Source organism: Ruegeria sp. BG3 (assembly GCF_056538485.1).
Genome location: NZ_JBQFTE010000011.1, coordinates 54,709 through 168,255, shown reverse-complemented (window position 1 = coordinate 168,255; position 113,547 = coordinate 54,709). Strand labels below are relative to the sequence as shown.

Here is a 113,547-nt window from a genome sequence, read left to right as displayed (position 1 = left end):
CGAAAAAGGCTAGCACTTCGTCCCGACCGGTCTTGGTGCCGGACAGGGGGTGGCGACCCGGGATGTGCCAATTTACGTTCTCGTCCATCACGGCTGCGATACCGTCCAGATCACTGGCGCCATAGGCGGCGAAGAAGTCCTGCACGACCTTGATATTGTCTTCTGGGGATGCGGCCATGGCGGTCTCTCCTGTGATCAGAGCAGCGGTGAGGGCAGCAACTTTGGTCAGAGTGTTCATCTTGTGTCCTCTTGAATAAATGGTGACAGCCATTTGGGCTGCGATGACACGAAGATAATAATCCCGGCGAGGCGTGATAATTCACTCCGAAGGCATTACTTTCATGTATAAGATCGAATAATAAATTTGTTCGGGAACTCTATGCGCCTGCCACTTGCCACGCTTGAAATCTTTACCGCCATCGCGCGCCACGGATCGCTGCGTGCTGCGGCCGAGGCGCTGGGTATCAAGCCATCGACCGTTAGCCATCAATTGAAAGCGTTGGAAGACCAGCTGGGCACTGCGCTCTTCATTCGGACAACGCGCTCAATCAGCCTGACCGAGGCCGGGCGAGCCCTGATCCGCGGCGCGGGGCCTGCCTTTGATCAACTCTCCGAGGCGGTCGAAAGCGCGCGCAGCACCGGTCACGCCGCGCGGGGCACTTTGAAACTGGCGATGCCGGAGTTTGCCTACCACCTTTACGTGGGTCCGATCCTCAAGGGTTTTTGCGCCGCGTATCCCGAGATCGAACTGGAACTGTCGTTGACGGATGCGCTTTCAGACATACTCGGCGAGGAGCTGCATGCTGGATTCCGTCTTGGGGATCGTGTGGCACAGGACATGGTGGCTGTGCGGTTGACGCCGCCGCTTCCAGTGACCGTCGTCGCCAGCCCGGATTACCTGACGGCACGTGGCATACCGGAAACACCGCCTGACCTGTTGGGGCATACCTGTATCCGCTACAGGTTCCAATCCTCGGGCCAGATTGCCCCATGGAGCTTTCAATCGAGCGAGGAGGAATATGCCGTAGATGTGCAAGGTAACCTGATCGCGAACGCCCTTCCTGCAACGGTGGATCTGGCGAAAAGAGGGTTAGGGTTGGCCTATACCTTCAGGGCTTATGTTGCCCCACTGATTGATACCGGAGTATTGACACCAGTTCTTGAGGACCACTTGGGCCCCACACCCGGTATTTTCATGTATTTCCCACGCGAGTATAAATCCATGATGCCCCTGAGGCTGTTCATCGACCACATAAAGCGCCAACAAAGCGTTTGACCCTGCGCGCGCAGAACCCACATATCGAGCATTGCAAGCCGGAGCCGCTCCTTGCCCCTAAGATACGCTGATATCTACCCGTCAGAACCGTTGCTGAACAGTGATGAGATGCAGCGCCCTTCGGCGGCTGGATTAATGTCAGTGCGGTATTTTCGGGCCGAACCTGATCGGATGCCAGAGGAGGTGTTTTCGGAACACCACGTCCTTCTGAACCTGCAGGAGAAGGGGCATCGAGTGCAAAACTGGCGGGACGGCACGCTGCGGGATTTCACCTTTTGCAAAGATGAAGTCATCGTGACCCCGGCAGGTATGCGGTCAGGCTGGCGGTGGTACGGGCAGTCCGATGTGATCGTAGTCACCTTGCATCCGGACAAGGTCCAGCACTTTGCGCAGTCTGAGCTGGGTATGCTGCTGGCACCTGAACAGTTTCGCGATCTGCCGCAGTTTTCCGATCCTGACCTATGTGCCGCAGGTGTCATTCTGCGCGATGCGCTGGCAACCGACGACATGTCCTCAGCCGTGATGTTCGAAGCCATGAGCCGGGTGTTTCTGGTCAAACTGCTGCAAAAATACGGCAAACGCCGCGCCGAAGAGGTCGAGCTGTCCGCACGCTTTTCCTCTCAGCATTATCAACGGGTGCTGGCCTATGTGCAGGACCGTTTGGACCAAACGATCACGGTCGATCAACTGGCCTCTGAGGCGGGCATGAGCCCCTCGCATTTTGCGCGGGTTTTCAAGGAAACGCTGGGCTCGACCCCCATGCAATATGTCATGGCCTACCGGGTCGAGCAGGCGATGAAGATGATCGAAGACCCCACGCGCCCTCTGGGTAATATCGCTTTGGCCTGTGGATTTTCGGATCAGGCGCATTTCACGCGCAGTTTCAAACAGGTGGTAGGGCAGACCCCGCGCGCGTTCCGCGCAGCAAATGCCGTCTAAAGCAGGATCTTTCAAAAACGCGGCAGTCCGGTGCAAGTATCCCTGCTGACCGCAGCATATCTCAGATGTCATCGGGCTTGTGCCCATCCAGACAGATTTTGGGAGATATCGCTATGAATACCCTCGCTCTGAACACCGCCGCAGCGCTTATGGCTTCGACAGCCGCTGTTGCGCAGGTCGAAACCCGCACCGTTACCTTCGAGAACGAAGGCGCTATGCTGTCCGGCACGCTGTACCTGCCGGAAGAGCGCGGAGCCGAGCCTCTGCCAACTGTCGTCGTGACCGGGGCCTGGACCTCGGTTCAAGAACAGATGCCCGCAAACTATGCCCGAGAAATGGCCGAGCGCGGCTTTGCCGCCTTCACTTTTGATTTCCGCGGTTGGGGTAAATCGGGCGATCTGCCGAACAATGTGCGCTTCGTTGAAAGCCCCGAGGCCAAGACATCGGACATCAAAGCGGCCGTCGCATTCGTCGCCACGCTGCCCGAAGTAGACGCAGATCACATCAACGGCCTTGGGATCTGTGCCTCGGCCGGGTACATGGTCGACGCGGTCTCCGGCAATCCGCTGGTTCAGCGACTGGGTTTGGTTGCACCATGGTTGCAGAATGAAGAGATCGTCGAGGCGGTTTATGGCGGCGCAGAAGGTGTCGCCGGGCTGATCGAGGTGTCCCACGCTGCCGAGGCCGCTGGCGGTCAGATCATCCCCGCCGCAGGACCCGAGGGTGCCGAGGGCGTTCTGATGCCAATCGGTGGATACTACTATGAGGCCGACCGGGGCGCGATCCCGGAATATGACGACAAGTGGAACAATGCGGGCTGGGAAGGATGGTTGACCTATCACCCCGCCGACAATCCGCAGCGTTTGGATAAACCACTGGCAATTGTGCACTCGGAAAGCGCAGCGATCCCACAGGGCGTGCAGACCTTCCTTGCCGGTTTCGCAGGCGACGCGACAGCTCAATGGCTGGAGGATGTCACGCAGTTCGACTTCTACGACAACCCCGAGGATGTCACCCGCGCGGCCGATACCGTCGCTGACCACTTCCGCGCCGGTTCAACCAACTAATCCCTGTCTGGACGCCGAGCAATCATTCGGCGTCCACCCTCATATATTCGGAGCATCCTCATGCGTAGAAAACTTACATCGACCCTTGCGGCCGTCTCTATGATCGGATCCGCGGCTTTTGCTGAACAGCAGGCGGACATCTCGACCGCAATCACCGATATCGCGGCCGGCGCTGACCGACACGATTGGAACCGCGTGCGCGACGCGTTTTCCGATACCGTCACGACGGATTATACCAGCCTCTGGGGCGGAGACCCGGTCACACAACCCGCCGACGAGCTTGTGGCGATCTGGTCCGCCTTTCTTCCTGGTTTCGACGCGACGCACCATATGGTGACCAATCACACCATCACCTCTCTGTCCGATACATCCGCCACAGCACAGGCTGATTTCACAGCAACCCATCGTCTTGATGATGGCCTGTGGGTGCTTGGTGGCCGCTATGATTATGAGCTTGAGAAATCAGACGACCGTTGGGTTGTCACATCCATGACCATGACGGCAATCTGGGAATCCGGTGACCGTGGGCTTGTGGCTCTTGCTGGCCAGCGCGCTGCCGAGGCGAATTGAAGGAGGGATCATGACCAGTCAGCGTATCGCACTCGTGACCGGCGCCAATCGCGGTATTGGCAAAGAAGTGTCCCGCCAATTGGCCCGGGACCATGGGATGAAGGTTCTGATGGGTGCGCGCGATCTGGCAAAAGGGCAGGCTGCCGCAGATGAGATCGGATATGGGGCGGAAGCCTTGCAACTGGATGTCTCTAGTCCGGACTCTGTCGCGGCCGCCTTCTTCTTGATGGTTGAATCGGCCTATGGCCGCCTTGATGTTTTGGTGAACAACGCGGGTGTGGACTACGACACCGACCAACAGGTCCACCTCGCCGATTTGGACCGAGTGCGTCGCGCGTTCGATACGAACCTTTTCGGCCCTTGGGAGACCACGATTGCGGCAGTGCCACTGTTAAAACGAGGAACGGATGCCCGGATCGTCAACGTGTCCTCTGGGGCGGGGTCGCTGACCAGCATGTCCGCAGGAACGCCTGGCTATGGCGTGTCCAAAGCGGCTCTGAACGCGCTGACCCTCAAGACCGCTGCCGCCTTGAAACCTCAAGGCATTCTCGTCAACGCCGTCTGTCCCGGTTGGGTTGCCACAGATATGGGGGGCGGGGGACGTCCGATTTCCGAGGGTGCCAGGGGCGTTGTCTGGGCAGCGACCTTACCGAATGGTGGCCCGACCGGAGGGTTCTTTCGCGACGGCGTCGCCATTGAGTGGTAGGTTCAGCCGGGTGTCATGAAATCAATCAGCTTTCTGACCCGCGCAGGCAACAGGCGGCGGCTGGGGTAGACGGCGAACATGTCCCGCGTCATTGGTTGGGCATCCGTGACCTCAAGCCGTTGCAGTTCGCCGTTTACCATATCTGAAGGCAGCATCGCGACACCCAGGTTGCTACGGGCGGCCTGCGCAATGACATCAAGGTCGGTTAAACTGTGCGCGATGGACTTCGGCTGCAGTGTTTCCCCGCTCTCCAGCACCCAGGGTTGACCGGCATTCAGGGCGGGCAAAGCAAGAAAGTCTGGTCTGGATATCGACCCGTCCAACCTATGCTCTCGAATGAAGCCCTGTCCTGCGCAAAAGCAGTAGGGAACGGACCAAAGCCGTTTCGCGACAAGGCTGGAATCCGTCAAGGGGCCGAGGCGGAAGGCCAGATCGATATTGTCGCGAAAGAAGTCCAGCATGACATTGGTCGTGGTCATCTCAAACGACACATCCGGGTTCTCTGCTGCGAAATCCAACAACCGAGGGCCAATGGTCGTGCGCGCGGCCAGCGGAGGCGCCGTGATGCGGATGCTTTGGCGTCTGGTATCGTCCGTAAAACCTGCGACACCTTGCAGAGCCTCGATCGGGTCCTGACATCGATCCAGAAGGCGGCGGCCTTCTTCCGTTAGGCGCACCTGGCGCGTCGTTCGCTCAAACAGTTTGGTGCCAAGATGTTCCTCCAACTCGGCAATCCTTCGGCTGACACGGCTGAGCGGTATCCCCAGTCGCTCCGCAGCTTTGGAAAAGCTGAGATGGTTTGCGACGACAGTAAACAGGGCAAGGTCGTTGTAGATCATTATTCTAATTTTGGGATTATTTCTCCTGATATCAACTATTATCATTCGATAGCGTGGCCTCTACCTTCTGCGCAACAGAAGGAGACAGCTCATGCCTTTCGCCATTGAAGTCACCCAGACCGGCAAACCAGATGTTTTGCGCGAAACAAACCGTGCGACCCCGACCCCTAATGCCGGGGAAATCCTGATCTGCAACAAAGCCGCGGCAGTCAATTTCATCGACACGATCATCCGTCGAGGTGAAATGCCCGAGGGTATGATGCCTGAGCTACCTCATGTGCCCGGGGTTGAAGGGGCCGGAGTTGTTGAGGCGCTGGGCGAGGGGGTCGAAGGATTCTCTGTCGGGGACCGCGTGGCGTGGATGGGGCCGATTGGTGCCGGTGGATACGGCACCCATTCCGTGATCGATGCGCCCTATGTCTCCCGGTTGGCCGATACTGTCGATTTCGAAACCGCAGCCGCAATCCCCGTCAACGGGATGACGGCCTACCATATGCTGGTCAATCTGGGCGGCGCGGCAGCTGGCAAATCTGTACTGGTTCACGCGGCAGCCGGGGGCGTTGGCACCATGGCCCTGCACATGGCCAAGCATCTGGGCATGACAGTGATCGCTTCGACCAGCACCGACAAGGTTGGGTATGCGAAGGATCAAGGTGCCGATCACGTCATCAACTATCGCACCGAGGATGTCACCGAGCGGGTGCTGGACCTCACCGAAGGGCGCGGCGTGGATCTGGCGCTGAACCCGATCTCGGGTGAAACCCTCAAGTCAGACCTCGACGCTCTGGCGCCTTTGGGCACTGCAGTTCTATTTGGGTTCCTTGCCGGCCCGCCCGCAGGTAATTTTGCCGAGGATTTGGCGAAGCACTTTCAGAAGTCGGTTTCGGTCCGGGTTAGTGACATATACACCTATTTCGTCGACCACCCCGATCAGTTCAGCGCAGATATGGCCTCGGTGTTCGATCTGCTGAAGACGCGTATTCTGCGCCCGCAGGTGAGCATCCTACCCATTGCCCAAGCCGCCGAGGCGCACCGTCGTTTGGAAGCCGGTGAAACCACCGGTAAACTGGTTCTGAGCATAGAGTGATCGAGCCCGGCAAACACGAGTCGCGGCAAGGCGGTCGAATCTAGTTGAAAAAGACCTTTAGCCCCACATAGGGCCCTTGCTGGGTGACATCATAGGCGAAGGGGCCGGTTGACGTTGAATCGCTGTAGTCGACGCTGAAATATCTGTAGCCAAAGGTGATCGCGGTTCGATCCCACGGCTGATAGTCAAAGCCGATATTTGCGCCAACCTGTAGATCGTTGCCTCCGGCCCCGAACCCGCCAAGTTCCAGCGATGCGATGGTGGTCCACCGGTCGTTGAGACGCCACATGCCCCGGGCACCCACGACGGGCTCAATCCAGCCTTCATCACCGCCTTGGGTCGGTGGATTGGTTGGACCCGGGGTTGTGAACCTGATTTCCTGCCGGATCGAGTTGTAGCGAATGCCGCCCTGCAGATCGACGGTGTAGCGCTGGTTGTTGGCACCATAGGTTCCATCCGCCACGCGGTAAGCACCCATGACCGCAAACCATTTCTGGCGCACATCCACATCCACCGCAGTGGCAGCAGGGCCGGAGAGGGTGGTGTCCTCTCCGATACCCACATAATTGGCATCAACGATGATCCCAAAGTCTCCGTTCCAGGCCTCATACCGCCCGGCCGCTGCGAAATCGAGAACATCCAGCACGTCGCCAAGATCGAGGTCGATATCGGCTGAAACACCCGAGACTGTTGACGTTCCATGCGTACGCAGCGGGGTGAACAAGTAGAAGCCAAGAGCGTGTCGCCAGCCGTCTTCGGTCTGACCCGGCGCAGGCAGGGACTGGGCGTATGCTGCGCTCGACAGGAAACAAGACAGGGCCGTGGCGCCTGCCATCACGGCAGCGGATCTGATAGCCATTGGTGAATCTCCTTACTTTCAAATTGCGCGACGACCTTGCTGCAAGCCGTCAGTGTCCGGATATACGATCATCTGCCAACAGAGGACTGTTTGAGCAGAAAGGCCTCGACAGCGGCTTCGGTTTCAGGTCGCAGGTTTTCGATGCCTTCATAGGGAACACCACGGGCTGGTTCGATGTCTGGATACTTTTCCTTGCGTTTTAGATGACGCCCCAGAATGCGGACAAACTCTTGCCCGCCCCAAGCTCCAACCTCGGTTGAAACCGGGTATTTCTCATGCGTATCCCGGTAAACATCGAAGAAATCAGCCAGAATCGCGCTCTCTCCGGCTCCGGGAATGCGCAGCTTTAGTTGATCCTTGATGACCGCGCGGGGGGTGTGGACGGAATAGACGATCAGGTGGTCGCGCCGTCCTTTTGTTTCACCCAACAGCAGTAGCGAGGATTGGTCGACCCCGTCCACCAACCTATCCCGAGGAATACCGCTCTCGGCTCCGGCGAACCGGGCGAGTGTGGTATAGAGATCCGAGACGTGGACGATATCTCCGACGATGCCGTCGGCCTCGATCATGCCGGGCCAGCGGATGAAGCTGTCGACCCGAATGCCGCCCTCGGACACATCACCTTTGCCACCGGCGAAAACCATCGGGGTGAACCCTGATTGCGGCGAATACTTGGTGAAATGGCCGTTGTCGCCCATCACGATGACAATGGTTTTGTCGGCCAGGCCAAGCGCCTCCATCTCGTTGAAGATATCCCCTAGCCAGCTGTCGAGCTGCTGCATCTTGTCGACATAGAGCCCTCCGTTCGGCGATTGCGGCCCCGAACGACCTGCGCGCGTGTTGTCCAGCGGAATGAGTGGCCAATACTGCAGGAAGAAAGGCGCGTCCCCGCCAGCCAGCTCGCGCATTTTTTCAAGCGTCTGGTCCTGGTAGCGTTGGTTCATTTCGTCATATTTTTCGGCGGTCCAGCGCTCGCCTGCCGTCATGTCAACTTCGCGCGCAAGACCACCACGCTCGGCTTCAAGGCCGGTGACCATCGCGGCGGGATCGGGGCGAAAGAAGTCGTCGAGTACGAAACGGTCATCGAAATCTGCGATCCCGACCGAGACCTGTTCCTTAATCGCATCGTCGTTGTAGATGGTCAGCTGACCCTGCTGGTGAACCGGGAACCCCGCCCAATCGAAGCCTTGGTTATGGGGCCAGGCCTCGGGGATATCGCCCATGTGCCACTTGCCCACATGCACAGTCGCATAGCCTGCATCTGACAGGATCTCGGCCAGGGTGACTTCGTCGGCGGGCAGCCCGAACCCCGCGATGTCGACCGTGGTGTCGCCCATGCCCATCCTAACCGGGAGCCGACCGGTCATCATCGCAACCCGTGTGGGTGTGCAGGAGGGTTCGGTATACATGCGCACCATGCGCATCGCTTCGTCCGAGAAGGCGTTGATATGAGGCGTCGAATACCCGCGCACGGCGTTGAGTTCAGGGATACCAAGATCGCCAAAGCCGATATCGTCAATCAGGATATTGATGATGTTGGGTGGCTTACCGTCATTCGAGCTTCGGAAGTCTTCGAGCAACTGATCAACCTCGGCATTGTCCGCAGCCCATTGTTCGGCATTCTGCGCTTCGAGGATGTAGTACTCGGCATCATGGATGATCGGCGCTTCCTGAGCGGTTGAGATCGTGGCCGATAGACAGAACAGCACCGACAGGCTGGATAGGGTTTTCATTTCAACAATCCTCATTCGCTTTGGGCGGGGGTCTGGCGGGGGTCAGGTGTGGTGTGGGGCGGGCCGGAGCGGTTGATATCCGTTCCGGGGAAGAACTCGACCCAAACATGCCAGAACATGCCCGATCGAAGGGTTTCAACGCGGGTCAGTTGGCCGCAATCCGCGTGTCCGAAGAAATCGACATGGGTGATGGGCGCGCCGCTGTCATTGTACCAGACGCCAACGCTTTCATAGATTGGGTCGTAGGAAACCACGACGTCACGCCCGCCAACCGTAGCGTTGATCAGCCCTTTATTTTCGGCCAGGAAATCATCGGTCCAGCAAACTGCGTCGTCACCGATCGTGATGCCCCAGACATAGGTTTTGTTGGGCAGACGGTTGTCGCTGTGGCTCATGTTGTCCATGACCGGTGCTTCTTCTTGGTGCTGCTTGGCGATGCCCGAGGAGAAAACGGTTTCAGTAAAGGTGTCGAACAACCTGAGAAGCGGGTTCGAGGAGGGCTTGTTCAGAAAGACCTCACCATCTGGATAGGCTTTCTGAAACCCGCGAAAGCTCATCCGAAAAGTGGGCCATGGCTGCATTGCCGCTGTTTTCGAGGCATCGCTGTCGAAGCGACCATAGATCTGCTGGATTGGCTCTCCGGTGGTGTTGTCGCGTAGGATCAAGTTGTTGCCATGCTGGGCCATCACCTCAAGATCCAGACGTTTGCCGTGGATCTCGGGTTTGTAGGCCTGCCCCAGATTGGCCATGGCGCAATAGGTCATGACGATGTCGTCGCCACCCAACCCCTTATCGTTTCCGGCCAGATGAGGGCGCATCAGCTGGGCGTCGGAATGCGCCCGCGCGTGGCCGTTGTTTTCAATCACGAGAACACTGGCGGATGGGTTGATGTATCGCTGCGCCTCAGAAATTGGATAGTAGCGGGCGGTGTTTTGCTGGTTGCGCAGGCCGATATGGACCCAAACCCATGGAAACACAAACAGGAAAATGATCACCAGTGTCACCGCGGGTACGCCGAGGAAAAACAGCCAGCCCGGACCGCCACCAAGGAAATGCCCGACAAGCATCAGCGCAAGCCCGGCGATTCCGGCGGCAAGATAGGTGTTCTCATTCCGGATAAAGCGGATCATGTTATTGCGCTTGACCTTCAGCACCATTTGGCTGACGTCACCGAGATCGCGGAAATACATGAACCCGATGGTCAACGACACGATGAGCCCGACGTAGAATAGAAAATTGGCCAACATTTGAATCGCCTTTTTGCGTCTTGATTAGCCCTCGGGCTGGGTCGAATGGGAGGAAAGGTAAGTTTTTATTTCGTCCTCAAGCCCTCGGAGGCTGTCGATGAGATCAGAATTTCTTGGGTCACTTGCATCGCAGGGTAGGAGAGCGGCCAGGCTTTCAAAGTCAGCGCAGATTTGCGCAAAGACCGTATCCGCGCTGCGCAGGCGCCGGATCTCATTCGCCTGATCAGGAAAGTGTATCGACAAGCAAGCCATCATAAGCCTCACGGTGTCTGAACCCAGTTGTGCCTCCGTGATGAGGTCCAATTCCCTCCTTTGCTAATCATTCTGTCCGAAATTCATTTACACATTCAGGTATCTTAACGTATGTTACGGGGTAACATGTTATTTTTCAAAGACTTGAAACCAGCCAGCGGTTAACGAAAGCGATGTCAGACGCCAGCGTAAAGTCAGATACGGCCCAAAAAACGCTCTCGGATGAAGACATTCAGCGGGCACTGAAGGCGGTCCTGGACAGTCCGGAATTCGATGGGGCCGAGCGACTGCAGTCTTTCCTCAGCTACGTTGTCGATAAGCTTCTGGCGGGCCAGTCCGAGGATATCCGCGCCAAGTCGATCGCCGAGGATGTCTACGGAAGGGCGCTGGATTCCGGGGGCGACCCCATGGCCGTCGTGCGTGTCGATGCGGGGCGCATGCGTCGGCGATTGGCGAGCTTCTACTCGAACTCCGGCAAGGATCAGAGGCTGCGCATCCATGTGGATCCGGGCGGCTATGTCCCCCGGTTTGAGGTTTTGGACGTCAGCATATCGCCAGACCGAACGCGTCACTCAAAGACGGTCTGGGTCTCAGCGGCGGTATTGGCCGCGTTGACGGTCGCAGGCGGCGCGACGTTCTTTTCCCGCACGCCCCAGTCACCGCACAGCCCGCTCGTGGTCTCTGCAAATGCCAATCAGGAACAAGCCGTCAGAGAGGCGCTGTTCTCAACAAACCCGAGCAAGCTGCAGGCGGTTAATCTGGCGAGTGAGGCGCGCCTGCTGATGTTTCCAGTTCTGGACCGCGACAGGCTGCAAGCAGTGCGCGGCATGTTCGAACGCGCCATGGCACTGGATGAGACGTATTTCGGTGGCTATGCCGGTTCGGCGCAGGCGATCAGCATCCTTGCCTTAACAACCCCGCCCGGAGCTGAAAAACAGGCGCTTTTGGCCCTCGCCAAAAACCGCGCCTACCGAGCGTTGGAACTGGCACCGGATGAAGGCTGGAGCCATTCCGCCCTTGCCCTGGCTTCATTTTGCTCGCGCGAGCACGAAGCAGCGCTTGCACAGTCCACGCGCGCAACGCGGCTTGCCCCTGATGATATCCACGTCACAAACTTTGATGCTCTGTTCGCTTTGTTTGGCGGGGATTTTCAGCGCGCAATAGCGTCCGCCAATCGGGCGCAGGACGCTAATACGACCAACGGAAGATTTCCTTATCGTAGCGTGTTGGCTTCATCCAGCTATCACTTGGGGGACTATCAGGCGTCCGTAGACCAGTTCAACGAGGCGGTCAGGCTGGGTGATCCGGTCAGCGCGATCTCTATCGGTTATCTGGCGGCAAGCTATCAACGGCTCGGAGACGATGAGCGCGCGCGGGCCACAATCCTGTTGTTGGACGAAGCTTGGCCAGGTTACCCTCTGGCCGCGCTGTTTCGAACCTTGTTTGCCGATCCGAACCACGCCGAAGACATCATCAGCGCGCTTGACGAAATAACTGCTTTGCAAGCCGACTAGGGTACGGGACTGGAAGAAGAGGCTATTCCCGGATTTCCGACGGATCGACGCCCCAGAGGTTGGCTTTCAGCGTCCACCCCTTGTAGCCCCCCGCCGAAATGCGACACCAGTCCAGCGAACAAGCTCCGAGGCGGGCGACCACTCCGGTTTCGAAATGCGCGTTGACGGTCGAGTTCGGATCGGGTCGGGCATAAACGGGCAGCATCTCGGATTCGATCAGCACCGTGCGCACGCCGGACAGCAGGGCGTAGTGAACCCAACCTCCGGCCCCGTCGCGATCCTGTACCTTGCGCCAGTTGCCGTATTCCGCAGTGATTTGCAGCGGCATACCGCGCCGCTTGAAGACCCAATCGATTCGGTGGGTCAGGGACGGACCGCGGCGCACATTGCCTTCGGCAGCCTTCATCGAGACATAGCGCGGAAGGGGCAGGTTGGTTACCGGGCCGCGCACGTCTTGGGCTGCGACCGGCGCAGAGCCGAACGCAATGAGATACGCGGATAGGATCGCCAAACAAAGGCGTTTCACCGGTAGAAGACCACTCACTGACTGCCTGCTCTTGTGCCTGTTGATCTGCTTTCGAAAAAAGGTCGGCTCAATGCCTTTGGGGTTCTTGTGCCCCGCCTTATCCTGCGCCACGATGCCATGACGCAAGCGCGTTTGCAAAGCAGTGGGAGGGCGGAAGTGCCAAGAGAACGTCTGAGTGTTGTTGTTACGCGACGGTTGCCGGAAGCAGTGGAAACGCGACTGAGCGAGCTGTTTGATGTTCGCCTGCGCGACGATGACACCCCCATGACCCGTGAGGAACTGGTCGCCGCCGTGCAAGAGGCCGACGTGCTGGTGCCGACGGTGACCGACACAATCGACGGTGGTTTGCTGGGGCAAGCTGGTGAAAAGTTGCGTTTGATTGCCAATTATGGGGCAGGGGTCGACAATATCGACGTCTCAACCGCGCGCCAGCGTGGGATTCTGGTCTCGAACACTCCGGGTGTTCTGACCGACGACACGGCCGACATGACCATGGCGCTGATCCTCGCGGTGACGCGTCGTTTCCCCGAGGGTGTCGCGCTGATGCAGCAGGGCGATTGGTCCGGTTGGGCTCCGACGGCTTTGCTTGGTGGCCGGATCGGAGGGCGACGCCTGGGTATTCTGGGCATGGGCCGGATCGGTCAGGCCGTCGCGCGCCGTGCCAGTGCTTTCGGGATGCAGGTACACTACAACAACCGCCGTCGGTTGCGCCCCGAGATTGAACAGGATCTTGAGGCCACCTACTGGGAAAGCCTCGATCAGATGGTGGCGCGGATGGACGTCATATCGGTCCACTGCCCCTCGACCCCGTCGACATTCCATCTGCTGAACGCGCGTCGGCTGAAGCTGCTGAAACCGTCGGCTGTGGTGGTAAATACTTCGCGTGGCGAGGTGATCGACGAAAACGCGCTGACGCGGCTGATCCGGTCCGGGGATATCGCGGGTGCCGGGCTGGATGTGTATGAACACGGCACGCAGGTGAACCCACGCCTTCGCAAGCTGCCCAACGTGGTGCTGCTTCCGCATATGGGATCGGCCACACTGGAGGGGCGGATCGAGATGGGTGAGAAAGTTATTATTAATATCAAGACCTTCGAGGATGGGCACAGACCGCCGGATCAGGTGGTCCCATCCATGCTGTAACCTTTTCTAGGAGCACATTATGCCCATCAACCGGATTTCAGGATTACTTCTGTCTGTCATGGCCTTTACTGTTCCGGGTTTTGCCCAGGAAACAGCGGACTCCGTGGCCCCCGAAGGCGCGAGCGAAGGTCAGGTGCAGGCTCTGACCGACGAGTTGATCGCGGCGCTCGAGGCCAAAACAAGCGGCGTTCCTGTGCAGTCCGAGAATTGGATGGTTGCTGCGGCCAACCCTCTGGCGGTTGAGGCCGGGGCAAAAATCCTGCGCGCCGGTGGATCGGCAGCGGATGCCATGGTCGCGGTGCAGGTTGTTCTGGGATTGGTCGAGCCGCAATCCTCGGGCCTTGGGGGTGGGGCGTTTCTGGTCTGGTACGACGCTGCCACCGGACAGCTCACGACACTGGACGGGCGCGAAACGGCCCCATTGGACGCGACGCCGACCCTGTTTCAGGATGAAAACGGCGAGCCCTTGCAATTCTTTGACGCCGTTGTCGGAGGGTTGTCCGTTGGCACGCCCGGAACGCCTGCCTTGCTGGAAGAGGCGCACCGCCGTTGGGGCCGCTCCCCTTGGCCCGGGTTGTTCACCGACGGCATCCGGCTGGCGGATGACGGGTTCCTGGTCTCGCCTCGCCTGGCCAGTTTGGTCGCCAACGACGCCGAGCGTCTGTCGCGTTTCCCTGCGACGGCAGAGTACTTCCTGCCCGAAGGTGAGCCACTGCAACAGGGTCAACGACTGATGAACCCCGCCTATGCGGATACCCTGCGCGCTCTGGCCGAGGATGGTGCCGCCGGGTTCTACGGCGGGCAAATCGCGTCAGATATCGTTCGGACCGTCCGCACTGCGCCGGGCAATCCGGGCGTATTGTCTGGCACCGATCTGGCCCTGTATCAGGTCATTGAACGCGATCCAGTCTGCGCGGCCTACCGCGTCTATGAGGTCTGCGGGATGGGTCCGCCTTCGTCCGGAGCGCTGACCGTTGGGCAGATTCTGGGTATGCTGAACAGCTATGATCTGGCTGCGATGGGGCCTGAGAGCATGGAGGCATGGCGGTTGATCGGCGAAGCGTCACGCCTCGCTTTCGCGGATCGGGGGCGGTACATGGCCGATAGTGATTTCGTGCCGATGCCGACCACCGGGCTGGTTGATCCGGACTATCTGGCGCAGCGCGCGGAGATTTTGAACGCCGAGGGCGCACTGACCGAGGTCGCTCCGGGCAATCCCGAGTTTGATCATGCGATGAACTGGGCTGATGACGAGTCATTGGAGCTGCCTTCGACCTCGCATATCTCGATCGTCGACAGCTACGGCAATGTCTTGTCAATGACGACGACGATTGAAAACGGCTTTGGTTCACGTCTGATGACGAACGGGTTTTTGCTGAACAACGAACTGACGGATTTTTCGTTCCGCACCCATCGCGACGGAGTTCCCATCGCGAACCGGCTGGAGCCAGGCAAGCGCCCGCGTTCGTCCATGAGCCCGACCATCGTCATTCAGGACGGCGCGCCGGTTCTGGCCATCGGGTCACCCGGAGGCAGCCGTATCATTGGCTACGTTGCCAAATCGATCATCGCCTGGGGGGATTGGAGCATGGATGTGCAGCAGGCGATCTCGCTGCCGCATCTGGTCAACCGGTTTGGGACCTATGATGTAGAGGTGGACACTGCGGCCGAAGGCTACGCGGATGCGCTGATCGAGATCGGGTTCGAGGTGAACCCCCGCGACTTAACCTCGGGCTTGCATGCGATTGAGATCGGCGAAACTCTCAGCGGTGGAGCGGACCATCGGCGTGAAGGGATCGCGCTGGGAGAATAAAATCTAGGTCTTGCCCGGCTTGGGCGGGCCTTTTCGACACATTGGGAAAGGCTCGCACAACCGGCGGGCAGGAGAGGGGTAGCATGGTGCAGGCGACGGCTTTGCCGAGAAATGAGGCTGGGATTGGAACGGCCCTCGGTATCTTGAAGCAACAGTTTGGGGATCGTCTGCAAACTGGCGCGGCCATCCGCGAACAGCATGGCCACACCACGACCTGGATCACCAATCAAAGCCCCGACGCGGTGGTGTTTCCCCACACCACGCAGGAGGTCTCTGAGATCGTCAAAACCTGCGCCGCGCATAAGGTGCCGGTAATCGCGTTTGGCACGGGCACTTCGCTTGAAGGGCATGTGAACGCGCCTGCCGGTGGGGTGTCGGTCGATCTGACCCAAATGAACAAGGTGTTGGCGGTGCATGCAGAGGATCTGGATTGCGTCGTGCAACCCGGTGTGACGCGTGAAGATCTGAACACCCATTTGCGCGATCAGGGCCTGTTCTTTCCGATTGATCCCGGTGCCAACGCCTCGCTTGGCGGGATGGCTGCAACCCGTGCCTCCGGGACCAATGCGGTGCGCTATGGCACCATGCGGGACAACGTGCTGAGCCTTGAGGCGGTGATGCCGGATGGGCAGATTATCCGGACCGGCAATCGCGCCAAGAAATCCTCGGCAGGGTACGATTTGGCGCGGTTATTGATCGGGGCCGAAGGCACGCTGGGCATCATCACCGAATTGACCCTGCGCCTGCATGGCATCCCCGAGGCGATCAGTTCGGCCCGCTGCTCTTTCCCAACCGTCGATGCCGCCTGCCGGGCGGTAATGATGACGATCCAATACGGCGTACCTGTCGCGCGGATCGAATTGCTGGATGAACTCTCCGTCAAAGCCGCCAACGCCTATTCCGGCCTGACCCTGCCCGAAACGCCTCTGCTGCTGTTAGAGTTCCACGGCTCGGACGCCAGCGCCGCCGAACAGGCCGAGACCTTTGGCCAGATCGCAGAAGAGTTTGGCGGCACGGATTTCGCGGCAACTTCGACCACCGAGGAACGTAACAAGCTCTGGCAGGCGCGGCACGACATGTACTGGGCCAGCCTTCAGTTGCGGCCAGGCGCCAAGGGGATCTCGACCGATGTCTGCGTGCCGATTTCTCGTCTGGCCGAAGCCGTAGGGGCCGCTCAGGACAAAGCGGCCGAGCTTGACTTGCTTGCGCCTATCGTTGGGCATGTCGGCGACGGGAACTTTCACACGCTGCCCTTGATCGACATGGACGACGCCGAAGAAGTCCGCCGGGCCGACGAGTTCGTTGGCTGGCTCAACGATCTGGCCATCTCGATGGAGGGCACCTGCACGGGCGAGCATGGCATCGGGCAGGGCAAGCGCCCCTATCTTGAGAAAGAACTGGGGCAGGCAACACACTACATGGCCGCGATCAAGGCGGCGCTGGATCCCGACAACATCATGAATCCGGGAAAAATACTGGCCGATCACACCTAGGAGTTTCCGCGATCTTGTCCGCTTTGTGCCCACAAAACGTCTAGGTGATGTGGTGTCATGCGGCGAAAGACGAACAGGTGATCGACATGAGTGCAAAATATCTGGCGGGCTTTGTTGCGGTGGCCGGGCTGGCGGTTGCGGGGCTGGACTACTATCAGAAAGCCAAAGCCTCGGGTGACGGGCTCAGCGCAAGCGACTATATCGCAGCCTTCACTGGCGGGTCCGAGGATGAACCCGCAAGCGTTGACAGCACACCGAAAGCTCAGGAACCCGAAGCCACTGAACCGCCCGGCAAGCTGGTCTGCAAGACTGTCGGAAACACCAAGCGGTGTCGCTCGGAAGGCTGACGGCTGTTTCTAAGTCGCCATTTAACGACCTGCATCTCCCGTGCGGGTCGTTTTTCTTATATCACTGGTCGGATGGCTTCCGCGATTGATTTCGGAATCAAGCCATATGGTGGCAACAGATTCCAAGGGGAGACACCCGGTTATGAAAACCCAAGTCAAAGCACTGGTCGTTGGCGGCGGCGCCGTCGGAACCTCGATTGCCTATCACCTGGCCAAAGCGGGCTGGGATGATGTGATGTTGATCGAGCGGGACGAGCTGACCTCGGGCTCGACCTGGCACGCGGCTGGCCTGCTGCCGCTGTTCAACATGTCTTACGCGACAACCCACATCCACAAGTACTCGGTCGACTTCTACAAGCAGCTTGAAGAAGAGACCGGCCTCAACGCGGGCTTCGCCGTGGTCGGCAACCTGCGCATGGCGCAGACGCAAGAGCGTATGGACGAATACATGCTCTATGCGTCTACAGCTGAGACCTGCGATGTGGCTTACGAATGGCTGACACCCGAGCAGATCAAGGAACGCTGGCCGCTGATCGAAACCGGCGACCTGAAAGGTGCGATCTATCACACCGAAGATGGCTATATTAACCCTGCTGACGTGACCCAAGCGATGGCCAAAGGTGCCCGTCAGCGCGGCGTCGACATCGTTCGCAAGATGCAGGCGGATGCTTTCCATTGGAACGGCACGCATTGGGAAGTCACCTGCACCAAGATGATCGAGCAGGGCGGCAACCTTGTTCCCTCCGACGAGCAGGTGGTGATCACCGCCGAGCATGTCGTGACCGCATCGGGCAACCACGCGCAGCGCACGGCCAAGATGCTGGGCATCAAGATGCCCGCGATCCCGGTCGAGCACACGTTCATCGTCATGGACAAAGACCCTGAGCTGGTCAAATGGCGTGAAGCCGGTAACCCCGAGCACCCTGTTGTGCGTGACGCCGACAACGAGTCTTATGCGCGTGAAGAACGCGGTGGCTGGATTCTGGGCATCTACGAACACGGTGCGCCTGCGCGCTTTGAACATGGCGTGCCGGACAGCTTCCGCGCTGACCTGTTCCCGCTGGATATCGACCGGATCGCAGACCAGTACATGGCGATGGCCGAGCGCGTGCCCTCCTGCGCCGACTCCGGCCTGAAGGACGATTTCAACGGCCCGATCTGCTATACCCCCGACGGAAACCCGCTGGTTGGTCCGGCTCCGGGTCTGCGCAACATGTGGCTGGCCGAGGGCTTCAGCTTCGGTATCACCGCCGCAGGCGGCACCGGCTATTATCTGGCGCAGATGATGGTCGATGGCGAAGCCGAGATCGACATGGCTTCGCTGGACCCCAAACGCTACAGCAGCAACTGGATGACCACCGAGTTTGCAGCGCGCAAGAACGAAGAGTGCTATGAGCACGTCTACATCCTGCATCACCCGGATGAAGAGCGTGAAGCCTGCCGTCCGCTGCGGACTGTTCCGGCCTATGATCGCCAGAAGGCGCGCGGTGCTCAGTTCGGGTGGGTCAACGGTTGGGAACGTCCGAACTATTTCGGCCCTGTCGATGCGCCGGACAATTTCGACAAAGAAAGCCGCTCGTTCCGTCGCGGTGGCTGGTGGCAATATGCCGTCGAAGAGGCCAAAGCGATCCGCACAGGCGTGGGCCTGATCGACGCATCGGCTTTCACCAAGCATGTCGTCAAAGGCCCCGGAGCGACTCAGTTCCTGGATTGGTTCACCTGCAACAAGCTGCCCAAGGTCGGTCGTATCAACCTGACCTACGCGCTGACCTCGCACGGCACCACTCGTACCGAGTACACCATCGTCCGCAACGGCGAGAACAACTACTACATCGTCTCTGCCGGTGCCTGGACCGAGTATGACGCCGACTATCTGCGTAAAGCAGCCGAGGACAAGATGGAGGAGTTCGGCTACATCGAAATCCAGGACGTGACCACTCAGTGGGGCGTTTTTGCCATCGCCGGACCCAAGTCGCGCGAGGTTCTGAAAGAGGTCATCAAAGACGCCGATCCAGACACCGCGCTGTCCAACAAGCGCTTCCCCTGGCTGTCGGCCCGTAAGATCGAACTGGGTATGTGCCCGGTGAACGCGATCCGTGTGGCCTATACCGGTGAGCTGGGTTGGGAACTGCACCACCCGATCGAAATGCAGAACTACCTGTTCGACCTGCTGGAAAAAGCTGGTGAGAAGCACGGTATGAAGCTGGTCGGTGCGCGCGCCCAGAACTGGTTGCGTCAGGAGAAATCTTATCGCGCCTTCGGCACCGAACTGGGCCGCGACGCGACCCCGCTGGAAGCCGACCTGCCGCGCTTTGTCGACCTGTCGAAAGACTTCCACGGCAAGGCCAAGCTGGAAGAGACCGGTGTGCGCTTCAAGTGCTGCACGCTTCTGATTGACGGACCGGAAGATGCCGACCCGTGGGGCCGCGAGGCGCTCTACACGCCGGAAGGCACACGCGTGGGTCGTTTGACCTCGGGCGGCTACTCAGTGGCGTTCGAGAAATCCATCGGCATGGGCTATGTGTCGCCTGATCTCGCGGTTGAAGGCACCAAGCTGAAGGTCAAGATTCAGGACAAGCTGTGGGATGCAGTTGTCACATGTGACAGCCCCTACGACCCGAAAAACGAAACCATCCGCAAGGACGGCTGACATTTTGGATAACTGTGGCGGCGCGAGTGAATGCGCCGCCTGCGGCGACACATGCCTCCGGCGGAGGTATTTTCAAACAGAAGAAGCGGGGGCTGGTGAAAAATCCAGCCCCCTTGCTTTTGGCAAGGGGGCCTTCTCCTGTTGCGGTCATCGGCGCCTCCGCCTGTACCGCAGATCCACAGTCTCAAATCAGAGTTAACCGTCCGTTACTTCTTCTGTTCAAAAATAACTCCGCCGGAGGCAAGCCTGCGCCAGCAGGCTTTGATCGGCCCCAACTGCCGATCAGGTTTTCGGCCTGTGAGCAACAAACGCCAGATTATTGGAGGGCATTTCGACGAGGTGAAGCAATTGCAAGCCGTAGTGCTGCAAGCGCGCTTTGATCTCTTTGTCGTTCTTGTACCCAATCTCTGGATCCTGTGAGACGAGGGCTTCGTGAAACTTTTCATCCCCAGGGCTGGTCAAGGCACCGTCTCGCATGAAGGGGCCGTAAATAATGAGGCGGCCAGTCGGACGCAGCGCCCGTGAGGCCTCGCTGAGAAACGTGTCAGTTTCGGGCCATGAGATCAGGTGCAGCAGGTTGATCAGAACGATCAGGTCCTGCTCTTGGAATGCCTCATGCCAGCCTGCGGAGGTCGCATCCAGATCGGTGGCGGGACGGATATTGGACACGTCCCTCGCATAGGCGTCGATGCTTGCGCGGCGTTCGGGGTCGATTTCGGTGGGTTGCCAAACCAAGTCGGGCAGTGTCTGCGCAAAGGCGGCAACATGCTGCCCAGTGCCGCTGGCGATTTCCAATGCAAGACCTGAGGCGGGGGCCATTTTGGCCAGCAAGGCGCATAGCGCGTCCGAGTTGCGGCTTGCGGCTGGAGCGATCAGTCGAGCCCCATCGCATTGTGTCGCGACGCTTGCATTCGAAGGCAGAGCGCGTTTGGTCATGATCGCAACCTTTCCACATGCAACTGATTGACGATGTCTTTAGGTAGTTCAGACGGCGCGCCCGTCACAAGGCTGGCGAGATGGGATGAGGCAGCTGGCGATGTCTGGAACCCGTACCCACCTTGACCCGCGCACCAGATGAATGAGCGGTCCTGCGGATCTGGCCCCAGCACCAACGTGCCATCCGCCACGAAACTACGCAGCCCGGCCCAGTTCGCCTCAAGCCGTGTGACAGGTGTTGTCACCATCGCCTCATACCGCGCTAGACCTTCTGCAAGAACCATATCGTCGGCATAGGCGTCATGAGGTGTTGTCGGCTCGGCTTCGGAGGGTGAAACCAGATACTTCCCCGCATCAGGCTTGGCGTACCAACCTTCTCCCGGCCCCATCAGCATGGGCCAGTTGGATACGTCATGCCCTCCGGGTGCGGGAATGCGCGCCATGGAGCGGCGCTTCGGCACGATACCGATAGGCGGCAGGCCAGCCATCGCGGCGACCTCATCCACCCAAGCGCCGGCTGCATTGACCAGGTTTCGGGCTTCGAACATATCGCCCGCCTGTGCCACCCAATGGCCGCTTTTGCGGATATCGGTGACAGCCTGACGGGTCAGGACCGAGCCGCCATTGCCTCGGATCACGCGCGCGAAGTCCTGCATCAGGCGGTCGGTATCGATGTCGAAGGCGTCCACACTAATGGCGGCGTGGGCCAGAACGTCCGGGTTCAGGATCGGGATTTTGTCGATGGCTTGCTGCGGCGAAATGGGACGTACGTTCAATTCTTCGACGTCTTTGGCAAACAGGTCAGCCTGATCGTGGCCTGCAACCAGCATGAGGCCTCGGGGGGTCAGGTAGCCTCCGTTCTCCGATCGCAGGTAGTCGACACCGGCCTGATTGAGCGCAACCACCGAGGGCGGGCCGTAGTTTTCCTCGAACATCGCAGCCGAGCGGCCCGATGAGTGATAGCCTAAGGCGTCCTCGGCCTCGAGAACAGTGACAGAGCCATGAGCAGACAGGCGCGCGCCCGCGCTGAGGCCTGCGATGCCGCCGCCGATGATAAGAAAGTCGATCATCGCAGGGGGACCGGGATGGATTGTGATGCAGCAGATGTCATAAGGCTCTTGGTGCTTGTGATAAGAATATGCTTGGGTTTCGGCAAACTATAAGCAGGCTTGAATTTGGCGATCAACCCGGCCAAAGACGCGTCATAGAAAAGAAGGAGATTATGGTGACTGCAGCGGACCTCCATCCCATGGCCACGGGGCATATCCCAAAATATGTCGTCGCAGCCGATGGGAGCGACTACCTCTTTTCGGCAATGGTCGTGTTTTTCGTCGTTCTGGTTGTGTTGATTGGTGTTGGATATCTGACGCTCCATTCGGTGCCCGAGAAAATGGCACATGAGAACAATCACCCTCAGTTCCAGTTGGTCGGTATTCTGGCGCTGCTGGCCTTGTTTACGCACAATGGCATTTTCTGGGTTGCCGCCGTTCTGGTTGCCGGGTTCCAATTCCCCGATTTTGCGACCCCGATGCGAAACATAGCGGATGCCATTCGGTCGCTCGGGCAGTCTCTTGCGCCTCAACCACATGCCGAACCGGCCGCTCCGGTACAACAACCCAACACCACGCCGGAGCAGTAAGTCATGATCGAAACGATGCTCTGCGCCTTGATTACGGTGCTGCCGGATTTCCTGTTCCGACGCTTTGTCCAAGGCAAGCGGATCGGGCATGAGATCACCCTATTTACCATGTGGTATGAGCTGCGCTGGGGCCTGACCACCTGTGCCATTCTGGCGCTAACCGTGATCACCACGCTGTTCTACTTTCATCCGGCTTCCAGCACGGCAGCCTCGTATTTCCGGACGGTCACGATCCTGCCGCAACTGGGCGGGCGGGTGTCCGAGGTCTATGTCAGAAACAATGAGACCGTGACTGCGGGCCAGCCGATTTTCCGGATCGAGGATTTCACCCAGCAGGCGCAGGTACAGGCCGCCCATGCACAGATCGCGCAGGTTCAGGCCTCATTGAAAGTGGCCGAGACGGATCTGGCGCAGGCGGATGCCGGGATCGCCGGTGCGCGCGCCGCTTTGGCACAATCTGTCGAAGACCTAGAGCGGAACACCACGCTGCGCGACGAAGGCTCCAGCGCGGTGCGTCTGGCCGAGATCGAGCGGTTGGAGAATCTGGTGGCTGAGCGCGAAGCGCAGGTCACTGCCGCCCAGTCACAACGCGCCGCCGTGGTGCAGCAGATTGAGGAGCTGATCCCAGCCCAACTGGCCAGTGCCAATGCGCAGCTGGATGCGGCCCTGACCGAGCTGGACAAGACGGTGATCAGCGCGGGCGTTACCGGTCGGATCGAACAGTTCGGCCTGCAGGTTGGAGACTATGTCAGCCCGCTTTTGCGCCCGGCGGGTATTCTGGTGCCTTCGCACTCGGGCCATGACCGGTTTCAGGCTGCGTTCAACCAGATGTCTGCTCAGGTCATCAAACCGGGCATGATTGGAGAGCTTGGCTGCATGACCAAACCCTTCACGGTGATCCCGATGGTTGTGGTCGAGGTGCAGGACGTCATCCCCTCTGGTCAGATCCGACCCACGGACGAACTGCGGGACGTCCAGCACAACAAAGTGCCCGGCTCAATTCTGGTGTATATGGAGCCTCTGTATAAGGGCATGGCGGATGACATCCCTCCGGGCAGCAACTGTCTGGCCAATGTCTATACCGACAACCACCACAAGCTAGAGGATGAAAGCCTCGGTTTTTGGAACAAGGCGTTCCTGCATGTGGTCGACACGATTGGAGTCGTTCATGCGGCCGGCCTTCGGTTACGTCTGATCCTGATGCCGGTGAACACCTTGGTGCTGACGGGGCACTGACGGTTGAGACCTTGATCTGGGCAATTTAGCCCCAACAAAAAAGGCCCGCTAAATGCGGGCCTTTGGTTTTTCGATACGCCTTGCAGCTTACTGCGGGATCTCGCCTTCCAGACCTTCGATGTAGAAGTTCATACCGGCCAGCGTGCCGTCATCTGCGACCTCACCTTCGGCCAGCCAGTCGCTGCCATCCTGCTTTTTGATCGGGCCGGTGAAGGGGTGGTATTCACCTGCTGCCATGGCTGCTTTCAGCGCCAGAGCCTCTTCTTTGACATCTGCGGGAACCGCGTCCGAGATCTCGCCGATTGCAACCATGCCTTCGCGGATACCGTCCCAAGTGTTGGCGCTTTCCCAGGTGCCGTCCATGACAGCTTTGGTCCGGGCGATGTAGTAAGGCGCCCAGTCATCGATGATCGAAGATACGCGCGGGAACGGAGCGTATTCGCTCATGTCCGAGGCTTGACCGAAGGTGACAACATTGCCAGCCTCTTGCGCAGCGGCCTGAGGCGCGGTCGAGTCGGTGTGCTGCAGGATCACGTCCGCGCCCTGTTCGATCAGAACGGTGGCGGCGTCAGCTTCTTTCGCAGGGTCGAACCAAGTGTAGGCCCAAACGATCTTGAACTCGACATCCGGGTTCACCTTCTTGGCGTGCAGATAGGCTGAGTTGATGCCACGGATCACCTCAGGGATCGGGTAGGACCCGATATAGCCGATGATGTTCGACTTGGTCATCTTACCCGCGATGTGGCCCTGAACGGCACGACCTTCATAGAAACGGGCCGAGTAGACAGCGACGTTGTCGGCAGTTTTGTAGCCTGTGGCGTGTTCGAATTTCACATTCGGGAATTTCTTCGCCACGTTGATGGTCGGGTCCATATAGCCGAACGAGGTGGTGAAGATCAGGTCAGCGCCTTCCAGCGCCATTTGCGTCATGACGCGCTCGGCATCCGGGCCTTCGGGAACGGATTCGACAAAGACGGTTTCAACCTTGTCGCCGAACTCTTCCTCGACGGCCAGTCGGCCTTTGTTGTGTTCGTAGGTCCAGCCGCCGTCGCCCACCGGACCGACATAGACGAAGCCGACCTTGGTCTTGTCGTCCGCGGCCATGGCCCCCGAGGCCAGACCCAGCGCCATTGCGGCGCTTGCCAGAAGTGTCGTGAATTTCATGTGTTACTCCCCAAGTTGGTTCAGTTGGCCCCTAGTGCGAGGCGTGGAAAATCCGGCCCAGTGAGGCAGGTGCGCTGCTCTTGTCGGCCGAAAGGATCACAAGCACAAGGATCGTGATGATGTAGGGCGACATTGCCAGATACTCGACAGGAATGGCAACGCCCGCTGCCTGCAAATTAAGCTGCAACACGGTGATACCGCCAAACAAATAGGCACCCAGCAAGGCACGCCATGGCTTCCAGCTGGCGAACACCACCAGCGCCAGAGCGATCCAACCGACACCGGCAGTCATACCTTCGGTCCACTGCGGAACGCGGATCAGGCTGATATAGGCGCCACCGAGGCCCGCGCAGGCTCCACCAAACATGATCGCCATGATGCGAATCTTGATGACTTTGTAGCCCAACGCATGCGCTGCATCGTGGTTTTCACCCACCGCGCGCAGGATCAGACCAACACGCGTGTATTTCAGCGTCGCCCAAACACCGGCAGTCAAAGCGATGCCGACATAGAGGATCGGGTCATGCTGGAAAAAGATTGGCCCGATGACAGGAATATCGCTGATTAAGGGGATATGAATATCCTCCATGCTGGGGGGTTTGATCCCCACATAACTTTGGCCCAGAAGGGCACTGAACCCGAGGCCGAACAATGTCAGCGCAAGGCCACTGGCCACCTGATTGGCCAAAGCAACTTGCGTCAGCAATACGAACAACAGAGACAGCACTGCGCCTCCGATTGCTGACGCGATAAATCCCAGCCAGGGCGAGCCGGTCTCGACCGAGATTGCAAAGCCGCTGATTGCGCCGACGATCATCATGCCCTCAACACCAAGGTTCAGAACGCCTGCCTTTTCGACAACAAGCTCTCCGATCGCAGCCAGCAGTAGGGGGGTTGCGGCTACCATCAGCGAGGCAACCAGAAGGACGGGGTTAATTTCACCAAGGTCCATATTACGCTACCTCGCTACGGGCCGCACGAATGCGGTAGTTTGTCAGAAGATCGAAAGCCAGTAGGAAGAACAGAAGCATCCCCTGAAACACCTGAATGGCCGCGGCAGGCAGGCCCAACTGAGACTGCGCGATTTCACCGCCGATATATGTCAGCGCCATCAGGCCACCGGCCAGCAGAATACCCACCGGATGCAGACGGCCAAGGAAGGCCACGATGATCGCGGTAAAGCCGTACCCGACGTTGAAATCGATGCTGACCACGCCTGAGGGCCCCGAAACCTCGAACATCCCAGCCAGACCGGCCAGCGCGCCAGACAGGCCAAGGCAGAATAGGATCAAACGGGCAGGGTTCACGCCAGCAAACTTGGCGGCCCGAGGGGCTTCACCCGTAAGACGGATGTGGAAGCCCAGCATGTGCCGGTTCAGAAGGACATAGGCAAAGATCACGGCGATCAGGGCGGTTACCACTCCCCAATGCATCCCCGATCCAGCAATCAGCTCGGCGTTATGTGCACTGTCATAGGATTGCAGATTGCGAGAGCCGGGAAAGCCAAACCCTTCGGGGTTTTTCAGCAGGCCCAGAGAAACCGAGGCCAACATCTGCTCGGCCACATAGACCAGCATCAGCGACACGAGGATTTCATTGGTACCAAAGCGAACCTTCAGGAAGGCCGGGATCATCGCCCAAAGCCAGCCACCGAACGCGCCCGCGATCACCATGATCGGAAAGATGTAGAATGCGTCCAGAGGGTAAAAGGCCAGCCCGGCCCCGGCCCCGAAGATGGCTCCCATGATGTACTGCCCTTCGGCACCGATATTCCAGATGCCGGCGCGAAAACCCAATGCCAGCCCGATCGCAATCAGCACCAATGGTGCGCCTTTGACCAGCAGTTGCGGGCGGTAGTAAAATGCGAACTCGCCGAACAGGGGCTCCCAAAAGATTGTGCCGATGGCCTCAACCGGGTTCTTGCCCAGAATGGCGAACAGGATACCGCCAAAGACCATAGTGGCAATCACCGCCACCACGGGGGTCGCATAGGACCACGCTTTCGACGGTTGCGGCCGTTTCTCCAACACAATCATGTACTTAATCCCCGCCCGTCTTCATCTTTTTCCAAATACTCTCGCCGAAGGCGACGCGACAGATCACACATGCGCCACCTCCATGCCATGGGCACCGCCCATCATCAGGCCGATCTCATCAACGGTCAGGCCTGTTGTCTCCCGAGGCGCGCTCAACCGCCCTTCGTTCAGGGCCGCAAAACTGTCAGAGATCTCCATCAACTCGTCCAAATCCTGGCTGATGCAGATCACCGCCGTTCCTTTGGCAGCCAGATCCAGAATGGCCTGCCGGATCGACGCAGCCGCCGCAGCATCCACACCCCAGGTCGGTTGGTTCACCACCAGAACCTCAGGGTTCTGCAAGACTTCCCGACCGATCACGAATTTCTGCAGGTTCCCACCTGACAATGACCGTGCTGCGTTTTCAGGGCCGGGCGTTCTGACGTCAAACGCGCTTATGATCTTTTCGGCGAAGCTTTTGGTCTCGGACCATTTGAGGAAACCTTTATTTTCCAAACCTTCGCGCACCGACCCGGTCAGGAGGGCGTTCTCGGTCAGGCTCATATCCGGCGCAGCGGCATGGCCCAAACGTTCCTCAGGCGCGGTCAGCACGCCCAGTTTCCGGCGGGCAGTCGGGCCGAGTTTGCCGATCTGCTGACCATTGAATTTGATCGCATCGGCAGGGGTTTGAATCTCACCGGACAGCACGCCCAGCAACTCATCCTGACCGTTGCCAGCCACACCGCCGATGCCAAGAACCTCACCCTTGCGGACGGTCATATGGACGTTCTTCAGCGCCGTTCCAAACTCCGAAGGTGATGGCACCGACAGACCGCTGACATCCAACGCAACCTCGCCGAACTCACGACCTGAGCGTTCCGGCGTTTGCAACGTTGATCCCACCATCATCTCAGCCATGTCGCGTGCTGATGTTTCGGCCGGAATGCACTCACCTACATTCTTGCCCAGCCTCAGGATCGTGGCGTGGTCACACAGCGTGCGGATTTCTTCCAGCTTGTGCGAGATATAGAGGATCGAGGTGCCCTCAGAGCGCAATTTGTTCAGGGTCTCGAACAGGATTTCCACCTCTTGCGGGGTCAGCACGCTGGTGGGTTCGTCCATGATCAGCAGCTTGGGGTCTTGCAGCAGGCAGCGGATGATCTCGACGCGCTGACGCTCTCCGGCGGACAGATCGCCGACCGTGCGGTACGGGTCCAAAGGCAAGCCGTAGGTCTCGGACACTTCGCGGATACGCGAGGCCAGATCGCCCATCGGCGGTGGGTTTTCCATCCCCAGCGCAATATTCTCGGCCACGTTCAGCGCGTCGAACAGCGAGAAGTGCTGGAACACCATTGCAATCCCATCCGCCCGAGCCGCGCGGGGTTCCGCTGGGGCGAAGGGTTGGCCGCGCAGCGTCATGGTGCCGCTGTCTGGTTTCACCAGTCCATAGATCATCTTGACCAGCGTGGATTTACCCGCGCCGTTTTCGCCCAAAAGCGCATGTACTTCGCCTTCGCCGATGTCGAACGACACCTGATCATTGGCCACGACGCCGGGATAGGCTTTGGTCAGCCCTTGCAGGCTTAGGAGTGGAGTGGTCACGCGCTCAGGTCCTTCTTCAACTCAGTCTGTCGGGCCGGACGCAGAAGCTGCGCGGCGACGCCAACGGCGATCATTTGCGGGTGTTTACCCAGAGCGGGATCGCCGATTGGACAGGTGACCCGGCTGATCTGTTCAGGTGAATGCCCAAGAGCTGCCAGCCGTGACCGGAATCGCGCCCATTTCGTAGCCGAGCCGATCAGCCCCGCAAAGCGGAAATCATGCGAAAGCAGCCGGTTGCACAGCTCTAAATCCAGATTGTGTGAATAAGTAAGCACAAGATGCTCGGCATTGGGCGGTGCATGGCGAACCAGCTCGGCCGGTTTTGCCGCTGGAACTTTGGTGACACCTGCTGGGACCGAGGCCGGGAAGCGCTCGGGTCCAGTGTCGACCCAGGTAATCGCGATGTCGGGAAGGGGAGACAGAACATCGACCAGCGCACGGCCTACATGGCCAGCACCCCAGATCCACAGGTTTCGGGTTGGCTTGTGAACGGGTTCCACCATCCAGCCGTCGATCAGCTGCGATCCGGGGGCAATCCCCTGACCGCGCGCAGTTGCCAGCAACCGTTTCACGGACAGAGGCATTTCGCCTGCAGAAGCGGATCGCGCTATGACCGTGTCGTCGAGTGCTTCAACCTCCTTCAGATCAAAGACCTCGCTGAACAGTGAAACTGCACCGCCGCAGCATTGGCCCATATCGGGTCCAAGCGCGTGATGGGTTAGACGGTTGGGTTGGGATTGGGTCCGTGCGGCTTCGGCAGCCTGAAACTCCAACGTACCGCCGCCGATCGTTCCGCTCTGGCCATCCCGCCAGACCAACATCGCGGCGCCAACCTCTCGCGGGGACGAGCCCTTGATCGCGGCGACGACCACGCGGGTGACTTTCCCGTGGGTTTTGACCGCCTCCCTCAAAGCCTCTAGGTCGAAACCCATCAGACGCCTCCCTTCATCCGCTGGACGCCGCGCCAGACTTCCTCGGCCGTGGCGGGTGCATCCAGCGCCGGATAGCTTTCACCACAGGCTGCGACCGCATTCGACAGGGCCAACCATGAGGAAATACCCAGCATGAAAGGCGGCTCACCCACCGCTTTCGAGCGATAGATCGTATCCTCGCGGTTCTCGCCATCCCAAAGTGCGACATTGAAGATGTCGGGCCGGTCCGAGCAGGCGGGGATCTTGTAGGTCGACGGCGCGTGTGTGCGCAGATTGCCCTTGCCGTCCCAGACCAATTCCTCTGTCGTCAGCCAGCCCGCGCCTTGCACGTAGCCGCCTTCGACCTGTCCGATATCGAGCGCCGGGTTCAGCGAGGCCCCTGCATCATGCAGGATATCGGTGCGCAGAATGCGGTTCTCGCCGGTCAGTGTGTCAACCGCCACCTCGGTGACGGATGCGCCATAGGCGAAGTAAAAGAACGGACGGCCCCGGCCTGCGATCCGGTCCCATTCGATCTTGGGCGTTTTGTAGAACCCGGTCGCCGACAGGCTGATGCGGCCCCGGTAGGCCAAAGCGGCGGCCTCAGAGAAGTTATAGCGTTCCGCACCTACCGAGACGTGACCGTCCGAGAAAGTAACGGTCGAAGGATCCGCCTGATGACGCTCGGCCAGATAGTCGGCCATGCGGTCGCGGATCGTGTCGCAGGCCGCTTTGACTGCCATACCGTTCAAGTCACTGCCCGAAGACGCCGCCGTGGCTGAGGTGTTCGGCACTTTGGCCGTGTCGGTGGCAGTGATCTTGACCATCTCCAGCGGAATGCCAAAGCGCGACGCTGCGACCTGCGCGACCTTCTGGAACAGGCCTTGCCCCATCTCGGTGCCGCCATGGTTCAGGTGGACCGAGCCGTCCTGATACACATGCACCAACGCACCTGCTTGATTGAGGTGGGTCAGCGTAAAGGAAATCCCGAACTTGACCGGAGAGAACGCAATGCCCTTCTTGATCACGCTGTTCTCTGCGTTCCATTTTTCGATGGCAGCCTTGCGCGCGGCATAGTCGCTGGATCTCAGCAGCGCTTCGGTCATGCCATGCAGTTCGAAATCGCTGACCTCCATGCCGTAGGGCGTCGTGTTGCCGCCTGCGGGCAGAGGGCGCACGGGCGCCTCGCCCATCTCAACAGCACCCCTACTTGTCAGGTCTTCATGCGGATCGGGATGTCCCAATGGTTTCTCTGCCGGTGCAGCTTCAGCAACCTTGTGGGCGGGTTCATAGTAGTTGCGACGGCGCAGCTCGACCGGGTCCAGACCCAGTTCATGCGCAGCGTGGTCCATCACGCGTTCGATCCCGACCATACCCTGAGGGCCTCCGAACCCACGATAGGCGGTGGCGGATTGTGTATTGGTCTTTAGTCGGTGGCTCTCGATCCGGGCATTGGGCAGCAGGTAGGCGTTGTCGGAATGCAGCATCGCTCGGTCCGCGACGGGCAAAGACAAGTCCTGCGCCCAGCCGCAGATCGCATGGTGCAAGAACGAGACGCCCTGAATATGGCCGTTCTCATCGAACCCGGCCTTGTAGGAAATCCGAAAGGCGTGGCGCTTGCCGGTGATGATCATGTCATCGTCGCGGTCATAGCGCATCTTGCAGGCCTTGCCGGTTACGCGCGCGGCTATGGCACAAGCCACGGCCAAAGCGTTGCCCTGGCTTTCCTTGCCGCCGAACCCGCCGCCCATCCGGCGTGTCTCAACCCGGACCGCGTGCATGGGAACGCCCAGCGCATCGGCCACCTTGTGTTGGATTTCGGTCGGGTGCTGGGTTGAGCTGTAGACCAGCATATCCGCGCCTTCATTCGGCACGGCCAGGGCTGCCTGACCTTCGAGGTAGAAATGCTCCTGCCCGCCAAGCTCGAAGCTCCCTTGGATGATATGGGCCGCACTGGCGATGGCGGCGTCGGCGTCGCCCTTGGCGTAGATGCGGGGGCCATCCTCGAACCGGCTGTCGGCGGCCAGAGCGTCTTCGATGGTCAGGATCGGGGTGTCTTCGGCATAGTCGATTTTGCCCAACCGCGCGGCCTTGCGGGCGGCGAGATGGCTGGGGGCGACAACCAGAAACACGGGTTGACCGATGTAGTGAACCGTACCGTCCGACAGCAGCGGTTCATCATGGATTGAGGGAGAGACATCGTTGGCGAAGGGCAAATCCTCGGCCGTCATCACCTGCACCACGCCATCCGCAGCTTTCACCGCCGACAGGTCCATCGCACTGATCGTACCTTTGGCAATCGGGCTCAGACCAAAGGCCAGATGGAGGGTGCCCTTTGGCGTCGGGATATCATCCACATAGCGTGCGGCGCCTGCCACATGCAGTGGTGCCGCGTCGTGGGGGAGGGGTTTGGTCACGTTCATGCCGTCACCTTTAGCACGTTTGTCACTTCGCCCTGATCTTCCAGGAAATACCGTTCCAGCATCGCTTTGGCGGTCTCCAGCCGATAGGTTGCCGAGGCGCGCATGTCCGTGAGTGGTGAATAATCCTCGGCAAAGCTGGGCAGCGCGGCGTCAATCACCTCGCGCGTCCAGGGTTTGCCGATCAGTGCGGCCTCGACATGGGTTGCCCGTTTCGGAGTACCAGCCATGCCGCCAAACGCAATGCGCGCCTGCGTGACGGTGCCGTCCGTAACAGTGATATTGAAACAGCCGCATACGGCCGAGATATCCTGATCGAACCGTTTGCTGAGTTTGTAAGCCTTCAGTCGATCCGCTTGACGGGGGAAACTGACGGCTTCGACAAATTCGCCGGGCGCGCGGTCTTGTTTGCCGTAGTCGATGAAGAACTCCTCCAAAGGAAGGGACCGGCGGGTGTCGCCTTTGCGAAGGTGCAGAGTTGCGCCCAAAGCGATCAGCGCAGGCGGGTTGTCCCCGATGGGTGAGCCATTGGCGATGTTGCCTCCGACGGTCGCCGCGTGGCGCACTTGGACACTGGCATAGCGACGGATCATTTCGGCGTAGGAGGGGTGGAGATCAGCAATAGCCTCGCCCATCCGGTTCATGTCGACCATTGCCCCGAAGCGGATTTCGTCGTCGGTGATTGTGATCTGTTTGAGGTCTTCGCAGCCGTTGAGGAAGATCACCGGGTCAAGCTCACGCAGTTGCTTGGTGACCCAAAGGCCGACATCGGTTGCACCGGCGATGAGTGTCGCGTTGGGGTGCCGTGCATAGACTTCCGCCAATTCGTCGGATGACGTGGGGAGGAAGGGGGGCTCTGCCCCCCGGCCTGTGGCCTCGCCCCGAGGTATTTTTGAACAAGAGAAGGACTGGTCGTTAGTGATCCATTGCGGGACGGGCTGCGGTTCGGCGGCTTTGGCGGCGCGGATGATCGGGGCGTAGCCGGTGCAGCGGCACAGGTTGCCGGCCAAGTGGGTGTCGTGGTCGGTTGCACCATTTGCGTGACCGGCAACCATCGACATCACGAAGCCGGGGGTGCAGAAGCCGCATTGCGAGCCGTGCAGATCGACCATCGCGCTTTGGACCGGATGAGGTTCATCGTTTGGGCCGCTTGCGCCCTCGACGGTGCGGACGGCTTTGCCGTGCAGTTGGGGCAAGAACAGGATGCATGCGTTCAATGCCTTGGCACTGCCCTCTTCGGTGACCATCACGGTGCAGGCGCCGCAATCGCCTTCGTTGCAGCCTTCTTTCGTGCCGGTCAGGCCGCGATCCTCGCGCAGCCAGTCCAGCAGGGTGACCGTCGGACTGACATCCGACAGCTGCACTGTCTCTCCGTTCAGAAGAAACGTGATGTCCATTCGTGAAACCCGTCGCCTTACCCGGTTGCGCCCGTTGGGCCCTCCTTCGATGCGACGTAGAAAGAGTGGCGGGCGAAGTGCTTGCCGTCAGATGTTAGAAACAGCGCACCTTATCTGGCAAGAAAAACTGCCTATATGATGCACCATTGGACCCGTGCGACCTGTGAATGTTGTAGTTGTTTAGAAGCCAGGCACTTGTAAATAAAGACCATTTTTGAAGCGGTGCTGAGTCTGACCCGAAGCACCTTCTAAAAAATCAGAATAATCGCTGCTGATTTTTTAAGCAGTCAACAGAGTCGGTTCCCGCTTTTTCGTCGCTGCTGACTGGGATAGCGTGCGGGGTATGAGCAGTACTCCTCGATTCATTCACCTCCGCGTTCACACTGAATATTCCCTGCTGGAAGGCGCGGTGCGGCTGAAAAAGCTGCCCGGTCTTTGCGAGAAGGCGGAGATGCCCGCCGTTGCGGTGACCGACACCAACTCGATGTTCTCGGCGCTGGAGTTTTCAGTCACAGCCAGCGGGGCCGGGATTCAGCCGATCATGGGGTGTCAGGTCGATCTAACCTATGTGCAGCCACAACCTGGTGAGAAGCCGAAAGCGCCTGCACCTCTGGTGCTGCTGGCGCAGTCCGAGGTTGGATATGAGAACCTCATGAAGCTCAGTTCCTGTCTCTATGTGGACAAGGGCGGGCAGTTGCCGCAGGTCACTTTGGAGGAGCTGGCGGATCGGTCGGAGGGTCTGATCTGTCTGACTGGTGGACCAGAAGGCCCAGTGGGAATGTTGCTGCAGCAAGGTCAGCGCCCGGCGGCTGAGGCTCTTGTCGACCGGTTGGCGGGGATGTTCCCGGATCGTTTGTATATCGAACTGCAACGCCATCCGGGCGAGGACGGCCAGCCTGAGGCCGAGCGCCTGACCGAGCGTGGTCATGTCGAGATAGCCTATGCCAAGAACCTGCCTCTGGTCGCTACCAATGACGTCTATTTTCCAACCTCGGATATGTATGAGGCCCATGATGCGCTGATCTGTATCGCCGAGGGGGCCTATGTCGATCAGCAAGCCGGTCGCCGCCGTCTGACCGCGCAGCATTATTTCAAGTCGCAGCAGGAAATGGTGACCCTGTTTGCAGATTTGCCGGAGGCCATCGAGAACACGGTCGAGATCGCCCGCCGTTGCGCCTTTATGGCCTATCGTCGTGATCCGATCCTGCCCAAGTTTGCCGATGATGAAGTGGCCGAACTGCGCCGAATTGCGAATGAGGGTTTGCAGAAACGTCTGGCCGTGATCCCTCATGCGGTGACGCCCGAGGAATATCAGGAACGTCTGGATTTTGAGCTTGGGATCATCGAAGGCATGGGATTCCCCGGCTACTTCCTGATCGTTGCGGACTTTATTCAGTGGTCCAAGGATCATGACATTCCGGTGGGGCCGGGGCGGGGCTCGGGTGCGGGATCTCTGGTGGCCTATGCGTTGACGATCACCGACCTTGACCCGTTGCGCTACAGTTTGCTGTTCGAACGGTTCCTGAACCCCGAGCGGGTCTCGATGCCGGATTTCGATATCGACTTCTGTATGGATCGCCGGGAAGAAGTGATCCGTTACGTTCAGCAGAAATATGGGCGCGATAAGGTGGGGCAGATCATCACCTTTGGTGCGCTGCTGTCGAAAGCTGCCGTGCGCGATATCGGGCGGGTGCTGCAGATGCCCTATGGGCAGGTCGACCGGCTGTCCAAGATGATCCCGGTCGAGGGAGTGAAGCCTGTCTCGATCGAAAAGGCCCTGAAGGACGAACCGCGCCTGCGCGAAGAGGCGCGGAATGAAGAGGTTGTGGAGCGGTTGCTGAACTACGGCCAGCAAGTCGAAGGGCTGTTGCGGAACGCCTCGACCCACGCGGCGGGGGTTGTGATCGGCGACCGGCCTTTGGACGCACTGGTGCCGCTCTATCAGGATCCGCGCTCCGATATGCCTGCGACCCAATTCAATATGAAATGGGTGGAACAGGCCGGGCTGGTGAAGTTCGACTTTCTCGGCCTGAAAACGCTGACCGTGATCCAGAACGCGATGGATCTGATCTTCAAATCAGGGCGGCCTCTGCATATCGCGGCGGACGGGACCGAGCTCTATGAACCGGCTGAAGGGGCCGAGAACCAGATCAACGCCATCCCGCTGGATGATGAGGCGACATACAAGCTCTATTCCGCAGCTAAGACGGTAGCGGTGTTCCAGGTGGAATCCTCGGGTATGATGGACGCGCTCAAGCGCATGAAGCCGACCTGTATCGAGGATATCGTGGCCCTCGTGGCGCTTTATCGCCCCGGTCCGATGGAGAACATTCCGACCTATTGTGAGGTCAAGAACGGGCTGCGGAAAATCGAATCCGTGCATCCGCTGATCGACTATATCCTTGAGGAAACGCAGGGCATCATCGTTTACCAGGAACAGGTGATGCAGATTGCTCAGGTGATGGCTGGGTATTCCCTTGGCGGCGCTGACCTGCTGCGCCGCGCGATGGGTAAGAAGATCAAAGAGGCGATGGATGCCGAACGCCCGAAATTCGAAAAGGGCGCGGCGGAAAATGGTGTGGATGCCAAAAAAGCCTCCGAGGTGTTCGACCTGCTGGAGAAATTCGCCAACTACGGCTTCAACAAATCTCACGCGGCCGCCTATGCGGTGGTCAGCTATCAGACCGGCTGGCTGAAGGCGAACCACCCTGTTGAGTTCATGGCAGGCGTCATGAACTGCGATATCCACCTGACGGACAAGCTGGCTGTCTATTTCGAAGAGGTCCGCAAGGGGTTGGACCTGCCTTACATCCCGCCTTGTGTAAACCGCTCTCAGGCCACATTTGATGTGGACAATGGGCATCTTGTCTATGCGCTGGGCGCGTTGAAAAACGTCGGCGTCGAGGCGATGAGCCTTGTGGTTGATGGTCGGGGCGACAAACCCTTCGTCAACCTGTTCGACTTCGCCCGCCGGGTTGATCTGAAAAAGGTCGGTAAGCGCCCGTTGGAGATGCTGGCACGGGCCGGGGCCTTTGACGAGTTGGACAAGAACCGCCGCCGCGTGTTCGAAAGCCTCGATCCGCTTGTGCAGTATTCGGCGGCGATCCACGAACAGAAGAACTCGAACCAAGTGTCATTGTTTGGCGAGGCGGGGGACGACCTACCCGAACCGCGCCTTTCGCCGACGCCGGATTGGCTGCCTGCCGAACGCCTGAGCGAAGAGTTCAAAGCCATCGGTTTCTACCTGTCGGGCCACCCGCTGGACGACTACATGCCTGCGCTGAAACGCAAGCAGGTGTTGACCTTGGATGAGGTGACGGAAAAAGCCCGCTCTGGCCCTCTGATCGCGAAGATGGCCGGGGTTGTTGCCGGCCGGCAGGAACGGAAATCGGCCCGCGGCAACCGCTTTGCTTTTGCGCAGCTCTCAGATCCGACTGGAGCGTATGAGGTCACGCTATTCTCGGAAACGTTGGAGAAATCGCGCGAATATCTTGAGACCGGCGCGCAGGTTGTTTTGACCGCCGAAGCGACGATGGAGGCAGATCAGCTGAAACTGCTAGGTCGTTCGGTTGGTCCGGTAGATTCGGTGGTGGCCGAGGCGGGCGCAACCGGCCTGCGTATATTCGTCGATCAGCCGCAGGTGCTGCCCACAGTGGCAAGCGTGCTGGTGGATGCCGCCAGCGCTGCGAAGGGGGCTGCCAAGGGGCCGATTCAGCTGTGCCTGATGGACCCGGGCTTGCCGGGCGATGTCGAGATGGATCTGGGGCAGGACTTCCCGATCAACCCGCAGATCAAAGGCGCAATTAAATCGCTGGACGGCGTTCTGTCAGTAGAAGAGGTCTGATCCCGGTTTTGTTGCCACAGCGATGTCACCCGGCTAGGCTGAATCCGCACATTCTGTGACGAATGAAACAGGAGGGTTAGGGTTTGGCACTTTCAGCTATGGGCTCCAAAGCGCTGGTATTGGCGGGGGCGATTTCGCTTTCCGTGGCGACTGCGGCATTTGCAGATGACAAAAAGAAGAAACAGACAATCGAAGGTGCGTTGATCGGCGCCGGGGTTGGGGCCTTGATCGGTGACGGCAAGGGCGCGGCAATCGGCGGTGTGGCCGGTGCGATTATTGGACATAACTGGAAGTGATTGTGATGCGGATCAAAACTCTAAAGCCTTTAGTCTTGGCATCACTTTTGGTGGCTCCGGTCTGTACTTTTGCCGACGAAGCCGCCGAACAGATGGTGCTGGATGCCCTGCCTGTTATGCACTACACCTGTGCCTCAATCGCTGAAGAGGCGGACGGGGATGAGGCCTTTGTGGTCGAGGTCGTGGGCAAGATGACGGCTCTGTCTCTCTACAATCGTCAGATCAATATCGAGGACCACGCCGCCACAGACGAAGACAAAGCACAACTGCGCGAAGCGTTCATTGCCGCTCTGTCCGAGGGCTGTGCTGCGGATAAAAACGCCCTTCTGGGAGGGGTTGTCGACAACGCGGTGAAATCGTCGCTGGGGTTGTGAACGCAATTATCCTGTATTGCGTCCCGACGCGGGCAAATCGTGGCCGAATTTCAGTTGCTTGATCGTAGAGCCGGCAAACCCACGCCAGTGCTTTCAAACCCGCCATCGGACGCGATCACCTGACCCGTTACGTAGCTGGCTTTGTCCGAACAAAGGAAATAAATCACCTGCGCGATCTCATCCTCCGAACCGTATCGGTTCAGTGGGATAGCGTCATGATAGGCGGCGATGATTTCGGGCGAGTGGACTGCCATCGCAAGTTTGGTCCGGACCGGGCCAGGACACACACAATTGGCGCGTATACCGAATTCTCCTAGTTCGGCGGCTTGTTGCTTGGTCAGGTGGATGACACCCGCCTTCGACGTTCCGTATGCTATACGAAGTGTGCTCGCCCTCAGCCCCGAAATCGATGCGATGTTGACGATTGCGCCACGGCTTTTGCGCAAGGCAGGTATAGTCGCCTGGGATACAAGAAACACGCCATCAAGGTTGGTTTCCATAACCTTACGCCACACTGCGAAATCGTGTTCCTCAATTGGTCCGAAATCTGCGACACCCGCGTTGTTCACAACGGCATCAATGCGATCGAATTCGGTGAGAACGGCCTTGACCACGTCATCAACCTGGTTCTGACCCGAAACGTCCGCGACGAACGCCACCGCACCGTCTAGATCCTTTGCGGCAAGTGAAAGCGCCTCAGAGTCACGATCGATCATCGCAACGTTCCAACCGTTTTGCAGAAACAGTTTTGTTGTCGCCAGCCCGATGCCACGCGCGGCACCTGTGACAAGAGCAAGTTTGTCGGCCATAGAACGTCTCCTGCCAGTGAACTGATGTTAAAGTATTAGCCTACCAACAAGATTTCGAAAGGTAACCCTGTGATTAGTATAGGGCGTGACCAGCAAGAACCAGAAAAGCAGGCAGCAACATCGAAATCTGTCTCAATAATGCGGCGGGCGCTCGTCTCCGAACGCAACCCCGCCCGAGCCTTCCTGCGCCCGTTCGGCCTCGCGCTGCAGCAGCATTTCGACGCGGCGGATCAGGCGGTCGATCTCGGATTGCTGGCGTGTGACGACGGTGTTCAACTCTTCGACCGTGCGGGTCAGATGGGCGATCTGTTCTTCCAGATGCTGCATTGGGATCTCCTTCAGGGACGGTCATAGCGGGCCTGCAAAGCCAAGACCAGCGAAAGCGCGCCTTGCCCCGATGCGGGCCATGGGATAGACCGCGCGCGGAACATGACCCGTGAAGGACGCCCCCGATGGCCAAGCCCAAGAAACAGCCCCGCCCCAAGGCCGTAACGCCGAAAGGGTTCCGTGACTATTTCGGCGAGGAAGTCACGCAGCGCACCGAGATGCTGCGGACGATTGCGGGCGTGTATCATCGGTATGGGTTCGACGCTTTAGAAAGCAGCGCGGTCGAGACCGTCGAGGCGCTGGGCAAGTTCCTGCCCGACGTGGATCGCCCGAACGAGGGTGTCTTTGCATGGCAGGAGTTTGATGAGGGTGGCACTGGTGACTGGATGGCCCTGCGCTATGACCTGACCGCGCCTTTGGCCCGGGTCTACGCGCAGCACCGCAACGACCTGCCGACGCCCTATCGCCGCTATGCGATGGGTCCGGTCTGGCGCAACGAAAAGCCGGGGCCGGGGCGGTATCGTCAATTCTATCAGTGCGATGCGGATACGGTTGGCACGGCGTCGATGGCTGCGGATGCCGAGATCTGTGCGATGCTGTCGGACACACTGGAGACCGTCGGCATTCCGCGCGGCGACTATCTGGTGCGCGTCAACAACCGCAAGGTTCTGAACGGTGTGCTTGAGGCAATGGGGCTGGGCGAAGACGCCGCCGCCCGCGACAACGTTCTGCGCACCATCGACAAGTTTGACAAGGTCGGTGAGGCCGGTGTCCGAGAGCTGCTGACCAAGGGCCGTCTGGATGCATCTGGTGCGTTTATCGACGGTGTAGGGCTGAGCGATGATCAGGCCGAGCCGGTGCTTGCCTTCCTGACCTCCAAAGCAGCGGATACCGCCGGAACGCTCGCGAACCTGCGTGCGGCCGTGGGCGAAAGCAAGATCGGTGCAGACGGCATTGCTGAACTGGAACAGATCGGTTCGCTGCTGGGTGCGGGCGGCTACAGTTCGGACCGGATCGAGATCGACCCGTCGGTAGTACGCGGTCTCGGTTATTACACCGGCCCGGTTTATGAAGCCGAACTGACCTTTGAGATTTTCGACGAGAAAGGCCGCAAGCGGCAGTTCGGTTCGGTCTCGGGTGGCGGGCGCTATGACGATCTGGTCAAGCGCTTCACCGGGCAGGAGGTGCCTGCAACGGGTGTGTCGATCGGCGTCGACCGTCTGCTGGCCGCTTTGCGCGAAAAGGGTCGTCTCAGCGCGCAGGCGACAGGGCCTGTGGTCGTCACCGTTATGGATCGCGACCGTATGGCCGATTATCAGGCGATGGTGGCTGAGCTGCGGAATGCCGGCATTCGGGCCGAAGTCTACTTGGGCAATCCGAAGAACTTCGGCAATCAGCTGAAATATGCGGACAAGCGGAACTCTCCCATCGCAGTGATCGAGGGTGGTGACGAAAAGACGAATGGCATCGTTCAGATCAAAGACCTGATCCTTGGCGCCAAAATCGCCGAAAGTGCCACGCTGGAGGAATGGAAAGAACGCCCCAGCCAGTTCGAAGTGCCGCGCGGTGGTCTGGTCGCAAAAGTGCGTGAAATTCTGGACAGTCAGGACTGAGCCATGGCCAACCGTTCCCAGATACAGGCCCGCGCCGCGATGATGCGCGTCCGGTTCGAGGCCGCAGGCGCGCAAGTGGTCGATACGCCTCTGCTTCAACCGGCCGAGACACTGCTGGATCTCTATGGTGAAGACATCCGCGGGCGTGCTTATGTCACGTCTGACGCCCTGCGGGGAGAGCAGATGCTGCGCCCGGATTTCACTCTGCCGGTGGTGCAGATGCACATGAGCGACGGCGCAGAACCCGCGCGCTATACATATTCCGGAGAGGTCTTTCGCCGTCAGGAGCATGACCCGGACCGGTCGAATGAATATATCCAAGTGGGCTATGAGGTCTTTGATCGCGACGACCCATCCGGCGCGGATGCCGAGGTGTTTTCGCTGTTTGCGTTGCAGTTGCGGGGCCTGCCTCTGCGGGCGGCGACCGGGGATATCGGAATTCTGACCGCAGCTGTCGGGGGCCTTCGCACGACCGAGCGTCGCAAGACCGCACTGATGCGACATCTGTGGCGCCCCCGCCGGTTCCGTATTCTTCTGGATCGGTTTGCCGGCCGCAAACCCGGCCCCGAAGGCCGAGACGCGTTGCTGAATGCCGCAGATCCTTTGGACAACGACATTCCGATGATCGGTAAGCGTCGTGCCTCCGAGATCGAGGCGCGGATCGAAGCTTTACGTGAAGATCGCGACACGCCGCCCATCTCAGACAACGAACTGGCCGGGTTGGAGACGCTGTTGAATGTGCGCGAGACGATGCCATTTGCGCTAGAACAGCTGCGCGATGTGGCGGTCGACCTGCCGCAGATCACGCAAGCGCTTGATCGGCTTGAAGCCCGGATCGCAGCGATGCAGGCGCGGGGTGTGGATGTTGAACGGTTGGATTTTGAGGCTGCGTATGGCCGGACCTCGATGGAGTATTACGACGGGTTCGTCTTTGGCTTCTACGCCGAAGGCCGCCCTGATCTGCCTCCGATCGCGACTGGCGGGCGCTATGATGCGCTGACCCGGCAGTTGGGCAATGGCGAAGAAATTCCGGCTGTTGGCGGCGTCATCCGCCCCGACCTGATGCTCGAGATCGAGGAGGACGCACAATGAGCCTGAAACTGGGTGTGCCCTCGAAGGGCCGGTTGATGGAGAAGACTTTCTCGTGGTTCGAAAAGCGCGGCATCACTCTGTCGCGCAGTGGATCGGACCGGGAATATGCGGGCAAGGTTGAGGGGATCGAGAATGTCTCGCTGATCCTGCTGTCGGCGGGAGAAATCCCGCGTGAGCTGGCAGCAGGTCGTATCCACCTTGGCGTTACGGGCGTTGACCTTGTGCAGGAAAAGCTGCCGCGCTGGGAACAGCAGGTTGAAGAGGTTGCCGCGCTTGGATTTGGCAAGGCTGACCTGATCATCGCCACGCCTGCCTGCTGGGTCGACGTGGATACGCTGGATGATCTGGATGCAGCGGCGGCTGCGTTCCGCAGAACACATGGTCACCGGCTGCGGATTGCGACCAAGTACCACCGTTTGGTGCGTGAGTTTCTGACCGATGCCGGGGTGGCTGACTATGCTCTGGTCGACAGCCAGGGCGCGACTGAAGGCACCGTGATCAACGAAACCGCCGAGGCTGTTGCAGATATCACCTCGACAGGTGAAACCCTGCGGGCCAATCACCTGAAGATCCTCTCGGACGGGTTGATCCTGCAGTCGCAGGCAACCTTGTGGCGCAGCCGTGTGGCGTGTTACGAGGCGGGGGACAAGACGGTTTTGTCCGAGCTTTTGGATCGCCTGCGCTGACTACAATATGCCGATTTCGGCCAGAGCGCGGTTCAGATCCTCAGGCAGGGCATCGTCCTGCTCGCGCGATTTTGGAAGATCGGCTGGGGTGTCTTCGGGTTTCAGATAGCGCCAGCCCTGAAAGGGGCGTTTCAACGCGTTCTGGGTGCGATGCACTTCGGGGTCGAGAACAATGGCGCAGCGGCGGATGCCGTCCTCACCGCGTACCTCATCAAGGCGCAGGATGCGCTGGCGGCATTGGATTACGCCTTTGATCACCCAATAGATCGAACCTCCGTTCAGGATCTCGGCCTCGCGCTTGGGCCACATGCGCGTCACGTGGCGCGGGCAGCCATCCGCGTAGAGCGGCTTGCGGCTGTCCTGCCACGCCACTAGCGTGTCGACGCTTTCAGACCCGACCGAAAGTTTGACTAGGTTTACGAATTTATCCACAGTTTACCCACAGAGTCGCCCCAAAGGAATTGGTTAAGAAGGTAGGGTTAACGGCCTATTGCATCAAGTCATAGTAGCGCTAGGTGACCAATTTGGTCTATCTTGTATGCCTCGCAGCTGAATAGGAATCACCAATGAGCCGCTTTGCCGCCCCCATCGCCGAGCAGATCTGGGACATGAAATACCGCTTTAAAAAGGCGGATGGCACGCCTATCGACCAGACGGTCGAGGACAGCTGGCGACGTATCGCGCGCGATCTGGCGCGGGTTGAGGCTGACCCGACGCATTGGGAAGAAAAGTTCTACGTCGCGCTGGAGGATTTCAAATACCTGCCCGCTGGACGCATCACCGCAGGCGCGGGCACCGCGCGGCAGGTGACCCTGTTCAACTGCTTCGTCATGGGCACCGTGCCCGACAGCATGGGCGGCATTTTCGATATGCTGAAAGAGGCCGCGCTGACCATGCAGCAGGGTGGGGGGATCGGCTATGATTTCTCGACCATCCGTCCCCGCGGGGCGGATGTGAAAGGGGTCGCTGCGGATGCATCGGGGCCTTTGTCGTTCATGGATGTCTGGGACGCAATGTGCCGCACGATCATGTCCGCAGGCTCGCGCAGGGGCGCGATGATGGCGACGATGCGCTGCGATCACCCGGATATCGAACAGTTCATCACTGCCAAGTCTGACCCGGCGCGTCTGCGCATGTTTAACATGTCGGTGCTGGTTACTGACCCGTTCATGGAGGCCGTCAAGGCCGACGGCCCGTGGGAGCTGGTGTTCGGTGGCAAGGTCTATCACACCGTTCAAGCGCGGGACCTGTGGAACAAGATCATGCAGGCGACCTATGACTATGCCGAGCCGGGCGTGATCTTCATCGACCGCATCAACGCGGCCAACAACCTGAGCTATGTCGAAACGATTGCCGCAACCAACCCCTGTGGCGAGCAACCTCTGCCACCTTATGGCGCGTGCCTGTTGGGCTCGATCAATCTGGCCCGGTTGGTGGCTGAGCCTTTCGAAGACGCGGCGCATCTGGACGAGGATGCTTTGAAAGAGCTGGTCGCCACTGCTGTGCGCATGATGGACAATGTGGTGGACGCGTCGAAGTTCCCTCTGCCCGAGCAGGAGGCCGAGGCGCAGGCCAAGCGCCGCATCGGGCTGGGTGTAACAGGTCTGGCGGATGCGCTGTTGATGTTGGGCCTGCGCTATGGCTCTGACGAGGCGGCGCGTCAAACCGAACGCTGGTTGCACGCGATCGCCCGCGCCGCGTATCTGGCCTCGGTGCAATTGGCGAAGGAGAAGGGGGCGTTTCCCCTGTTCGATGCCGAGAAGTTCCTTGCCAGCGGCACGATGCAGCAGATGGATGACGATGTGCGCGATGAAATCCGCAGGCATGGGATCCGCAACGCTTTGCTGACTTCGATCGCGCCGACGGGCACGATCTCTCTCTATGCTGGGAACGTGTCGTCGGGGATCGAGCCGGTCTTTGCCTATGCCTATACGCGTAAGGTGTTGCAGAAGGATGGCTCGCGCACCGAAGAAGAGGTGGTGGACTATGCCGTGCAGATGTGGCGCGACAAGTTTGGCGACAAGGACCTGCCGGAGTTTTTCGTGAACGCGCAGACGCTGTCTCCGTCGGATCACGTCAAGATGCAGGCCGCGGCGCAGAAATGGATCGACAGTTCGATTTCGAAAACGATCAACTGCCCTGAAGATATCAGTTTTAATGCCTTCAAGGATGTCTATATGCAGGCCTGGGATCAGGGCTGCAAAGGCTGTACGACCTATCGCCCCAATGATGTGACCGGCTCGGTTCTGACCGTATCGGAAAGTGCAGACACGGCGCCGGGTGAAAGCGCGGCTGCACCGCATGAGGTCGATGGCGGTGACGTCGTCTACATGTCCGAGCCGCTGGACCGCCCGCAGTCGCTTGAAGGGTCGACCTACAAGCTGAAATGGCCCGACAGTGAGCATGCGATCTATCTGACGATCAACGATATTGTCATCGGGGGCCGCCGCCGTCCGTTCGAGGTGTTCATCAATTCGAAGAACATGGAGCACTACGCCTGGACGCTGGCGCTGACTCGCATGATCTCGGCCGTTTTCCGGCGGGGTGGAGATGTGTCGTTCGTGGTCGAAGAGCTCAAGGCCGTGTTCGATCCGCGCGGTGGAGCTTGGGTGAAGGGCAAGTACATCCCCTCGATCCTGGCAGCAATTGGCGGGGTGATCGAGCAGCACATGGTCAATATCGGCTTCCTCGAGGGTGAGGGGATGGGGCTGAAGTCGGACCCGCAAGCGCAGGTCGTCAACATGGATGCACCGCGCGGCAAGGCATGCCCGTCCTGTGGGCAGTATGACATGGTGATGATAGAAGGCTGCATGACGTGCAGAAGCTGCGGTCACTCGAAATGTGGCTGAGGTTAGGGCGCGAAACCTGTTTGTTGTAACACTAATCCCTTGAACGTTTTGTGGTTTCGTCCAAGGGCAAGTCTCCGAAACAGACTGCGGGCAGGTTTCAAGTCGTTGAAAATAATGTTCAATGTCGCTCTACGACTTCTCCCAATTGATCCTGTGAGTGCCTCAACTTCTATGTACCCCCTCGTCTCGAACGCATTTACTTGCTTCGGAACTTTGTTGGTGTCATTCCGGTTTGACCACGGAAAAAGCGCGTGAAATGGGACTTGTCTGAGTAGCCAAGGAGTAGACCGATCTCAGCAATTGTCATCTTGTCATCTCTGAGGTGCTCTTTGGCGACATCGACACGCAGCCTTTTGATTTCGCGGGGGAGTGTTGTGCCTTGTTGTTGAAGCGCTTTCAGAAACCGTTCCGGCTGTATTCCCAGTAGTCCGGCCACAACATCTGGTCCCAGATCGGTTTCATCCAGTTTGTCGCGTAAGACGGATCGCAAAGCGGCCACCACCGTTACTTCTTCGTTTTGTCGAGCTGAGGCTATGGGTCTCGCATGACCCTCGGAGGCATGGCGCAGAAACAACCATTCCACAGGAAAACTGATTTGCATTCCGGGATCGGGTCCCAAGCCAACCTCGATACCTTTGTAGTCGATAGGTAGGCCATTGATGTATCGGCTTTCCCATCGCACACGCGAAGAATTCCAGGACTCACCGACGACAGTCTCCAGGAGCCGTACATAGATTGCTGCACCAAATCCCGTCACTTGAATGGGTGGGACAGCGGGTTCCTGTTGCCTCTCGATGCGATAGGTTGCTTTGTCTGCTTCGATGACAAGGCTGTGCCGCACCGAATTGGATTCCTGCGGGACAAGCCCAACAAAGCGGGTAAAAAACTCGAACAGCGAGTTTGTTGATTGCAGCGCCTGAGCGAACGGAGGCCATTCCTGCAGGTCAAAAGTCTCTCCTACATTCAGGCCAAGGTATCGGTCGCCTGACACTTCTGAGAAGGCATTTAGCAGACCGTAAACCAGCTCTGAGTGGACATAGACAGAAGGGTCAGACAACAGTTCGGGCTTCAAGCCGACCTGATCCAAAGCGGGTTGCGGATCGATCTCGCGGTCGGTGAGATACTGCAGAAACGGAGCCGCCAATGCGAGGCGAATGAACCCTTCGCTATGCTCTTGAGAGGTGGAGTTGAACGGCAATCTCGTAACCCTTTCAGGATCAAATGCTGTGATCAGTGGCCATTTTTGCAGTCACATTCGAACATCCTAATGCGAAACTGGCAACCGAGGCAAAACTTTCCGGGCTACAGTTGGCAAAACTCGAATATGAAGGGAGTACTTATGTCCGGTCTTCGAATGTCTCTTTGTTCGGCGGCAATTGTCGCTGCAGGTCTCTCTGTTTCAGCGCCCGCACAAGCTCAGGATAAGGAAGAACCCCAAACGCTGTTTACCAACGTGCATGTCTTCGACGGTGTGAATGAACAGCGTATCGAAAATGCCAGCGTTCTGGTCGAGGGCAACCTGATCAAGGCCGTCTCAACCGATGCGATTGATGCCCCCAATGCCACGGTCATTGACGGCGAAGGGCGGACACTGACCCCCGGGTTTATCGAACTGCACGCGCACCTGATGCTGATGGGGCCGACTCTGCCTGCGATGGAGGCCAACACGACTTGGGAAGACTTTGCCATACACGGTGCGCGGATGGCCGAGATGTATTTGATGCAGGGCTTCACCACAGTCAGGGACGCAGGTGGTGCCAATGGCGGGCTGCGCCGCGCAATTGACGCAGGCCAAATTGAAGGACCGCGTTACTTTCCATCCGGTGCATTTATCGGAACGCGCGGCGGTCATGCTGATTTCGCGAATTTCACCGCTCCACCGGGCTCAGAGACCAACATGAGCCGTCTGAACTTGGCGCAGGAGGTGAGTGGTGTCGACGACGTCTACAGGTTCGCGCGCAACAATTTCCGCATGGGTGCGACCCAGTTGAAGTTCATGCAGTCCGGCGGTGTCGTTTCGGCCTTTGACCCATGGCAACTACTGGCCGGATCGCCCGAGGAAATCAGGGCCGCCGTACAAGTGGCCAATGAGTATGGCAGCTATGTCATGGCGCATTCCTATCGCAAGGAAGCGATCCTGAGTGCGCTTGATGCAGGTGTGATGTCGATCGAACACGGCTTCTCGTTTGACTGTGAAATTGCCCAAGTCATGAACGAAAAAGGGGCGTATATCACCACCAACCTGACGGCATTCGATCCAGGCTTGCTTGATATTCCGGCGGTGGCCAGCGTGCCCGCAAGCCTTGCCAAAGCCAAATCTGCCTCGGCCACATTTGCAGGCTATATCGACAACATGAAGGAATGCCCGGTGAAACGAGGGTTCCAGACCGACTGCGTTGGTTCGGTTGAGGCGTGCAATATCCAGATTGCCTATGAAAAGCACCTGAACAATGAGTTTTTCGGGCCCTACACGTCCATGGTCACGCTGACATCGACAGGTGGCGAGGTGGTCGCTTTGTCAGGTGATTTCATGAACCCGTATACCGCTGGAAAACTCGGTGTGATCGAAGAAGGCGCCTATGCGGATATCCTGTTGATCGACGGTAACCCGCTCGAAGATTTCTCGGTTGTTGGTACGGGTGATCAATGGTTCGGCGCCGACCCGAGGCCTGAAAGCCCTGATACGATTCGACTGATCATGAAAGATGGCGTTATCTACAAAAACACACTGAATTGACCTGTCTAAGTAGCCGGAGAGAATTTATGCACCATTGGTTCCGCTGGGTAGTATTCGCAGGGTTTTTTTGGTGTGGGCATTCTGCGTTGGCAACGCCTGAAACCGCATTAGATTGGGCCGACTTGCCAGACCCATCTGCGCAGGTCTTTGAAGACCCCTATCGCGATCTCAGCCCTGAACAATTCGACGATGTTCTTTACGTCGTTCGATTGCGCGGCAGGCTGCAGCAGGATGGTGGCAGCGAAGAAGAGCGGCAAAAGTGGCAAGTGCTTTTGACCGAGACTGAGAATGCCTTGGCTGCAGATGGAATTGATGTCGACTGGCTGCTCGATCAGCGCGAAGTTGTGAGGGAACGTCGGAGAAAGGCGGGGACAAACGGAAATCCGCAATTCGATGGTCAAACAATCACACTGGCTGGTTTCGCCATTCCTGCTCCGAATGATCCGGACGGTCGGCCTGTCGCGTATTTGGTGCCGGAACGCGGGATGTGCAGCCACATGCCGCCACCTCCGCCCAACCAGATGATCCGTGTGCGGTTGAACGGGGACTGGGCGCCCAGCTATTTTCATGAACCTGTTCGGCTGACGGGCATGCTGACCATCGATCCGTCTGTTCAGAATATGATGGTTGTGGATGGCCAGATGCCGATGAACGCGACTTTCCAGTTGGAAACGGAAAGTGTCGAAACTCTGGAAACCAAGGCGGACAGGCTGGAATGGAAGCAGCGTGCCGCTGATCGCATCCGTGCGGCGGGCAATCGCAAGACCGGTGGGGCAAGGGCGTCTGAATGATAAGACTACTGGCTGCTACACTAAGTATTGCTGTCGCTGGCGCCGCCTCGGCGCAAGGACTGTCCGGGCCCTCTTCGGTCGAAGCTGATCTTACCCCCGGAGATGGGCTCACCGACCCACAATACCGTTCCGATTTTCCACGCAACATCGCACCGGGTCGGTTTGAGTGGAAAGACCGGCTGGCTGAGGGTGGGTTTCGGTTCAATATTGATTACCTGGCTCTGGGCCAAACCACGAATGCTGCTCTGGGAACCGGCGAAGCGTCCAGCGGAATCGCGCGTTTCTACGGGAGTTGGCAGGCAACGGAACGGGGTTCCCTGACATTCAAGATCGAAGACCGGCACAGCTATACCGATGTGGCCCCGCAGTTTCTTGGGCTGGATGGCGGAGCGCTTTCGATCACCGGGACAGCCTTCAACGATAGCGGTTTGCTGTTGACCAATCTGTTCTGGACCCAAAGGGCCGAAAACGGTTCGTGGACGCTGCAATTCGGGCAGATTGATGTAACGGACTTTGTGGACATCTATGGGTTGGTAAGCCCCTATAGTGGCTTCCAAAACCTGTCCTTCAACACCAACCCGACACTCAACGCACCCAACCCTGGCCTAGGTATTGCCGGTGGGATCAAGCTGAGTGAAAACTTCTACGCTGTCGCGAGCGTTGCAGATGCAAACGCCGATCCGTCTGATCCAAACTTTGATGTGTTCAGCGACGGCAACCTCTTCAAATCGCTCGAACTTGGGTACACGTCAGGCTTTGATCGCATTTATTTCGACAATGTCCATCTGACCCTCTGGCATGCGGATGCGGCCGAAGATGGCAGCCGGGCGGAAGACTATGGCGCTGCGTTTTCTGCCGCATGGTTTGTTGACAATAAGTGGATGCCGTTCTTTCGGGCAGGGGCCTCAAAAGGGACCGCAGCGCTGTATGACCGGTCGGTTTCTGCCGGTTTGGGTTACTATGGCCGCAATACCGATCTGGCCGGTCTGGGCCTGAACTGGGCCGAGGCCCGAGGCATAGATGGCGATCAATTCACTCTGGAAGCCTTCTACCGGTTTTCAATCTCACCCGGGCTGCAGATCACGCCGTCCCTGCAGTACATTTCGAACCCGCTGCTGAACCCCTCTCAGGATAGCATTACACTGTTCGGCCTGCGAACCCGGATCGTTTTCTAGTGTGGGTCGAAAGCAGACATCAAAAGCGTTGAAATATGCAATTCTGCTGATCAAAGGGAGGATCTATCTATGCGTACCCTGTTTCTGGCTGGCACGTTGTCCGTGTTTTCCACTTTCTGCGTCGCGCAAACCTACGACGTGGTGATCCTCAACGGTCGGGTAATGGATCCGGAAACCGGGTTCGATCAGATCGCCAACGTTGGAATAAGCAATGGCTGGATCACAGCGATTACCGACGAAGATATTGACGGCAGAGAGGCCATCGACGCGACAGGGCATGTTGTGGCGCCCGGGTTTATCGACCTTGAACAACACGGGCTGGATCCTTGGGGTATCAAGGTCAACCTTCGCGATGGCGTTACGACGCAAATGGATTTTGAGGTCGGAGCCGCGAATATCGACCAATGGTACGCTGCGCGCCAAGGCGTGACGCAGGCAAACTACGGCACAGTCGTTGGACAAGAGTTCGCACGGATGCGGGTACATGACGGCCTTGTTCTGGAAGGTGGGGACATCGACTTCCGGAACTTCTTCGCACCGCGGGCACAATCCGTGGAAGACGGTGTCGAAGGCTGGTCATCGGTTCCAAGCAACCGCGAGCAGATGAACGAAATCACCGCCCAACTGGATGAGGGGCTTCGTCTTGGAGCCCTCGGCGTGGGATCGACCATCGGCTACGCCCGCGAGGGTATCACAACCTATGAGATGTTCGAAGCACAACGGGCTGCGTCGCGTTATGGGCGGTTAACATCTGTGCACCACCGGTTTCATCCCAGTGCTTCGACGCCCACCGAGACACAGACCGGCGTTAACGAAATCCTTGTCAATGCGATGGTGTTGGACGCGCCGCTGCACATACACCACGATAATGACTATGGGTGGTGGGAAAACCAGGAAAAGCTCCAGATGGCCCGCGACCAAGGCTACAACGTCTGGTCCAGCTACTATCCCTGGACTGCTGGATCGGGAAACTACGGCGCTTCGATCATCGCCCCCGAAAACTGGGAGGGGTCGATGGGGTACAAATACGAAGACACTATCTTTGATCCCCAGCTTGATCGCTTTGTGACTAAAGACGAATTCTTGAGCTTCGCTGAGAATGAACCGGGACGGACGGCCATTGTTTTTAGCCCACCAAGAGAGCAATGGCTCAACGATTGGATCACCATCGTAGGTTATGGCATTTCGGGTGACGGTATGGCCGGGCTGGATATCGAGGGCAATCTGATGAGTTGGGACGCCCCTTACGAAGACTATGCCGGGCACCCTCGGTCCGCAGGCAGTCACGCGCTTGTCTTGAGACTGGCTCGCGAAGCGAATGTGCCGCTGATGCGCACACTCACTCAGCTGAGTTACATACATGCGAAGCGATTGGGTGACACTGGCTTGCGTGCAATGCAGGTGCGTGGGCGTATGCAAGAAGGCATGGTCGCGGATATCACGATTTTTGATCCGGAGACTGTGACCGAAAAGGCGAACTATACTCTTGGTCAGCAAGGTCTGCCGTCAGAAGGCATTCCTTATGTGCTGGTTAGTGGAACGATTGTTGTCCGGAACAGCGAAGTGCAGCGGGATGTTTATGCAGGGCAGCCGATCCGGTTTCCAATCGAGGAAAGCGGGCGTTTTGTTCCGGCTGGTCGCGAGCAGATCATGGGTATCCTCACACCGGATACTGGCACGGCACGTCCGACACTGCTTGACGATATCACAGACAATGAAGCCAATTTTGTACCCGCCGCGCCATCAACCAACCAGTTTGCATCGGTAAAGCCAACCGACCCGTTTGATTGGTTTACGCCTCGCAACAGTCTAGATGACGGTGCCCTTTTCTTTTGCGTCGTGCATGCTCGCTTCGAGGACCCTGCGCAGGCAAAACGCGACTATGCGAAGGCCATGATGTCAAAAATGGGAGGGTCTAGGCCTAATCAGTCGGAACAACGCAGAGCAAACTGATTTGGTGAGAACGGGGGATCGAGAATCGACGGTTTGCCTAAAGCTGAAACCGGTCATCCGCAACCAGGGAGCCTTTGCCAGCTTGCTCCGTACTGCTAACTTTTGGCAATACCTCGCCTGATCGTCGATAAGGCGCTTCCATTCAGATGGCCGGTCTCTAGTAGAGCTTGGAGCAACTGAGTGTGAGTTTGCATTTCAAGGGTGACGGCGAGGTAGTGGTTGCGTCAATAAATGAAGGCCACTCAATACGAAGTTCTCGGTTAAAGTATCCTGCCGCTATGATAGTAGTGTATTATGAAAAAGGTTTTTGCGTGTGCGGATCTGCAATAAAAAACGTAGTGCTGCACGTTGTCGTTCCTCAAGCGACATCGCTTAAGTGTTTCATAAGGTAGTTTTGCCCTCCAAACTAAGAAAACGGCCGCGGATCAAATCCGAGGCCGTTTGATTTCAGGATGGAGCTGGCTAACTTAGACGGTGCTCCGACACTCAGTAGTCGCGGCATTCTTCAGTCCAGAACTGTCTTTGGAAAGTAGAATGAGACCGTCCAGTTTGGGATATCCACGATCTCACTGATGCGCAGATCGCCGCAGACCGAGCAGAGCATGTACGCATCAAGCGCTGACATCCCCGTCGTGGCCGAGATCCAATCGACCATGCCCGCCACCGCATCGCGGGCGGCCTGCATGAGATCCTCACCGATGCCTGTCGTCGCCTTGTAGCCGACGGTATCGAAATGGCGGGTGACGGGACCGTCGGTTTCAAAACGCGGGTAGGGTAGGTTCTCGCCTTTGAGGAGGTCGACTTTGATGGCCACGTCCATAGGGCTTTCGATGGCCGTGCCGCAAATCTCGCCATCGCCTTGCGCCGCATGGGTGTCCCCTAGTGACAACATCCCACCGGCCACTTCAACGGGAAGGTAAAGCGTTGTGTCCACGCAATTGTCGCGGATGTCCAGATTGCCACCCACTCGACGCGGAGGGACGACGGAGTGCAGGCCCGGCTCGGCTAGTGCCAGGCCAATTGTGCCGACGAACGGCTTGAGCGGCACCTTCCCTCCGGGTCCGAACAGGGCAGGGGTCATCGCATTGGAGTCATAGTTCCAGATATGCAGGGCTGCGTCGGGAAACTGATCGGTCAGCAGGCCAAAACCGGGGATGTTGGCGGTCCAACCCCAGCCCGAAGGCTTGAAATCCAGAAAGGTCACGGCAACCGTATCGCCGGGCTCGGCCCCTTTGATGTGGATAGGCCCTGTGACCGGATTGACCGCGTCGAAAGACAGCTTGCCCAAATCGGCCAGTGTCGAGGAGGCATTCAACTGCCCGCCTGAGCTATCGATGGTTTCGATCTCAACCGTCTCGCCGGGGTCGACGCTCAGGACGGGTTCGATGGAGTTGTCCCAACCGAAATGATGGTTGTGTTTGTGAATAGTGTGGTTGCAACCCATGACTTACTCCTGTTTTTTCAGAACCAGGTCTTCGATTTCTTGATCACCCATGATCCCTCCGGGGCGCAGGGCCATAGTCAGAACGATGACCGTTCCCAGTGCAATACCCGACAGGCCCAGCACTTCGGGCAGGTCGATGCCCAGCAGGACCGGGCCGGTTTCCAGCCAACGCACGCATTCCAACCCGAACGAGATCAAAAGCGTGCCCAGAACGGCACCTGTGACCGTCCGCATTCCCCCAAGGATCAGCATGGCGAGTGTCAGAAAGACGTGGTTGAAATAAAAGGGCCGCGCGCTGATCGTGCCAAGGAAATAAGCGTAAGCAATCCCAGCGACTGCAAGCAGGATGGCTGACAGGACCCAGGCAATCAGGCGTAACCGGCGAATGTTTACACCCATTGCGGCGGCTCCGACCTCATCATCAGCGCAAGCACGCAGCTGGATGCCCCAGCGGCTTTCGCGAAACAGGCGCACTATGAAGACAACGAACACGGACAAGATCACGATAGACGTCAATGAAAACACCTGCGGAATGCCGAAAAACGCCTGGTTTCCTTTGAAAATGTCGGTGCGGTACAGGAATACCGAGTGCACGATGACTAGGACGGCGAGGGAAAAGATGGTCACGCCAGATCCCGTCAGGCGCACGACAAATAGTCCGACGATCAAGGCCAGAACGGCGGTGATCGCGATGGCAAGCAGGGCCGAACTGACCGGATCCAGCGAGAAGGCATTCAACCCCCATGGCGCATCCGGAAGAGAAATGGATTTGACCGTCACCGGCGTCACGCAAATCGCGGCCACATAGGCTCCGATCCCCATGAAGGCACTGTGGCTGAGGTTGGTCAGGCGCGCATTGCCCATAAACACCTGCATGGCCAGAACGACCAATAGGTTCACGTAGGCGCTGTAGACCAGCCGAAGCTGATAGCGAGAGCCGAAATAGGTCACGATCAGCCCAATCGCGATCAATACGGCGGCCAGGATCGCAGCGCCCACCAGCCCGCGTTTTTGACTGGGGTTCAGAATCATATCTTGTCCCCTTTCTCAGTCGGGGGTGACAGGATGCCATCCGGCCTCCAAACCAGAACAAGGGCTATGATTCCAAAGACAAAGGCGTCTTTCATGCCGCCATATTCCTGCGGTAGCAAGACCAGCATGGCGACCTCAATCGCGCCGAGAAGGAAGCCGCCCAGCACGGCTCCGGGTAGGCTGCCGAACCCTCCGACGACGCAGGCTACGAAGGCCTTGAGGACCGGGTTGAACCCCAGATGAGGATCGACCGACCCGCGCCGCGCCATGATGAAGATACAGGCCAGCCCGGCCAGTAGGCCCGACACCATGAATGCCACTGCAAACACTCTGTTGGATTTGACGCCGACCATGCGCACCATCTCAAAATCCAGCGAGGCGGCGCGCATGGCCAGACCCAGTGTTGTGCGTTTTAGAAACAGCATCAGTCCGACGATCACCAGCACCGTCGTCACCGCCTCGAACACCTGAAGTGAAGATACCTGAACGCCCAAAAGCTGCACGGGCCAGTCGAGGAAGTACAACGATGTCACGGCCACGGGGCGTGGTGAGACCGCAAGCAGAAACACGTTTTGTAGAATGATTGAGACACCAAAGGCGGTCAAAAGGCCCGTTGTCGGGTCTGCGTATCGCACGGGTCGGAACGCCACGCGTTCAAGCAACAGGGACATCAGGGTCGCTGCGGCGATGGCTCCGCCAATGACGATGAAGGGGTTGTTCAGCGCCAGCGCAGCAAAGGCCACCATCGTATAACCGCCAACTGCGATCACCTCACCATGGGCAAAGTTCACCAGCCCCATGATCGAAAAGACAATCGCCAGACCGAGTGCAATTAGCGCATATTCCGCACCAAAGGCGAGCGCGTTCATCATCTGCTGGGCCACATATTCCATGTCAGGCGATCCCCGTCAGTTCCGCCATAAGCGCGCCGCTTTGGCCCAGTGTTTCCTTGGTGCCCTCGGCCACGATCCGCCCGTTGTTCAGAAGGTAGGCGTAGTCCGACAGGCGCAGCGCCTGCGTTGCGTTCTGCTCGACCAACAGGATCGTCATTCCCCGCGCTTTCAGCTGTTCGATCATCTGGAAAATCTGGCTCACGATCTTGGGGGCCAGACCTAGGCTGGGTTCGTCCAGCAACAGAATCTTGGGTCGGGTCATCAAGGCCCGGGAAATGGCCAGCATCTGCTGCTCACCGCCCGACAAGGTGCCGGCGGGTTGATCTCTGCGTTCGCCAAGGATCGGAAAGGTCTCAAGCCAGTGGGCGATATCGGTGTCCTTGGCCGCTCGGTCAGAACGTGTGGCGCCGCCGAGCACCAGATTTTCCTCGACGCTCAGATTCGAGAATATCCGCCGCCCTTCGGGGGCCACGGACATACCCGCCTGCACTCGAGCCTCCACAGGCAGGGCCGAGATATCGGCACCTTCAAAGGTGATCCGGCCCGAGGACTTGACCACCCCCATCAGCGCCGAGATGGTCGAGGTCTTGCCCGCGCCATTGGGGCCCAGCAAGGAGACACAGCGGCCCTTCTCCACGGCGAAAGAGATGCCGTGCACGGCCTCGATCAGACCGTGAGAAACTATCAGGTTTTCAACATTCAGCATGGGATTTGAAACGGGGGCTGGAACCGCCCCCGTCATTTGGCTCAGTTCCAGTCTTTCGGTGTGTTTTCGGGAATTTCGTTCGAGATGAGAACCCGCTTGCCATCTTTATAGCCAATCACAGGTATCGTGCGCTGGGCATAGGTTTTCGTGTCCTTGAACGAAATGCTGTCGACTGTCAGCACCGGGATCGTGTCGGCTGTGCGGATCGTTTCCGCAATCACCGCCGGGTCGCTGCTGCCTGAGGTTTCGACCGCCCAGGCAACGGCCTTGACCGTGTCGGCACCGGTGGCTGGGAACAGGCCGGGCACATCGTGGCCCAACTCTTTGCAGTCCGCCATGAACTTGACCACGGCGCTTTCGTCATGGCTGGGGGCCAGCGTGGCAAAGAACACCTTGTCGAGGATTGCGGGATCATCAGCCGCGACGGCGTCCAGGGAAGGATCGTCAAACCCGTCCGAGCCGACCACCCAGGCGTCGATACCAGCGCTGCGCAGCTGTCGGACCAGCACACCGATATCGGGCATGATCGACGAAATATAAACGGCGTCGATCTCTTCACCCAGTGCTTTCATGTCAGCGATCTGAGGTGACCAGTCCGATGTGCCAAAGCTGAAGTTCATCTTCGCCAGCACCTTGCCGCCGCCCTCTTCGATCACTTGTCCGAACCACAGCGGGGTACGCGCGGACCACGACCCGCCTTCGTCTGAGGTCAGCAGAACCACATTCTTGACCCCTTCACTGAGCGCGTGGTTGGCAGCTGCCGTTGCCGTGAACGGATCAGGCGAGACGCCGGTAAAGAAGTTGTTCACGATGCCCGCGTGCATCTCGACTTGAGTGGATTGGGGTTGGAAGATGGAAACGCCGTAAGGCTGAGCGATCTGGGCCACTGGGATCATCGTGTCAGAGAACGGCGTGGTCCCCAGCATCACAACGCCTTCGTCCAGAAACTTCTGCGCCAGGGAGATCGCGGCCTGCGTATCACCTGCGGAGTCCTGAACCAGAACTTCGATCTTCTTGCCGCCAGCTCCACCGTCGGCATTGATCATATCGGCCATACAGCGCGCGCCCAGGTATTCGGAATAGATGGCCAGATCACCTGTCATCGGTACGCCCAGTCCGATCTTGATCGTATCTTCGGCGACCGCGGGCAGGGCGAGGCTCATGGCGGTCAGAGTCGTAAGGGTCAACTTCTTCATACTTGTTCTCCTGTTGAAAGCCGCCTGCGTCACGCGGCACGTTCATCGGTTTCGCCAAGATAAGCGTCGATAACCTCTTGGTTCTTAGTTATTTCTTCGGGTGCGCCTTCGGCAATGATGGCACCCATGTTCAAAACGGTGATCGTGTCGCAGAGCGACATGATGAATTTAAGATCGTGATCAATCACCAAAATCGCGCAGTCCGAATGTGTCCGCACCCATGTTAGCGACCGACCCAGAGCTTCCGTTTCCTGTTCGTTCATCCCCGCGGCGGGTTCGTCCAGCATCAGGACGCGCGGGTTCAGGGCCAGCGCGCGAACGATCTCCAACCGCCGAAGCTGCCCATATGCCAACGACCCGGCGTTTTGGTTGAGCTTGTCCGTCAGGCCGAACTCGGGGATCGCGGCGTCGACGATTTCGGCGCCGCGGCCGGAATAGCGGGCGACGTCGATGTTCTGCGCAACGCTGAGGCTTGGAAAGACCCGCAGGTTCTGAAACGTCCGCGCCACACCGCGCGCCGCGCGTTCGTGGGCGCGCAGGTTGTCCAGCGGCTCGCCATCCAGCGATAGGCTTCCTGCCGAGTGGCTCAGCAGGCCAGAGATCAGGTTGACCAGCGTCGTCTTGCCTGCGCCATTGGGACCGATCAGGCCGCGTACCTCGCCCGGTGCGACGGACATGGTCACATCCTCAACGGCGTGGACCCCGCCAAAGGTCTTGGTGATGCCGTTCAGATCAAGCACCAGCCAATTCCTCGACCAGTTCTTTTGTAGTGACTTGTCGGCAATAACCCTTGATCGCGCGCAGAGAATTGTCGTGCCGATCCTGCGTATGAGTCAGACAGGCATCTTCGACCTGAGTGACAAGGTAGCCCAGATCACACGCGTCCCGGATCGCGCTTTCGACGCATTGATCCGTCAAGAGACCGGACAAAACGACCTGACGAACGCCAAGGTTGCGCAGGATGTAGTCAACATGCGTGGACACAAACACCGAAGAGGACGTCTTTGGCAGCACGATCTCATCGCCTTGAGGCGCGATCTGATCAATGACCTTTCCGTCCCAGCTGCCCTTTGGAACATGAAAACCCGTTATCTTGTAGTCCAGTGACCGGTCCCGCCCGTCGAGCGTCAGGCTTTCGATATTGGTGTACATGACCTCGACGCCGGCAGTGCGGCAGGCGGCCTGTATGGCCTGCATGTTCGGGATCACGCGGTTGTCCAGCTGATCGAAAAACCAGCCGTATTCCTCATTGAATTCGGCCTCAGGCAGTTCTTTGAATTCGGCGCCTTCCCGGTGTGCCGAATAGTTCTGCACGTCAATGAACAACAGCGCGGATTGCGATGGGATAAGTGGAACATTTCGGGTCAAGGTCACGTCTTGGTCTCCAATATCCGGGTAAAGGCTTCGGCGAGAAGCTGCGCCCAATCTTCGACGCCTTTTATATCGCGGATCAGGTCATTGCGGATCTCGACCAGCGAATGTGCCAGTCCGCGCGGTTCGGCGAAATGCGGTATGAACCAGTCGCTTTCACTGTCGATCTGATAGGGCTGGTTCAACGCCATGTGCAGATCGGGACGTAGGGATGAGATATGGTCGATCGCGGCCTGTCCCGTGGTCGGGTCAACGCGCGTCAGAAATCCAGCGTGCCAGGGTCGCGCCTCACCATCGACCTGTGCGGCGAAGGAGTGGATCGACACCGCAAGTACACGCGGTGCCCGGTCCAGCATATGTTCAATGGCACCGTTCAGAGGGGCCATGATCTCGCGCTGGCGCGCAGCGCGATCCGCAGAGGTCAAGTTCAGATTGGCTGGGATCTGCTTTCCAAAGCTGTTTGGCGTAATTGAATCCGGCGCCTCGATCGGACGGTTGCAATCAATCACAAGCCGGGAATAGCGCTGCAAGACCAAAGGAGCCCGTAACCGGTCAGCCAATTGCCGGGCAACGGCCTCGGCCCCGATGTCCCAACCGCGATGACTGGCCTGCACCTCTTCCGAGACACCAAGATCGCCGAGCTTTTGCGGGATCGCGCGCCCGGCGTGTTCGCAGAGCAGCGCGATCTTCGCATCACTGTCAGGGTTCACCCATTCCACCGGGGCGGGATCCCCGGCGACCAGCAGTTCTTGGGTCGCGGCTGAAGTGTTCATGTGGCCCAAGTTAGAGAACAAGTTTTTTCAGAGTCAATGAAAAATAGATTGACTGAAATTTTTATTCCATGCGATCCATTCAGATCAGGAGGTGCCGCTTGCTTGTTAGGCAGAGAATTGAAGCGAAGGCGGAGAACATGACCGCGAGCGAGCGCAAGCTGGCCGCTGCTTTGCTGAGCGACTACCCCTATGCGGGTCTGGTCACGATTCAGGAGCTTGCTCGCCGTGCCGAGGTTTCGGCACCGTCGATCTCTCGTTTTGTTACCAAGATCGGATTGGGGGGCTATCAGGAATTCCAACGTGCTCTCTTGTCCGAGTTGAAAGAAGGCCAACGTTCACCCACCGATCTGCACGGTGAAGGGCGCAGTGTCGATGGCGGGTTCTTACGCGATTTCATCGCGCGTGCCTCGTCCCAGATGGCGCTGTCGGCAGAAGGTATCACCGAGGCGCAGTTTCAGCGCATTTGCTCGGTACTGAGCCAACCTAAGAGCGATGTTTATATATTGGGCGGTCGGATCAGCGATACCATCGCACAGCACCTGTCTTTTCATCTGCGCCAAACCCGCAGCGGCGTGTATCATCTTCCGGCCAACAATGAGGTCTGGCCGGAATACCTGCTGCGGATGAAGCCTGCGGATATCCTGTTTCTGGTCGATTTTCGCCGCTACCAACCTGCGTTGGCGCGATTGGCCGCTACTGCCGCGCAGGATCGAGGGGTTCGCGTTGTCCTCATGACAGACAAATGGCTGTCGCCCATATCCCGCCACGCAGCAGAAATCTTGCCAGTTCCGATCGAAAGCGGCACGCTCTGGGATACGTACACAGCGGCCCTTGCCGTCACCGAGGCGCTGGTGACGCGTATTGCCGAAGACAATTGGGACCAGACGAAATCCCGCATCGAAGCCTGGGATGCCATGCGATCCCACAACCAGGACCCAAACCCATGATGCCCAAAATCCCCTTGATGTTTGTTGCCACCTCTGACCTTGCCGGGAAATTGCGGGGCAAGGCGTTTCCGGCGGATCAACTGAACAAGCGGTTGCAGCGTGGGGTCGGGTGGACACCCACGAATGTTCAGATCAACTGCTTTGACGGAATTGCCGAAAGCCCGTTTGGCGCGCTGGGTGATCTTCTTCTGATCCCGGACGCCACGGCCGAGGCAAAGGTCGAGTTCGGCGAAGACTCCGGCCTGCACTTCCTTATGGGCGATATCGTCACTCTGGACGGAGACCCTTGGGACTTCTGCACGCGCAGTTTGTTGAGGGCGGCGCTGGAGCGGCTGTACAAGGTCTCAGGAGCAAATTTGCTGGCTGCATTCGAGCATGAGTTCCAGCTGAAAGATCCGCCAAGTCAGGCCAACGAAGCCTATGGCCATCGGGGCTTTGGCCTGCAGCGTGATCTGTGCGAGACCTTGATCAACGCGATTTCTCAGGTCGGTCTGAAGCCGGATTCGATCATGAAGGAATATGGGCCAAACCAATATGAGGTCGTCATCGGCCCCGAGCTGGGTGTTCGCGCGGCGGACGCGGCCATCATGGTACGCGAACTGACCTATGCGACTGCGCAGGCCTATGGCGAGCGGGCCACCTATACCCCTATTCGCGATGTCGCGAGCGTTGGGAATGGGGTCCATATCCACATGAGCTTTGTGGATGATCAGCGCGCGCCGCTGACCTACGCCGAAGACGGGCCGTGCGGCATGTCGGACCTGACGAGCGCTTTCGCCGCCGGAGTTCTGAAATATCTTGATGCGATCTTGGCCCTGACTGCGCCTTCGGTGATCTCGTATGAACGCCTGACACCCCATCGTTGGTCTGCGGCTTTCAACAATCTGGGTTTCCGCGACCGCGAGGCTTCCTTGCGGATTTGTCCGGTAACCGCAAAAGACCCGGCCTCGATCACGGGGCAGTTCAACATCGAATACCGTGCGGCGGATGCTGCAGCTTCGCCTCATCTGGCGCTTGCGGCGGTTGTCATGGCTGGGGCGCAGGGGATCGAAGAGGGGCTACCCGCGCCCATTCCAACCGAGGAAGATCTTTCGCTGTTGGACGTCGCAGAACTGAACCAAAGGGGGCTGGTGCGCTTGCCTCAGACCTTGGAAGACGCGCTAGACCGGTTCGTTTCCAACCCGGTTGTCACCGGTTGGTTCCCCAAAGGCTTCGCTGAGGTGTATCAAGCGCACAAGCAATCCGAGATCGCGACAACCGAACATCTGGACACAGACGCACGCTGCCGATTGTACGAAGAAACATATTGACCTGAGCGGCTGGTCTTGCCGAAGCTCGCCAAATGCGACATCTGGGGCGTCGGTCGGGTAGTTTCGCGCCGTATGACGCGGCGCAGGCTGTTTAGCTCAGGATAGGGATGGATCATGGACCGTTCAGAAACCGATGCCATCTTGAATGTGCATAGGCTGGCTTTTGGCGAAGCAGAAGGTGACGAAATCGCTCAACTCGCCGAAGATCTCCTTGAGTATCCGGAAACGATTTCAATCAGCGTAAGGCGTGAGGGGCAGATCGCGGGCAATGTCATGTTCACCCCGTTTGTCTTCCAGGATCACCCGGACGTTAAATGCTGTCTTCTGGCGCCCTGCGGTGTCTCGCCCGAGCATCAAGGTCTCGGTGTTGGCAGAGAGATGATGGAGACGAGCATCAACCACTTGAGATCCATTGGAACAGACGCTGTCTTCGTGTTTGGCGTTCCGACTTTCTATCCCCGATTTGGGTTTGTCCCTACCGACAAAGAGACGCCATATCCGGACCTTCTGACGATCCCCGAGGCATGGATGGCGCTAGAGCTTACCGCAGGATATGTTGAAAAGCTGGGGGGCAAGACACTTGCGATTGCGCCCTTTATGCACTCGCATTTGTGGGACACATCGCAGCACGGGTGAATTCCGTTTTTTTGTTCTTGTCTCAAAACGCAGCCCTGTTTCAGGTTTCCATTTTTGCAGACCATGTCTGTTTTGTTTCTGGAAATGTCGCAAGGCTTTCAGCCACGAGTCCTTCTCCGAGTAGGTTGCGCATGTGAGGTGCTGCTGTCTGATTCTCAGATGGCAGAGAATTGGGAAGCCGGTGCAATTCCGGCGCTGCCCCCGCAACGGTAAGGAAGGTCAGGTTCGACAGGTGACCACTGGGACGAGGATCCCGGGAAGGTGTCGAAACCGGGCGCAAGCCCCTTTCAAGTCCGGAAACCAGCCTTGCATATATGTCAAACTGCGGGTGGCGGTGGGGGCACAAGTTTCGGACGTGATCCTCGCACGGCTCCGGACTGGCCTCTGGTGTCATCTGCCCAAGCTAAGCCGCGGGGCGCGGCAGGAGAGCCAGAAGTGAGCAACGTTCAAAGCCTGTTGGCGCGTCGAAACCCGGCCTATGCCCTTGAGCAGGCGTTCTATACCGATCCAGATGTCTTTGAGGCCGATCTTGAGGCCATCCACTACCGAGATTGGCTATTTGCCATTCCGGCATGTGAGCTGGTTAAGACTGGCGACTATGTGACCTACACTGTGGGCGCATATCGCGTGATCATCGTGCGCGGTGCTGACAATCAGATCCGGGCTTTCCACAACACCTGCCGCCATCGCGGGTCGATCATCTGCAAAGCGGCTAAGGGGAACTCGCCCAAACTGGTCTGCCCCTACCACCAGTGGACCTATGAGCTTGATGGCTCATTGCTGTGGGCCCGTGATATGGGGCCGGATTTCGACCCCAAACAACACGGGCTGAAAACCGTTCACTGCCGGGAATTGGCTGGGCTGGTCTATATCTGTCTTGCAGATGAAGCGCCTGATTTCGACACCTTCGCCAACAAGGCGCGCCCCTATTTGGAACCGCATGATCTGAGCAACGCCAAAGTCGCTTTTGAAAGCACGATCATCGAGAACGGCAATTGGAAGCTGGTTTGGGAAAACAACCGTGAGTGCTATCACTGCGGTGGCAACCACCCTTCGCTGTGCCGGACCTTCCCTGATGATCCTTCGGTGACCGGTATCGAAGGGGGTGAAACCCCGGCCTTCATGCAAACTCACTTCGACCGGTGTGAGGCCGCAGGCATGCCGTCTCAGTTCTATCTGCATGATGACGGGCAATACCGTCTGGCGCGCATGCCGCTGAAGGAAGGGGCGGAAAGCTATACTCTGGACGGCAAATCCGCGGTGCGCCGCTTTTTGGGCCGTTCGCCCTTTGCGGATGCGGGGACGTTGTTGAAGTTCCACTATCCCAGCACGTGGAACCACTTCCTAGCCGATCACTCGATTGTCTTCCGGATCACGCCGGTCAGCCCGACCGAGACCGAAGTCACCACGAAATGGCTGGTCAACAAGGACGCGGTCGAAGGGGTCGACTACGACGTCAAGCGCCTGACCGAGGTCTGGATGGCCACCAATGACGAAGATCGCCGTGTGGTGGAAGACAACCAGATGGGCATCAACAGCCCGGCCTATGTGCCGGGACCGTATTCAGGGATCCAGGAATCCGGTGTTCTGCAATTCACCGATTGGTATTGCAGCACCCTGGCGCGCCACCTGGCACCTGACATGATGGCGGCGGAGTGACGGAGATGAAAGACCTGAACGCTGTTGCCTCGGTCTGGCAGGATGACGAGACGCTGGAATGCGTCTCGGTCGTGCCCGAGACGCCAAACACCGCCAGCTTTACGTTCCGCGCCCCTTCTGGGGCCTTGTTCGCCTATCATCCCGGTCAATTCCTGACGCTGGAAATTCCGGCACCGGGGCAGCCGGGGGGCGTTGTGCATCGGACCTATACGATCTCGTCCTCCCCGTCGCGCCCTCGGTCCATCACAATCACGGCCAAGGCGCAGCCCGACAGCATCGGCACGCGTTGGATGCTGGACAACCTGCAGCCGGGTATGCGGATGCGAGCGATTGGCCCGGCAGGTCTGTTCACCAATGCGGAAAGCGCCGCCCCCAAATATCTGTTCATCTCGGCGGGCTCGGGCATCACGCCGATGATGTCCATGACGACCTGTATGTGGGACGAAGGCCGCGATTTGGATGTCGTGTTCATCAACTGCGCCAAACGTCCGTCCGAGATCATCTTCCGCCAACGGTTGGAGCAGATGGCAAGCCGGACGCCGGGTTTGGATTTGAAGTTTGTTGTGGAGGAAGCTGACCGCTACAGCCCCTGGACCGGCTACCAGGGTCAGTTCAACCAGCTTATGCTGGGCCTCATGGCCCCAGACTATCTGGACCGTGAGGTCTATTGCTGCGGTCCCGAGCCGTTCATGCAGGCTGTCCGTGACGCTCTGGCGGGTCTTGGCTTTGATATGGACAACTATCATCAGGAAAGCTTTGGAGCCCCGGTTAAGACCGAAGCAGATCAGCCCGATCTGGATGATATCGTTCCTGACGATGACAGCGCCGCCGAAATCGTGTTTGCGAGTTCGGGTGTCACCGCCAAAGTTGCCGAGACGGATACGGTTCTGGCCGCCGCACGTGCGGTCGGGTTGAACATTGCCTCGGGCTGTACGTTTGGCGTTTGCGGCACCTGCAAGGTCAAGAAGACCTCGGGTGAGGTTCACATGGTCCACAACGGCGGTATCTCCGAGGATGACATCGCAGCAGGCTACATTCTGGCATGCTGTTCGAACCCGATCGGCAAGGTCGAAGTTGAGGTGTAAACGGGAAGTCTCAGGCTGAAACTGCAGGACAGCTACGGCCGCCTGCGGTTCCAGATTTTAAAATATTATTATTGATCTCAGATACTTATCGCCCCTATACGCGCTTCGGGAAGTTTGGGTAGCACAGGTTTGCTCACGGATAGTTGATTCTATTCGGCAACATTCACGTGTTTGCTCAAATTCTGTCTCTTTTCCGCCGGAATCTCCCCTGATAAAGCGGGTTGAGTACTGGGTGGGGTGTTGATAAGTGCGAGCAGGTATATGAGAGCCGGATATAACGGTCGTGTAGCCATTTTATGGAATCAAACCGAGCTTGATGGGCTTGAGGCAGCGCCTTTGGCCTTTTTGGCGGTCGGGTCCGCTTGGTCCTGGCGTGGTCAGGCTCTGATGTTGGGCGAAGTGGCCGAGCAAAATCTTGAGCAACTGGGACATATGGGTGCGACTGCTGTGCGCACCCGCGACGCGTTCTCGGCCCCGCAAGAGATTTCGGGCGAGTATTGCGGTACGGTCACATTGACCAATGGGGCGCAACGCTTTTCGGCAGATTTGGTTATCACCGATGACGAACAATGGCCAACTCTGGTGTTTAACACTGGCTGTCCGCCTCGGGATCAGGATTTCTGGATCAGCGAAGTAACGCATGCCGGTGCTGACCTGCAGAGCGTACCGCAGCCGACCGCAAAGGTGGTGGCCTTTCCAGGAAAATCCGCGCCGGGTTACTTTTAATAGGTTTGGTTACCTAGCTGGAGCTGGACCCGTTAGCCTAAAAACCCTTCAAGAATTTTGAGCAGTGCCGTCGGGACGTGTTGACTCTGACAGTTCCGCAGATATAAGCGCGGCTTCATTGGTGTTGGTGGCCCCCGCAAGGGGATGCCTGTCATGGGGGAAACCTCAAGAGGACAACGCCCTTTATAACCCGGCACCACGCCTGGTCTGAACTGGAACTGCCCGGTCCGAGCGGAGACGCTATTTCGGCCCGAAAAGTGGGAACCGGTTTTCGGATCAAGCTGAAATGCCACTTTAAAGGAGATCAGCCGTGACCAAACGCACGTCTGCCAAGTACAAAATCGACCGCCGGATGGGCGAAAACATCTGGGGTCGTCCGAAATCCCCGGTCAACCGTCGTGAATATGGCCCCGGCCAGCACGGCCAGCGCCGCAAGGGCAAACTGTCGGACTTCGGTCTGCAGCTGCGCGCCAAGCAGAAGCTGAAAGGCTACTATGGCGACCTGACTGAGAAGCAATTCCGTCGCATCTACGCCGAAGCTGAGCGAGTAAAAGGCGACACCGGTGAAAACCTGATTGGTCTGCTGGAGCGCCGTCTGGACGCCGTTGTATACCGCGCCAAGTTCGTACCGACCGTCTTTGCTGCACGTCAGTTCGTGAACCACGGCCACGTCAAAGTGAACGGCAAGCGGGTCAACATCCCGTCCTACCGTGTCAAAGAAGGCGACGTGATCGAAGTGCGTGACAAGTCCAAGCAACTGGCAGTTGTTCTGGAAGCTGTTGCTCTGGCCGAGCGTGATGTTCCTGACTACATCGACGCCGACCACTCGAAAATGACCGCGACCTTCGTACGCGCACCGGGCCTGAGCGATGTGCCTTACCCAGTCATGATGGAACCGAACCTGGTTGTCGAATTCTACGCGAAGAACTAATCTTCGCTCACATTCCAGATTACAAAGGCCGCGCTTTCAGCGCGGCCTTTTTAGTTTCTAAGCTATGCATTTTGACCCGATGTCCCGACGAGGTGGCACTCCGAATTTGCGCGAGTATTCCCGACTAAACTGGGTCGGGCTTTCATAGCCAACCTCAAAAGCTGCTTGCGACACACTGAGCGAACCGTGCGACAATAGCCTGCGGGCTTCCAGCAGCCTGAGGTCTTTTTGGTACTGTAGTGGAGAGGTGGCTGTTACCGTTTTGAAATGGGCGTGAAAGGCAGAAACGCTCATGCCAGCGCTTTGTGCCAGATCGCAGACGGGCAGGGCTGTTCGAAAATCCGCGCGGATGATGTCGATGGCGCGCGCGATACGGCTGGCGGCACTGTCGCGCCATAGCATTTGCCGCAGCATGCCACCGTGATCTGCCTGTAGGAGTCGGTAGTGGATTTCACGGCTGATCATCGGTGCGAGAATTTTTGCATCCGTAGGGTTTTGACTGGCGTGAAACAGGCGAGTCATAGCGTCAATCAGATCGGGCGAGGCTTTTGATGCAGCAAGGCTTCGGGCTGTTTCGATTTGAGCAGGCTCTGAACCGATACTGTCATAGAGGCCGCGTAAGATGGTTAAGTCCAGCGAGAATACGAGACCGACATAGGGCTTTTCCCGACTTGCTTCGGTGACGGCGGCCAAAACCGGAAGGGAATGGCTGACGATCAGAGAGTCGCCTGCTCCGAAGTGAACAAGGCGATCGCCGATACGTGTTTCTTTCTTCCCCTGTAGAACTAGGCAGACAATCGGTTCATACACCTGTGCTTCGATTGATTTCGTTTTGACATCATGAAGCAGGCCAAAACCGTCCAGTGCAGTGGGGTAGAAAGCAGCATCTTCTGCCTGTCCGCCCACAGCTTCGCAGATTTTTTCAACTAAATCATGTTGTGTCATGGTATCCCCACTGCCTCATTCAGCATATTTTGCGCAAGAGGTCAGTGCTAGCCAGAATCCTGACGGCCAGAGAATTAGGCAGATATTGAGGAGAATTCGGCAGGCGTATCGCAGTTTTCTAACCTATCTAGTGGTAAGGCTAACAATTGCGGAGAATGACCATGGCACAGACTATCCTCATAACTGGCGCTTCATCTGGTATTGGCAGAGTTACGGCCGAACTGTTTCATAGGCAGGGCTGGAACGTCATTGCCACAATGCGCAACCCCAGCAAGGAAGCCGAGTTGACGCAACTTGAGAATGTTCTGGTCACACGTCTTGACGTCACCGACGAGGGTTCAATTGCGGCCGCCGTTGCCGAGGGGATTGAACGCTTTGGTCAGATTGACGTTCTTTTGAACAACGCGGGATACGGCGCGTACGGCCCGCTCGAAGCTTTCCCGATGGAGCGTATCCGGCGGCAATTCGATACCAATGTGATCGGTTTGTTGGCTGTGACAAAAGCCGTTCTGCCGCATATGCGAGCAAATGGTTCGGGCTGTATCGTCAATATCTCGTCCATTGGCGGGCAAATCACCTTCCCCCTCGGAACGCTTTATCACGGCACAAAATTCGCGGTTGAGGGCTTGTCAGAGTCGCTGCACTACGAGCTTGCTGCGGCAGGTATCAAGGTCAAGATTGTCGAGCCTGGTCTGATTGCCACTGATTTTGGTGGCCGTTCGTTTGATTTCGTCAATGACGAGAGCATGGCCGAGTATCAACCTGTCGTGCAGGCCTTGTTCAGCACGTGGGGCTCGGAAGAAATGGCAGCGCGAACGTCGCCGCCAAGTGTTGTCGCCGATGTCATTTTGACCGCGGTGACGGACGACACTGACACTTTGCGCTATCGTGCCGGCGAAGATGCCGTTGAATACCTGGACAACCGCAAGGCTCTGGACGACGCAACTTTTATCGGCGGCATGAAAGCGATGCTTGGTTTGGCCTGAGTTCAGATCGGAAGTGGTCGCCCTTCGGCGATCGCTTCCATCGCAAAATATGAGGTCACGCTGTCTAGCTCGACCTTCTCGATCAGGCGTTGGTAGACCTTGTCATATGAGGCCATATCCTGGGTCACGACTTTCAGTTGATAGTCATAGTCACCGCCGATCCGATGGAAATCCACAACCTCGGGAATGGTCAGAACATGGCGGCGAAACGCTTGCAGCCACTCGGCTGAATGATGCCGGGTGCGCAGCATGACGAAGACCACGAGGTTCAACCCCAAAGTCTCGCGCGCGATGCGGGCGGTTGACCCGATCAGCACCCCGTTTTCGTTCAGCGCTTTCAACCTGCGCCAACACGCATTCTGGGACAGCCCGACCCGATCGGCAAGCTCGCGCTGCGAAAGGGTGGCGTCTTTTTGAAGCTCTCTCAGGATGTGAGTGTCTATTTGATCTAAGTTTTGGCTCATATCTAATCATATGACACAAAATTTATGATTTCTACGCAAAGAACGATAATGTTTCCACAGTTCGGATGGATCACATTGGACTTACAGTAAGGAGCCAATGCTATGACCCTGTCCAAATTTCGTGCGGATCTCTGTTCCACCACTCACAATTCCCACCTGCGCGACGGGCTGATCGGAGAGAATGCTCTGATACCGGGTCTGCAGGGGGACGTGCCGCTTGTCTATGCGGATTACGTTGCTTCGGGTCGCGCGTTGCGACAGGTTGAAGACTTTGTGGCCGATCACGTGTTGCCATTTTATGCCAACAGCCACACTGAGGCCTCCTTCTGCGGGTCCTACATGACCCGTCTGCGTCGCGAAGCGCGTGACGAGATAGCCCGCCTTGTTGGCGCGAGGGGAGAAGACGCGGTGATCTTTACCGGGTCCGGTGCCACGGCGGGGCTCAACCGGTTGGTCAGTCTGCTTGGGGTGGCGGAAGCTGATCAACCGGTTGTCCTAATCGGTCCTTATGAGCATCACTCGAACATCTTGCCATGGCGCGAGAGCAAGGCTCTGGTGGTTGAGATTCCTGAAGCGGCTGAAGGGGGCGTTGATCTGCGCGCGCTGCAGGCGGCGTTGGACACGCACGCTGATGCGGATCTGGTGATCGGGTCATTTTCGGCTGCGTCCAATGTGACGGGGATTATCACTGATCCCGATCCGGTGACGCGTTTACTCAAGTCACATGGCGCTTTGGCCGTTTGGGACTATGCCGGGGGCGGGCCTTACCTGCCGATGGACATGGGGCCTGCGGACGCGCGCAAAGATGCGATCGTGGTGTCTCCGCACAAGTTTCCGGGCGGGCCGGGGGCGTCGGGCGTGCTGGTCGTGAACCAGAGCGTTGTACAGCGTCGTTGTCCCAGTTGGCCAGGCGGAGGGACGGTGAGTTTCGTCTCGCCTTGGCGTCACGACTATAGCGAAAACCTGTCAACGCGAGAGGAAGCGGGAACGCCCAATGTGATCGGTGATATCCGCGCGGCACTTGCCTTCATCGTTAAGGATGTCGTCGGAACAGATGAGATCGCCCGCCGCGAGGCGCAATATAACCAAATGGCGCTGGAGGGATGGAAGGACAACCCGAACCTGACCTTGCTTGGGGTGGAAAACGCACATCGCCTGCCGATCTTTTCCTTCCTCGTGCGCGACAATGCAGGGCAACCGGTACATCAGCAACTGTTCACGCGCATGCTCAGCGACATATACGGCATTCAGGCGCGCGGAGGATGCGCCTGTGCCGGGCCTTACGCGCATCGGCTTCTGGATATAGATCGTGCCGCGTCAGAGGAATTGCACGCCGCACTGTCCGCCGGTGAAGAGATGAAGAAACCCGGTTGGGTGCGCCTGAACTTCTCTTATCTGATGCGCGAGGCAACGGTCCAGTTCATCATCGACAGCGTCAATGATCTGTCCCACCGGACCGAAACATTCGTGCCGTTCTACAATGCCGACCCGGCGACTGCGCGCTTCAAAGCCGCATGATGGAATTGCTGCTTTTCTGAAAGCGTTGAGACAGGTATGAGAGGCCCAATAAACGGAGCCTCTCATGACCAAGATTACCCCTCAACCCGGCATTATGGACATCGCGCTGTATCAAGGCGGCCAGTCGCATGTGGCGGGTGTTGAGCATGTGATCAAGCTGAGCTCCAACGAAAACCCGTTTGGCCCTAGCCCCAAAGCGATTGAGGCGGTGCGCGACAGCGCCGCCACGTTGCATCGCTATCCCAGCACCGATCACGCCAGCCTGCGCAATGCGGTCGGCGCGCGTCATGGTCTGGACCCGGCGCGGATCATCTGCGGTGTGGGCAGTGACGAAGTACTGCAATTCATCGCTCAGGCCTATGCAGGGCCGGGGGATGAGGTGGTTTATACGGAACATGGATTTTCCATGTATCCGATCATCGCTCGGATGGCGGGTGCCACACCAGTCATGGTGGCCGAGCGCGACCGCAAGGTCGATGTGGATGCCATTTTGGCAGCCATAACAGCGCAGACGCGGGTCGTGTTTGTTACCAACCCCGGCAATCCGACCTCAACCATGATCTCGCAACAGGAACTTGAGCGTTTGGCGCAGGGTCTGCCGGATAGTTGTCTGATGGTCATCGACGGGGCCTATGCCGAGTTTGTCGACGGTTTCGATGGCGGTGCGTCTCTGGTCGATGCCCATGAGAACGTCATCATGACCCGGACCTTTTCAAAGGTTTATGGGCTGGGCGGAATGCGCGTGGGCTGGGGCTATGCGCATCAGTCGATCATCGACGTGCTGAACCGGGTGCGCCAACCGTTCAACCTGTCTTTGACTGCGCTGGCTGCGGCCGAAGCGGCCGTGAATGATGTCGAATTCCTGTCCTTCTGTCAGGCTGAAAACGCGCGCCTGAGGGTATGGCTGTCGGATGGGCTGGCCAAGATCGGTGTCCCGTCCGACCCGTCTTGCACCAACTTCATCCTCGCGCGCTTTGCCGATCAGGCCGAGGCTGAGGCTTGCGATGACTACCTCAAGTCGCAGGGTTTGATTGTGCGGCGCGTTGCAGGCTACAACCTGCCAAACGCGTTGCGGATTACCGTGGGCGATGAAGAAGCCTGCCGCCGTGTCGTCGCGGCCACTACCGCATTCAAAGAGGGGGCAGCATGAGCCAGATTTACGACCGTGTTGCGCTGATTGGGTTGGGCCTGATCGCCTCCTCCATGTTCTGGGCCATCAAACGCGCAGGTCTGGCTGGTGAAGTCACCGGCTATGCACGCTCTGAGGCTACCCGCGACACAGCCCGCAGGATCGGCTTGTCTGATCGGGTCTGCGACACCGCGCAAGAGGCGGTCGAGGGCGCGGATCTGGTTGTCCTCTGCGTTCCGGTTGGCGTGATGGGCGCGGTCGCACAGGACATCGCCCCGACGCTGAAGCCGAGGGCAACGGTGACGGATGTTGGATCGGTCAAACGCAGCGTGATCGAGGCCGTTTCGCCTCATATCCCTGAAGGCGTCCATTTCATCCCTGCGCACCCTTTGGCCGGGACCGAGCATTCGGGGCCTGAGGCCGGGTTCGCCGAGCTCTTTGACAATCGCTGGTGTCTGCTGGTGCCGGTCGAAGGATCGGACCCCGAGGCCACCGCCCAGTTGCGGGCCTTGTGGGAAGGCATGGGGGCCAATGTCGATGAGATGGACGCGGACCATCATGATCTGGTTCTGGCCGTGACCTCTCATGCGCCGCACCTGATTGCCTATACGATGGTCGGTGTTGCCGATGACCTGCGTCGGGTGACCGATAGCGAAGTCATCAAGTACTCGGCTGCGGGCTTTCGGGATTTCACCCGCATTGCGGCCTCGGACCCAACCATGTGGCGCGACGTGTTCCTGACCAACAAGGACGCGACGCTTGAGATTCTGGGCCGTTTCACCGAAGAGCTTTTCGCCCTGCAGCGTGCGATCCGCACCGGGGACGGAGAGCATCTGTTCGACTATTTCACCCGCACCCGCGCTATCCGGCGTGGGATTATTGATGCGGGTCAGGATACCGATGCGCCAGACTTTGGCCGGGGAAAGGCTGGGTCATGAGACAGGTTTTGCGATACGCGTTTGTTGCCGTGCTTTGGGCCTCTGCTACCCACGCCGCCGCGCCCGAGCAATCGCTGTATCCCGTTGCGCGCCCCGGCGCAGCAGTCGAAACTGCTGGCATCGTCGCGATCTCCAGCCGGGCAGCAACGCCTTTGACCATACCGAACCTGCGCCCCGAAACACGACCCGAGTCGCCTCAGCTAATCGCCGTAGCAGCGCGCCCGGCGGAATTGCCGCTGCTGGGGCCAGATACCTCTTTGATGCCCTACCTCAGACCCAAATCATTGGAGCAGGAGGTGCTTTTCAAGAAGCGCAAGCTGCGCAAAGGCTCGGTCTGCGGTGATATCGCGATACAAGGCAAACCTGTCGGGCGTGTCTCCAGCAAAACAAAGGCCTGCGGGGTCAAGGATGCGGTTCAAATCACCTCTGTCTCGGGAGTGACGCTGAGCCGGGCTTCGACGATGGATTGCGGCACGGCCATCGCGTTGAACAAATGGGTCGACAAAACCGTCAAGCCGACGTTCAAACGCCGTGGTCCTGTAGTGCAGCTGCAAGTTGCAGCGCACTATGCCTGCCGGACGCGCAACAACCAAAAAGGCGCGCGAGTATCCGAGCATGGCAAGGGCCGCGCCATAGATATTTCTGGTTTTGTCATGGCGGATGGAGAGGTCGTGACCGTTCTGAAAGGCTGGCGAAAGAACCCCTCGCAAAAGCAACTCAAGAAGATATGGCGCGGGGCCTGCGGGCCGTTTGGCACCGTGTTGGGGCCCAATTCAGACAGGTATCATCGGGACCATTTTCATCTGGATACGGCGCGGTATCGCACCGGGTCCTATTGCCGCTAACGTAGGATCAGACGTGGGGCCGGGCCAAGGGGGAGCGGCCCCAGAGCCACGAACCCGTCGCGAAAATTCAATTGCAGGTCCAGCGCATTCGGGTTGCCGCCCAGTCCGGCCAGAAAATTGAGCGCGCGGGTCACCGGGTCGACGGCTTGATCGGGCAGGGCGCCGGCGGCATTCGCCATTGCGATCATGTCGCGCCAATTCTCGGCCTTGATCGCAATCTCACCGGTCGGGATGCCCTGCGAGTCTACATCCAGCTCACCCGCGGCAAAGAGGCGCAACTCGCCCCATTTGACCTCGGCCAGATTCAGATCAATGGCGACGGGCTGAGGACGGCTGTCCTCCAGCGCGCTCCGGTCCCAAGGCTTGTCGAACGTTGTCAGCATATCCAACTGCAACGTCTCGAACTGCTGGGGAAGCGAGGTCGCCGATTGCATCAGCGCACGCAAATCTTCACCGGGGGTGAACCCGTCAATTTGCGCCGTAATGGCATAGGCTTCGGGCGCAGTGGTCTGCTCCATGATGACGCTGAGTGTACCACCGCCCGCCAGCGCCTCATTTTCTTCGCTGATCAGCCAGGGGCCAGCAGTCAGGGCCATCTTCTCTAGCACCAGCGCGACACCGGGTTGCAATTCCAACTCGGCTTGCAAAGCCTTGGCCTCGATCGTCGCGGTCTGGTCAAAATAGGATAGGCGCTGAGGCGTATCGGCAAAGCTGAGGGTTTGACGACCGGGCCAGATTGCGGGGCTTTGAAACTCGATCCAATCGGCGCTCCAGGCGGTGCCGTTTACTGGATCGGCCAGCGCCGGGTTGTTTAAGCGGGTGGTGTGATGTGTCGGGTAGCCCGCCGTTTCAACGCCTGAGAATTCGGCTTGCCAGCCGCGCGCCTGCTGGGCATCGAACCAGCTGGTGATCGCATTGCGCAGACCATAGCCCGCGATGAACCAATAGGCGCTCCATGCGATGGCGATAAAAATGAACACTCGTATCAGACGACGCATGAGCATTGGCCCTTTTTCCTGCCTCGGATTTGATGTTTATAGGCCCAAACGGGCAAGGACCAGAGCAATGACGATGTGGGTTTTCGGATATGGATCGCTACTGTGGAACCCGGGCTTTCCCGTGGCGCGCAGCGAGCTTGCGATGCTGTACGGATATGCGCGCTCTTTCTGCATGAGTTCGATCCACCATCGCGGCACCGAAGATCACCCCGGCCTTGTGCTGGCTTTGGACGAGCAACCTGAGGCGCATTGCAAAGGATTGGCGCTGGCCGTGGAGGCCGGGCATGAGGATCGTACCCTGCAAGAACTGCGTGAGCGCGAGCTGATTTCGTCGGCCTATGTCGAAAAGATGCTGGACGTGCATCTGAACAATGGTGAGGTCGTAAATGCCGTAACCTATGTGATTGATGCCGATCACGTGCAGTATTGCGGCGGCATGCCATTGGAAGAGCAGGCTCAGATCATCGCCCATGCCGTTGGAGGGCGCGGTCCAAACACAGAATATCTGTATAACACCACCGAGCATCTGGCCGAGATCGGCCTGCACGATCCCGATCTTGAGTGGTTGTCGCAACGGGTGCGCAGCATCACCGCATAAACCCTTGGCGTCATCGGCGTCTTTTCGCTAGATTCAGGCCAGAGCAGGCAGAACCAGGAATAACGCGCATGGCGCAGGCACAACAGGGCGCGAGACCGCATTTCTCGCAACCGATCAGGCAGATTCTTCTGATGCTGATCGCAATCGGCCTGTCGGGCCTCGGGGTGTTTCTGGCGCTGCCCTATGTGCTGCCGGTCTTCTTTGCGAACCCCTATCTGAACGGCTTCATCTTGCTGGTGTTCATCATCGGCGTCTTTGCCTGTTTCTATCAGGTCGCGCAGCTGATCGGCTCGGTCCGCTGGATCGAGGCCTTTGTGGGCGGCGTGGTGCATGAGGACGCGCGTACCCCTCAATTACTTGCGCCATTGGCCTCGCTGCTGCGTGAACGCGGTGCGCGGTCGCAGATCAGTTCCACCTCGACCCGGTCCATTCTGGATTCGGTCGCGGAACGGGTAGAAGAAGAGCGTGAGATCACGCGCTACATCACCAACGTTCTGATCTATCTAGGCCTCTTGGGGACATTTTTCGGTCTGGCCACCACGGTGCCCGCCATTGTCGACACCATCCGCAGCCTGAACCCGCAAGAAGGGGAAGAGGGGCTGGCCGTTTTCAACCGTCTGATGACGGGCCTTGAGGCGCAGTTGCAGGGGATGGGCGTTGCGTTTGGCTCCTCCTTGCTGGGCCTTGCCGGGTCATTGATTGTGGGCCTGTTGGAGGTCTTCGCCGGCCACGGCCAGAACCGTTTCTACCGCGAGCTTGAGGAATGGCTGTCGGGCATCACCCGGGTCGGATTTGCCTCGGGCGAGGACGGTGGGGCTGAGGTCGCCGTTCTGGCGCCTGTGCTGGACGCGATGTCGGATCAGATGAACGCGCTACAGGATCTGTTCTCGGCGCAGGAGGCCGAGCGGGCCGACGTGTCCAACAAGCTTGGTCAATTGGTCACTGTCATCGGGCAAATGAACCAGCGTCAGGCGGATAATGAAGGCGTTGCTGCCGCGTTGGAGCGTGTTGCACTGGGTCAGGACGCCTTGCTGGATCACATGCGCGAACACGGGGCGGGCGAGGGCATCGATGCAGAAAGCCGGATGCGCCTGCGGTCGATGGATGTTCAGTTGCTGCGCATCCTCGAAGAGATCTCCGCCGGTCGTCAGGACAGCATGAACGAATTCCGCAAGGATATCGAACTGCTAGTGAAGGCTCTGACCCTGCCACGCGGCGCGGTTCGAACCACGCACGAGGGGGAATAACCCATGGCCCTCTCCCGCCGCACTGGTCAACGGTTCCAGGGCTCTGTCTGGCCCGGTTTCGTCGATGCGATGACGGGTCTGTTGATGGTTCTGACCTTCGTGCTGACCATCTTCATGGTCATCCAATTCGTGCTGCGTGAGACGATCTCGGGTCAGGAGGATGAGCTGACGACCCTCGCGGATGAAGTTGCTGCGCTGGCTGGTGCTTTAGGGTTGGAGGAACGAGAAAACAGTCGTCTGCAAGCGCGGTTGGGGGCCTTAAATGCCACACTGACCGAAACGGAAGATAGTCTGGCTGAGGCGCAAAGCCAGATTACCGGGTTCGAGGCTCAGGTCGCGGCGCTGTTGGCTGATCAGGCACGGGCGCATGACGCGATTGCGGCACTTGAGACTCAACGGGCGGATCTTTTGGGCGAACGCGACAGTCTGAATCAGGCCTTGGCGCAAAGCCGCGAAGAAATTGACGCTCAGGCCGAAGCCGCCCGCCTTGCTGCAGCCCGCCGCGAGGCTTTGGAGGCTTTGGTCGCTGATCTGGAACAAAGCGGCGAAGAACGCGCTGCGCAAATCGCTCAACTCGAAGATCAGCTAAGTGCGGAAGAGGCTGTCAGGCTGGCAGAGGCCGCCGCTGCCGAAGCTCTGAGGGATCGTCTTCAGAACGCCGATGCGGAACTGACCGCCATGACTCTTGCGCTAGAGGCGCAGCGCAAAGAGGCTGAGGATACTCTGACCCTCTTGGCCGCTGCGAATGCTGCCCGCGCAGAAATGGAACGACAGTTTGGCGAGTTGAATGCGGAAGAGCTGGATGCCCAGTTGGAGGCCGCTCTGGCAGCACAGGCCGAGGCACAGGAAGATGCAGCATCCCAGCGTTCCCTAGCTGAACAACGCGCTTCCTTGCTGGCCGTGGCCCGCGAGACGCTTTCGGCGGAACAGGCGGTCTCAGAAAAGGCGCAACGCGAGGCCGCTTTGTTGAACCAGCAGATCGCAGCATTGCGCGGACAATTGGGATCGCTGCAGGCTCTGCTGGATGACTACGAGGACCGCAATACGGCCGCCGAAATCCAGATCCAGTCTCTGGGGCAGGACCTGAATGCGGCTCTGGCTCGTGCCGCATCCGAGGAGCGCCGCCGCCGCCTGCTGGAAGAGGCCGAGCGTCAACGCCTAGAGGCTGAAGCCGAAGCGCTGGCCGGACAGAATGAGGAACTCGCGGCGCAGGCCGAGGATTTGCAACGCTATCGGTCGGAATTCTTTGGCCGCCTGCGCGACGTTCTGGGCGATCAGGATGGCGTGCGGATCGAAGGCGACCGGTTCGTGTTCTCTTCTGAGGTTCTGTTCGCCACAGGTTCTGCCGTGTTGTCGCTGGAAGGCCGGCAAGAGGTCGCAAAGGTCGCTGAGATCCTCCGCACAGTTGCTGCCGAAATCCCGGAAGGTCTGAACTGGGTGATCCGTGTGGATGGCCACACCGACAACGTGCCCTTGGCTGGCTCGGGTCGGTACCGCGACAATTGGGAGTTGAGCCAGGGGCGGGCGCTCTCCGTCGTGCGCTATATGGTCGAAGCGCTGGGTATTCCGCCCAATCGCTTGGCCGCCAACGGGTTCGGAGAGTTCCAGCCCGTGAACCCGGAAGACACGCCCGAGGCGCGGGCACAGAACCGACGGATTGAGTTGAAACTGACCGAGCGCTAAACCCCTCGCGTGGCGGAAAATCGCCTTTGCCATCCGGATTTGCCGCCTGCTACCGATGAAACACACCCGTCTCAAACCTAGATTACTGTCATAGGTTGAGAGGAGACGCGCGTGGCCCATAGGGTAGCAGACCTGTACTACACGATTGAAACGGTTTTACGAGCATCATACCGACGGGTGGTGTTGTGCCGGTCCGCAAGTGGAGACAGGTTCTGGCTCAAACGGGTTGAGCGCTTTGCCCCCCATCTTTGGCTGGTCAAAGGCTGCCCTAAGGTGGCATTTGCCAGGGACCGGACGTCGCATCGCTATTTGTGGAACAAAGGCGTGCCGGTGCCGCGCATCTTGGCCGAGGGTTCGGATTTCATCGCCGTCGAGGATGCGGGTCTCAGCCTGACCAAATTTTGTGGGGATCGTTCCCGGGAGCTTGTCAGCAAACTAGCGGTCTGTCGCGCCGCAGGAAGGGCTTTGGCGCGGCTTCATGCGTCAGATATTGCCCATGGCCGCCCCGCCTTTCGCGACATGTGCTGGGACGGGCAGCAGATCAGGTTCATTGATTTCGAATACTTTAAGCCAACCAAAGCGGGGAGGTTTCGCAAAGCCCGCGATCTTAGCATCGCAGTGCTGTCGGCCTTGACTCAAGGTCACCTAGGCCTGCGTTATGCGTCCAGCCTGCTATTCGGCTATTGGGCGGTTCGGGGCAAATGGGTCGTCGCCAATACCGCTCCAGCGCGTCAGATCCACACTGGGCTGTGACAAACGGACTTTGACCACAAGGGTTTTCGAAATGAAAAAACCCGCCAGACTCTGGCGGGTTTTTCTTCTTCAATGACCTGAGATCAATCCGCCGTCAAAAGCGGAGGTTTGTTGCCCGGAATACGCGGCTGATCGGGGCCGAGGATGTCCAAGTGCAGAGCACCTTTCTTGACCGAGACACGAACAACACCGCCCTTGGCGAGTTTGCCAAACAGCAACTCTTCGGCCAGAGGCTTCTTGATGTGTTCCTGGATCACGCGGCCCAGAGGGCGCGCGCCCATCTTGTCATCATAGCCTTTGTCGGCCAGCCATGCAGCGGCCTTGGGCGTCAGGTCGATGGTCACGCCGCGATCCAGCAGTTGCGCCTCAAGCTGCAGAACGAACTTCTCGACCACCTGCAGGATGACCTCTTTCGGCAGCGGCGCGAACGAGATCACCGCGTCCAAACGGTTGCGGAATTCCGGCGTAAAGGTCCGCTCGATCGCGGCGGTATCTTCGCCCTCGCGACGGTCGCGGCCAAAGCCGATGGCGGCCTTTGCCTGTTCCTGCGCGCCCGCGTTTGAGGTCATAATCAGGACCACGTTGCGGAAGTTCACCGTGCGGCCATTGTGATCGGTCAGCTCGCCATGGTCCATGACCTGCAGCAGGATGTTGAACACATCCGGGTGCGCTTTTTCGATCTCATCCAACAGCAAGACGCAGTGAGGATGCTGGTCGACGCCATCGGTCAGCAGGCCGCCCTGATCAAACCCTACATAGCCCGGAGGCGCACCGATCAGACGGCTGACCGCGTGTTTCTCCATATACTCCGACATGTCGAAGCGCAGAAGTTCCACGCCCAGATTGTCGGCCAGCTGTTTCGCCACCTCGGTCTTACCCACACCGGTTGGACCGGCGAACAGGTAGTTGCCGATGGGCTTCTCAGGCTCCCGCAGCCCGGCGCGCGCGAGCTTGATTGCGCTGGCCAAGGCCACAATGGCGTCATCCTGTCCGAAGACCACCCGTTTCAACGAAGCTTCGAGGTCTTTCAGAACCACCGCGTCGTCCTTGGTGACGTTCTTCGGTGGGATACGGGCAATCTTGGCGACGACGGCCTCGATTTCCTTCACACCGATTGTTTTGCGGCGCTTGCTTTCGGCCAGCAAATGCTGTGCGGCACCGGCCTCGTCAATGACGTCAATCGCCTTGTCCGGCAGTTTGCGGTCGTTGATATAGCGCGCCGACAGTTCCACAGCGGTTTTGATCGCATCCGCGGTGTATTTGATGGCGTGATGCTCTTCAAAATAGGGCTTCAGACCGCGCAGGATCTTCACGCTGTCTTCAACCGAAGGCTCGTTCACGTCGATTTTCTGGAACCGACGGCTCAACGCGCGGTCTTTTTCGAAGTGTTGACGGAATTCTTTGTAGGTAGTCGAACCCATAGTGCGCAGCTTGCCCCCCTGAAGCGCAGGCTTCAGCAGGTTGGATGCGTCCATGGCCCCGCCCGAAGTCGCCCCGGCACCAATCACGGTGTGGATTTCGTCAATGAACAGCACCGCATCGGGGTGATCTTCCAACTCGGTCACGACCGCTTTGAGACGCTCTTCGAAATCGCCGCGATAGCGGGTTCCGGCCAACAAAGCGCCCATATCGAGCGAGTAAATGGTGGTGTTCGACAGTACATCAGGGGCTTCGCCCGCAACGATCTTATGCGCCAGACCTTCGGCAATCGCCGTCTTGCCCACGCCGGGGTCGCCTACCAACAGCGGGTTGTTCTTCCGGCGGCGGCACAGCACCTGAATGCAGCGCTCGACCTCATCGGCGCGACCAATCAGCGGGTCCACATCGCCTGCGCGCGATTTGGCGTTCAGATCGACGCAATATTTACCCAAGGCGCTTTCTTTTTGATCTTCGTCGCTGGCAGTGGCTTGCACTTCATCTTCGACCTGATCCGCGCCTGAGACCGAGCGGCTTTCACCATAGGCCGGATCTTTCGCGACGCCGTGCGCAATGAAATTGACCGCGTCATACCGGGTCATGTCCTGTTCCTGCAGGAAGTAAGCGGCGTTGCTTTCGCGTTCGGCGAAGATGGCGACCAGTACGTTCGCGCCTGTGACCTCGGTCCGACCCGAGCTTTGCACGTGAATGGCCGCGCGTTGGATGACGCGCTGGAATGCTGCCGTTGGCACGGCCTCGGACCCGTCGATATCGGTGACGAGGTTCGACAGATCCTCATCAATGAATTCGACCAATGTGCTGCGCAATTCGTCCAGATCGACGCTGCAGGCTTTCATGACCCGGATTGCGTCAGGCTCTTCCAATAACGCCAGTAGTAGATGCTCTAACGTAGCAAACTCATGTCGCCGTTCATTCGCCGCTGCCAGAGCTGCGTGAATGGCTTGTTCCAAAGTGCTCGAGAATGAAGGCACGCGGGTGCTCCTCTGTCTTGGGTCAGAAGGGGGCAGGCTTGCGGCCGGATCCCCATCCCAACCATGTCCTCATACTATTAGAGTTTGGTTGATCGACGCCCGGCTTCAAGGGTTTTCTTTCACTTGACAGTCACATTTGTTGTGAGAGTGGCCGTGAGGATGGTCAAATAGGCATCAGAAATTGTCTTTTCTACCCCTGATCTCGGCAAAAACAGCAACCGGGTCCGCGCCTTCCATGCCCAAATGGGCCAGAATCGCCGGATCTTCGGCTCGAAGGAACGGGTTGGTTGCTTTTTCCAGACCCAGTTTCGAGGGCACCGTGGGCTGCCCCGCGGCGCGCGCGCGGTCGATATCGACGACGCGCTGTTGTAGCGCCGTGTTGGTTGGGTCGACAGTGACGGCGAATTTGGCGTTAGACTGGGTGTACTCGTGGCCCGAACAGACCAGCGTGTCATCCGGCAGCGCCGCAAGCTTGCTGAGTGATCGCCACATCTGCTCTGGCGTGCCTTCAAATAAGCGCCCGCATCCCAGCGCCATCAGGCTATCCGCAGTGAAGACAGCGGCACTTTGCGGCATGTAATAGGCGACGTGACCCAAAGTGTGCCCCGAGACATCCATTACCTGAACTGGCTCACCTGCGATCTCAAAGTTCTCACCGTCGCTGACTTGTTGGTCGAGCGGGGGCAGGCGGTGTGCATCAGCTGCTGCTCCGATCACCTTGGCCGGGTGTTTTTCAAGAATTCCGGGCAGCCCATCGACGTGATCCCAGTGGTGATGGGTCAGCAAGACATGGCTGAGGGCCCAGCCGCGCGCCTCCAACTCGGCCAGGATGGGCCCGGCTTCGGGTGCGTCGATCAGCGCGGTCGCGCCGCTTTGAGCATCATGCGCAAGAAACGCGTAATTATCGCTGAGACATGGGATGGTTACGATCTCAAGAGGCATGGCCTTTTGCCCTTTCGTTGCTAGACTGCGCCTCAGCTAAGCCGATTGACCGGGTGTCCGCAATGCATCTTGATGTGCAGGATCTGAGGAATTTCTACTATCGCAGCACGCTGGGCCGTGCGGCACAGGCTGCGATTCGTGGTCGGCTGATCGACCTCTGGCCCGAGGCGAAGGGCCAGACGGTGGCCGGATTTGGCTTTGCAGTACCTCTCCTACGCCCCTACCTGGCCGATGCGCGGCGGGTTATCGGATTGATGCCGGGTCCTCAGGGGGTGATGCCCTGGCCTGCCGGGATGCCCAATGTCTCGGTCCTGACCGAAGAGACGCTTTGGCCGATTGAGACGGGCCACGTGGACAAGCTGGTGGTGATGCACGGGCTTGAGACCTCGGAACAGCCCAGCAAGGTGCTTGAGGAATGCTGGCGCGTGTTGGGGCCAGGGGGCAGAGCGCTTTTTGTAGTGCCGAACCGGGCGGGGCTTTGGTCGCGGTCCGACCGGACACCGTTCGGATTTGGTCACCCATATTCGGCCACGCAACTCGAGAACCTCCTGCGCAGCCATCATTTTGTGCCTGAAAACCACTGTTCCGCACTGTATCTACCGCCCTCGTTCCGACGGTTCTGGCTGAAATCGGGTAGCCTGATCGAAAAAACCGGCCAGCGCATTCCTACCATAATGGCCGGAGGCGTACTGATGGTTGAGGTCAGCAAGCTGATCCGTCCGCCAAGCGGCACGGTCACCAAGGACAAGGTGAAACGTCCGATCAAAGCGCTGGACGGTTTGCTGAAGCCGGCGTGACGATTCCGCGCAGTCATCGGGAAAAAATGCGGGAAAAAGGTCACAGGAATCGCAAAAACCTGCAAATCAGTAACATTTTTCAACTGCGCCAAGGGGTCCAAACGGTCGCACTTGGGTTAAGCTTATGAAAACTAACGATTTGTGGATAATTCAGTTACCGCTATCGCGTATTGCTTGGTGGAAGCACCTCTGATACATCCCCGGTGATTTTGATCCCCGCCCTTCAAGGACGGGGTATCTTCACGCCCCCGGGTTGGCTGCGCGCGCGGTTTTCGGGGCCTAAGTATCGGAAGGGTGGACGTGTCCGAACCAGCTTCGATTTCCACAGGCATCGCCGAGCGCTATGCCACCGCGATTTTCGAGATCGCAAAAGAGAACAAAGACCTTGCAGGTCTGGAATCCGGCATCAATGATCTTGCGGCTGCACTGGGCGAAAGCGCCGATCTGCGCGACCTGATCGCATCTCCGCTGGTTTCCCGCGCCGAACAGGAAAACGCCATTGCCGCTGTTGCTGACAAGATGGGCCTGAACGCCATCCTGCGCAATACGCTGGGTCTAATGGCGCAGAAGCGTCGCCTGTTTGTGGTGCCGCAGCTGGTGCAGGTCCTGCGCGACATGCTTGCCGAAGAGCGCGGCGAAGTAACCGCCGATGTCGCCTCGGCCAAGGCGCTGACCAAGACGCAAATGGAAAAACTGTCCAAGACGCTGTCCGAGCGTGTGGGCAAGACCGTGACTATCAATGCGACCGTGGATGAAAGCCTCATCGGCGGTCTTGTCGTTAAAGTGGGCTCGAAAATGATCGATAGCTCGATCCGTTCGAAGCTGAACTCCCTACAGAATGCAATGAAAGAGGTCGGATAAATGGGAATCCAAGCTGCAGAGATTTCTGCAATCCTGAAGGACCAGATCAAGAATTTTGGTCAGGAAGCCGAAGTGGCCGAGATCGGCCGCGTGCTGAGCGTTGGTGACGGGATTGCCCGTGTATACGGCCTGGACAACGTGCAAGCCGGTGAGATGGTCGAATTCCCCGGTGGCATCATGGGCATGGCGCTGAACCTGGAAAGCGACAACGTGGGTGTCGTTATCTTCGGTTCTGACCGTGACATCAAAGAAGGTGACACTGTTAAGCGCACCAACTCGATCGTGGACGTTCCGATCGGTGACGAGCTGCTGGGCCGCGTTGTAGACGGTCTGGGCAACCCGCTGGACGGCAAAGGCCCGATCAACGCAACCAAGCGTGGCGTTGCAGACGTCAAAGCCCCCGGCATCATCCCGCGTAAATCGGTGCACGAGCCGATGGCAACCGGCCTGAAATCGGTCGACGCGATGATCCCGATCGGCCGTGGCCAGCGTGAGCTGATCATTGGTGACCGTCAGACCGGTAAGACCGCCGTTGCTCTGGACACCATCCTGAACCAGAAAGTTTACAACGACGCAGCAGGCGACGACGAGTCGAAGAAACTGTACTGCGTTTATGTTGCGGTTGGTCAGAAGCGTTCGACCGTTGCGCAGCTGGTGAAGAAACTGGAAGAGTCCGGCGCGATTGAATACTCGATCGTTGTTGCCGCGACCGCGTCCGATCCCGCGCCGATGCAGTTCCTGGCGCCCTACGCCGCGACCGCGATGGCCGAGTACTTCCGCGACAATGGCCGCCACGCTCTGATCATCTATGATGACCTGTCGAAACAGGCTGTGTCCTATCGTCAGATGTCCCTGCTGCTGCGCCGCCCGCCGGGCCGTGAAGCCTATCCGGGTGACGTTTTCTACCTCCACTCCCGTCTGCTGGAGCGTTCGGCGAAGCTGAACGAAGACTTCGGTGCAGGCTCGCTGACCGCTCTGCCGGTTATCGAAACACAGGGTGGTGACGTTTCGGCGTTTATTCCGACCAACGTGATCTCGATCACCGACGGTCAGATCTTCCTGGAAACCGAACTGTTCTACCAGGGCATCCGTCCTGCTGTGAACACCGGTCTGTCGGTTTCGCGTGTGGGCTCCTCGGCTCAGACCAACGCGATGAAATCGGTTGCTGGTCCGGTTAAGCTGGAACTGGCTCAGTACCGCGAAATGGCTGCGTTTGCGCAGTTTGGTTCTGACCTCGACGCCGCAACTCAGCAGCTGCTGAACCGTGGTGCGCGTTTGACCGAGCTGATGAAACAGCCGCAGTACTCGCCGCTGACCAACGCGGAAATCGTCTGCGTCATCTTCGCCGGTACCAACGGTTACCTCGACAAGATCGACGTATCCGATGTTGGCCGCTACGAGGCCGGTCTGCTGGCGCATCTGCGCGGTAAGCACGCTGACCTGCTGACATGGCTCACCGACGAAGATCCGAAGATCAAGGGTGAAGCGTCCGACAAGATCAAGGCAGCGATCGACGAATTTGCCGCGACCTTCGCATAAGAGGAGGTTCCGATGCCTAGTCTGAAGGACCTTAAAAACAGGATCGAGTCGGTCAAATCGACCCGCAAGATCACCAAGGCCATGCAGATGGTCGCGGCTGCAAAACTGCGCCGCGCCCAGGAATCTGCTGAAGCCTCGCGCCCCTATGCCGAGCGGTTCAATGCCGTGATGGCGGGGCTGGCGGCTTCGGTCGGGGGTAGCGACAGCGCCCCCAAGCTGCTCCGTGGTACGGGCAGTGATGATGTCCATCTGCTGGTTGTGATGACAGCTGAACGCGGCCTGTGTGGCGGCTTCAACGCGAACATCGCCAAGCTTGCCCGCGCCAAAGCTGAAGAGCTGCGCGGCAAAGGCAAAACGGTCAAAGTTCTGACCGTTGGCAAAAAAGGCCGCGACGCGCTCAAGCGCGATCTGGGCGATTTGTTCGTAGGTCATGTCGACCTGAGCGAAGTCAAACGTATTGGCTACACCAATGCGCAAGACATCGCGAAGGACGTCCTGTCTCGCTTCGATGCGGGTGAGTTCGATGTTGCCACGATCTTCTACTCGAAGTTCGTCAACGTTGTGACACAGATCCCGACGGCACAGCAGGTTATCCCCGCCTCGTTCGAAGACGAAGCGGCAGGTGACGACAGCGGTGCAATCTTCGACTACGAGCCCAGCGAAGAGGCCATTCTGGCCGACCTGCTGCCCAAGGGGGTTGCGACCGCGATCTTCTCGGCTCTGCTCGAAAACGGAGCGTCTGAACAGGGTGCACGGATGTCCGCGATGGACAACGCGACACGCAACGCGGGTGAGATGATCGACAAGCTGACGATCCAGTTCAACCGCTCGCGTCAGGCCGTGATCACCAACGAGCTGATTGAAATTATTTCCGGCGCCGAAGCGCTGTAAGAAAACCGGAGACGAAACATGGCGAATGCAAAAGGCAAAGTCACACAGATCATCGGGGCCGTCGTCGACGTGCAGTTCGAAGATCAGTTGCCTGAAATTCTGAACGCGCTGGAAACCACCAACAACGGCAAGCGCCTGGTGTTGGAGGTTGCTCAGCACCTGGGTGAAAACACCGTCCGTACCATCGCGATGGACGCGACCGAAGGTCTGGTCCGTGGCGAAGTTGTAACCGACACTGGCGCACCGATCTCAGTTCCGGTTGGTAACGCAACTCTGGGCCGCATCCTGAACGTTGTTGGCGAGCCGATCGACGAAAAAGGCCCGGTTGAAGCAACCGAAGCCCGCGCGATCCACCAGCCCGCACCTGAGTTCGACGAACAGTCGACCGAGTCGGAAATCCTGGTCACCGGCATCAAGGTTGTTGACCTGCTGGCCCCCTACGCTAAAGGCGGTAAAATTGGCCTGTTCGGCGGTGCCGGCGTTGGCAAAACCGTTCTGATCATGGAACTGATCAACAACATCGCAAAAGTGCACTCCGGCTTCTCGGTGTTCGCGGGTGTTGGTGAACGGACCCGTGAAGGCAACGACCTGTACCACGAGATGATCGAATCGAACGTGATCAAGCCCGACAACCTGTCGGAATCGCAGGTTGCGCTGGTTTACGGTCAGATGAACGAACCTCCGGGTGCGCGTGCACGTGTTGCTCTGACCGGTCTGACCCTGGCTGAGCAGTTCCGCGACCAGTCCGGTACCGACGTTCTGTTCTTCGTCGACAACATTTTCCGCTTCACGCAGGCAGGTTCCGAGGTTTCGGCTCTGCTGGGTCGTATTCCTTCGGCGGTGGGTTACCAGCCGACACTGGCGACCGACATGGGCGCCCTGCAGGAACGCATCACCTCGACCAAGTCGGGCTCGATCACCTCGGTGCAGGCCATTTATGTTCCTGCGGACGACTTGACCGACCCCGCGCCGGCCACCTCGTTTGCTCACTTGGATGCGACCACCGTTCTTAACCGTGCGATCTCGGAAAAGGGTATCTACCCGGCTGTTGACCCGCTCGACTCGTCGTCGCGTCTGCTGGACCCGGCCATCGTTGGTGAAGAGCACTACGCGGTTGCGACCGACGTTCAGCAGATCCTCCAGCGCTACAAGTCGCTGCAGGACATTATCGCCATCCTCGGCATGGACGAACTGTCGGAAGAAGACAAACTGACCGTTGCCCGCGCCCGTAAGATCGAGCGCTTCCTGTCGCAGCCGTTCGACGTGGCCGAAGTCTTCACCGGTTCGCCCGGCGTTCAGGTTCCTCTGGACGTGACCATCGCATCGTTCAAAGCTGTTGTGGCTGGCGAATACGATCACCTGCCCGAAGCGGCCTTCCTGATGGTTGGCGGGATCGACGAAGTGATCGCCAAAGCGGAGAAGATGGCCGCAGAAGCCGCCTAAGGAGTATCCCTGATGGCAATTACAATGCAATTCGACCTCGTCAGCCCCGAGCGGAGCCTCGCTTCGCTCGCGGCCACCGCGGTCCAGCTACCCGGCGCGGACGGGGACATGACGGCAATGCCGGATCATGCCCCTACGATCACGACGCTGCGCCCGGGCATCCTGAAGGTCGACGCGCCCGAAGGCACCAGTGAATATCTGGTGACCGGCGGGTTTGCTCAGATCAACGGTGATGGCCTGTCGGTTCTGGCCGAAAAGGCCATTCCGGTTGCCGAAGTGACCCGGTCGCATCTCGATGACCTGATCGCCGACGCGCGTGCCTCGCATGATGCGGCCAAGGAAGGCGATGATCAGTCCATCGTCGACGAAGCCGCTAAGCTGCTGGCCGATATGGAAGCCCTTGGAACGCATATGAGCCTGTAACAGGTTCACCTGCAGAAGAACTGAACGGCCTCGCTTTCGCGGGGCCGTTTTTTTGTCGTGATTGTGAGATAACTGTGGAATAAGTTCCGGTAGTTACGAGTTAAAGACGCAGTAGATGAAGACTTTTCGCACCCATCCCATAGGTATTGATCAAGGCGAGACAGTTCTATTCTCGGACTTCTCCAATGGCGGCGACATGTGGACGGGCAATGGCCCGCGTGAGCGTCGTTCCCCGGTGAAATTCAGCCAGCCGTTCCGGTCAGCCCCGGTGATCCAGATCGGAGTGTCTTTGTGGGATGTGGATACTTCCTCGGCCCTGCGCGCCGAGGTTCAGGCCGAAGAGATCACAGCCGAAGGGTTCACCGCCGTGTTCCGAACTTGGTCCGACACGAAGATCGCGCGTATCCGCGCGTCGTGGACGGCGATTGGCGAGGTTGCCCATGAGGATGATTGGGACATCTCATAAGGCCGGTTTGACGGCCCGCAGGTCATGCGGGCCAGTGTGTTGATCAGTCTTCGATCATGTCCACGCGTGTTGCGTGGCGGCCACCTTCGAACTCAGCCGTCAGAAACGCATCCACGATGTCGAGAGCCTGACCCTCGCCAATAACGCGCGCGCCTATGGAAAGCATGTTGGCGTTGTTGTGCTGGCGGATCATACGGGCCGAGAACGTATCCGAGCAGACGCCACAGCGGATACCCGGAACCTTGTTTGCGGCCATCATGATCCCCTGGCCAGTGCCACACAGCAGGATACCCAGCGCACAATCGCCTGAGGCGACACGTTCAGCCGCAGCCTTGCCGTGCAGAGGGTAATGCGTGCTTTCAGGCGTGGTGGGGCCGATGTCGACGACCTCCCACCCGGCTTGGGCGATATGCGCCGCAAGGGCTTGGCGCAGGTCGATGGCGGCGTGGTCGCTGGAAAGAACGACGCGTTTGGTGTCAGTCATTAGAACGCTGTCCCGCTGTATGGTGGTAGAGAAAGGGCAGGGGCGTCCTAGTGCGCCGCTGCTAGAAAGAAAAGGGCGGCTATCGCAAGCCGCCCTGTCAGATCAGTCCATCTGGTACATGGATTCGTAGATCGGGGTAAGGGTCTTGTCTTCGAAAAGGGAGGAGACGCTGGTACCGTTCCAGATGTTCAGGATGGCCTGGGTAAAGATCGGCGCGGTCGGTACAATGCGGATGTTCTTGGCTTTCAGGATCGCGTCGGTCGGCTGGATCGTGTCGGTCAAAACCAGAGATTTCATCACCGAATTCGTCACGCGCTCAACCGCGGGGCCGCTCATGACGCCATGGGTGATGTAGGAGTGGACCTCTTTCGCGCCGTTATCCAGCAGCACCTGCGCCGCTTTGCACAGGGTGCCAGCGGTGTCGCACATGTCGTCAACGATTAGGCAAATCTTGTCTTTAACATCGCCGATGACGGTCATCTCAGCCACTTCACCGGCCTTTTCGCGGCGTTTGTCGACGATCGACAGGGGGGCTTCGATCCGCTTGGCCAGTTCGCGCGCGCGGGCCACACCGCCGACGTCGGGCGAGACTACCATGATCTCGTCCATATTGTCTTTGAACTGGTTTTTCACATCCAGTGCAAAGATCGGTGAGGCGTAGAGGTTGTCCACCGGGATATCAAAGAAACCCTGAATCTGGGCTGCGTGCAGGTCCATGGTCAGAACCCGCTCAATCCCAGCGCCGGTCAGCATGTTGGCGACCAGCTTGGCCGAGATCGGTGTGCGCGCCTTCGTGCGGCGGTCCTGACGGGCGTAGCCAAAGTAAGGGATCACGGCGGTGATGCGCTGCGCGGACGAGCGGCGCAGCGCGTCGGCGATGATCAGCAGCTCCATCAAGTTGTCATTCGCCGGGTTTGAGGTCGGCTGGATGATGAACATATCCTCGCCACGGACGTTTTCGAACACCTCGACGAAGATCTCGCCGTCGTTGAAGCGCTCGACGCGGGCGTCGACCAGACCCTGATCAACGCCGCGATACAGGCTCATGCGGCGCGATATGGTTTCGGCAAGCGGAAGGTTAGCGTTCCCAGCAATCAGCTTGGGTTCGTGGAGTGTCGGCATCGGCTGGAGTCCCCGGGCAGCGTTGGCAATGTGACAGATTCGTGATGTTGACACCGCTTAGCATGGCCTTACCGTTCCGCAAAGACAACGCAGCGGAGAAAGTGCAGATGACCCAGATTGACTACTATTTTGCGACAATTTCACCCTATACCTATCTGGCGGGCACACGGCTGGAGGAGATCGCGGCCAAGCATGGCGCGACGATCAACTACAAACCGCTGGACATTATGGCGCTGTTCGGGCGCACAGGCGGGACGCCACCAAAAGACCGGCATATTTCCCGCATTGAATACCGCGCGCAGAATCTGGTGCGGGTCGCGAAAAAGCTTGGCGTACCGTTCAACCTAAAACCGGCGCATTGGCCGACCAATATGGCTCCGTCCTCTTATGCTGTGATTGCAGCGGCCAAGGATAGATCGGGGGATGTGGGCAAACTATGCCATTCCCTGCTGCGGGCCTGTTGGGCTGAAGAGAAAGACGTCGCGCAGGACGACGTGATCCGTGATTGCCTGACGCAAGCCGGGTTCGATGCCGATCTGGCCGATAGCGGCCTGTTGGTGGGGGCCGAGACCTACGCTGCCAATCTGGAAGAGGCTGTGGAGAGCGGGGCTTTCGGCGCGCCCTTCTACATCACACCTGATGGTCAGCGGTTCTGGGGGCAGGACAGCCTTGACGACCTCGACCAACACTTGGCCGAGTTGAAAGGCTGAGCCTACAGATGGGATAGAAACTGGTCGATCTGTTCATGGCTGATCGACCAGTCGCAGACCAGTCGGCAGGGCAGAGGTTCTGCCTCATCCGCGCCTTCCAACTGAGCCCCCCATAGGTGATAGACGGCGCCCGCCTTATGAAGCTGGCGATGTTTGGCGCGCGGGAAGGAGGCGAAAATCATGTTGGCCTGCGGCTCATGCAGGAAATTGGCTCCTTTCGCCCGAAGACCCTCAGCCAGACGAGCACAGTTTGCATTCGCCTGGCGAGCTGATTTCAGCCACAGATCGTCTTCCAGATAAGCCGACATCTGGGCAGACAGATACCGGTGTTTTGAGAACAAATGCGCCCCGCGTTTGCGGCGCAGCTCGAATTCCCATGCTTTGGATTCGTCGAAGAAGATTACCGCCTCTACCCCCATCAACCCGTTCTTGGTGCCGCCAAAACTGACCGCATCCACACCGGCCTTCCACGTCATGCCTGCCGGTGAACACCCCAGCGCGACCAAAGCATTCGTAAACCGCGCGCCATCCAGATGCACCGGCAGGTCATACTCCTTCGCAACCGCACACAGCGCTTGCAATTCTTCCAGCGAATAAACCGACCCTCGCTCAGTCACTTGTGTGATGGAAACCGGTCCTCGTTGCGGTCCATGCACACCACGCGTTTCTTCTACGGAAATCGTCCGGCGCAGCGCCTCGGGGGTCATCTTGTCAGTACCCGGCACAAGGGTCAGCTTCGCTCCGCTATAGAATTCGGGCGCATTGCATTCATCCTCGTGGATATGCGCGACCGGAGAGCAGAAGATTGTCTCCCACGGCTTGGAGAGGGTGGCCAGTGCCAGTGAATTCGCCGCCGTTCCGGTCGCCACCAGATAGACCGCCGCGCCGGGGGCTTCGAAAATGCTGCGAAGGCGATCCCGGACCTCGTTCATCAGGGTGTCAGCCCCATAGGCCATCTGATAGCCCTGGTTGCCCTCGGTCAGTTTTGCCAATACCTGCGGATGGACAGGCCCGGAGTTGTCAGAGGCAAAATACATCAGGTCGGCTCCTCAATGATATAGTCTTCCCACTCTTCCATGGGGGTCTCGAACTCGGAAACGGTACGCCCCTGAACCGAGACACCGGCGGCATGCACAGATTCAGCTGTACCAGTCAGCAAGGGGTGCCAATCATAGAGAGGCTTGCCCTCCCACAGCAGGCGATAGGCGCAGGTTTGGGGCAGCCAGTAGGCGTGCGAGTCGATGTTGTCCGGCGTCATGACGATGCATTCGGGCACGAACTGGTGCCGGATGTCATACTGGGTGCAACGGCAGCTTTCATCATCCAAAAGACGGCAGGCAACGCAGGTCAGCGCGACCTCGCCCGTGTCTTCGTCTTCCAGCTTGTTCAGGCAACACTTGCCGCACCCATCGCAAAGCGCCTCCCACTCGCGCTGGTTCATCTTGCGCAGCGGTTTGCGTTCCCAAAAGCGCGGAGACAGACCCGCGCGGTTGATCGGATCCACGCTCATCGAGCCGCCAGAATCTCGCGCGACTTCGCGCAATCGGCATCCATCTGGGCGATCAGCCCGTCCAGACCATTGAACTTCAATTCAGGCCGCAGGAACTCGACCAACCCGACCGAGAGGGTTGCACCGTAAAGATCGCCGGAGAAATCAAACAGGAAGGTCTCGATATTGGGGACCTCACCATTGAACATAGGCCGCACGCCAATCGACGCCGCGCCTTGGTAGGAGCCCTTGTTGGGACCGTCCAGAACGTCCACCAGTACGGCATAAACACCGAATTTTGGCGGGTGCAGGCCCTCTATCGACATGTTTGCGGTGGGAAAGCCCAGCTCGCGCCCGCGCTGCTCGCCGCCGATGACCTCGCCTTCGATGCGGTGCCAATGGCCCAGCATGGTTGCCGCATCTCCGGGTCGGCCTTCGCTGAGCGCGGTTCGGATCGCGGTCGAAGAGACGACGTTCTCGGAACGCTCCATCAAGGGGGCGATGGTCACGCCGAACCCCATTTGCTCGCCAAAGCGGACCATATCCTGCGCTGCTCCAACCCGCCCTTTGCCGAAGCAGAAATCGGCACCCACAACGATATGGGACAAGCCCAGACCGTCACAGATCACATTGCGCGCGAATTCCTCGGGGGTCAGCCCGGCCAAAGCGGCATTGAAGGGCAGCTCGTACAGCTTCTGCACACCCAGCTTCTCAAGCCGGTGTGCCCGAGCGTTCCCGCGCATCAACCGAAACGGAGGCGCATCGGGCGCAAAATACTCACGCGGATGCGGTTCAAAAGTCAGCACGCCCAGAGGCGCGTTCGGAGCCGCATTGCGCGCCAGCTCGATAACCGACTGGTGCCCCACATGGACGCCATCAAAGTTTCCGATCGCCACGCTGGCGCCGCGATCTTCTGGCTCGATATACTGGAAGTCCCGGATGATCTGCATGCGCTTTGGGTACTGTTCATCAACAGTATGTTCAAGCGTGACCTTCGAGAATTTCGGACAATTCGACCCGCTTGTATGGTGAGGGGCAGTGTGTCACTCAGTTCAGCAATGACTGTTGCAACGCGCCTGTCATTGCTGCAAGGATTGGGCCCCTCATCGGAATGAGTGCGTGCCTACTCGCTCAATCGAACTTACGCGATGGGGCAAGGACCATGGCTTCACCTACAAGAACCTTCTTGCCATCGACTGCACAGTGACAATCCAGTTTCACGCGGCGTTTGGCGAAATCAATGTCGATCACCTTGACCTCGGCATAGACCATGTCGCCGGGGCGCACCGGGGCCAGAAACTTCAGTGACTGACCCATGTAGACCGTCCCGTGACCGGGCAATTGCTCGCCAATCACGGCCGAGATCAACCCAGCCGTCAGCATCCCATGCGCAATGCGGCCCTCAAAGATCGTATCGCGCGCGTAGTCATCGTCCAGATGCACAGGGTTCCGGTCGGTCGAGACCTGGGCGAACATCTCGATATCTTCATCCGTCACCACTTTGCGCAGGTGGCGGGACATGCCCATCTCGATGTCTTCAATACAGATCGTTCCGCGTGGAAGATTGTCCAACATGGTGCCCTCACTTGAATTCTGCCGAGTAATAAAAGTCTACCATCGGCCATCTGTTGGCAACTTTATTACTTCGCAGTTGCAGAAAATCAAGTGAAAAATGACTAGCGCAAACGCCCGATTGTATAGGTGGGATTGATCTTTTCCCTTTCTATATAGTCGCTTAGAGATTCTGCGTGGGGGTGGTGCGACGTTTTCGTCTCCGCTGCGGCCAACCCGCCTGAGATAAAGAGCGTATCGATTCCCTCTCCCATGCCGCCAAGGATGTCGGTATGCGGGCCGTCACCGATAGCCAGAATGTCGCTGTCCGAGACGTCAACATCCATTTCCTGCACGCGACGACGCGCCAGATCATAGATCGGCGGATGGGGTTTGCCGAAATACAGGCTCTCGCCACCCATCTCGGTATAGAGCTTCGCCAAAGCGCCCGCGCACCATTCCCGTACTTCGCCTCGATCGACCACGATATCGGGGTTCGCACATAGCAGCTTCATGCCTTTTTGCTTGGCGTAGAGGAAGTCTGGGCGATTGACGTCGGGGTCCGCCATCGTGTCAAACGGCCCGCAGCAGACGATTCCCTCGGCCTGATCCAGAGGAACGCGCTCGATATGAACAGGATGGTCCAACAGTTTCAGGGGCTCGAAGAAGCCTGCATCACGTTCCCATTCGCCCATGAAGTAGACCTTCTCGCCGACCGTTCCGCGGAACATGGCTGAACGGGCTGAATCTCCGCTTGTGGCGATGGTGTCATAGGCGTCGGCGGGGACGTTGAACTGCGATAGCTGCGTGGCGACGCCCGCGCGCGGCTTCGGAGAGTTTGTCACCAGAACAACGAATCCGCCTTTCGAGCGGTAGGTCTGCAGCGCGGCAACCGCTTCTGGATACGCAGTGATCCCATTGTGAACACAGCCCCAAAGGTCGACGAAAAGTACTCTGTAACGGTCGGAGATCTCGTGGAGGGCGGAGATGATCTGGGTCATGGGATTCCCTTTGGCATAGTCTGCAGACAGCCAAGCCTATGGCAGAGCTCGGCAGGTTTTGCCAGAGGGGGCGCTGCCCCCGCCGCGGCAAGCCGCGACTCCCCCGAGGTATTTTGAAACAAAAGAAGCAGGGGATCCGCACTTCATCTGGCTATAAGTATCTCGGAGCGCGAGGCAGAGCCTCGCATAAAGAAAAAGGGCGCCCACTTGGGGCGCCCTGGGGTAAGGTCTCAGACCTTGAGGTTGGGGATGATCTGCTTTTTCCGGCTCATGATGCCGGGCAGGACCACAGCGTCGCCGTCGACCGATGCGCCGAAGCTGTTCTCGGCGACGGTTTTAACCAGGTCATTTGGGACCAGCAGGGTGGCTTCTTCGTTCAGGATGTCGACGACGAACAGCAGCACCTGATCGACGCCGTCTTCCTTTGCTACGTCAACCATCGACGCGGCCAAGCTGTCCTTGCGGTCCAGAACAACGCCCGGAGCGGTGGTTTCCAGAACAGAGACACGGAACTTGGTGCCTTCGACTTCATATTCCTTGCTGTCCATGCGGATCAGTTCGGCATCCGAGAATGAGGACACATCCGATTTTGCTGCGAACATGTCCGACGCATAGGCCGAGACATCCAGACCCAGTTCTGCGGCCAGTTTCTCGGCCACTTCCCGGTCATGCGCGGTAGTTGTGGGCGAGCGGAATTCCAGCGTATCCGACAGGATGCAGGTCAGCGCCGCGCCTTTGATGGCCTCGGGCATTTTGGCTGCGTCGTCCCCCATCAGGTCAACCATGATGGTCGCGGTGCAAGCCAGAGGGCGCACGGTGATATCTATCGGGCCTTTGGTTTCCAGACCGCCAACCAGTTTGTGGTGATCGATGATGGCGCGGATGTCGGCGCTATTAACGCTGGCGGGCAACTCGGCCGGGTTGTTGGTGTCGACGATAATAACCGGAGCGTCCGCTTCCACATCTTCAATGATGCGTGGCTTGGGCAAGTCCCAGCGCTGCAGCATGAAGGCGGCTTCGGTGTTGGGCTCGCCTAACAGCACGGGCTCTGCCTGCTCGCCTTTGACTTCATTCAGGTACCACGCCCACAGAATCGGAGAGCCGGTGGAATCGGTATCGGGAGATTTGTGACCAAATACTAGGGTTGTCATATCAGCGTCCTGCGGATTGGAAATTTGCGCGCCTTATAGGGCCCACGACAGGGCTTGTCACCCGCTTGCGAGCCGCTGCGACTGTTGGTCTGACGTGCCGAGAAATCAGAACGGCGCGCGCGCCAGCGTGTAGCCTTCCTTTTCCAGAAGCGAGAGCAAACCGTATGTCTGGCTGAGATGCCCGGCACCTACCGCGATAACTGCCGTCTGATCCTGAATACGTAGGATATGGTCCATCCAACTGTTATTGCGATCTACCAGCAATTGTTGTTCGAACTGCGCCCATTCCGCGTCGTATTCCTCTTGCGACAGGCCCGAAGCCTCGAACCCCTGAATCCGGGCTAGTTGCAGGATCTGCGCATGTTTTTCCTCGAGATACGCATTGGCCATCGTGGCGAGGTGGTTTGCATCGGCCTGCATCGCTCCGGACAGGCGGACGAGTGAGTCGACCTGTTGTTCCAGCGAAAGCGTGTCGAACATCGCCATCAGATCCTCGAGCCGCTCCAGCGAGTGTTGGGGGATTCCGTGCGCCTCGGCCACATCTGTCAGGCGGGCATCCATGCCATGGTTCGCATCCGGGTTTTGCATCAGACAGGGCGGGATGCCCAGCATCATGCTCAGAAACCAGGGCCGCATTTTGGCCGCCATCCAACTGGGAATGCCGCGCTCGGCCAAAGAGGTCGAAAGGGCCGCCCAGTCCTCGGCGCTCATCAGGTCGATCAGGGTGGGACCCTCGGTGATCATCACGGGGCTCAGGTCATTGGCCAGGCCTTGCTCGAACGCTTCCATTTTGGCCTCGGTGACCTCGAAATAGATCGCGTCTGCTTGGGCTACGATGGGTGTCAGCCGTTCGACGACCGGCCCCATCCGTGCATCGTTGGTGTGCAGTGTTCCGATCAGGTGCAGGGTCGTGTCGCCCTTGGTGGCGATCCAGTGATTGCCCTCGGGGTAAGGGACCGAGGCAAGGGATTGTTGCAGGGCGGCCTGATCCTCTTCCGACATCAAGGGTCGCAGGTCGTGACCTTCGCAGGCGGCATGTGCCGTGATGGGCAGAAGTAATAGTCCAATAAGGGCCATCAGGCGCATAGGCGGTCATTCCTCGAATGGTCAAACAGACGACATAAGATTTAGGCATCCAAATGCAGCATATTCAAGGCGACCCGTCTGGTATTTCGACACGAAACGCATAGCATTGGGCCATGGAGCGCGAGCAGGATCTTTATCCCCCCATCAAGGCATTGTTTGAGAGGCAGGGCTATACCGTAAAAGGTGAGGTTGGCGCAGCCGACATCATGGCCGTGCGCGACGGGTCCGAGCCGGTGATTGTCGAGTTGAAACTGCGCTTTTCGCTGGCTTTGTTCCATCAGGCCGTCGCGCGGCTCAGGATCACGGATCAGGTCTATCTGGGGGTCGGCAAGCCAACCGGACGCACTGCGCGTCGAGCGTTGCGGGACAATCTGGCGCTCTGCCGCAGGTTGGGTTTGGGCCTGATCACCGTGCGCGCGGACGGAGCGGTCGAGGTGCAGTGCGATCCCGGCCCCTATGCCCCGCGCAAGAACAAGGTCAAAGCAGGCCGGATGCTGCGAGAGTTTGATCGGCTGCAAGGCGACCCGAACTCTGGCGGCGCAACGCGGCACGGCATTGTCACCGCTTATCGACAGGATGCTTTGAAATGCGCGGCGCATCTTGCCGAACATGGCGCCTGCAAAGGGGCCGAGGTCGCGAAGTCGACAGGCGTAGCCGAGGCCACTCGGCTGATGCGCACCAATCACTACGGCTGGTTCGACAAGGTTGAAAAAGGTGTTTATGCCCTGACGGATGCGGGGCAGGAAGGCCTTAAACACTGGGCCTATAGTTGGGAAGATAGTGAGTTGCGGAACTAGGGGCGCGAATCATTCATCTTTATCCGACCGATCGAAACAAATTTCGACATTCGATCATATTGTATTTGGGTGCTTCAGCTTTTGGTTGAATAACCTTCCTGTGATATCGCCAAAACGGAGAACTTCCATCCGATTATGGCAAAAAATGGGCATTTAGTTTGGATACAAGACTGTTCCGTGAGATGGTCTTACAGGTGTGAAACGGTTAAACGGTGTTTTGGAGTGCGCAATGATTAGAGTTTGTTGTCTCTTTTTAGTTTTTTGTCTGGGTATAGGCAGCGCTGATGCGGCTACTTATCGATATCTTCTGGGAGACCACCCTGGTGGTGCAGCGCAAGCAAATTATGACTATGGTCTGCGGCTAGATAGGGAAGACCCAGATTTATTTTACACGTTCCAAAACAACAACGCCTTCTTGGTCTATGACGATGTGCTAGGTACAGCGTCTATTACTGGTACAGTTAACCAGTCGCTGTTTGGCAATGTAACTTCGCCGACAAGTGTTGCCATTAGCTATGTTCTTTCAGGCATCGTTGATTTCGGCGGTGGTTTTTTTACCGCAACAGGAGGTTCTGGTAGCGTCGGAGGGAACCTGCTGATGGGTAAACAGCAGGACATGAATGATCCTAATAGCCCTGCTTTTCTTTTCCTCAATGATGGTCACCGACTTGGTGGTTCCGGTATCGTAGGCCGCGGTTGGGTGAATGGTGAGGAACGTCCAAACGATTTCCTTTTCACCGCAACGGTGGCGCCGGTTCCTCTTCCTGCTGCTGGTTTCCTGTTGGTCGGAGCGTTGGGGGCATTGGGTCTCGCGCGTCGCAAACGTTCATCATAAGCTATCTGAAAAGAATCCCAAAACGCCCGGCTCAACCGGGCGTTTTTTTATTTTGCGCCCGTTGACTTGGGGTTTCAGACCCCCTAGCTATGCGTCGTTATCACTCTCTACCCTTGAGTGCTAATGCCTCGCCAGTCGGCGAGGGGAGGATAGATAAACTTTGAGCCCAAGGAGCTACAAAGATGGCATTGAAACCGCTTCATGACCGTGTGCTGGTTCGCCGTACAGAAAGCGAAGAGAAAACCGCAGGCGGCCTGATCATTCCTGATAGCGCGAAAGAAAAGCCCAGCGAAGGCGAAGTCGTCGCAACCGGCGAAGGCGCACGCAAGGACAGCGGCGAGCTGATCGCAATGGCGGTCAAAGCTGGCGACAAGATCCTGTTCGGCAAATGGTCGGGCACCGAGGTTCAGGTCGACGGCGAAGAGCTGCTGATGATGAAAGAAAGCGACATCATGGGGATCATCGAGTAAGCCGCCGCGCTTCACTCTGATCTTCATTTACAACTTATTTCTCAAGGAGAAACGACATGGCTGCAAAGGACGTCAAATTCGACACCGATGCCCGTAACCGCATGCTGGCAGGTGTGAACATCCTGGCCGACGCTGTTAAAGTGACCCTCGGCCCCAAAGGCCGCAACGTGGTTCTGGACAAATCCTTCGGCGCGCCGCGCATCACCAAAGACGGTGTTTCGGTTGCCAAGGAAATCGAACTGGAAGACAAGTTCGAAAACATGGGTGCGCAGATGGTGAAAGAAGTCGCCAGCCGCACCAATGACGAAGCCGGCGACGGCACCACCACCGCAACCGTTCTGGCCCAAGCCATCGTTCGCGAAGGTCTGAAGCAGGTTGCAGCTGGCCTGAACCCGATGGACCTGAAGCGCGGCATCGACCTGGCGACTGCCAAGGTTGTTGCAGGCATCAAAGACGCGTCGCGTGAAGTCAAAGACTCGGCAGAAGTTGCTCAGGTTGGCACCATCTCGGCCAACGGCGAAGCCGAAATCGGCCAGCAGATCGCAGACGCGATGCAGAAGGTTGGCAACGAAGGTGTTATCACCGTCGAAGAAAACAAAGGTCTGGAAACCGAGACCGATGTTGTCGAAGGTATGCAGTTCGACCGTGGCTACCTGTCGCCTTACTTCGTCACCAACGCAGACAAGATGATCGCAGAACTCGACGACTGCATGATCCTGCTGCACGAAAAGAAACTGTCCTCGCTGCAGCCGATGGTTCCGCTGCTCGAGCAGGTGATCCAGTCGCAAAAGCCGCTGCTGATCATTGCTGAGGATGTTGAAGGTGAAGCGCTGGCGACTCTGGTTGTCAACAAACTGCGCGGCGGCCTGAAAATTGCTGCTGTCAAAGCACCGGGCTTCGGCGATCGCCGCAAAGCCATGCTGCAGGACATCGCGATCCTGACCGGTGGTCAGGTCATCAGCGAAGATCTGGGCATGAAGCTCGAGTCCGTTACCATGGACATGCTAGGCACCGCCAAGAAGATCGAGATCACCAAAGACGAAACCACCATCGTTGACGGTGCAGGCGAGAAAGCCGAGATCGAAGCACGTGTTGCTCAGATCCGCACTCAGATCGAAGAAACCTCGTCGGACTACGACCGTGAGAAGCTGCAAGAGCGCGTTGCCAAACTGGCAGGCGGTGTTGCTGTTATCCGCGTCGGCGGCATGACCGAAGTTGAAGTGAAAGAGCGTAAGGACCGTGTGGACGATGCTCTGAACGCAACACGCGCTGCCGTTCAGGAAGGCGTTGTTGTTGGCGGTGGTGTTGCTCTGGTTCAGGCCGGTAAAGCACTGGAAACTCTGGAAGGTGCAAACGCTGACCAGAACGCCGGTATCAACATCGTTCGCAAAGCGATCGAAGCGCCGCTGCGCCAGATCGCTGAGAACGCAGGTGTTGACGGTGCGGTCGTTGCGGGCAAAGTCCGCGAATCCGGCGATGTATCGTTCGGCTTCAACGCACAGACCGAAGAATATGGCGACATGTTCTCGTTCGGCGTGATCGACCCAGCCAAAGTTGTCCGTACCGCGCTGGAAGATGCGGCGTCGGTTGCTGGTCTTCTGGTCACCACCGAAGCAATGGTTGCTGACAAGCCCGCCAAAGAAGGCGCGGCACCTGCTGGCGGCATGCCCGACATGGGCGGCATGGGCGGCATGATGTAAGCTGCTTAGGCCATAGTGCTTACGAGCGGGGTCGCCTTTGGGCGGCCCCGTTTGCGTTTGGAATGCCCGCTGCGTGGTCATGCCTCCGGCGGAGGTATTTATGAACAGAAGAGGGCTGGACGTTGCACGTAGCCGGAAAGTGAGTGTGCAAAGTGTGGCCAACGCGCTATGCGGGTTTCATGAGACTGTTTCTTCTGACCTCCCTGACCATGTGCGCCTTTGCGGCCAATTCGATTCTGAACCGGCTGGCGATTGAGAGCGGGGCGAGCGATCCTACGTGGTTCGCCGTCGTCCGTGTTCTGGCGGGTGCGATGGTTCTGGCCGTGTTGGTTCTTTTGAAGGGCGGGGTTCTGCCGCTTCGGTCGCCACGTCGGATCATCGGGGCGGGGTCACTGTCTCTCTATATGATTGGTTTTTCTGTGGCTTACCTGACGCTGGACGCCGGGTTGGGGGCGTTGATCCTATTTGGTGTCGTTCAGATCACCATGTTCGCAGTCGGAGCTATGACCGGAGCGACCCCAACGGTGCGCCAATTGGCTGGCGCAGCGGTCGCATTGGGCGGGTTGGCCTATGTGCTTTGGCCATCGGGGACCGTTCAGGTGGACGCCTTGGGGGCTGCTCTGATGGTCGCGGCGGGGATTGGTTGGGCCGCTTATTCCTTAGCCGGACGATCTGAGCCGAACGCGTTGGAGGGCACGGCGGCCAATTTCGTTGTCGCCTTGCCCGTCACGGCTATGGCCTTACTGGTGGCGGGCGGCACATGGCAGATGACAGGGTTTGGCTATTTTCTGGCGGCTCTCTCCGGAGGCGTGACCTCGGGTCTCGGCTACGCGCTGTGGTATCGCGTGTTGCCGCAGCTTGCCCCCTCGGTCGCGGCAGTCGTGCAACTGAGCGTCCCTGTCATCGCAATTGTTGCGGGAATTGTGTTGTTGGGTGAGGTGGCAAGCATGCGCTTGATCATCGGCGCGGCGCTGGTTTTGGGCGGGATCGCGCTGGCAGTACAGCGCAGAACCTGAGGTCACATCTTTCCCCGAACCGAAATAGGCCTTATCTGGCGGGTATGAAAGTTCTGCTTGCCATAATTTTCCTCCTTCTCCCGGCTGTGGCCCAGGCGAAATGCGTGATCCTGCTGCATGGGCTCGCTCGGACCGAGGCTTCCTTTTCGGTGATGGAGCAATTGTTCGAGGTGCATGGCTACACAGTCATTCGCCCTGGCTATCCGTCGACCGATTTGGGTATTCCGGAACTGGCCGAGCAAACTCTGCCCGATGCGTTCGCCGAATGCGGGGACGACACCGCAAATGTCGTGGCGCATTCCATGGGCGGTATCCTGTTGCGCTATTGGCTGCAGGATCACGAACCAGAGAATTTGGGTCGCGTTGTCATGCTTGGGCCGCCTAACCAGGGCAGCCAACTGGTGGATGAATTGGGCGCGTGGGAGGTGTTCGGCTACCTCAACGGTCCGGCCGGGCTGCAGTTGGGCACAGGCCCCGAGGGTATCCCGCGCCAATTGCCTCCAGTAGACTTCGAGCTTGGGGTGATCGCGGGTGAAAACTCTCTGAACCCGGTCTTTTCGTCGATGATAGACGGGCCTGACGATGGCAAAGTGTCGATCCGGACGACCCGGGTTGACGGCATGGCGGACCATATCGTTCTGCCTGTGACGCATACTTTCATGATGAACAATCCTCGCGTCATGGCCCAGGTACTGCACTTCATCGAATTCGGAAAGTTCGACCCGCAAATCACTTGGCTTGACGGGGTGATGGACGCAATTGACGAGATCTGTATCGGGCAGGATTGCTCGGAGCCGGACTCGGAGCGCACGGAATGACCGCATTGGATATGACGTTGACCGGGGCAGAGGTTTTGCTGCCGGAGGCCGGGTTGTCGCTTGCCGATTTGTCGATCGCCGAAGGGGTAGTGCAGGGCGACCGGACCGGGCGACAGGTTGATTTGTCAGGCTATCTGGTTCTACCTGGCATCATCGACCTGCACGGGGATGGGTTCGAGCGTCACATCGCCCCGCGCCGCGGTGCCATGAAGCAGATGAACGAAGGCCTCCTTTCGGTCGAGGCCGAGCTCGCCGCCAACGGGATTACCACCGGCGTTCTAGCCCAGTTCTATAGCTGGGAAGGCGGGGTGCGCGGGCCAGACTTCGCCTCGCAGGTGTTCAAGGCGATTGCCGAGGTCAAGGACAGCACGGTCACTGATCTGATCCCGCAATTGCGGTTCGAGACACATATGCTGGATGACTATGACGAACTGGCCGAAAAGATTGCGGATTGGCAGGTGCCATATGTCGTCTTCAACGACCACCTACCGCATGACCGCCTGGCCGAAGGGCGCAAACCACCGCGTCTGACCGGGCAGGCCTTGAAAGCGGGGCGTAACCCCGATGCGCATTTTGAGATGCTGTTGTCTATGCACGCCCGCAGCGATGAAGTCCCTGCCGCACTTGACGCGCTTTGCGCTGAGTTGATCAATAGCGGCGTGCGTTTGGGCAGCCATGATGATGCCACACCCGAGACCCGCGCAGGATGGCGCAAACGCGGCGTTTCGATCGCCGAATTCCCCGAAACCCTCGCCGCAGCCGAAGCCGCGCGCACAGCCGGAGATCACATCATCCTAGGCTCGCCCAACGTGGTGCGCGGAGGCTCCCATAAAGGCAACGTCAGCGCACTGGACCTGATCGCGATGGGTCTGTGTGACGCTCTGGCCTCGGACTACCACTACCCCAGCCCGCGCCGTGCCGCGTTGATGTTGGCAAAAAGCGGGTTGTTGGATTTTGCGGCGGCCTGGGCGCTGGTTTCATCCGGCCCCGCGCGAGTTCTCGACCTGACAGATCGCGGCACGCTGATGCCGGGTCAACGCGCCGATATCGTCATTCTGGACGCAAAAACCCACCGTGTTGCGGCCACCTTTGCTAGCGGGCGTGTCAGCCACATGTCAGGCGATATCGCGGCCAGATTTTTCGCCTGACCGCCCCATCTTCTTCTGTTCAAAAATACCTCCGCCGGAGGCATCGCGCAGAAGGCGCGATTTCCCTCAGCGAGCGATGCGGTTGAAGTGACCCATCTTCCGGCCCGGCTTGACCTCGGCCTTGCCATACAGGTGCAAGGCAACGTCCCGCTCCTGCGCCAGTTCCGGCACGCGGTCCATATCGTCGCCGATCAGGTTCTCCATCACCACGTCCGAATGTCGTTGCCCATCGCCCAAGGGCCACCCGACCACGGCGCGAATATGCTGCTCAAACTGGTCGACGGCGCATCCATTCTGCGTCCAATGGCCCGAGTTATGCACCCGAGGTGCGATTTCGTTAACGACCAGGCCCGCGGGCGTGACGAACAGCTCCACCCCCATCACGCCCACATAGTCCAGAGCATTCAGGATGTTGGCCGCGAGCAGAACCGCATCCGTGCGCTGCGCCGGGCGCAGGCGGGCAGGGACCGTTGTGGTGTGCAGGATGCCGTTGCGGTGGACATTCTCACCGGGGTCAAAGCAAGCGACCTGACCATCAAGCCCGCGGGCCGCGATGATCGAGACCTCGTGCGTAAACTCCACAAACCCCTCAAGGATCGCGGGCGCGCCCGCCATATCGGCCAGAGCAGCCTCGGCATCCTCAGGCGCGCGCAGGCGGGCCTGACCTTTGCCGTCATAGCCGAACCGGCGGGTTTTCAGGATCGCGGGTGTGCCGATTCCCTCAATGGCCGTATTCAGGCTTGCCAGATCGGTGACGTCCGCAAAAGGTGCTGTGTTGAGGCCTAGACCTTGCAGGAAATTCTTCTCGGTCAGCCGGTCCTGACTGACCCGCAGCGCCTCACGCCCCGGTCGGATCGGGCGGTGGGCTTCCAGCAGGTCCAGCGCCTCGGTCGGGATGTTCTCGAACTCATAGGTGATGACATCCACCGAGTCGGCGAAAGCGAGCAGCGCGTCGGCGTCGTCATAGCGCGCAGTTGTCACGCGGTCGGCGACTTGCGCGGCAGGCGGGTTCGCGCCCGGCTCAAAGATATGCGTCACAAACCCCAAGCGCGAGGCAGCGACCGACAGCATCCGGCCCAACTGGCCTCCGCCCAGGATTCCGATCCGGGCACCGGGTTGCAGAGCGTCACTCATCGACAGGCTCCTCCGGAATCGAGGCGGACAGAGCCTCACGCCACGCGTCCAACCGTTCGGCCAGAGCGCTGTCCTGCAAGGCCAGAATACCGGCCGCCATCAGACCCGCATTGGCCCCACCGGCCGAGCCGATTGCCATGGTCGCCACAGGAAACCCTTTCGGCATCTGAACGATCGAATACAGCGAGTCGACGCCCGACAAAGCCCGCGTCTGAACTGGAACACCAATAACGGGCACGCGGGTTTTCGATGCCATCATGCCGGGCAAATGCGCGGCCCCTCCGGCGCCTGCGATGATCACATGCAAACCGCGCGACGCGGCGGTCTTTCCGTAGTCCCAAAGACGATCAGGCGTGCGGTGGGCCGAAACGATACGCTTTTCATACGCGATGCCCAATTCATCCAAGATATTTGCGGCTTCTTTCATCGTGGGCCAATCCGATTGGCTGCCCATGATGATCCCCACTTTCACATCGCTCATCCGCTTGCGTCCCTGCCGTTCGAAAGAGCGCGCACTATAGCCAAATCCGCATGCGTGGCAATGCGTCAGGCGATGATGTCGGGGGTCAGGCGATCCTCGATCAGGCGGATGATGTCTTTCAGCCGCAGTTTCTGCTTTTTCAAGCGTTTGATCGTCAATTGATCCGATGTACCGGTGGCCTGCAACGCCTCGATCGCCTCATCAAGATCGCGGTGCTGACGGCGAAAAACCTCCAGCTCAACCCGCAGAACTTCGTCGGTTTTCATGGAAAGATCAGTGGGCGCGTTCATTGGCGACTCGGGCTTGTTGTGGTGCGTCCCCAACAAGATAGTGTGCAAGACGTTATCGCGCCAGACCTTGTGGACATCCCGGTTTCTTCCCATATTCTATCTTGTGCGGTTGCCGGAACGGGGCCGCCCAAAACGTCGCTTTGACATAAAAGGACGAGAACACGTGTCAAAACTTACCTTGGGCTCATACCCGCATCTGTTGGGGTTCGAGCAATTGGAACGCCTTCTGGAACGGTCTGCAAAGGCTGGCAATGAAGGATATCCGCCCTACAACATCGAACAGACCTCGGATTATTCCTACCGCATCACTCTGGCGGTGGCCGGGTTCGCGGAAGAGGATCTGTCGATCACCATCGAGGACCGCCAACTGGTGATCCGAGGCCGTCAACGCGACGATAGCGAGGGGCGCATCTTCCTGCATCGCGGCATCGCGGCGCGTCAATTCCAGCGCATGTTCGTGCTGGCCGACGGTGTCGAGGTGGGCGAGGCGATCATGGAGAACGGTCTGCTGCATGTGGATCTGACTCGCGCCGTGCCGGAAACCGTGGTGCAGACAATCAACATACGGAAGGGGTAAGAGCAATGAACACACCGATTGAAATCAACACCGAAGGCGACCGTATCGTGTATGTCAAAACGGTTGAGGTTGCCGATCTGCCCAGCGATCTGCGTGATCAGGCGGGCGATCTGGATCAGTTGTACGCCGTGCATGACTCCGATGGGCAGCAACTGGCGCTTGTCGCCGACCGCAAGCTGGCCTTTGTGCTGGCGCGCGAGCATGACCTCTCACCGGTGGCCGTTCACTGAACGACCCCAGGCACACGCGATTGCGCGTGACATTCCGCCCGACACCAGCGAAACATGCACAAGCTCCGGATCGCATCCGGGATGGCATGTGCATGTAAGGAAACGCTGGATGAGCTGGTTCGATTTTGACTGGGTGGATGCCTTTACCGACAAAGCCTTTGGTGGCAATGGCTGCGCCGTAGTCCATGGCGCGGCCCATCTGTCGGATGAGGTCTGCATGGCCTATGTGCGCGAAACATCTCTGGTCGAGTGTACTTTTACCGGCCCGTCGGATGTTGCCGATATCCGGGTGCGGTATTTTCTGGCCAGTCGCGAAATCCCCTTTGCCGGTCATCCGACCATCGCAACGGTCGCGGCACTTCGTTCGCGTGGTCTGGTTGAGGGCGACTCTCTGACTTTGGAAACCGGTGCGGGGCTTGTTGCCATTCGTTTGAACGGTGATGAGATCGAGATGACGCAGGTTGCGCCGGAATTTGGAGCCTATGTGCCTGCTGATCTGGTTGCCAGCGCGATTTCGTTGCCTGAAGAGGCCATTATCTCTCCGCCGCGATTTGTCTCTACCGGGTTGCCATTCTGTATCACGGTGCTGCGGGATCACGACGCCTTGCGCGCAGCGCGGCTGGCCGAAGGTCCTTTGCGCGAGGTGGCAGCAGCAGCGGGGTTTTCTGGTTCCGATATGGCCGAGCCGTTTTTGGTCACCTTGCAGGGAGCGACGACACAAGGGGATACGTTCTCACGCCTGCTGCTGGCACCGCCCAGCCCACCCGAGGACCCTTTCACCGGGTCTGCGACGGGCGCGATGGCGGCCTATCTTTGGAAATACGGGCTGATGAAGAAAGACCAATTCATCGCTGAACAGGGTCACGACATGGGGCGTCCGGGGCAAGCAACGGTGACGCGCGTCGGCCCAAGCGATGCCATGACCGGGATCAAGGTGGCAGGGCAGGGCTATGTTCTGATGCGCGGACAGGTCGACTTGCCTGAGGCGGACCAATGACCGAAGCGATAGCTGTTTTACCCTACGGCCACCGTCTGGGCCCGAAACTGGCCGAGGTGCCTCTGTCCGAGCTGATCTGGCACGAGGGCTGCCCGGATCGTTTGCTGGGCAAAACAGTCGGTGACCTCGCGCCGACGGATCATCTGATCATGTATCCCAATTCGACGGTTCATTGGCGGTTGCGCCGTGGCACAAAGGCGCGGATTTCGCTGATGATGGGTGAGCCGTCGGCCATCCACGCCAAACATGACCGACAGCTGCGCCTGACATGGCGGCGGTTCTTTCGGGTGTTCACGTTTCACGACGTTCTACTGGAAAACCTGCCCAATGCTGTGTTTCTGCCCTATGGCGTGACCATGGTGCCAGACTGGCAGGAGCTACAGGTTGAGAAGGTCAAATCCTGTTCGCTGATCGCCTCGGCCAAGCGGGACCTCGTGGGCCATCAGTTACGCCATGACGTGATCGACTGGATCCGCGAAACCGGGGCCGATGTGGACATCATGGGGCGGGGATACACGCCTTTCGACCAAAAGTCGGATGGTCTGGACCCTTACCGCTATTCGGTCGTGATTGAGAATGTACGAGAGCGGAACTACTTTTCAGAGAAACTGATCGACTCGATCCTCTGCGCGACCGTTCCGATTTATTGGGGCTGCCCGAATATCGGGGATTTTATGGACACTTCGGGGATGGTCCTCTGCGGGACACAGGCAGATATACAGGAAGCGATTCAATCTGCATCCGAAGAAGACTATGCCCGGCGTCTGCCCCATCTGAAGGCGATTCAGGACTTAGCCGCAGACTACGGTCGGTTCGAAGAGCGGGCAGTACGCGCTCTGCGGCATGAGCTATCGGGCGCGCCCGGTTAAAGCTCCATCCAAGCCATCGGTGCGATCGGGTTCTCCTGTGGGTCAATCCCGTGGCGCGTGCATAGCGTGCTGAGAAACGATCCCCGCACCGGCAGGCCCGCAGTCTGTTGGGCCATGAATTTCTTCTGATGCCCAAAGACATGCACGGAATGTACCCCGTCTCGTTCAATAGTGGCTGGGGGCACACGAGGGTCGTGTAGCTTCCAAAGCGCCTCATTCTCCAGGGGGTAGAACGTATCAGCAGGCATAGCGTGGATGTCTTCTCCGGTCTCACACAGAAAATGCCCCAGCGCCTTGGGGCCGGAGCATCCCCATGGCAGCGCCTCGATACCCCAGGTCTCGCCTTCCGCGATACGCTGCTCGTTGCGTCTACGCAGCTTGGCCCCGCGCCAAGGTTGGGTCGGATTGGCCGAGGTGACAAATGCCAGCATCTGCGCAAGCGTCTGGGACTCTTGCGGCAAGCGAAGCACCCCATTGGGAAACTTGCCGGATTGAGAGGGGGCAAAGACAAAAGGGGACGCAAAATCAAAAGGCTTCAGACAGAGCGCATCCAGATCTACCCAGACGAACTCTGTACGTTCCAGCAACCTCAGCCTGAAAATGTCCGAAAACACCGCAACGCCCAGCCGATCTTCGGGCCGTAGATCAAAAGGGGCGGGCCACAGTATCTCGGACGCATGCCGCAGGTCGACGCCATTTGGGATGTTCGCGATGTCGTGGGCCGCATAGAGGGTGAAGGAATGACCATGGTCCAGATAGGATTGAATGCACAGCGCCTCGAGCCAGCTGAGATCGGAGCCAAACCAGAAGCTGGCGATTTGAGGAAGGGGGTGCATCGTGGATGGGCCGAACAGTACTTGACTGGGCCGACTGCATCAAGGCCACGCATCTTTGTCAATCTCAGTCGTTGGTTTGCACGAAAAACGGCCCCCGGTGACCGGAGGCCGTTTCCAATCTAGTTTAACTCAGCCGCTTAGTTCGCAGCGATCAGGCCCATGCTCTCGAGCTTCAGCAGAACCTGATGAGCGCAGTTGTCGACTTCGACATTCTCCGTCTCGACGCTCAGTTCAGGGTTCTGGGGCACGTCGTAAGGGTCTGAGATGCCGGTGAACTCTTTGATCTTGCCTTCGCGCGCCAGCTTGTACAGGCCCTTGCGGTCGCGGCGTTCACATTCCTCGATGCTGGTGGCCACGTGAACCTCGCAGAAGGCACCGAACTGTTCGATCTCTTCGCGCACGGCCCGACGGGTGGTCGCATAGGGCGCAATCGGTGCGCAGATGGCGATGCCACCGTTCTTGGTGATCTCGGACGCGACATAGCCGATGCGACGGATGTTCAGGTCGCGGTGCTCTTTTGAGAAGCCCAACTCGGACGACAGGTTCTTACGCACAATGTCCCCATCCAGCAGCGTCACGGGACGGCCGCCCATTTCCATCAGCTTGACCATAAGCGCGTTGGCGATGGTGGATTTGCCCGAGCCCGAGAAGCCGGTGAAGAAAACGGTAAAGCCCTGTTGGCTACGCGGTGGCTTGGTCTTGCGCAACTCGGCCACAACCTCGGGGAAGCTAAACCATTCGGGGATTTCCAGACCTTCGGCCAAACGGCGGCGCAGTTCGGTGCCCGAGATGTTCAGGATCGTGACGTTGTCCTTGTCGAGGATCTCGTCATTCGGCTCGTACTGGGCGCGTTCCTGCACATAGACCATGTGCTTGAAGTCGACCATCTCAACGCCGATTTCATCCTGGTATTTGCGGAACAGATCCTGCGCGTCATAAGGGCCGTAGAAGTCTTCACCTTGGCTGTTTTTGCCGGGGCCGGCATGGTCGCGGCCAACGATGAAATGGGTGCAGCCGTGGTTGGCGCGGATCAGGCCGTGCCAGACGGCCTCGCGTGGGCCAGCCATGCGCATCGCCAGGTTAATCAGCGACATCGAGGTGGTTGAGGCCGGGTACTTGTCCAGCACCGCCTCATAGCAGCGCACGCGGGTGAAGTGGTCCACGTCGCCCGGCTTGGTCATGCCGACAACCGGGTGGATCAACAGGTTGGCCTGCGCCTCTTTCGCAGCGCGGAAGGTCAGCTCCTGGTGGGCGCGGTGCAGCGGGTTGCGAGTTTGGAACGCAACGATGCGGCGCCAGCCCAGTTTGCGGAAATAGGCGCGCAGCTCGTTCGGAGTATCCCTGCGGCCACGGAAATCATAGTGAACGGGCTGCTGAATGCCGACAACGGGACCGCCCAGATAAACTTTGCCTGCCACGTTATGCAGGTAGTTTACGGCCGGGTGCGCATCGTCATCCGCGCCAAAGACCTTCTCGGCCTCGCGCGATTTGTCGGGGGTCCAGCGGTCGGTCACAGTCATGGTGCCGAGGATCACGCCCTCTTGGTCGCGCAGGGCGATGTCCTGGCCAAGCTCGATGCTTTCGGCGAACTCTTCGCTGACATCCAGCGTGATCGGCATCGGCCACAGCGTGCCGTCAGCCAGACGCATGTTCTCGACCACATTGTCGTAGTCGGCTTCGCTCAGAAACCCTTTCAGCGGGTTGAAGCCGCCATTCATCAGCAGTTCCAGATCGCAGATCTGGCGCGGAGACAGGTCATGGCTGGTCAGATCCGCTGCCTCAACCTTCAGCTTCTGGGCCGAGTCATAGGAGACGTAGAGTTCGGGAATGGGGGCGAGATTGCTTAACATTGTCATCGGAATTCTCTTGTCGATGTGATGATGCGCCAGTGTGACCTTGGCATTTGAAACGGCATGTGCCCCGCCACTGAGTCAGAGTCCACAGGGTCAGATAAAACTAAGGAGGATATGAGCGGTTTTTCTTGTGATTGGAAGAATTTTCCAATTCGGCGGAAAACGGGCGATCAAAGTTCCGGTAACCTAGCGCAAACGTGCCACAGTAAGTATGCGTGTTCCTGTTGTCTCAGGCCTTTTCAAGTTCCGAGGCGCGGGGCACCGGAAGGGCAGGAACGGGCTTGGATACGCCGCGCAGCTCGAAGTTCTGAATACGATCGTCCGAGATATCCATCTCGGCGGCTTGTAGCAGCTCGGCCGACACCAGAAGCTCAACCCCCAGCGGCTTTGTTTCGGCCTCAAGGCGGCTGGCGACATTCACCGCGTCCCCGATGATGGTTTGCGCGGCATGACCGGCCGCGCCAATTTCCCCAAGCACAAGATCGCCCAGATGCAGCCCCATGCCGATGCGGATATGCGGGCTATCTTCGGATGAAAGCTGTCGGTTGAACTGTTCCAGCGCATGGCTGATCTCAATTGCCGCTTTCAGACCGGCGCGGGCGGATTGCTGGGGGTCGGGCTTGTCAAAAACCGCCAGCAACCCATCCCCCATATATTTGTCGACGACCCCGCCTTGAGAGGTGATCGAAGGCACAATCGCGTCAAAGAACCGGTTTAACAGGAACACGATGTCATAGGGCAATTGCCCCGCGGTGCGGGCGGTAAAGCCGCGCATGTCCAGAAACAGCACGGCCAACTGACGTTCCTGCCCCTGACTTGCATGAGCCCGGTCGTGCTTGCCGTCGGGACGGAAAACACGAAAGACCTTTACCGGCTCGGTCGGGCGCATCTGACAGGCCAGGCGCGTCTGGGCCGAGGCCCCAACAGCGGCCAGACTGCGGGCTTCGATCTCGCTGGGTGGGGGCAGGTGATCTCCGCCATCCTCAACGATCACGCGGCAGGTGGTGCAGCGGCCCTTACCGCCACAGAGGGCAGCATGAGGGATGCCGTTAGCCTGAGACATCTCAAGCAGCGTCATGCCTTTCTCGGCAAAAACCTCGGGCCCTCGGGCATAGGTGACCTGCACGGAATGCCGACGTCTCCACAGCTTGCGGCCAAGGTAGAAGGCCGCCGTGGCTCCGAGTGCGGCCCAAAAACCCGTCATGGCGTTGTCTTCGACGCGGAACATGGCCTCAAAGGCCTCGGCCGAGGGCCAGTTATAGTGTTCGATATACTGTTCGCGCAGGAAGTCATCGGCAAAATCGGCCCAGATCCGGCGCCCCTCGGTCAGCACACCGGCCAAGGCGAAACAGGGGACAAAGACCGCAATACCGATCAGGTAGGGCAGGGTCTTGCCCCACCACCGGGTCAACCGCAGCCACATGTGCAACCCGATGCAGCCATGTACCCACACGATCAGCAACAGCAGGCTTTGCATCCAAATCGCAGAGCTTGGCCACATTAGAATGATGATATAGCCCATTTCGTCATTCACATCGTAGATCTCATGCGCGTACCGCGTGTGAATGATGTGGACGATCAGCTGGATCGGGATCAGCAGCCCCAGCACGATTTGGAGGGCTGAGCTGAACGGCATGCGCAAGGTCCGTCGTTGTATGATCGACGTTAGCGCAAGGCCCGAATGTATGATCAGCGCAAGGTAGAGAAGCGCACTCATGGCGTCGTGGCGGGTTACGGCCTTTCGACCATCTTGCATGCCATGCAGATAGTCGGTGTGAAACAGGCCCAGGCCGATGTTCAGAAAATGGAAGAAGGCAAAGACAAAAAGGACCAGCCCGCTGCCGATCCTAAGCCGGGTTGACCACCCGCCACGCCAAAGAGCGTTGTCCGTTGTGACCACGCGCGACCCTCATGTTTTGCACCAGTGTGAGGCCGCGCGGGGATAGGGTCAAGCCGGTGTGACCTGACCCGGTGGCCCCTCAGTCCTGTTCGGCCAGAAAGCGTTCGGCATCCAGGGCGGCCATGCAGCCCATGCCTGCGCTGGTGACGGCCTGACGGTAGATGTGATCTGTCAGGTCACCGGCTGCGAAAACACCCGGAACCGAGGTCTCGGTTGATCCCGGCTTGGTTACGACATAGCCGCCCATATGGGTTTCCAGCGTGTCTTTGACCAGCTCATTGGCCGGGGCATGGCCGATGGCGACAAAAACGCCCTTGCACGGAATCTCAGAAATCTCGCCCGTTTTCACGTTCTTGACGCGCACGCCTTCGACGCCCAAGGGCGCGTCGGTCCCGATGACTTCGTCCAGTTCATGGAACCAGAGAGGTTCGATCTTTTCATTCTTCATCAGGCGATCCTGCAGGATCTTTTCGGCCCGCAACTCGTCGCGGC

The 113,547-nt window shown here is 58.7% G+C and carries 108 protein-coding genes and 1 riboswitch (2 of these 109 cut by a window edge); of the genes, 60 read left to right on the top strand and 48 right to left on the bottom strand.

The window, feature by feature from the left end:
- Positions 1-238: the 5' portion of a nuclear transport factor 2 family protein gene (locus tag ACR0AI_RS17900; RefSeq protein ID WP_480676026.1), read on the bottom strand. Its footprint begins 257 nt before the window's first position; 238 of the gene's 495 nt are visible here — the first part of the coding sequence; it begins with the start codon at positions 236-238; its stop codon lies beyond the left edge, outside the window.
- Positions 239-379: 141 nt separating this feature from the next.
- Here ACR0AI_RS17900 and ACR0AI_RS17895 point away from each other — a divergent pair, with 141 nt between their 5' ends.
- From ACR0AI_RS17895 to ACR0AI_RS17875, 5 genes are all read left to right on the top strand, one after another.
- Complete coding sequence (locus ACR0AI_RS17895; RefSeq protein WP_170722444.1) at positions 380-1,276, top strand: LysR family transcriptional regulator; 897 nt, start codon at positions 380-382, stop codon at positions 1,274-1,276.
- 51 nt (positions 1,277-1,327) lie between these two features.
- On the top strand, positions 1,328-2,215 hold the full coding sequence (locus ACR0AI_RS17890) for a helix-turn-helix domain-containing protein (protein WP_170722442.1): 888 nt from the start codon (positions 1,328-1,330) through the stop codon (positions 2,213-2,215).
- 113 nt (positions 2,216-2,328) lie between these two features.
- Positions 2,329-3,282 (top strand): alpha/beta hydrolase, encoded by a 954-nt coding sequence (locus tag ACR0AI_RS17885; protein WP_480676024.1) that lies wholly within the window; start codon positions 2,329-2,331, stop codon positions 3,280-3,282.
- 60 nt (positions 3,283-3,342) lie between these two features.
- The gene (locus tag ACR0AI_RS17880) at positions 3,343-3,852 is read left to right on the top strand and encodes a nuclear transport factor 2 family protein (RefSeq protein WP_480676022.1); all 510 of its coding nucleotides are present in this window, start codon (positions 3,343-3,345) and stop codon (positions 3,850-3,852) included.
- A 10-nt stretch (positions 3,853-3,862) separates the two neighbouring features.
- On the top strand, positions 3,863-4,558 hold the full coding sequence (locus ACR0AI_RS17875; RefSeq protein ID WP_480676020.1) for an SDR family oxidoreductase: 696 nt from the start codon (positions 3,863-3,865) through the stop codon (positions 4,556-4,558).
- A gap of 2 nt (positions 4,559-4,560) precedes the next feature.
- Here ACR0AI_RS17875 and ACR0AI_RS17870 read toward each other — a convergent pair whose 3' ends face one another.
- Entirely contained in the window at positions 4,561-5,397 is an 837-nt protein-coding gene (locus ACR0AI_RS17870; RefSeq protein ID WP_480676018.1) for a LysR family transcriptional regulator, read from the bottom strand.
- 91 nt (positions 5,398-5,488) lie between these two features.
- On the opposite strand from ACR0AI_RS17870, the gene ACR0AI_RS17865 reads away from it, so the two are divergent.
- The gene (locus ACR0AI_RS17865; RefSeq protein ID WP_480676016.1) at positions 5,489-6,484 is read left to right on the top strand and encodes a quinone oxidoreductase family protein; all 996 of its coding nucleotides are present in this window, start codon (positions 5,489-5,491) and stop codon (positions 6,482-6,484) included.
- Between the two features lie 40 nt (positions 6,485-6,524).
- Here ACR0AI_RS17865 and ACR0AI_RS17860 read toward each other — a convergent pair whose 3' ends face one another.
- From ACR0AI_RS17860 to ACR0AI_RS17850, 3 genes are all read right to left on the bottom strand, one after another.
- Positions 6,525-7,343, bottom strand: coding sequence for a hypothetical protein (locus ACR0AI_RS17860; RefSeq protein ID WP_480676014.1), 819 nt, complete (start codon positions 7,341-7,343; stop codon positions 6,525-6,527).
- A 68-nt stretch (positions 7,344-7,411) separates the two neighbouring features.
- Complete coding sequence (locus tag ACR0AI_RS17855) at positions 7,412-9,076, bottom strand: sulfatase-like hydrolase/transferase (RefSeq protein ID WP_480676012.1); 1,665 nt, start codon at positions 9,074-9,076, stop codon at positions 7,412-7,414.
- A gap of 11 nt (positions 9,077-9,087) precedes the next feature.
- Entirely contained in the window at positions 9,088-10,323 is a 1,236-nt protein-coding gene (locus ACR0AI_RS17850; protein WP_480676010.1) for a DUF3179 domain-containing (seleno)protein, read from the bottom strand.
- Positions 10,324-10,748: 425 nt separating this feature from the next.
- Between ACR0AI_RS17850 and ACR0AI_RS17845 the strand changes: the two genes are divergently transcribed.
- Positions 10,749-12,089: a tetratricopeptide repeat protein gene (locus ACR0AI_RS17845; protein WP_480676008.1), complete on the top strand. Its 1,341-nt coding sequence runs from the start codon at positions 10,749-10,751 to the stop codon at positions 12,087-12,089.
- Between the two features lie 22 nt (positions 12,090-12,111).
- On the opposite strand, the gene ACR0AI_RS17840 is transcribed toward ACR0AI_RS17845, so the two are convergent.
- Positions 12,112-12,600, bottom strand: coding sequence for an SH3 domain-containing protein (locus tag ACR0AI_RS17840; RefSeq protein WP_425085188.1), 489 nt, complete (start codon positions 12,598-12,600; stop codon positions 12,112-12,114).
- A 171-nt stretch (positions 12,601-12,771) separates the two neighbouring features.
- Between ACR0AI_RS17840 and ACR0AI_RS17835 the strand changes: the two genes are divergently transcribed.
- The 5 genes from ACR0AI_RS17835 (at position 12,772) to ACR0AI_RS17815 (ending at position 20,061) form a co-directional block, all read left to right on the top strand.
- Positions 12,772-13,758, top strand: a complete 987-nt coding sequence (locus tag ACR0AI_RS17835; RefSeq protein WP_170460359.1) for a 2-hydroxyacid dehydrogenase — start codon at positions 12,772-12,774, stop codon at positions 13,756-13,758.
- 19 nt (positions 13,759-13,777) lie between these two features.
- Positions 13,778-15,571 (top strand): gamma-glutamyltransferase, encoded by a 1,794-nt coding sequence (gene ggt / locus ACR0AI_RS17830; protein ID WP_480676006.1) that lies wholly within the window; start codon positions 13,778-13,780, stop codon positions 15,569-15,571.
- An 83-nt stretch (positions 15,572-15,654) separates the two neighbouring features.
- A complete protein-coding gene (locus ACR0AI_RS17825; RefSeq protein WP_480676004.1) occupies positions 15,655-17,064 on the top strand; it encodes an FAD-binding oxidoreductase in 1,410 nt (469 codons plus the stop codon).
- 86 nt (positions 17,065-17,150) lie between these two features.
- Positions 17,151-17,411, top strand: a complete 261-nt coding sequence (locus ACR0AI_RS17820) for a hypothetical protein (protein WP_170637614.1) — start codon at positions 17,151-17,153, stop codon at positions 17,409-17,411.
- 142 nt (positions 17,412-17,553) lie between these two features.
- Entirely contained in the window at positions 17,554-20,061 is a 2,508-nt protein-coding gene (locus tag ACR0AI_RS17815) for a GcvT family protein (RefSeq protein ID WP_480676002.1), read from the top strand.
- A 282-nt stretch (positions 20,062-20,343) separates the two neighbouring features.
- Here ACR0AI_RS17815 and ACR0AI_RS17810 read toward each other — a convergent pair whose 3' ends face one another.
- On the bottom strand, positions 20,344-20,997 hold the full coding sequence (locus ACR0AI_RS17810; RefSeq protein ID WP_480676000.1) for a DUF938 domain-containing protein: 654 nt from the start codon (positions 20,995-20,997) through the stop codon (positions 20,344-20,346).
- A complete protein-coding gene (locus ACR0AI_RS17805) occupies positions 20,994-22,067 on the bottom strand; it encodes an NAD(P)/FAD-dependent oxidoreductase (protein ID WP_480675998.1) in 1,074 nt (357 codons plus the stop codon). The genes ACR0AI_RS17810 and ACR0AI_RS17805 overlap by 4 nt, the downstream gene beginning before the upstream one ends.
- A gap of 155 nt (positions 22,068-22,222) precedes the next feature.
- On the opposite strand from ACR0AI_RS17805, the gene ACR0AI_RS17800 reads away from it, so the two are divergent.
- Positions 22,223-22,636 (top strand): hypothetical protein, encoded by a 414-nt coding sequence (locus tag ACR0AI_RS17800; protein WP_480675996.1) that lies wholly within the window; start codon positions 22,223-22,225, stop codon positions 22,634-22,636.
- Positions 22,637-22,639: 3 nt separating this feature from the next.
- The gene (locus tag ACR0AI_RS17795) at positions 22,640-23,872 is read left to right on the top strand and encodes an HlyD family secretion protein (RefSeq protein WP_480675994.1); all 1,233 of its coding nucleotides are present in this window, start codon (positions 22,640-22,642) and stop codon (positions 23,870-23,872) included.
- Between the two features lie 87 nt (positions 23,873-23,959).
- Here ACR0AI_RS17795 and ACR0AI_RS17790 read toward each other — a convergent pair whose 3' ends face one another.
- The 7 genes from ACR0AI_RS17790 to xdhA form a co-directional block, all read right to left on the bottom strand.
- Positions 23,960-25,036 carry a BMP family ABC transporter substrate-binding protein gene (locus ACR0AI_RS17790; RefSeq protein WP_170374472.1) on the bottom strand — a complete coding sequence of 359 codons (1,077 nt, stop codon included), beginning with the start codon at positions 25,034-25,036 and terminating at the stop codon, positions 23,960-23,962.
- A 31-nt stretch (positions 25,037-25,067) separates the two neighbouring features.
- On the bottom strand, positions 25,068-25,988 hold the full coding sequence (locus ACR0AI_RS17785) for an ABC transporter permease (protein WP_480675992.1): 921 nt from the start codon (positions 25,986-25,988) through the stop codon (positions 25,068-25,070).
- A 1-nt stretch (position 25,989) separates the two neighbouring features.
- Positions 25,990-27,072: an ABC transporter permease gene (locus tag ACR0AI_RS17780; protein ID WP_480675990.1), complete on the bottom strand. Its 1,083-nt coding sequence runs from the start codon at positions 27,070-27,072 to the stop codon at positions 25,990-25,992.
- Between the two features lie 63 nt (positions 27,073-27,135).
- Complete coding sequence (locus ACR0AI_RS17775) at positions 27,136-28,653, bottom strand: ABC transporter ATP-binding protein (RefSeq protein WP_480675988.1); 1,518 nt, start codon at positions 28,651-28,653, stop codon at positions 27,136-27,138.
- Positions 28,650-29,585 carry a xanthine dehydrogenase accessory protein XdhC gene (gene xdhC / locus ACR0AI_RS17770; RefSeq protein ID WP_480675986.1) on the bottom strand — a complete coding sequence of 312 codons (936 nt, stop codon included), beginning with the start codon at positions 29,583-29,585 and terminating at the stop codon, positions 28,650-28,652. Before xdhC ends, ACR0AI_RS17775 begins: the two co-directional genes overlap by 4 nt.
- Complete coding sequence (gene xdhB / locus ACR0AI_RS17765) at positions 29,585-31,987, bottom strand: xanthine dehydrogenase molybdopterin binding subunit (protein WP_480675984.1); 2,403 nt, start codon at positions 31,985-31,987, stop codon at positions 29,585-29,587. Before xdhB ends, xdhC begins: the two co-directional genes overlap by 1 nt.
- Positions 31,984-33,381, bottom strand: coding sequence for a xanthine dehydrogenase small subunit (gene xdhA / locus ACR0AI_RS17760; protein WP_480675982.1), 1,398 nt, complete (start codon positions 33,379-33,381; stop codon positions 31,984-31,986). The genes xdhB and xdhA overlap by 4 nt, the downstream gene beginning before the upstream one ends.
- A gap of 343 nt (positions 33,382-33,724) precedes the next feature.
- Here xdhA and dnaE point away from each other — a divergent pair, with 343 nt between their 5' ends.
- The 3 genes from dnaE (at position 33,725) to ACR0AI_RS17745 (ending at position 37,895) form a co-directional block, all read left to right on the top strand.
- Positions 33,725-37,225, top strand: coding sequence for a DNA polymerase III subunit alpha (gene dnaE / locus ACR0AI_RS17755; protein WP_480675980.1), 3,501 nt, complete (start codon positions 33,725-33,727; stop codon positions 37,223-37,225).
- Positions 37,226-37,308: 83 nt separating this feature from the next.
- On the top strand, positions 37,309-37,521 hold the full coding sequence (locus ACR0AI_RS17750) for a YMGG-like glycine zipper-containing protein (protein ID WP_419738497.1): 213 nt from the start codon (positions 37,309-37,311) through the stop codon (positions 37,519-37,521).
- Between the two features lie 5 nt (positions 37,522-37,526).
- Positions 37,527-37,895, top strand: a complete 369-nt coding sequence (locus tag ACR0AI_RS17745) for a hypothetical protein (RefSeq protein ID WP_480675978.1) — start codon at positions 37,527-37,529, stop codon at positions 37,893-37,895.
- A 50-nt stretch (positions 37,896-37,945) separates the two neighbouring features.
- Here ACR0AI_RS17745 and ACR0AI_RS17740 read toward each other — a convergent pair whose 3' ends face one another.
- Together ACR0AI_RS17740 and ACR0AI_RS17735 are read right to left on the bottom strand one after the other, a co-directional pair.
- Positions 37,946-38,704, bottom strand: a complete 759-nt coding sequence (locus ACR0AI_RS17740; RefSeq protein ID WP_480675976.1) for an SDR family NAD(P)-dependent oxidoreductase — start codon at positions 38,702-38,704, stop codon at positions 37,946-37,948.
- Positions 38,705-38,836: 132 nt separating this feature from the next.
- Positions 38,837-39,031: a SlyX family protein gene (locus ACR0AI_RS17735; protein ID WP_480675974.1), complete on the bottom strand. Its 195-nt coding sequence runs from the start codon at positions 39,029-39,031 to the stop codon at positions 38,837-38,839.
- Positions 39,032-39,156: 125 nt separating this feature from the next.
- On the opposite strand from ACR0AI_RS17735, the gene hisS reads away from it, so the two are divergent.
- From hisS to hisG, 3 genes are read left to right on the top strand one after another with little or no spacing between them, the layout of a single operon-like run.
- Positions 39,157-40,644, top strand: coding sequence for a histidine--tRNA ligase (hisS, locus tag ACR0AI_RS17730; RefSeq protein ID WP_480675972.1), 1,488 nt, complete (start codon positions 39,157-39,159; stop codon positions 40,642-40,644).
- A 3-nt stretch (positions 40,645-40,647) separates the two neighbouring features.
- Entirely contained in the window at positions 40,648-41,736 is a 1,089-nt protein-coding gene (locus tag ACR0AI_RS17725; protein WP_480675970.1) for an ATP phosphoribosyltransferase regulatory subunit, read from the top strand.
- Positions 41,733-42,422: an ATP phosphoribosyltransferase gene (gene hisG, locus ACR0AI_RS17720; RefSeq protein WP_480675968.1), complete on the top strand. Its 690-nt coding sequence runs from the start codon at positions 41,733-41,735 to the stop codon at positions 42,420-42,422. Before ACR0AI_RS17725 ends, hisG begins: the two co-directional genes overlap by 4 nt.
- Here the strand turns inward: hisG and ACR0AI_RS17715 are convergent, their stop codons facing one another.
- Positions 42,423-42,854, bottom strand: coding sequence for a DUF1489 family protein (locus tag ACR0AI_RS17715; protein ID WP_480675966.1), 432 nt, complete (start codon positions 42,852-42,854; stop codon positions 42,423-42,425). It lies immediately after the preceding gene.
- A 134-nt stretch (positions 42,855-42,988) separates the two neighbouring features.
- Here ACR0AI_RS17715 and ACR0AI_RS17710 point away from each other — a divergent pair, with 134 nt between their 5' ends.
- Positions 42,989-45,271, top strand: a complete 2,283-nt coding sequence (locus tag ACR0AI_RS17710; protein ID WP_480675964.1) for an adenosylcobalamin-dependent ribonucleoside-diphosphate reductase — start codon at positions 42,989-42,991, stop codon at positions 45,269-45,271.
- 196 nt (positions 45,272-45,467) lie between these two features.
- Here the strand turns inward: ACR0AI_RS17710 and ACR0AI_RS17705 are convergent, their stop codons facing one another.
- The gene (locus ACR0AI_RS17705) at positions 45,468-46,415 is read right to left on the bottom strand and encodes an AraC family transcriptional regulator (RefSeq protein WP_480676125.1); all 948 of its coding nucleotides are present in this window, start codon (positions 46,413-46,415) and stop codon (positions 45,468-45,470) included.
- Positions 46,416-46,610: 195 nt separating this feature from the next.
- On the opposite strand from ACR0AI_RS17705, the gene ACR0AI_RS17700 reads away from it, so the two are divergent.
- From ACR0AI_RS17700 to ACR0AI_RS17685, 4 genes are all read left to right on the top strand, one after another.
- On the top strand, positions 46,611-48,008 hold the full coding sequence (locus ACR0AI_RS17700) for an amidohydrolase family protein (protein ID WP_480701422.1): 1,398 nt from the start codon (positions 46,611-46,613) through the stop codon (positions 48,006-48,008).
- An 86-nt stretch (positions 48,009-48,094) separates the two neighbouring features.
- Positions 48,095-48,799, top strand: a complete 705-nt coding sequence (locus tag ACR0AI_RS17695; RefSeq protein ID WP_480701420.1) for a DUF3299 domain-containing protein — start codon at positions 48,095-48,097, stop codon at positions 48,797-48,799.
- Positions 48,796-49,974 carry a carbohydrate porin gene (locus tag ACR0AI_RS17690; protein ID WP_480675958.1) on the top strand — a complete coding sequence of 393 codons (1,179 nt, stop codon included), beginning with the start codon at positions 48,796-48,798 and terminating at the stop codon, positions 49,972-49,974. Before ACR0AI_RS17695 ends, ACR0AI_RS17690 begins: the two co-directional genes overlap by 4 nt.
- 69 nt (positions 49,975-50,043) lie before the next feature.
- Positions 50,044-51,927 (top strand): amidohydrolase family protein, encoded by a 1,884-nt coding sequence (locus ACR0AI_RS17685; protein WP_480675956.1) that lies wholly within the window; start codon positions 50,044-50,046, stop codon positions 51,925-51,927.
- 505 nt (positions 51,928-52,432) lie between these two features.
- On the opposite strand, the gene ACR0AI_RS17680 is transcribed toward ACR0AI_RS17685, so the two are convergent.
- Genes ACR0AI_RS17680 through ACR0AI_RS17645 form a run of 8 tightly spaced genes read right to left on the bottom strand, consistent with a single transcriptional unit; the run spans position 52,433 to position 59,342 of the window.
- On the bottom strand, positions 52,433-53,371 hold the full coding sequence (locus tag ACR0AI_RS17680) for an acetamidase/formamidase family protein (RefSeq protein ID WP_480675954.1): 939 nt from the start codon (positions 53,369-53,371) through the stop codon (positions 52,433-52,435).
- Between the two features lie 3 nt (positions 53,372-53,374).
- Entirely contained in the window at positions 53,375-54,403 is a 1,029-nt protein-coding gene (locus ACR0AI_RS17675) for a branched-chain amino acid ABC transporter permease (RefSeq protein WP_480675952.1), read from the bottom strand.
- Positions 54,400-55,296: a branched-chain amino acid ABC transporter permease gene (locus ACR0AI_RS17670; protein WP_480675950.1), complete on the bottom strand. Its 897-nt coding sequence runs from the start codon at positions 55,294-55,296 to the stop codon at positions 54,400-54,402. The genes ACR0AI_RS17675 and ACR0AI_RS17670 overlap by 4 nt, the downstream gene beginning before the upstream one ends.
- Position 55,297: 1 nt before the next feature.
- On the bottom strand, positions 55,298-56,002 hold the full coding sequence (locus tag ACR0AI_RS17665; protein ID WP_480675948.1) for an ABC transporter ATP-binding protein: 705 nt from the start codon (positions 56,000-56,002) through the stop codon (positions 55,298-55,300).
- A gap of 41 nt (positions 56,003-56,043) precedes the next feature.
- Positions 56,044-57,198: an ABC transporter substrate-binding protein gene (locus ACR0AI_RS17660; RefSeq protein WP_480675946.1), complete on the bottom strand. Its 1,155-nt coding sequence runs from the start codon at positions 57,196-57,198 to the stop codon at positions 56,044-56,046.
- Positions 57,199-57,227: 29 nt separating this feature from the next.
- A complete protein-coding gene (locus ACR0AI_RS17655) occupies positions 57,228-57,938 on the bottom strand; it encodes an ABC transporter ATP-binding protein (RefSeq protein ID WP_480675944.1) in 711 nt (236 codons plus the stop codon).
- Complete coding sequence (locus ACR0AI_RS17650) at positions 57,931-58,572, bottom strand: cysteine hydrolase family protein (RefSeq protein WP_480675942.1); 642 nt, start codon at positions 58,570-58,572, stop codon at positions 57,931-57,933. The genes ACR0AI_RS17655 and ACR0AI_RS17650 overlap by 8 nt, the downstream gene beginning before the upstream one ends.
- Positions 58,569-59,342 carry an N-formylglutamate amidohydrolase gene (locus ACR0AI_RS17645; RefSeq protein WP_480675940.1) on the bottom strand — a complete coding sequence of 258 codons (774 nt, stop codon included), beginning with the start codon at positions 59,340-59,342 and terminating at the stop codon, positions 58,569-58,571. Before ACR0AI_RS17645 ends, ACR0AI_RS17650 begins: the two co-directional genes overlap by 4 nt.
- Before the next feature lie 68 nt (positions 59,343-59,410).
- Here ACR0AI_RS17645 and ACR0AI_RS17640 point away from each other — a divergent pair, with 68 nt between their 5' ends.
- The 7 genes from ACR0AI_RS17640 (at position 59,411) to rpsD (ending at position 66,636) form a co-directional block, all read left to right on the top strand.
- Positions 59,411-60,289, top strand: coding sequence for a MurR/RpiR family transcriptional regulator (locus ACR0AI_RS17640; RefSeq protein WP_371811947.1), 879 nt, complete (start codon positions 59,411-59,413; stop codon positions 60,287-60,289).
- Positions 60,286-61,599 (top strand): type I glutamate--ammonia ligase, encoded by a 1,314-nt coding sequence (locus ACR0AI_RS17635; protein ID WP_480675938.1) that lies wholly within the window; start codon positions 60,286-60,288, stop codon positions 61,597-61,599. The genes ACR0AI_RS17640 and ACR0AI_RS17635 overlap by 4 nt, the downstream gene beginning before the upstream one ends.
- Positions 61,600-61,713: 114 nt before the next feature.
- The gene (locus ACR0AI_RS17630; RefSeq protein ID WP_480675936.1) at positions 61,714-62,235 is read left to right on the top strand and encodes a GNAT family N-acetyltransferase; all 522 of its coding nucleotides are present in this window, start codon (positions 61,714-61,716) and stop codon (positions 62,233-62,235) included.
- Positions 62,236-62,354: 119 nt separating this feature from the next.
- A riboswitch (cobalamin riboswitch) is annotated at positions 62,355-62,558 on the top strand.
- A 112-nt stretch (positions 62,559-62,670) separates the two neighbouring features.
- Positions 62,671-63,894, top strand: a complete 1,224-nt coding sequence (locus ACR0AI_RS17625; protein WP_480675934.1) for an aromatic ring-hydroxylating oxygenase subunit alpha — start codon at positions 62,671-62,673, stop codon at positions 63,892-63,894.
- Positions 63,895-63,899: 5 nt separating this feature from the next.
- Positions 63,900-64,979 (top strand): FAD-binding oxidoreductase, encoded by a 1,080-nt coding sequence (locus ACR0AI_RS17620; RefSeq protein WP_480675932.1) that lies wholly within the window; start codon positions 63,900-63,902, stop codon positions 64,977-64,979.
- 261 nt (positions 64,980-65,240) lie between these two features.
- Positions 65,241-65,705, top strand: a complete 465-nt coding sequence (locus tag ACR0AI_RS17615; RefSeq protein WP_480675930.1) for a hypothetical protein — start codon at positions 65,241-65,243, stop codon at positions 65,703-65,705.
- Between the two features lie 310 nt (positions 65,706-66,015).
- Positions 66,016-66,636, top strand: a complete 621-nt coding sequence (rpsD, locus tag ACR0AI_RS17610) for a 30S ribosomal protein S4 (protein ID WP_170374584.1) — start codon at positions 66,016-66,018, stop codon at positions 66,634-66,636.
- A 57-nt stretch (positions 66,637-66,693) separates the two neighbouring features.
- On the opposite strand, the gene ACR0AI_RS17605 is transcribed toward rpsD, so the two are convergent.
- Positions 66,694-67,581 carry an AraC family transcriptional regulator gene (locus tag ACR0AI_RS17605; protein ID WP_480675928.1) on the bottom strand — a complete coding sequence of 296 codons (888 nt, stop codon included), beginning with the start codon at positions 67,579-67,581 and terminating at the stop codon, positions 66,694-66,696.
- Between the two features lie 161 nt (positions 67,582-67,742).
- On the opposite strand from ACR0AI_RS17605, the gene ACR0AI_RS17600 reads away from it, so the two are divergent.
- Positions 67,743-68,567 carry an SDR family oxidoreductase gene (locus ACR0AI_RS17600; protein ID WP_480675926.1) on the top strand — a complete coding sequence of 275 codons (825 nt, stop codon included), beginning with the start codon at positions 67,743-67,745 and terminating at the stop codon, positions 68,565-68,567.
- 2 nt (positions 68,568-68,569) lie between these two features.
- On the opposite strand, the gene ACR0AI_RS17595 is transcribed toward ACR0AI_RS17600, so the two are convergent.
- Positions 68,570-69,031 (bottom strand): Lrp/AsnC family transcriptional regulator, encoded by a 462-nt coding sequence (locus tag ACR0AI_RS17595; RefSeq protein WP_170374590.1) that lies wholly within the window; start codon positions 69,029-69,031, stop codon positions 68,570-68,572.
- Between the two features lie 102 nt (positions 69,032-69,133).
- Between ACR0AI_RS17595 and ACR0AI_RS17590 the strand changes: the two genes are divergently transcribed.
- From ACR0AI_RS17590 to ACR0AI_RS17575, 4 genes are all read left to right on the top strand, one after another.
- Entirely contained in the window at positions 69,134-70,549 is a 1,416-nt protein-coding gene (locus ACR0AI_RS17590; RefSeq protein ID WP_480675924.1) for an aminotransferase class V-fold PLP-dependent enzyme, read from the top strand.
- Positions 70,550-70,613: 64 nt separating this feature from the next.
- On the top strand, positions 70,614-71,699 hold the full coding sequence (gene hisC / locus ACR0AI_RS17585) for a histidinol-phosphate transaminase (protein WP_480675922.1): 1,086 nt from the start codon (positions 70,614-70,616) through the stop codon (positions 71,697-71,699).
- On the top strand, positions 71,696-72,616 hold the full coding sequence (locus tag ACR0AI_RS17580) for a prephenate/arogenate dehydrogenase family protein (protein ID WP_480675920.1): 921 nt from the start codon (positions 71,696-71,698) through the stop codon (positions 72,614-72,616). The genes hisC and ACR0AI_RS17580 overlap by 4 nt, the downstream gene beginning before the upstream one ends.
- Positions 72,613-73,461: an extensin-like domain-containing protein gene (locus tag ACR0AI_RS17575; protein WP_480675918.1), complete on the top strand. Its 849-nt coding sequence runs from the start codon at positions 72,613-72,615 to the stop codon at positions 73,459-73,461. The genes ACR0AI_RS17580 and ACR0AI_RS17575 overlap by 4 nt, the downstream gene beginning before the upstream one ends.
- Here the strand turns inward: ACR0AI_RS17575 and ACR0AI_RS17570 are convergent.
- The gene (locus ACR0AI_RS17570; RefSeq protein ID WP_480701418.1) at positions 73,458-74,465 is read right to left on the bottom strand and encodes a DUF2125 domain-containing protein; all 1,008 of its coding nucleotides are present in this window, start codon (positions 74,463-74,465) and stop codon (positions 73,458-73,460) included. The genes ACR0AI_RS17575 and ACR0AI_RS17570 overlap by 4 nt on opposite strands.
- A 61-nt stretch (positions 74,466-74,526) precedes the next feature.
- Between ACR0AI_RS17570 and ACR0AI_RS17565 the strand changes: the two genes are divergently transcribed.
- The 4 genes from ACR0AI_RS17565 (at position 74,527) to ACR0AI_RS17550 (ending at position 78,740) form a co-directional block, all read left to right on the top strand.
- The gene (locus ACR0AI_RS17565) at positions 74,527-75,057 is read left to right on the top strand and encodes a gamma-glutamylcyclotransferase (RefSeq protein WP_480675914.1); all 531 of its coding nucleotides are present in this window, start codon (positions 74,527-74,529) and stop codon (positions 75,055-75,057) included.
- Positions 75,058-75,125: 68 nt separating this feature from the next.
- The gene (locus ACR0AI_RS17560; protein ID WP_170480503.1) at positions 75,126-76,304 is read left to right on the top strand and encodes a biopolymer transporter ExbB; all 1,179 of its coding nucleotides are present in this window, start codon (positions 75,126-75,128) and stop codon (positions 76,302-76,304) included.
- A gap of 3 nt (positions 76,305-76,307) precedes the next feature.
- On the top strand, positions 76,308-77,987 hold the full coding sequence (locus ACR0AI_RS17555) for a peptidoglycan -binding protein (protein WP_480675912.1): 1,680 nt from the start codon (positions 76,308-76,310) through the stop codon (positions 77,985-77,987).
- 111 nt (positions 77,988-78,098) lie between these two features.
- On the top strand, positions 78,099-78,740 hold the full coding sequence (locus ACR0AI_RS17550; protein ID WP_480675910.1) for a hypothetical protein: 642 nt from the start codon (positions 78,099-78,101) through the stop codon (positions 78,738-78,740).
- Between the two features lie 83 nt (positions 78,741-78,823).
- Here the strand turns inward: ACR0AI_RS17550 and clpA are convergent, their stop codons facing one another.
- Both clpA and gloB read right to left on the bottom strand, forming a co-directional pair.
- Positions 78,824-81,148, bottom strand: coding sequence for an ATP-dependent Clp protease ATP-binding subunit ClpA (gene clpA / locus ACR0AI_RS17545; protein WP_480675908.1), 2,325 nt, complete (start codon positions 81,146-81,148; stop codon positions 78,824-78,826).
- Between the two features lie 174 nt (positions 81,149-81,322).
- Positions 81,323-82,090, bottom strand: coding sequence for a hydroxyacylglutathione hydrolase (gene gloB / locus ACR0AI_RS17540; RefSeq protein WP_419737643.1), 768 nt, complete (start codon positions 82,088-82,090; stop codon positions 81,323-81,325).
- A 62-nt stretch (positions 82,091-82,152) separates the two neighbouring features.
- On the opposite strand from gloB, the gene ACR0AI_RS17535 reads away from it, so the two are divergent.
- From ACR0AI_RS17535 to ACR0AI_RS17505, 7 genes are all read left to right on the top strand, one after another.
- Positions 82,153-82,887 (top strand): class I SAM-dependent methyltransferase, encoded by a 735-nt coding sequence (locus ACR0AI_RS17535; RefSeq protein ID WP_170374614.1) that lies wholly within the window; start codon positions 82,153-82,155, stop codon positions 82,885-82,887.
- Positions 82,888-83,187: 300 nt separating this feature from the next.
- Positions 83,188-83,748, top strand: a complete 561-nt coding sequence (locus ACR0AI_RS17530) for a F0F1 ATP synthase subunit delta (protein ID WP_170374616.1) — start codon at positions 83,188-83,190, stop codon at positions 83,746-83,748.
- The gene (gene atpA, locus ACR0AI_RS17525) at positions 83,749-85,287 is read left to right on the top strand and encodes a F0F1 ATP synthase subunit alpha (RefSeq protein WP_170374618.1); all 1,539 of its coding nucleotides are present in this window, start codon (positions 83,749-83,751) and stop codon (positions 85,285-85,287) included.
- A gap of 12 nt (positions 85,288-85,299) precedes the next feature.
- A complete protein-coding gene (locus tag ACR0AI_RS17520; RefSeq protein ID WP_170374620.1) occupies positions 85,300-86,178 on the top strand; it encodes a F0F1 ATP synthase subunit gamma in 879 nt (292 codons plus the stop codon).
- Positions 86,179-86,196: 18 nt separating this feature from the next.
- Complete coding sequence (gene atpD / locus ACR0AI_RS17515) at positions 86,197-87,621, top strand: F0F1 ATP synthase subunit beta (RefSeq protein WP_170460468.1); 1,425 nt, start codon at positions 86,197-86,199, stop codon at positions 87,619-87,621.
- 12 nt (positions 87,622-87,633) lie between these two features.
- Positions 87,634-88,044: a F0F1 ATP synthase subunit epsilon gene (locus tag ACR0AI_RS17510; protein ID WP_480675906.1), complete on the top strand. Its 411-nt coding sequence runs from the start codon at positions 87,634-87,636 to the stop codon at positions 88,042-88,044.
- Positions 88,045-88,159: 115 nt separating this feature from the next.
- Entirely contained in the window at positions 88,160-88,510 is a 351-nt protein-coding gene (locus ACR0AI_RS17505; RefSeq protein WP_170460472.1) for an H-type lectin domain-containing protein, read from the top strand.
- A gap of 43 nt (positions 88,511-88,553) precedes the next feature.
- Here ACR0AI_RS17505 and rpiB read toward each other — a convergent pair whose 3' ends face one another.
- Together rpiB and ACR0AI_RS17495 are read right to left on the bottom strand one after the other, a co-directional pair.
- Positions 88,554-88,994, bottom strand: coding sequence for a ribose 5-phosphate isomerase B (gene rpiB, locus ACR0AI_RS17500; RefSeq protein ID WP_480675905.1), 441 nt, complete (start codon positions 88,992-88,994; stop codon positions 88,554-88,556).
- Between the two features lie 102 nt (positions 88,995-89,096).
- Positions 89,097-90,116: a ribose-phosphate pyrophosphokinase gene (locus ACR0AI_RS17495; protein WP_170637503.1), complete on the bottom strand. Its 1,020-nt coding sequence runs from the start codon at positions 90,114-90,116 to the stop codon at positions 89,097-89,099.
- Between the two features lie 107 nt (positions 90,117-90,223).
- Between ACR0AI_RS17495 and ACR0AI_RS17490 the strand changes: the two genes are divergently transcribed.
- Positions 90,224-90,826, top strand: a complete 603-nt coding sequence (locus tag ACR0AI_RS17490) for a DsbA family protein (RefSeq protein ID WP_480675903.1) — start codon at positions 90,224-90,226, stop codon at positions 90,824-90,826.
- Positions 90,827-90,828: 2 nt separating this feature from the next.
- Here ACR0AI_RS17490 and ACR0AI_RS17485 read toward each other — a convergent pair whose 3' ends face one another.
- The 7 genes from ACR0AI_RS17485 to ACR0AI_RS17455 all read right to left on the bottom strand — a co-directional run bounded on the left by ACR0AI_RS17485 (position 90,829) and on the right by ACR0AI_RS17455 (position 97,104).
- Positions 90,829-91,863 carry a threonine aldolase family protein gene (locus ACR0AI_RS17485; protein WP_480675901.1) on the bottom strand — a complete coding sequence of 345 codons (1,035 nt, stop codon included), beginning with the start codon at positions 91,861-91,863 and terminating at the stop codon, positions 90,829-90,831.
- Positions 91,863-92,336: a YcgN family cysteine cluster protein gene (locus ACR0AI_RS17480; protein ID WP_480675899.1), complete on the bottom strand. Its 474-nt coding sequence runs from the start codon at positions 92,334-92,336 to the stop codon at positions 91,863-91,865. Before ACR0AI_RS17480 ends, ACR0AI_RS17485 begins: the two co-directional genes overlap by 1 nt.
- A complete protein-coding gene (locus tag ACR0AI_RS17475; protein WP_480675897.1) occupies positions 92,333-93,265 on the bottom strand; it encodes a bifunctional riboflavin kinase/FAD synthetase in 933 nt (310 codons plus the stop codon). Before ACR0AI_RS17475 ends, ACR0AI_RS17480 begins: the two co-directional genes overlap by 4 nt.
- Before the next feature lie 181 nt (positions 93,266-93,446).
- Positions 93,447-93,890 (bottom strand): MaoC family dehydratase, encoded by a 444-nt coding sequence (locus ACR0AI_RS17470; RefSeq protein WP_074736482.1) that lies wholly within the window; start codon positions 93,888-93,890, stop codon positions 93,447-93,449.
- 101 nt (positions 93,891-93,991) lie between these two features.
- A complete protein-coding gene (locus tag ACR0AI_RS17465) occupies positions 93,992-94,867 on the bottom strand; it encodes a TIGR01459 family HAD-type hydrolase (protein ID WP_480675895.1) in 876 nt (291 codons plus the stop codon).
- Between the two features lie 230 nt (positions 94,868-95,097).
- Positions 95,098-96,018, bottom strand: a complete 921-nt coding sequence (locus ACR0AI_RS17460; RefSeq protein WP_480675893.1) for a manganese-dependent inorganic pyrophosphatase — start codon at positions 96,016-96,018, stop codon at positions 95,098-95,100.
- Between the two features lie 105 nt (positions 96,019-96,123).
- A complete protein-coding gene (locus ACR0AI_RS17455; RefSeq protein ID WP_480701416.1) occupies positions 96,124-97,104 on the bottom strand; it encodes a TraB/GumN family protein in 981 nt (326 codons plus the stop codon).
- A gap of 113 nt (positions 97,105-97,217) precedes the next feature.
- Here ACR0AI_RS17455 and ACR0AI_RS17450 point away from each other — a divergent pair, with 113 nt between their 5' ends.
- The 7 genes from ACR0AI_RS17450 (at position 97,218) to ACR0AI_RS17420 (ending at position 103,888) form a co-directional block, all read left to right on the top strand.
- Entirely contained in the window at positions 97,218-97,901 is a 684-nt protein-coding gene (locus tag ACR0AI_RS17450) for a DUF2161 domain-containing phosphodiesterase (RefSeq protein ID WP_480675889.1), read from the top strand.
- A 229-nt stretch (positions 97,902-98,130) separates the two neighbouring features.
- Positions 98,131-98,736, top strand: coding sequence for a VPLPA-CTERM sorting domain-containing protein (locus ACR0AI_RS17445; RefSeq protein ID WP_480675887.1), 606 nt, complete (start codon positions 98,131-98,133; stop codon positions 98,734-98,736).
- Between the two features lie 182 nt (positions 98,737-98,918).
- A complete protein-coding gene (gene groES / locus ACR0AI_RS17440; RefSeq protein ID WP_170352338.1) occupies positions 98,919-99,206 on the top strand; it encodes a co-chaperone GroES in 288 nt (95 codons plus the stop codon).
- Between the two features lie 56 nt (positions 99,207-99,262).
- Positions 99,263-100,906: a chaperonin GroEL gene (gene groL, locus ACR0AI_RS17435; RefSeq protein WP_170374649.1), complete on the top strand. Its 1,644-nt coding sequence runs from the start codon at positions 99,263-99,265 to the stop codon at positions 100,904-100,906.
- Between the two features lie 179 nt (positions 100,907-101,085).
- Positions 101,086-101,922: a DMT family transporter gene (locus tag ACR0AI_RS17430; protein WP_480675885.1), complete on the top strand. Its 837-nt coding sequence runs from the start codon at positions 101,086-101,088 to the stop codon at positions 101,920-101,922.
- A gap of 44 nt (positions 101,923-101,966) precedes the next feature.
- A complete protein-coding gene (locus ACR0AI_RS17425; protein WP_480675883.1) occupies positions 101,967-102,740 on the top strand; it encodes an alpha/beta fold hydrolase in 774 nt (257 codons plus the stop codon).
- Positions 102,737-103,888 (top strand): alpha-D-ribose 1-methylphosphonate 5-triphosphate diphosphatase, encoded by a 1,152-nt coding sequence (locus ACR0AI_RS17420; RefSeq protein WP_480675881.1) that lies wholly within the window; start codon positions 102,737-102,739, stop codon positions 103,886-103,888. The genes ACR0AI_RS17425 and ACR0AI_RS17420 overlap by 4 nt, the downstream gene beginning before the upstream one ends.
- A gap of 66 nt (positions 103,889-103,954) precedes the next feature.
- Here the strand turns inward: ACR0AI_RS17420 and ACR0AI_RS17415 are convergent, their stop codons facing one another.
- The 3 genes from ACR0AI_RS17415 to ACR0AI_RS17405 form a co-directional block, all read right to left on the bottom strand.
- Positions 103,955-105,022: a 5-(carboxyamino)imidazole ribonucleotide synthase gene (locus tag ACR0AI_RS17415; protein ID WP_480675879.1), complete on the bottom strand. Its 1,068-nt coding sequence runs from the start codon at positions 105,020-105,022 to the stop codon at positions 103,955-103,957.
- On the bottom strand, positions 105,015-105,503 hold the full coding sequence (gene purE, locus ACR0AI_RS17410; RefSeq protein WP_170468304.1) for a 5-(carboxyamino)imidazole ribonucleotide mutase: 489 nt from the start codon (positions 105,501-105,503) through the stop codon (positions 105,015-105,017). The genes ACR0AI_RS17415 and purE overlap by 8 nt, the downstream gene beginning before the upstream one ends.
- 65 nt (positions 105,504-105,568) lie before the next feature.
- Positions 105,569-105,793, bottom strand: coding sequence for a YdcH family protein (locus tag ACR0AI_RS17405; RefSeq protein WP_037308505.1), 225 nt, complete (start codon positions 105,791-105,793; stop codon positions 105,569-105,571).
- A 163-nt stretch (positions 105,794-105,956) separates the two neighbouring features.
- Between ACR0AI_RS17405 and ACR0AI_RS17400 the strand changes: the two genes are divergently transcribed.
- From ACR0AI_RS17400 to ACR0AI_RS17385, 4 genes are all read left to right on the top strand, one after another.
- The gene (locus ACR0AI_RS17400; protein ID WP_170374660.1) at positions 105,957-106,370 is read left to right on the top strand and encodes an Hsp20 family protein; all 414 of its coding nucleotides are present in this window, start codon (positions 105,957-105,959) and stop codon (positions 106,368-106,370) included.
- Positions 106,371-106,375: 5 nt separating this feature from the next.
- A complete protein-coding gene (locus ACR0AI_RS17395) occupies positions 106,376-106,600 on the top strand; it encodes a DUF1150 family protein (RefSeq protein ID WP_170374662.1) in 225 nt (74 codons plus the stop codon).
- A gap of 109 nt (positions 106,601-106,709) precedes the next feature.
- Positions 106,710-107,597: a PhzF family phenazine biosynthesis protein gene (locus tag ACR0AI_RS17390; RefSeq protein ID WP_480675877.1), complete on the top strand. Its 888-nt coding sequence runs from the start codon at positions 106,710-106,712 to the stop codon at positions 107,595-107,597.
- On the top strand, positions 107,594-108,466 hold the full coding sequence (locus tag ACR0AI_RS17385; protein WP_480675875.1) for a hypothetical protein: 873 nt from the start codon (positions 107,594-107,596) through the stop codon (positions 108,464-108,466). The genes ACR0AI_RS17390 and ACR0AI_RS17385 overlap by 4 nt, the downstream gene beginning before the upstream one ends.
- Here the strand turns inward: ACR0AI_RS17385 and ACR0AI_RS17380 are convergent.
- The 4 genes from ACR0AI_RS17380 to trxB all read right to left on the bottom strand — a co-directional run.
- Positions 108,463-109,302, bottom strand: coding sequence for a hypothetical protein (locus ACR0AI_RS17380; RefSeq protein ID WP_480675873.1), 840 nt, complete (start codon positions 109,300-109,302; stop codon positions 108,463-108,465). The genes ACR0AI_RS17385 and ACR0AI_RS17380 overlap by 4 nt on opposite strands.
- Positions 109,303-109,439: 137 nt before the next feature.
- Positions 109,440-111,158, bottom strand: a complete 1,719-nt coding sequence (locus ACR0AI_RS17375; protein WP_480537737.1) for a bifunctional sulfate adenylyltransferase/adenylylsulfate kinase — start codon at positions 111,156-111,158, stop codon at positions 109,440-109,442.
- Positions 111,159-111,384: 226 nt separating this feature from the next.
- Positions 111,385-113,055 carry an adenylate/guanylate cyclase domain-containing protein gene (locus ACR0AI_RS17370; protein WP_480675870.1) on the bottom strand — a complete coding sequence of 557 codons (1,671 nt, stop codon included), beginning with the start codon at positions 113,053-113,055 and terminating at the stop codon, positions 111,385-111,387.
- A gap of 79 nt (positions 113,056-113,134) precedes the next feature.
- Positions 113,135-113,547 carry the end of a thioredoxin-disulfide reductase gene (trxB, locus tag ACR0AI_RS17365; protein WP_480675868.1) on the bottom strand. The gene runs 529 nt beyond the window's last position, so 413 of the gene's 942 nt are visible here — the last part of the coding sequence; its start codon lies beyond the right edge, outside the window; its stop codon occupies positions 113,135-113,137.

Coding starts and splice junctions, on each gene's coding strand:
- ACR0AI_RS17850 (WP_480676010.1), bottom strand. CDS start 10,323: ATGTTGGCCAATTTTCTATTCTACGTCGGGCTCATCGTGTCGTTGACC.
- gloB (WP_419737643.1), bottom strand. CDS start 82,090: ATGCCTCTTGAGATCGTAACCATCCCATGTCTCAGCGATAATTACGCG.
- ACR0AI_RS17675 (WP_480675952.1), bottom strand. CDS start 54,403: ATGATTCTGAACCCCAGTCAAAAACGCGGGCTGGTGGGCGCTGCGATC.
- ACR0AI_RS17380 (WP_480675873.1), bottom strand. CDS start 109,302: ATGCACCCCCTTCCTCAAATCGCCAGCTTCTGGTTTGGCTCCGATCTC.
- ACR0AI_RS17745 (WP_480675978.1), top strand. CDS start 37,527: ATGCGGATCAAAACTCTAAAGCCTTTAGTCTTGGCATCACTTTTGGTG.
- ACR0AI_RS17630 (WP_480675936.1), top strand. CDS start 61,714: ATGGACCGTTCAGAAACCGATGCCATCTTGAATGTGCATAGGCTGGCT.
- ACR0AI_RS17805 (WP_480675998.1), bottom strand. CDS start 22,067: ATGATCGACTTTCTTATCATCGGCGGCGGCATCGCAGGCCTCAGCGCG.
- ACR0AI_RS17565 (WP_480675914.1), top strand. CDS start 74,527: ATGACGATGTGGGTTTTCGGATATGGATCGCTACTGTGGAACCCGGGC.
- xdhB (WP_480675984.1), bottom strand. CDS start 31,987: ATGAACGTGACCAAACCCCTCCCCCACGACGCGGCACCACTGCATGTG.
- ACR0AI_RS17685 (WP_480675956.1), top strand. CDS start 50,044: ATGCGTACCCTGTTTCTGGCTGGCACGTTGTCCGTGTTTTCCACTTTC.
- groL (WP_170374649.1), top strand. CDS start 99,263: ATGGCTGCAAAGGACGTCAAATTCGACACCGATGCCCGTAACCGCATG.
- ACR0AI_RS17475 (WP_480675897.1), bottom strand. CDS start 93,265: ATGCAGATCATCCGGGACTTCCAGTATATCGAGCCAGAAGATCGCGGC.
- ACR0AI_RS17790 (WP_170374472.1), bottom strand. CDS start 25,036: ATGAAATTCACGACACTTCTGGCAAGCGCCGCAATGGCGCTGGGTCTG.
- ACR0AI_RS17480 (WP_480675899.1), bottom strand. CDS start 92,336: ATGAGCGTGGATCCGATCAACCGCGCGGGTCTGTCTCCGCGCTTTTGG.
- ACR0AI_RS17700 (WP_480701422.1), top strand. CDS start 46,611: ATGTCCGGTCTTCGAATGTCTCTTTGTTCGGCGGCAATTGTCGCTGCA.
- ACR0AI_RS17895 (WP_170722444.1), top strand. CDS start 380: ATGCGCCTGCCACTTGCCACGCTTGAAATCTTTACCGCCATCGCGCGC.
- ACR0AI_RS17595 (WP_170374590.1), bottom strand. CDS start 69,031: ATGAGCCAAAACTTAGATCAAATAGACACTCACATCCTGAGAGAGCTT.
- hisS (WP_480675972.1), top strand. CDS start 39,157: ATGGCCAAGCCCAAGAAACAGCCCCGCCCCAAGGCCGTAACGCCGAAA.
- dnaE (WP_480675980.1), top strand. CDS start 33,725: ATGAGCAGTACTCCTCGATTCATTCACCTCCGCGTTCACACTGAATAT.
- ACR0AI_RS17665 (WP_480675948.1), bottom strand. CDS start 56,002: ATGCTGAATGTTGAAAACCTGATAGTTTCTCACGGTCTGATCGAGGCC.
- groES (WP_170352338.1), top strand. CDS start 98,919: ATGGCATTGAAACCGCTTCATGACCGTGTGCTGGTTCGCCGTACAGAA.
- ACR0AI_RS17460 (WP_480675893.1), bottom strand. CDS start 96,018: ATGACAACCCTAGTATTTGGTCACAAATCTCCCGATACCGATTCCACC.
- ACR0AI_RS17785 (WP_480675992.1), bottom strand. CDS start 25,988: ATGGACCTTGGTGAAATTAACCCCGTCCTTCTGGTTGCCTCGCTGATG.
- ACR0AI_RS17395 (WP_170374662.1), top strand. CDS start 106,376: ATGAACACACCGATTGAAATCAACACCGAAGGCGACCGTATCGTGTAT.
- ACR0AI_RS17640 (WP_371811947.1), top strand. CDS start 59,411: ATGCGATCCATTCAGATCAGGAGGTGCCGCTTGCTTGTTAGGCAGAGA.
- ACR0AI_RS17520 (WP_170374620.1), top strand. CDS start 85,300: ATGCCTAGTCTGAAGGACCTTAAAAACAGGATCGAGTCGGTCAAATCG.
- ACR0AI_RS17620 (WP_480675932.1), top strand. CDS start 63,900: ATGAAAGACCTGAACGCTGTTGCCTCGGTCTGGCAGGATGACGAGACG.
- ACR0AI_RS17845 (WP_480676008.1), top strand. CDS start 10,749: ATGTCAGACGCCAGCGTAAAGTCAGATACGGCCCAAAAAACGCTCTCG.
- ACR0AI_RS17725 (WP_480675970.1), top strand. CDS start 40,648: ATGGCCAACCGTTCCCAGATACAGGCCCGCGCCGCGATGATGCGCGTC.
- rpiB (WP_480675905.1), bottom strand. CDS start 88,994: ATGACTGACACCAAACGCGTCGTTCTTTCCAGCGACCACGCCGCCATC.
- ACR0AI_RS17875 (WP_480676020.1), top strand. CDS start 3,863: ATGACCAGTCAGCGTATCGCACTCGTGACCGGCGCCAATCGCGGTATT.
- ACR0AI_RS17425 (WP_480675883.1), top strand. CDS start 101,967: ATGAAAGTTCTGCTTGCCATAATTTTCCTCCTTCTCCCGGCTGTGGCC.
- ACR0AI_RS17815 (WP_480676002.1), top strand. CDS start 17,554: ATGAAAACCCAAGTCAAAGCACTGGTCGTTGGCGGCGGCGCCGTCGGA.
- ACR0AI_RS17885 (WP_480676024.1), top strand. CDS start 2,329: ATGAATACCCTCGCTCTGAACACCGCCGCAGCGCTTATGGCTTCGACA.
- ACR0AI_RS17615 (WP_480675930.1), top strand. CDS start 65,241: ATGAGAGCCGGATATAACGGTCGTGTAGCCATTTTATGGAATCAAACC.
- ACR0AI_RS17495 (WP_170637503.1), bottom strand. CDS start 90,116: ATGCCGACACTCCACGAACCCAAGCTGATTGCTGGGAACGCTAACCTT.
- ACR0AI_RS17485 (WP_480675901.1), bottom strand. CDS start 91,863: ATGTATTTTGCCTCTGACAACTCCGGGCCTGTCCATCCGCAGGTATTG.
- ACR0AI_RS17735 (WP_480675974.1), bottom strand. CDS start 39,031: ATGCAGCATCTGGAAGAACAGATCGCCCATCTGACCCGCACGGTCGAA.
- ACR0AI_RS17455 (WP_480701416.1), bottom strand. CDS start 97,104: ATGCGCCTGATGGCCCTTATTGGACTATTACTTCTGCCCATCACGGCA.
- ACR0AI_RS17405 (WP_037308505.1), bottom strand. CDS start 105,793: ATGAACGCGCCCACTGATCTTTCCATGAAAACCGACGAAGTTCTGCGG.
- ACR0AI_RS17690 (WP_480675958.1), top strand. CDS start 48,796: ATGATAAGACTACTGGCTGCTACACTAAGTATTGCTGTCGCTGGCGCC.
- ACR0AI_RS17430 (WP_480675885.1), top strand. CDS start 101,086: ATGAGACTGTTTCTTCTGACCTCCCTGACCATGTGCGCCTTTGCGGCC.
- ACR0AI_RS17590 (WP_480675924.1), top strand. CDS start 69,134: ATGACCCTGTCCAAATTTCGTGCGGATCTCTGTTCCACCACTCACAAT.
- ACR0AI_RS17795 (WP_480675994.1), top strand. CDS start 22,640: ATGATCGAAACGATGCTCTGCGCCTTGATTACGGTGCTGCCGGATTTC.
- ACR0AI_RS17420 (WP_480675881.1), top strand. CDS start 102,737: ATGACCGCATTGGATATGACGTTGACCGGGGCAGAGGTTTTGCTGCCG.
- ACR0AI_RS17810 (WP_480676000.1), bottom strand. CDS start 20,997: ATGACCAAACGCGCTCTGCCTTCGAATGCAAGCGTCGCGACACAATGC.
- ACR0AI_RS17470 (WP_074736482.1), bottom strand. CDS start 93,890: ATGTTGGACAATCTTCCACGCGGAACGATCTGTATTGAAGACATCGAG.
- hisC (WP_480675922.1), top strand. CDS start 70,614: ATGACCAAGATTACCCCTCAACCCGGCATTATGGACATCGCGCTGTAT.
- ACR0AI_RS17505 (WP_170460472.1), top strand. CDS start 88,160: ATGAAGACTTTTCGCACCCATCCCATAGGTATTGATCAAGGCGAGACA.
- ACR0AI_RS17450 (WP_480675889.1), top strand. CDS start 97,218: ATGGAGCGCGAGCAGGATCTTTATCCCCCCATCAAGGCATTGTTTGAG.
- ggt (WP_480676006.1), top strand. CDS start 13,778: ATGCCCATCAACCGGATTTCAGGATTACTTCTGTCTGTCATGGCCTTT.
- ACR0AI_RS17860 (WP_480676014.1), bottom strand. CDS start 7,343: ATGGCTATCAGATCCGCTGCCGTGATGGCAGGCGCCACGGCCCTGTCT.
- ACR0AI_RS17680 (WP_480675954.1), bottom strand. CDS start 53,371: ATGGGTTGCAACCACACTATTCACAAACACAACCATCATTTCGGTTGG.
- ACR0AI_RS17560 (WP_170480503.1), top strand. CDS start 75,126: ATGGCGCAGGCACAACAGGGCGCGAGACCGCATTTCTCGCAACCGATC.
- purE (WP_170468304.1), bottom strand. CDS start 105,503: ATGAGCGATGTGAAAGTGGGGATCATCATGGGCAGCCAATCGGATTGG.
- atpD (WP_170460468.1), top strand. CDS start 86,197: ATGGCGAATGCAAAAGGCAAAGTCACACAGATCATCGGGGCCGTCGTC.
- ACR0AI_RS17880 (WP_480676022.1), top strand. CDS start 3,343: ATGCGTAGAAAACTTACATCGACCCTTGCGGCCGTCTCTATGATCGGA.
- ACR0AI_RS17710 (WP_480675964.1), top strand. CDS start 42,989: ATGAGCCGCTTTGCCGCCCCCATCGCCGAGCAGATCTGGGACATGAAA.
- ACR0AI_RS17635 (WP_480675938.1), top strand. CDS start 60,286: ATGATGCCCAAAATCCCCTTGATGTTTGTTGCCACCTCTGACCTTGCC.
- ACR0AI_RS17605 (WP_480675928.1), bottom strand. CDS start 67,581: ATGACACAACATGATTTAGTTGAAAAAATCTGCGAAGCTGTGGGCGGA.
- ACR0AI_RS17490 (WP_480675903.1), top strand. CDS start 90,224: ATGACCCAGATTGACTACTATTTTGCGACAATTTCACCCTATACCTAT.
- ACR0AI_RS17580 (WP_480675920.1), top strand. CDS start 71,696: ATGAGCCAGATTTACGACCGTGTTGCGCTGATTGGGTTGGGCCTGATC.
- ACR0AI_RS17415 (WP_480675879.1), bottom strand. CDS start 105,022: ATGAGTGACGCTCTGCAACCCGGTGCCCGGATCGGAATCCTGGGCGGA.
- ACR0AI_RS17660 (WP_480675946.1), bottom strand. CDS start 57,198: ATGAAGAAGTTGACCCTTACGACTCTGACCGCCATGAGCCTCGCCCTG.
- ACR0AI_RS17375 (WP_480537737.1), bottom strand. CDS start 111,158: ATGACAATGTTAAGCAATCTCGCCCCCATTCCCGAACTCTACGTCTCC.
- ACR0AI_RS17555 (WP_480675912.1), top strand. CDS start 76,308: ATGGCCCTCTCCCGCCGCACTGGTCAACGGTTCCAGGGCTCTGTCTGG.
- ACR0AI_RS17740 (WP_480675976.1), bottom strand. CDS start 38,704: ATGGCCGACAAACTTGCTCTTGTCACAGGTGCCGCGCGTGGCATCGGG.
- xdhC (WP_480675986.1), bottom strand. CDS start 29,585: ATGGGTTTCGACCTAGAGGCTTTGAGGGAGGCGGTCAAAACCCACGGG.
- ACR0AI_RS17820 (WP_170637614.1), top strand. CDS start 17,151: ATGAGTGCAAAATATCTGGCGGGCTTTGTTGCGGTGGCCGGGCTGGCG.
- ACR0AI_RS17780 (WP_480675990.1), bottom strand. CDS start 27,072: ATGATTGTGTTGGAGAAACGGCCGCAACCGTCGAAAGCGTGGTCCTAT.
- ACR0AI_RS17670 (WP_480675950.1), bottom strand. CDS start 55,296: ATGGAATATGTGGCCCAGCAGATGATGAACGCGCTCGCCTTTGGTGCG.
- ACR0AI_RS17445 (WP_480675887.1), top strand. CDS start 98,131: ATGATTAGAGTTTGTTGTCTCTTTTTAGTTTTTTGTCTGGGTATAGGC.
- ACR0AI_RS17510 (WP_480675906.1), top strand. CDS start 87,634: ATGGCAATTACAATGCAATTCGACCTCGTCAGCCCCGAGCGGAGCCTC.
- ACR0AI_RS17390 (WP_480675877.1), top strand. CDS start 106,710: ATGAGCTGGTTCGATTTTGACTGGGTGGATGCCTTTACCGACAAAGCC.
- ACR0AI_RS17465 (WP_480675895.1), bottom strand. CDS start 94,867: ATGACCCAGATCATCTCCGCCCTCCACGAGATCTCCGACCGTTACAGA.
- ACR0AI_RS17570 (WP_480701418.1), bottom strand. CDS start 74,465: ATGCTCATGCGTCGTCTGATACGAGTGTTCATTTTTATCGCCATCGCA.
- ACR0AI_RS17385 (WP_480675875.1), top strand. CDS start 107,594: ATGACCGAAGCGATAGCTGTTTTACCCTACGGCCACCGTCTGGGCCCG.
- ACR0AI_RS17600 (WP_480675926.1), top strand. CDS start 67,743: ATGGCACAGACTATCCTCATAACTGGCGCTTCATCTGGTATTGGCAGA.
- ACR0AI_RS17855 (WP_480676012.1), bottom strand. CDS start 9,076: ATGAAAACCCTATCCAGCCTGTCGGTGCTGTTCTGTCTATCGGCCACG.
- xdhA (WP_480675982.1), bottom strand. CDS start 33,381: ATGGACATCACGTTTCTTCTGAACGGAGAGACAGTGCAGCTGTCGGAT.
- ACR0AI_RS17575 (WP_480675918.1), top strand. CDS start 72,613: ATGAGACAGGTTTTGCGATACGCGTTTGTTGCCGTGCTTTGGGCCTCT.
- ACR0AI_RS17870 (WP_480676018.1), bottom strand. CDS start 5,397: ATGATCTACAACGACCTTGCCCTGTTTACTGTCGTCGCAAACCATCTC.
- ACR0AI_RS17645 (WP_480675940.1), bottom strand. CDS start 59,342: ATGAACACTTCAGCCGCGACCCAAGAACTGCTGGTCGCCGGGGATCCC.
- ACR0AI_RS17825 (WP_480676004.1), top strand. CDS start 15,655: ATGGTGCAGGCGACGGCTTTGCCGAGAAATGAGGCTGGGATTGGAACG.
- atpA (WP_170374618.1), top strand. CDS start 83,749: ATGGGAATCCAAGCTGCAGAGATTTCTGCAATCCTGAAGGACCAGATC.
- ACR0AI_RS17535 (WP_170374614.1), top strand. CDS start 82,153: ATGCATCTTGATGTGCAGGATCTGAGGAATTTCTACTATCGCAGCACG.
- ACR0AI_RS17865 (WP_480676016.1), top strand. CDS start 5,489: ATGCCTTTCGCCATTGAAGTCACCCAGACCGGCAAACCAGATGTTTTG.
- hisG (WP_480675968.1), top strand. CDS start 41,733: ATGAGCCTGAAACTGGGTGTGCCCTCGAAGGGCCGGTTGATGGAGAAG.